Annotated in this window: 104 protein-coding genes and 4 pseudogenes (1 of these 108 running past the window's edge); 59 read left to right on the top strand and 49 right to left on the bottom strand. The window is 69.5% G+C overall.

Features of this window, described 5'->3' with window-relative positions; all coding sequences use genetic code 11:
* Positions 1-123, top strand: the end of a protein-coding gene (gene glyA, locus ACFWDI_RS14715) for a serine hydroxymethyltransferase (protein ID WP_362678568.1). The gene continues 1,146 nt to the left of window position 1, outside the view; 123 of the gene's 1,269 nt are visible here — the last part of the coding sequence; its start codon lies off the left edge, out of view; the stop codon is at positions 121-123.
* 134 nt (positions 124-257) lie between these two features.
* Here glyA and ACFWDI_RS14710 read toward each other — a convergent pair whose 3' ends face one another.
* The 3 genes from ACFWDI_RS14710 to ACFWDI_RS14700 form a co-directional block, all read right to left on the bottom strand.
* Positions 258-989, bottom strand: coding sequence for a hypothetical protein (locus tag ACFWDI_RS14710; RefSeq protein ID WP_385303945.1), 732 nt, complete (start codon positions 987-989; stop codon positions 258-260).
* Between the two features lie 104 nt (positions 990-1,093).
* Positions 1,094-1,891, bottom strand: a complete 798-nt coding sequence (locus ACFWDI_RS14705) for a hypothetical protein (protein WP_385303943.1) — start codon at positions 1,889-1,891, stop codon at positions 1,094-1,096.
* Positions 1,884-2,531: an RNA polymerase sigma factor gene (locus tag ACFWDI_RS14700; RefSeq protein ID WP_385304098.1), complete on the bottom strand. Its 648-nt coding sequence runs from the start codon at positions 2,529-2,531 to the stop codon at positions 1,884-1,886. Before ACFWDI_RS14700 ends, ACFWDI_RS14705 begins: the two co-directional genes overlap by 8 nt.
* Before the next feature lie 37 nt (positions 2,532-2,568).
* Between ACFWDI_RS14700 and trpS the strand changes: the two genes are divergently transcribed.
* Both trpS and ACFWDI_RS14690 read left to right on the top strand, forming a co-directional pair.
* Positions 2,569-3,591 (top strand): tryptophan--tRNA ligase, encoded by a 1,023-nt coding sequence (trpS, locus tag ACFWDI_RS14695; protein ID WP_385303941.1) that lies wholly within the window; start codon positions 2,569-2,571, stop codon positions 3,589-3,591.
* A gap of 130 nt (positions 3,592-3,721) precedes the next feature.
* Complete coding sequence (locus tag ACFWDI_RS14690) at positions 3,722-4,303, top strand: 2'-5' RNA ligase family protein (RefSeq protein WP_385303938.1); 582 nt, start codon at positions 3,722-3,724, stop codon at positions 4,301-4,303.
* Between the two features lie 75 nt (positions 4,304-4,378).
* Here ACFWDI_RS14690 and ACFWDI_RS14685 read toward each other — a convergent pair whose 3' ends face one another.
* Positions 4,379-5,134, bottom strand: coding sequence for a decaprenylphospho-beta-D-erythro-pentofuranosid-2-ulose 2-reductase (locus ACFWDI_RS14685; protein WP_385303936.1), 756 nt, complete (start codon positions 5,132-5,134; stop codon positions 4,379-4,381).
* Positions 5,135-5,241: 107 nt separating this feature from the next.
* Entirely contained in the window at positions 5,242-6,594 is a 1,353-nt protein-coding gene (locus ACFWDI_RS14680) for an FAD-binding protein (protein WP_385303934.1), read from the bottom strand.
* A 157-nt stretch (positions 6,595-6,751) separates the two neighbouring features.
* On the opposite strand from ACFWDI_RS14680, the gene ACFWDI_RS14675 reads away from it, so the two are divergent.
* The 4 genes and pseudogenes from ACFWDI_RS14675 to ACFWDI_RS14660 all read left to right on the top strand — a co-directional run bounded on the left by ACFWDI_RS14675 (position 6,752) and on the right by ACFWDI_RS14660 (position 9,434).
* Positions 6,752-7,366 carry a phosphatase PAP2 family protein gene (locus ACFWDI_RS14675; protein WP_385303932.1) on the top strand — a complete coding sequence of 205 codons (615 nt, stop codon included), beginning with the start codon at positions 6,752-6,754 and terminating at the stop codon, positions 7,364-7,366.
* Positions 7,359-8,300, top strand: a complete 942-nt coding sequence (locus ACFWDI_RS14670; RefSeq protein WP_385303929.1) for a decaprenyl-phosphate phosphoribosyltransferase — start codon at positions 7,359-7,361, stop codon at positions 8,298-8,300. Before ACFWDI_RS14675 ends, ACFWDI_RS14670 begins: the two co-directional genes overlap by 8 nt.
* Positions 8,301-8,388: 88 nt before the next feature.
* A pseudogene (locus ACFWDI_RS14665) lies at positions 8,389-8,481 on the top strand (GtrA family protein); the annotation flags it as partial.
* Positions 8,469-9,434 carry a YihY/virulence factor BrkB family protein gene (locus tag ACFWDI_RS14660; RefSeq protein WP_385303927.1) on the top strand — a complete coding sequence of 322 codons (966 nt, stop codon included), beginning with the start codon at positions 8,469-8,471 and terminating at the stop codon, positions 9,432-9,434. The pseudogene ACFWDI_RS14665 and the gene ACFWDI_RS14660, both read left to right, overlap by 13 nt.
* On the opposite strand, the gene ACFWDI_RS14655 is transcribed toward ACFWDI_RS14660, so the two are convergent.
* Positions 9,403-10,611 (bottom strand): D-alanyl-D-alanine carboxypeptidase family protein, encoded by a 1,209-nt coding sequence (locus ACFWDI_RS14655; RefSeq protein WP_385303925.1) that lies wholly within the window; start codon positions 10,609-10,611, stop codon positions 9,403-9,405. The genes ACFWDI_RS14660 and ACFWDI_RS14655 overlap by 32 nt on opposite strands.
* Before the next feature lie 121 nt (positions 10,612-10,732).
* Between ACFWDI_RS14655 and ACFWDI_RS14650 the strand changes: the two genes are divergently transcribed.
* The 3 genes and pseudogenes from ACFWDI_RS14650 to ACFWDI_RS14640 all read left to right on the top strand — a co-directional run bounded on the left by ACFWDI_RS14650 (position 10,733) and on the right by ACFWDI_RS14640 (position 12,933).
* Positions 10,733-10,993 (top strand): SCO4848 family membrane protein, encoded by a 261-nt coding sequence (locus ACFWDI_RS14650; RefSeq protein ID WP_385303922.1) that lies wholly within the window; start codon positions 10,733-10,735, stop codon positions 10,991-10,993.
* 12 nt (positions 10,994-11,005) lie between these two features.
* A pseudogene (locus tag ACFWDI_RS14645) lies at positions 11,006-12,001 on the top strand (metallophosphoesterase); the annotation flags it as partial.
* 479 nt (positions 12,002-12,480) lie between these two features.
* Positions 12,481-12,933, top strand: a complete 453-nt coding sequence (locus tag ACFWDI_RS14640) for a hypothetical protein (RefSeq protein ID WP_385303920.1) — start codon at positions 12,481-12,483, stop codon at positions 12,931-12,933.
* A gap of 1,310 nt (positions 12,934-14,243) precedes the next feature.
* On the opposite strand, the gene ACFWDI_RS14635 is transcribed toward ACFWDI_RS14640, so the two are convergent.
* Entirely contained in the window at positions 14,244-14,798 is a 555-nt protein-coding gene (locus tag ACFWDI_RS14635; protein WP_385303919.1) for a hypothetical protein, read from the bottom strand.
* 337 nt (positions 14,799-15,135) lie between these two features.
* Here ACFWDI_RS14635 and ACFWDI_RS14630 point away from each other — a divergent pair.
* Positions 15,136-15,588, top strand: a pseudogene (locus ACFWDI_RS14630) (metallophosphoesterase); the annotation flags it as partial.
* 138 nt (positions 15,589-15,726) lie between these two features.
* Here the strand turns inward: ACFWDI_RS14630 and ACFWDI_RS14625 are convergent.
* Positions 15,727-17,298 carry a sensor histidine kinase gene (locus ACFWDI_RS14625; protein ID WP_385303917.1) on the bottom strand — a complete coding sequence of 524 codons (1,572 nt, stop codon included), beginning with the start codon at positions 17,296-17,298 and terminating at the stop codon, positions 15,727-15,729.
* Positions 17,295-17,981, bottom strand: coding sequence for a response regulator transcription factor (locus tag ACFWDI_RS14620; RefSeq protein ID WP_385303915.1), 687 nt, complete (start codon positions 17,979-17,981; stop codon positions 17,295-17,297). The genes ACFWDI_RS14625 and ACFWDI_RS14620 overlap by 4 nt, the downstream gene beginning before the upstream one ends.
* A gap of 159 nt (positions 17,982-18,140) precedes the next feature.
* Between ACFWDI_RS14620 and ACFWDI_RS14615 the strand changes: the two genes are divergently transcribed.
* A complete protein-coding gene (locus ACFWDI_RS14615) occupies positions 18,141-20,585 on the top strand; it encodes an MMPL family transporter (protein WP_385304095.1) in 2,445 nt (814 codons plus the stop codon).
* Between the two features lie 60 nt (positions 20,586-20,645).
* Here ACFWDI_RS14615 and ACFWDI_RS14610 read toward each other — a convergent pair whose 3' ends face one another.
* From ACFWDI_RS14610 to ACFWDI_RS14590, 5 genes are all read right to left on the bottom strand, one after another.
* Positions 20,646-21,347: a TetR family transcriptional regulator gene (locus tag ACFWDI_RS14610; RefSeq protein ID WP_385303913.1), complete on the bottom strand. Its 702-nt coding sequence runs from the start codon at positions 21,345-21,347 to the stop codon at positions 20,646-20,648.
* An 11-nt stretch (positions 21,348-21,358) separates the two neighbouring features.
* Positions 21,359-21,826 (bottom strand): thiol-disulfide oxidoreductase DCC family protein, encoded by a 468-nt coding sequence (locus tag ACFWDI_RS14605; protein ID WP_385304093.1) that lies wholly within the window; start codon positions 21,824-21,826, stop codon positions 21,359-21,361.
* A 5-nt stretch (positions 21,827-21,831) separates the two neighbouring features.
* Positions 21,832-22,275 (bottom strand): hypothetical protein, encoded by a 444-nt coding sequence (locus ACFWDI_RS14600; RefSeq protein WP_362678606.1) that lies wholly within the window; start codon positions 22,273-22,275, stop codon positions 21,832-21,834.
* A gap of 235 nt (positions 22,276-22,510) precedes the next feature.
* Positions 22,511-24,991, bottom strand: a complete 2,481-nt coding sequence (locus tag ACFWDI_RS14595) for a DUF4132 domain-containing protein (protein WP_385303911.1) — start codon at positions 24,989-24,991, stop codon at positions 22,511-22,513.
* 5 nt (positions 24,992-24,996) lie between these two features.
* Positions 24,997-26,256, bottom strand: coding sequence for an MFS transporter (locus ACFWDI_RS14590; protein ID WP_385303909.1), 1,260 nt, complete (start codon positions 26,254-26,256; stop codon positions 24,997-24,999).
* Between the two features lie 80 nt (positions 26,257-26,336).
* On the opposite strand from ACFWDI_RS14590, the gene ACFWDI_RS14585 reads away from it, so the two are divergent.
* Complete coding sequence (locus ACFWDI_RS14585; RefSeq protein ID WP_385303907.1) at positions 26,337-26,867, top strand: MarR family winged helix-turn-helix transcriptional regulator; 531 nt, start codon at positions 26,337-26,339, stop codon at positions 26,865-26,867.
* Here the strand turns inward: ACFWDI_RS14585 and ACFWDI_RS14580 are convergent.
* On the bottom strand, positions 26,803-27,726 hold the full coding sequence (locus ACFWDI_RS14580; RefSeq protein WP_385303904.1) for an SMP-30/gluconolactonase/LRE family protein: 924 nt from the start codon (positions 27,724-27,726) through the stop codon (positions 26,803-26,805). The two genes, ACFWDI_RS14585 and ACFWDI_RS14580, sit on opposite strands and share 65 nt — an antisense overlap.
* A gap of 77 nt (positions 27,727-27,803) precedes the next feature.
* Between ACFWDI_RS14580 and ACFWDI_RS14575 the strand changes: the two genes are divergently transcribed.
* From ACFWDI_RS14575 to ACFWDI_RS14565, 3 genes are read left to right on the top strand one after another with little or no spacing between them, the layout of a single operon-like run.
* A complete protein-coding gene (locus tag ACFWDI_RS14575) occupies positions 27,804-28,247 on the top strand; it encodes an Lrp/AsnC family transcriptional regulator (RefSeq protein WP_362678620.1) in 444 nt (147 codons plus the stop codon).
* 30 nt (positions 28,248-28,277) lie between these two features.
* Positions 28,278-28,577 (top strand): hypothetical protein, encoded by a 300-nt coding sequence (locus ACFWDI_RS14570; protein WP_385303902.1) that lies wholly within the window; start codon positions 28,278-28,280, stop codon positions 28,575-28,577.
* On the top strand, positions 28,577-31,060 hold the full coding sequence (locus ACFWDI_RS14565; protein WP_385303900.1) for a DUF4132 domain-containing protein: 2,484 nt from the start codon (positions 28,577-28,579) through the stop codon (positions 31,058-31,060). Before ACFWDI_RS14570 ends, ACFWDI_RS14565 begins: the two co-directional genes overlap by 1 nt.
* A 9-nt stretch (positions 31,061-31,069) precedes the next feature.
* Here the strand turns inward: ACFWDI_RS14565 and ACFWDI_RS14560 are convergent, their stop codons facing one another.
* The 6 genes from ACFWDI_RS14560 to ACFWDI_RS14535 form a co-directional block, all read right to left on the bottom strand.
* The gene (locus ACFWDI_RS14560; RefSeq protein ID WP_385303898.1) at positions 31,070-31,612 is read right to left on the bottom strand and encodes a hypothetical protein; all 543 of its coding nucleotides are present in this window, start codon (positions 31,610-31,612) and stop codon (positions 31,070-31,072) included.
* Between the two features lie 194 nt (positions 31,613-31,806).
* Positions 31,807-32,565 (bottom strand): succinate dehydrogenase iron-sulfur subunit, encoded by a 759-nt coding sequence (locus tag ACFWDI_RS14555; protein WP_385303895.1) that lies wholly within the window; start codon positions 32,563-32,565, stop codon positions 31,807-31,809.
* Positions 32,565-34,319 carry a succinate dehydrogenase flavoprotein subunit gene (sdhA, locus tag ACFWDI_RS14550; RefSeq protein WP_385303892.1) on the bottom strand — a complete coding sequence of 585 codons (1,755 nt, stop codon included), beginning with the start codon at positions 34,317-34,319 and terminating at the stop codon, positions 32,565-32,567. Before sdhA ends, ACFWDI_RS14555 begins: the two co-directional genes overlap by 1 nt.
* Positions 34,320-34,339: 20 nt before the next feature.
* Positions 34,340-34,816 carry a succinate dehydrogenase hydrophobic membrane anchor subunit gene (locus ACFWDI_RS14545; protein ID WP_327325632.1) on the bottom strand — a complete coding sequence of 159 codons (477 nt, stop codon included), beginning with the start codon at positions 34,814-34,816 and terminating at the stop codon, positions 34,340-34,342.
* An 8-nt stretch (positions 34,817-34,824) separates the two neighbouring features.
* Entirely contained in the window at positions 34,825-35,205 is a 381-nt protein-coding gene (gene sdhC / locus ACFWDI_RS14540) for a succinate dehydrogenase, cytochrome b556 subunit (RefSeq protein WP_327325633.1), read from the bottom strand.
* 167 nt (positions 35,206-35,372) lie between these two features.
* On the bottom strand, positions 35,373-36,017 hold the full coding sequence (locus ACFWDI_RS14535) for a 2-oxo-4-hydroxy-4-carboxy-5-ureidoimidazoline decarboxylase (protein ID WP_385304091.1): 645 nt from the start codon (positions 36,015-36,017) through the stop codon (positions 35,373-35,375).
* 126 nt (positions 36,018-36,143) lie between these two features.
* On the opposite strand from ACFWDI_RS14535, the gene ACFWDI_RS14530 reads away from it, so the two are divergent.
* The 4 genes from ACFWDI_RS14530 (at position 36,144) to ACFWDI_RS14515 (ending at position 40,028) form a co-directional block, all read left to right on the top strand.
* A complete protein-coding gene (locus ACFWDI_RS14530) occupies positions 36,144-37,766 on the top strand; it encodes a glycoside hydrolase family 20 protein (RefSeq protein WP_385303889.1) in 1,623 nt (540 codons plus the stop codon).
* Positions 37,767-38,005: 239 nt separating this feature from the next.
* Positions 38,006-38,692, top strand: a complete 687-nt coding sequence (locus tag ACFWDI_RS14525) for a DUF4328 domain-containing protein (protein WP_385303887.1) — start codon at positions 38,006-38,008, stop codon at positions 38,690-38,692.
* A gap of 185 nt (positions 38,693-38,877) precedes the next feature.
* A complete protein-coding gene (locus ACFWDI_RS14520; RefSeq protein WP_385303885.1) occupies positions 38,878-39,384 on the top strand; it encodes a hypothetical protein in 507 nt (168 codons plus the stop codon).
* A gap of 59 nt (positions 39,385-39,443) precedes the next feature.
* The gene (locus tag ACFWDI_RS14515) at positions 39,444-40,028 is read left to right on the top strand and encodes a hypothetical protein (protein ID WP_327325636.1); all 585 of its coding nucleotides are present in this window, start codon (positions 39,444-39,446) and stop codon (positions 40,026-40,028) included.
* Positions 40,029-40,368: 340 nt separating this feature from the next.
* Here ACFWDI_RS14515 and ACFWDI_RS14510 read toward each other — a convergent pair whose 3' ends face one another.
* On the bottom strand, positions 40,369-40,926 hold the full coding sequence (locus tag ACFWDI_RS14510) for a hypothetical protein (RefSeq protein ID WP_385303882.1): 558 nt from the start codon (positions 40,924-40,926) through the stop codon (positions 40,369-40,371).
* Between the two features lie 1,309 nt (positions 40,927-42,235).
* Between ACFWDI_RS14510 and ACFWDI_RS14505 the strand changes: the two genes are divergently transcribed.
* The 3 genes from ACFWDI_RS14505 to ACFWDI_RS14495 all read left to right on the top strand — a co-directional run bounded on the left by ACFWDI_RS14505 (position 42,236) and on the right by ACFWDI_RS14495 (position 51,936).
* Positions 42,236-49,870, top strand: coding sequence for a DNRLRE domain-containing protein (locus ACFWDI_RS14505; protein WP_385304090.1), 7,635 nt, complete (start codon positions 42,236-42,238; stop codon positions 49,868-49,870).
* A gap of 287 nt (positions 49,871-50,157) precedes the next feature.
* A complete protein-coding gene (locus ACFWDI_RS14500; protein WP_385303881.1) occupies positions 50,158-50,646 on the top strand; it encodes a DUF1877 family protein in 489 nt (162 codons plus the stop codon).
* A 255-nt stretch (positions 50,647-50,901) separates the two neighbouring features.
* Positions 50,902-51,936: a hypothetical protein gene (locus tag ACFWDI_RS14495; protein WP_385303880.1), complete on the top strand. Its 1,035-nt coding sequence runs from the start codon at positions 50,902-50,904 to the stop codon at positions 51,934-51,936.
* A 162-nt stretch (positions 51,937-52,098) separates the two neighbouring features.
* On the opposite strand, the gene ACFWDI_RS14490 is transcribed toward ACFWDI_RS14495, so the two are convergent.
* Together ACFWDI_RS14490 and ACFWDI_RS14485 are read right to left on the bottom strand one after the other, a co-directional pair.
* A complete protein-coding gene (locus tag ACFWDI_RS14490; RefSeq protein WP_385303878.1) occupies positions 52,099-52,374 on the bottom strand; it encodes a DUF397 domain-containing protein in 276 nt (91 codons plus the stop codon).
* Positions 52,355-53,209, bottom strand: a complete 855-nt coding sequence (locus ACFWDI_RS14485) for a helix-turn-helix domain-containing protein (RefSeq protein WP_385303877.1) — start codon at positions 53,207-53,209, stop codon at positions 52,355-52,357. Before ACFWDI_RS14485 ends, ACFWDI_RS14490 begins: the two co-directional genes overlap by 20 nt.
* A gap of 196 nt (positions 53,210-53,405) precedes the next feature.
* Here ACFWDI_RS14485 and ACFWDI_RS14480 point away from each other — a divergent pair, with 196 nt between their 5' ends.
* From ACFWDI_RS14480 to ACFWDI_RS14465, 4 genes are read left to right on the top strand one after another with little or no spacing between them, the layout of a single operon-like run.
* Positions 53,406-53,609, top strand: coding sequence for a hypothetical protein (locus ACFWDI_RS14480; protein ID WP_360871641.1), 204 nt, complete (start codon positions 53,406-53,408; stop codon positions 53,607-53,609).
* Positions 53,609-54,019, top strand: a complete 411-nt coding sequence (locus ACFWDI_RS14475; protein WP_385303875.1) for an ATP-binding protein — start codon at positions 53,609-53,611, stop codon at positions 54,017-54,019. Before ACFWDI_RS14480 ends, ACFWDI_RS14475 begins: the two co-directional genes overlap by 1 nt.
* A gap of 49 nt (positions 54,020-54,068) precedes the next feature.
* Positions 54,069-54,953 carry a hypothetical protein gene (locus tag ACFWDI_RS14470; RefSeq protein ID WP_385303872.1) on the top strand — a complete coding sequence of 295 codons (885 nt, stop codon included), beginning with the start codon at positions 54,069-54,071 and terminating at the stop codon, positions 54,951-54,953.
* A gap of 47 nt (positions 54,954-55,000) precedes the next feature.
* Positions 55,001-55,213, top strand: coding sequence for a hypothetical protein (locus ACFWDI_RS14465; protein ID WP_385303871.1), 213 nt, complete (start codon positions 55,001-55,003; stop codon positions 55,211-55,213).
* A 64-nt stretch (positions 55,214-55,277) separates the two neighbouring features.
* On the opposite strand, the gene ACFWDI_RS14460 is transcribed toward ACFWDI_RS14465, so the two are convergent.
* The gene (locus ACFWDI_RS14460) at positions 55,278-55,559 is read right to left on the bottom strand and encodes a hypothetical protein (protein ID WP_385303869.1); all 282 of its coding nucleotides are present in this window, start codon (positions 55,557-55,559) and stop codon (positions 55,278-55,280) included.
* A 64-nt stretch (positions 55,560-55,623) separates the two neighbouring features.
* On the opposite strand from ACFWDI_RS14460, the gene ACFWDI_RS14455 reads away from it, so the two are divergent.
* From ACFWDI_RS14455 to ACFWDI_RS14430, 6 genes are all read left to right on the top strand, one after another.
* Positions 55,624-56,202, top strand: coding sequence for a L,D-transpeptidase (locus ACFWDI_RS14455; protein WP_385303867.1), 579 nt, complete (start codon positions 55,624-55,626; stop codon positions 56,200-56,202).
* A gap of 157 nt (positions 56,203-56,359) precedes the next feature.
* The gene (locus tag ACFWDI_RS14450; protein WP_385303865.1) at positions 56,360-56,812 is read left to right on the top strand and encodes a hypothetical protein; all 453 of its coding nucleotides are present in this window, start codon (positions 56,360-56,362) and stop codon (positions 56,810-56,812) included.
* Between the two features lie 69 nt (positions 56,813-56,881).
* Positions 56,882-57,442, top strand: a complete 561-nt coding sequence (locus ACFWDI_RS14445) for an RNA polymerase sigma factor (protein ID WP_385303863.1) — start codon at positions 56,882-56,884, stop codon at positions 57,440-57,442.
* A gap of 3 nt (positions 57,443-57,445) precedes the next feature.
* Positions 57,446-58,180 (top strand): hypothetical protein, encoded by a 735-nt coding sequence (locus tag ACFWDI_RS14440; protein WP_385303861.1) that lies wholly within the window; start codon positions 57,446-57,448, stop codon positions 58,178-58,180.
* A gap of 304 nt (positions 58,181-58,484) precedes the next feature.
* Positions 58,485-59,195: an RNA polymerase sigma factor gene (locus ACFWDI_RS14435; protein ID WP_385304089.1), complete on the top strand. Its 711-nt coding sequence runs from the start codon at positions 58,485-58,487 to the stop codon at positions 59,193-59,195.
* On the top strand, positions 59,195-60,157 hold the full coding sequence (locus tag ACFWDI_RS14430; protein WP_385303860.1) for a hypothetical protein: 963 nt from the start codon (positions 59,195-59,197) through the stop codon (positions 60,155-60,157). The genes ACFWDI_RS14435 and ACFWDI_RS14430 overlap by 1 nt, the downstream gene beginning before the upstream one ends.
* 232 nt (positions 60,158-60,389) lie before the next feature.
* Here ACFWDI_RS14430 and ACFWDI_RS14425 read toward each other — a convergent pair whose 3' ends face one another.
* On the bottom strand, positions 60,390-61,241 hold the full coding sequence (locus ACFWDI_RS14425; RefSeq protein WP_385303859.1) for a L,D-transpeptidase family protein: 852 nt from the start codon (positions 61,239-61,241) through the stop codon (positions 60,390-60,392).
* 206 nt (positions 61,242-61,447) lie between these two features.
* Here ACFWDI_RS14425 and ACFWDI_RS14420 point away from each other — a divergent pair, with 206 nt between their 5' ends.
* Positions 61,448-63,028 carry a methylmalonyl-CoA mutase gene (locus tag ACFWDI_RS14420; protein ID WP_385303858.1) on the top strand — a complete coding sequence of 527 codons (1,581 nt, stop codon included), beginning with the start codon at positions 61,448-61,450 and terminating at the stop codon, positions 63,026-63,028.
* A 75-nt stretch (positions 63,029-63,103) separates the two neighbouring features.
* On the top strand, positions 63,104-63,757 hold the full coding sequence (gene leuE, locus ACFWDI_RS14415; RefSeq protein WP_385303857.1) for a leucine efflux protein LeuE: 654 nt from the start codon (positions 63,104-63,106) through the stop codon (positions 63,755-63,757).
* On the opposite strand, the gene ACFWDI_RS14410 is transcribed toward leuE, so the two are convergent.
* Positions 63,744-65,204 carry an FAD-dependent monooxygenase gene (locus ACFWDI_RS14410; RefSeq protein WP_385303854.1) on the bottom strand — a complete coding sequence of 487 codons (1,461 nt, stop codon included), beginning with the start codon at positions 65,202-65,204 and terminating at the stop codon, positions 63,744-63,746. The two genes, leuE and ACFWDI_RS14410, sit on opposite strands and share 14 nt — an antisense overlap.
* A gap of 58 nt (positions 65,205-65,262) precedes the next feature.
* On the opposite strand from ACFWDI_RS14410, the gene ACFWDI_RS14405 reads away from it, so the two are divergent.
* Entirely contained in the window at positions 65,263-65,976 is a 714-nt protein-coding gene (locus ACFWDI_RS14405; RefSeq protein ID WP_385303852.1) for a TetR/AcrR family transcriptional regulator C-terminal domain-containing protein, read from the top strand.
* A gap of 82 nt (positions 65,977-66,058) precedes the next feature.
* On the opposite strand, the gene ACFWDI_RS14400 is transcribed toward ACFWDI_RS14405, so the two are convergent.
* Together ACFWDI_RS14400 and ACFWDI_RS14395 are read right to left on the bottom strand one after the other, a co-directional pair.
* Entirely contained in the window at positions 66,059-67,390 is a 1,332-nt protein-coding gene (locus tag ACFWDI_RS14400; protein WP_385303850.1) for a polysialyltransferase family glycosyltransferase, read from the bottom strand.
* Entirely contained in the window at positions 67,390-68,373 is a 984-nt protein-coding gene (locus ACFWDI_RS14395) for a glycosyltransferase family 2 protein (protein WP_385303848.1), read from the bottom strand. The genes ACFWDI_RS14400 and ACFWDI_RS14395 overlap by 1 nt, the downstream gene beginning before the upstream one ends.
* 188 nt (positions 68,374-68,561) lie before the next feature.
* Between ACFWDI_RS14395 and ACFWDI_RS14390 the strand changes: the two genes are divergently transcribed.
* From ACFWDI_RS14390 to ACFWDI_RS14335, 12 genes are all read left to right on the top strand, one after another.
* Positions 68,562-69,944, top strand: a complete 1,383-nt coding sequence (locus tag ACFWDI_RS14390; RefSeq protein WP_385303847.1) for a DUF6716 putative glycosyltransferase — start codon at positions 68,562-68,564, stop codon at positions 69,942-69,944.
* 50 nt (positions 69,945-69,994) lie between these two features.
* On the top strand, positions 69,995-71,326 hold the full coding sequence (locus tag ACFWDI_RS14385; protein WP_385303845.1) for a cytidylyltransferase domain-containing protein: 1,332 nt from the start codon (positions 69,995-69,997) through the stop codon (positions 71,324-71,326).
* A gap of 13 nt (positions 71,327-71,339) precedes the next feature.
* The gene (locus tag ACFWDI_RS14380) at positions 71,340-72,263 is read left to right on the top strand and encodes an N-acetylneuraminate synthase family protein (protein WP_385303844.1); all 924 of its coding nucleotides are present in this window, start codon (positions 71,340-71,342) and stop codon (positions 72,261-72,263) included.
* A gap of 123 nt (positions 72,264-72,386) precedes the next feature.
* Positions 72,387-73,517 carry a hypothetical protein gene (locus ACFWDI_RS14375; protein ID WP_385303842.1) on the top strand — a complete coding sequence of 377 codons (1,131 nt, stop codon included), beginning with the start codon at positions 72,387-72,389 and terminating at the stop codon, positions 73,515-73,517.
* A 231-nt stretch (positions 73,518-73,748) separates the two neighbouring features.
* Positions 73,749-74,969 carry an amidohydrolase gene (locus ACFWDI_RS14370; RefSeq protein ID WP_385304087.1) on the top strand — a complete coding sequence of 407 codons (1,221 nt, stop codon included), beginning with the start codon at positions 73,749-73,751 and terminating at the stop codon, positions 74,967-74,969.
* 219 nt (positions 74,970-75,188) lie between these two features.
* Positions 75,189-76,232: a BMP family protein gene (locus ACFWDI_RS14365; protein ID WP_385303841.1), complete on the top strand. Its 1,044-nt coding sequence runs from the start codon at positions 75,189-75,191 to the stop codon at positions 76,230-76,232.
* A gap of 242 nt (positions 76,233-76,474) precedes the next feature.
* Complete coding sequence (locus ACFWDI_RS14360) at positions 76,475-78,025, top strand: ABC transporter ATP-binding protein (RefSeq protein ID WP_385304085.1); 1,551 nt, start codon at positions 76,475-76,477, stop codon at positions 78,023-78,025.
* Positions 78,022-79,134: an ABC transporter permease gene (locus ACFWDI_RS14355; protein ID WP_385303840.1), complete on the top strand. Its 1,113-nt coding sequence runs from the start codon at positions 78,022-78,024 to the stop codon at positions 79,132-79,134. Before ACFWDI_RS14360 ends, ACFWDI_RS14355 begins: the two co-directional genes overlap by 4 nt.
* The gene (locus ACFWDI_RS14350; RefSeq protein ID WP_385303839.1) at positions 79,134-80,396 is read left to right on the top strand and encodes an ABC transporter permease; all 1,263 of its coding nucleotides are present in this window, start codon (positions 79,134-79,136) and stop codon (positions 80,394-80,396) included. Before ACFWDI_RS14355 ends, ACFWDI_RS14350 begins: the two co-directional genes overlap by 1 nt.
* The gene (locus tag ACFWDI_RS14345) at positions 80,393-80,785 is read left to right on the top strand and encodes a cytidine deaminase (protein ID WP_385303838.1); all 393 of its coding nucleotides are present in this window, start codon (positions 80,393-80,395) and stop codon (positions 80,783-80,785) included. Before ACFWDI_RS14350 ends, ACFWDI_RS14345 begins: the two co-directional genes overlap by 4 nt.
* Before the next feature lie 112 nt (positions 80,786-80,897).
* Positions 80,898-82,175: a thymidine phosphorylase gene (locus ACFWDI_RS14340; protein ID WP_385303837.1), complete on the top strand. Its 1,278-nt coding sequence runs from the start codon at positions 80,898-80,900 to the stop codon at positions 82,173-82,175.
* Between the two features lie 151 nt (positions 82,176-82,326).
* On the top strand, positions 82,327-82,620 hold the full coding sequence (locus tag ACFWDI_RS14335; RefSeq protein WP_385303835.1) for an STAS domain-containing protein: 294 nt from the start codon (positions 82,327-82,329) through the stop codon (positions 82,618-82,620).
* 33 nt (positions 82,621-82,653) lie between these two features.
* On the opposite strand, the gene ACFWDI_RS14330 is transcribed toward ACFWDI_RS14335, so the two are convergent.
* From ACFWDI_RS14330 to ACFWDI_RS14320, 3 genes are all read right to left on the bottom strand, one after another.
* Positions 82,654-83,634 carry a sigma-70 family RNA polymerase sigma factor gene (locus ACFWDI_RS14330; protein WP_385303833.1) on the bottom strand — a complete coding sequence of 327 codons (981 nt, stop codon included), beginning with the start codon at positions 83,632-83,634 and terminating at the stop codon, positions 82,654-82,656.
* A gap of 68 nt (positions 83,635-83,702) precedes the next feature.
* Positions 83,703-84,404 carry a L,D-transpeptidase family protein gene (locus tag ACFWDI_RS14325; protein WP_385303831.1) on the bottom strand — a complete coding sequence of 234 codons (702 nt, stop codon included), beginning with the start codon at positions 84,402-84,404 and terminating at the stop codon, positions 83,703-83,705.
* 106 nt (positions 84,405-84,510) lie between these two features.
* A complete protein-coding gene (locus ACFWDI_RS14320) occupies positions 84,511-85,794 on the bottom strand; it encodes an MFS transporter (protein ID WP_385303829.1) in 1,284 nt (427 codons plus the stop codon).
* Between the two features lie 62 nt (positions 85,795-85,856).
* On the opposite strand from ACFWDI_RS14320, the gene ACFWDI_RS14315 reads away from it, so the two are divergent.
* Positions 85,857-86,819, top strand: coding sequence for a LysR family transcriptional regulator (locus tag ACFWDI_RS14315; protein WP_385303828.1), 963 nt, complete (start codon positions 85,857-85,859; stop codon positions 86,817-86,819).
* Between the two features lie 3 nt (positions 86,820-86,822).
* On the opposite strand, the gene ACFWDI_RS14310 is transcribed toward ACFWDI_RS14315, so the two are convergent.
* Positions 86,823-86,939, bottom strand: coding sequence for a DUF397 domain-containing protein (locus ACFWDI_RS14310; protein ID WP_385303827.1), 117 nt, complete (start codon positions 86,937-86,939; stop codon positions 86,823-86,825).
* Positions 86,940-87,333: 394 nt separating this feature from the next.
* Between ACFWDI_RS14310 and ACFWDI_RS14305 the strand changes: the two genes are divergently transcribed.
* Entirely contained in the window at positions 87,334-88,149 is an 816-nt protein-coding gene (locus ACFWDI_RS14305; protein ID WP_385303825.1) for a hypothetical protein, read from the top strand.
* 31 nt (positions 88,150-88,180) lie between these two features.
* Here ACFWDI_RS14305 and ACFWDI_RS14300 read toward each other — a convergent pair whose 3' ends face one another.
* A complete protein-coding gene (locus ACFWDI_RS14300; RefSeq protein WP_385304083.1) occupies positions 88,181-88,861 on the bottom strand; it encodes an alpha/beta hydrolase in 681 nt (226 codons plus the stop codon).
* Between the two features lie 295 nt (positions 88,862-89,156).
* On the opposite strand from ACFWDI_RS14300, the gene ACFWDI_RS14295 reads away from it, so the two are divergent.
* The 3 genes from ACFWDI_RS14295 to ACFWDI_RS14285 all read left to right on the top strand — a co-directional run bounded on the left by ACFWDI_RS14295 (position 89,157) and on the right by ACFWDI_RS14285 (position 91,680).
* Positions 89,157-90,311: an adenosine deaminase gene (locus ACFWDI_RS14295; RefSeq protein ID WP_385303824.1), complete on the top strand. Its 1,155-nt coding sequence runs from the start codon at positions 89,157-89,159 to the stop codon at positions 90,309-90,311.
* Positions 90,312-90,438: 127 nt separating this feature from the next.
* The gene (locus ACFWDI_RS14290; RefSeq protein WP_385303823.1) at positions 90,439-90,840 is read left to right on the top strand and encodes an ATP-binding protein; all 402 of its coding nucleotides are present in this window, start codon (positions 90,439-90,441) and stop codon (positions 90,838-90,840) included.
* Positions 90,841-90,921: 81 nt separating this feature from the next.
* The gene (locus ACFWDI_RS14285) at positions 90,922-91,680 is read left to right on the top strand and encodes a hypothetical protein (RefSeq protein WP_385303822.1); all 759 of its coding nucleotides are present in this window, start codon (positions 90,922-90,924) and stop codon (positions 91,678-91,680) included.
* Between the two features lie 49 nt (positions 91,681-91,729).
* Here the strand turns inward: ACFWDI_RS14285 and ACFWDI_RS14280 are convergent, their stop codons facing one another.
* From ACFWDI_RS14280 to afsQ1, 5 genes are all read right to left on the bottom strand, one after another.
* Positions 91,730-91,930, bottom strand: a complete 201-nt coding sequence (locus ACFWDI_RS14280; RefSeq protein WP_385303820.1) for a PspC domain-containing protein — start codon at positions 91,928-91,930, stop codon at positions 91,730-91,732.
* 92 nt (positions 91,931-92,022) lie between these two features.
* A complete protein-coding gene (locus tag ACFWDI_RS14275; RefSeq protein ID WP_385303818.1) occupies positions 92,023-92,592 on the bottom strand; it encodes a VanZ family protein in 570 nt (189 codons plus the stop codon).
* A 115-nt stretch (positions 92,593-92,707) separates the two neighbouring features.
* Positions 92,708-93,343 carry a hypothetical protein gene (locus ACFWDI_RS14270; protein WP_385303817.1) on the bottom strand — a complete coding sequence of 212 codons (636 nt, stop codon included), beginning with the start codon at positions 93,341-93,343 and terminating at the stop codon, positions 92,708-92,710.
* Positions 93,340-94,932, bottom strand: coding sequence for an ATP-binding protein (locus tag ACFWDI_RS14265; protein WP_385303816.1), 1,593 nt, complete (start codon positions 94,930-94,932; stop codon positions 93,340-93,342). Before ACFWDI_RS14265 ends, ACFWDI_RS14270 begins: the two co-directional genes overlap by 4 nt.
* A 40-nt stretch (positions 94,933-94,972) precedes the next feature.
* Positions 94,973-95,650: a two-component system response regulator AfsQ1 gene (afsQ1, locus tag ACFWDI_RS14260; protein WP_266486879.1), complete on the bottom strand. Its 678-nt coding sequence runs from the start codon at positions 95,648-95,650 to the stop codon at positions 94,973-94,975.
* Positions 95,651-95,900: 250 nt separating this feature from the next.
* On the opposite strand from afsQ1, the gene ACFWDI_RS14255 reads away from it, so the two are divergent.
* A complete protein-coding gene (locus tag ACFWDI_RS14255) occupies positions 95,901-96,632 on the top strand; it encodes a SigE family RNA polymerase sigma factor (protein WP_385303815.1) in 732 nt (243 codons plus the stop codon).
* Between the two features lie 904 nt (positions 96,633-97,536).
* Here the strand turns inward: ACFWDI_RS14255 and ACFWDI_RS14250 are convergent.
* On the bottom strand, positions 97,537-98,241 hold the full coding sequence (locus tag ACFWDI_RS14250) for a uridine kinase (RefSeq protein WP_385303813.1): 705 nt from the start codon (positions 98,239-98,241) through the stop codon (positions 97,537-97,539).
* Between the two features lie 56 nt (positions 98,242-98,297).
* Here ACFWDI_RS14250 and ACFWDI_RS14245 point away from each other — a divergent pair, with 56 nt between their 5' ends.
* Entirely contained in the window at positions 98,298-98,687 is a 390-nt protein-coding gene (locus ACFWDI_RS14245; RefSeq protein WP_385303811.1) for a hypothetical protein, read from the top strand.
* 186 nt (positions 98,688-98,873) lie between these two features.
* Here the strand turns inward: ACFWDI_RS14245 and ACFWDI_RS14240 are convergent, their stop codons facing one another.
* Genes ACFWDI_RS14240 through deoC form a run of 3 tightly spaced genes read right to left on the bottom strand, consistent with a single transcriptional unit; the run spans position 98,874 to position 102,153 of the window.
* Positions 98,874-99,761, bottom strand: coding sequence for an aldehyde dehydrogenase family protein (locus tag ACFWDI_RS14240; RefSeq protein WP_385303810.1), 888 nt, complete (start codon positions 99,759-99,761; stop codon positions 98,874-98,876).
* A complete protein-coding gene (locus ACFWDI_RS14235; protein ID WP_327325684.1) occupies positions 99,754-101,199 on the bottom strand; it encodes an aldehyde dehydrogenase family protein in 1,446 nt (481 codons plus the stop codon). Before ACFWDI_RS14235 ends, ACFWDI_RS14240 begins: the two co-directional genes overlap by 8 nt.
* 6 nt (positions 101,200-101,205) lie before the next feature.
* The gene (gene deoC / locus ACFWDI_RS14230; protein ID WP_327328468.1) at positions 101,206-102,153 is read right to left on the bottom strand and encodes a deoxyribose-phosphate aldolase; all 948 of its coding nucleotides are present in this window, start codon (positions 102,151-102,153) and stop codon (positions 101,206-101,208) included.
* A gap of 158 nt (positions 102,154-102,311) precedes the next feature.
* Here deoC and ACFWDI_RS14225 point away from each other — a divergent pair, with 158 nt between their 5' ends.
* Complete coding sequence (locus tag ACFWDI_RS14225; RefSeq protein ID WP_327325685.1) at positions 102,312-102,947, top strand: PH domain-containing protein; 636 nt, start codon at positions 102,312-102,314, stop codon at positions 102,945-102,947.
* A gap of 171 nt (positions 102,948-103,118) precedes the next feature.
* Here ACFWDI_RS14225 and ACFWDI_RS14220 read toward each other — a convergent pair whose 3' ends face one another.
* From ACFWDI_RS14220 to ACFWDI_RS14205, 4 genes are all read right to left on the bottom strand, one after another.
* Entirely contained in the window at positions 103,119-104,315 is a 1,197-nt protein-coding gene (locus tag ACFWDI_RS14220; protein WP_385303809.1) for a hypothetical protein, read from the bottom strand.
* A gap of 156 nt (positions 104,316-104,471) precedes the next feature.
* Entirely contained in the window at positions 104,472-106,136 is a 1,665-nt protein-coding gene (locus tag ACFWDI_RS14215) for a phospho-sugar mutase (protein ID WP_385303807.1), read from the bottom strand.
* Between the two features lie 396 nt (positions 106,137-106,532).
* Complete coding sequence (locus ACFWDI_RS14210) at positions 106,533-107,363, bottom strand: purine-nucleoside phosphorylase (protein WP_385303806.1); 831 nt, start codon at positions 107,361-107,363, stop codon at positions 106,533-106,535.
* 112 nt (positions 107,364-107,475) lie between these two features.
* Positions 107,476-107,913 carry a gamma-glutamylcyclotransferase gene (locus tag ACFWDI_RS14205; protein ID WP_327325688.1) on the bottom strand — a complete coding sequence of 146 codons (438 nt, stop codon included), beginning with the start codon at positions 107,911-107,913 and terminating at the stop codon, positions 107,476-107,478.
* A gap of 203 nt (positions 107,914-108,116) precedes the next feature.
* Between ACFWDI_RS14205 and ACFWDI_RS14200 the strand changes: the two genes are divergently transcribed.
* Positions 108,117-109,556, top strand: a complete 1,440-nt coding sequence (locus tag ACFWDI_RS14200) for an NAD(P)H-quinone dehydrogenase (RefSeq protein WP_385303805.1) — start codon at positions 108,117-108,119, stop codon at positions 109,554-109,556.
* Between the two features lie 175 nt (positions 109,557-109,731).
* The gene (locus ACFWDI_RS14195; protein ID WP_385303803.1) at positions 109,732-110,688 is read left to right on the top strand and encodes a DeoR/GlpR family DNA-binding transcription regulator; all 957 of its coding nucleotides are present in this window, start codon (positions 109,732-109,734) and stop codon (positions 110,686-110,688) included.
* A 226-nt stretch (positions 110,689-110,914) separates the two neighbouring features.
* On the opposite strand, the gene ACFWDI_RS14190 is transcribed toward ACFWDI_RS14195, so the two are convergent.
* Together ACFWDI_RS14190 and ACFWDI_RS14185 are read right to left on the bottom strand one after the other, a co-directional pair.
* Positions 110,915-111,520: a TetR/AcrR family transcriptional regulator gene (locus tag ACFWDI_RS14190; RefSeq protein WP_385304080.1), complete on the bottom strand. Its 606-nt coding sequence runs from the start codon at positions 111,518-111,520 to the stop codon at positions 110,915-110,917.
* 147 nt (positions 111,521-111,667) lie between these two features.
* Positions 111,668-111,814: pseudogene (locus ACFWDI_RS14185) on the bottom strand (GntR family transcriptional regulator); the annotation flags it as partial.
* A 578-nt stretch (positions 111,815-112,392) separates the two neighbouring features.
* Here ACFWDI_RS14185 and ACFWDI_RS14180 point away from each other — a divergent pair.
* On the top strand, positions 112,393-113,596 hold a 1,204-nt coding region (locus ACFWDI_RS14180; protein ID WP_385303801.1), incomplete at its 3' end, for an ice-binding family protein.

The raw sequence follows: 113,596 nt of genomic DNA, 5'->3' as shown, positions 1-113,596 counted from the left end.
GCCGACTGGATCGACCGTGGTGTCACCGCGGCCGGCACGGGCGACGAGGACGCGCTGGGCGACATCCGGTCCGAGGTCGCCGAGCTGATGGCCGCGTTCCCGGCGCCCGGACTGTCCGCCTAGCGCGGTCACCCGGTGAGCACCGGTGACCGGTGACCGCGATGGTCGGCCAGGTCCGGCCGGCAGCAGTCGGTTCGTCCTCAATCGCCGGACAGGCTCGAAAGCAATCCTGTCCGGCGTGCTCGCCCGGACACGCTCTAGCTGTCGAGCAGCTCCTGACGGGGGCCGGTCTCCGGCGTGCCGCCGCCCCGCCCGAACGGCGGGCGCGGCAGGCGTGAGGCCACCGGCCTCAGTACCAGTGCCAGCACCGCCCCGGCCGCGAGCCCCGATATCGCCCACCACCAATCCGTGGTGCCGTCACCGGCGGCCGCCGCCGCGGGCTGCCGCCGCTCCTCCTGCGGGGGAGCGGCGGCTTCGGAGCTTCCGCCCCGGTCCTGGCCCTGTTCCTCTCCCCACGCGGGCGGGAACATCGCGACTCCGCTCCCGCCGGACTTCTTGCCCATCAGGCCCAGCTTCTTGAAGAGGCGAGTGAGCTCCGCCGGATTCCGCGCCTGGTGCCAGTAGCCCTGCTGCGGCGTCGGCTCCGTCGCGGTGTGTATCCAGACGAGGCCCGGTCGCTCGCCCGGATACACCCGGTCCACGCGCCACGGCGCCACATCGTGGACCATCCAGGTCACATTGACCTGCCGCGTCCCCACCGCCATGTCCAGCGACGGCGGCCGCTCCTTCCGACCCTTCACCTTCTCCGCCCCCAGCAGGTCCAACAGCGCCGTGTACTCCTTGTCGGAGTAGTAGAGCGAGGCCGTCTCACCGCTCTCCGGAGAGGTGATCAGTACGCTCGTCGGCCCTCCCGCCACCGCACTCGGGGCGAAGATCCAGGTCAGTGCGAGCACCGTCGCCAGTGCGGCAAGTCGTCGAAGCAGTCGCATACTTCCCCCAGCCGACGCCTGGTTCGGACCGTCCGCACCGCGTCCGCGTCACCTCTTGTACACCGCCCGCCCCCGCCAGGTTCCCGTTCCGGGACGATCAGCCTTCAGGGCGTGGAATCCGCGATCTCCTTGGCGCGCGGCAGCGATGCCATGCCTTCGAGCCGCAGCGTCGTCCGCTCGTCCGCCGCCATCCACAGCAGCGTGGGACCCGCCGTGCGCTCGGCCTCGATCCACCCGTCGCCCTGGGCGCCGGTCAGCCGGAACCGCAGCAGATGCGGCTCGGCGAACCACAGGCCGCTCCCGCCGCTCAGCGTCACCCACTCAGGCATGAGCCGTGCCTCCTTGATGAAGCCGAGGTCCAGCTTCGCCGGGAACTCGTCCAGCCGTATCGTCCGACCCCCCTCGCTCCAGCACAGACTCACGACCGACCGGCCCCCGGGCCCCATGGCCACCGAGACCGCGTCCGGCTCGCCGAGCCCGCCCGGCACCCGCATCCGGAAGCCGGCGCGGCGCTCCACCTCCGCCGGGGGCACCGGGGCGTGGCACCACGGCACCTGCCCCTCGGCCCGTGGCGGTGTCGACGGGTCGTATCGCACTTCCACCCCGCCGAAGCCGAACCAGTCCGCCACCGTCGCCCGCACCGGAGGCGTGAGCACCAGCACCACCGCGACCCCGGAGAGGGTGACTGTCAGCGCCCGCCACCGCCTGCGCGTCCAGCGCCTGAACCGCTCGGCCCGCCCGGGCACGGCGGGCACGGGCACCGCCTCGGCGAGGAGCTGCGCCAGCACCCGCTCCGCCATCGTCTCGCCGTCGACGTCCGGGATCCTGCTCCCGCGCCCCAGCCCTCGCAGCTCCTCACGCAAGGCCTCGCGCTCCTCGCCAGGACGATCCTCGTCACTCATGCTCCTCACCTCCCTTCGTCGGCAGAAGCCCCGGAAGGAGCCGCTCCAGCTTGCGCAGCGCGCGGTTCAGCCTCGACTTCACCGTGCCCCGCGGCCAGCCCAGCGCCTCGGCAGTCTCCGCCTCGTCCATCTCCAGCAGATAGCGGTAGGTGACGACCTGCCGCTGCTGCTCACTCAGCCTGTCCAGCGCCGCCCGCAGCAGCGCGCTCCGCTCCTGCGCCACGGCTGCCACCGCCGGGTCCGCGGATTCCGGTATCAGCGGCTCTGAGCCGAGCAGCAGCGCCTCCCGCCCGGCGAGCGCCCGCAGCCGCACGGCGGAGCGCACTGTGTTCCTCGTCTCATTGACCACGATCCGCAGCAGCCACGGACGGAAGGCCGCGCCGTCCCGGAACCGCCCCAGCGACTGGTACGCCTTGAGGAAGGCGCTCTGCACCACATCCTCCGCGTCCGCACCCGCCCCGAAGGCCACAGCCGCCCTCAGCGCGACATGCGTATGGGCACGCACCAGCTCCGCGTACGCCTCCGGCTCTCCGGCGCGCACCCGTGAGATCACCGCGGCCTCGTCAACGACGATGCCGCCCCCCTCTTCGACGGCGCGGCCCCCCTCCAGCGTCCCCTCGCGCTTGCTCACGCCTTTCATACACCGGCGGCCGGGGATCGGTTCCACACCTGAGAGAATGATGAGCATGGCCTCTGATCGACCCCGCGCGCTCTCCGGTATCCAGCCCACCGCAGGCTCGTTCCACCTCGGGAACTACCTCGGTGCGATCCGCCAGTACGTGGCGCTGCAAGAGACCCACGACGCGTTCTACATGGTCGTGGACCTGCACGCGATCACCATGCCGCAGGACCCCGCCGAGCTGCGTGCCAACACCCGGCTCGCCGCCGCCCAGCTGCTCGCCGCCGGTCTCGACCCCGAGCGCTGCACCCTCTTCATCCAGAGCCATGTCCCCGAGCACGCCCAGCTCGGCTGGATCATGAACTGCCTCACCGGCTTCGGCGAGGCCTCCCGGATGACGCAGTTCAAGGACAAGTCCGCCAAGCAGGGCGCCGACCGCGCCACCGTCGGCCTCTTCACGTATCCGATCCTGCAGGTCGCGGACATCCTGCTCTATCAGGCCAACGCCGTGCCGGTCGGCGAGGACCAGCGCCAGCACATCGAGCTCACCCGTGACCTCGCCGAGCGTTTCAACACCCGCTTCGGCGACACCTTCACCGTCCCGGCGCCGCACATCGTCAAGGAGGTCGCGAAGATCTACGACCTCCAGGACCCGTCGATCAAGATGAGCAAGTCGGCCTCCACGCCCAAGGGCCTGATCAACCTGCTCGACGAGCCCAAGGTGACCGCCAAGAAGGTCAAGAGCGCGGTCACCGACACCGACACCGTCATCCGGTTCGACCCCGTGAACAAGCCGGGCGTCTCCAACCTCCTCACCATCCACTCCACCCTCACCGGCAAGACCGTCGCCGAGCTCGAGGCGGAGTACGAGGGCAAGATGTACGGTGCGCTCAAGACCGATCTTGCCGAGATCATGGTGGACTTCGTCACACCGTTCCGGAGCCGTACGCAGGAATATCTGGACGACCCCGAGACGCTTGACTCCATCCTGGCCAAGGGTGCGGAGAAGGCCCGCGCGGTCGCCGCCGAGACCCTGGCCGCCGCATACGACAAGGTGGGCTTCCTTCCCGCCAAACATTGAGTGGACACTGATTCCGTACTGAGTCATCACTGAATCAGCACTGTGTCCAAGGACCCTGGCCACACCTACGGTGCAGCCGCCACACTGGCGGCTGCACAACACCTAGCTACCGACGACTGAGGAGAACGACGTGGGGACCGTAACGCTCGGCGTTTCGATCGCGGTCCCGGAGCCTTACGGCAGCCTGCTCCAGGAGCGGCGCGCGGGCTTCGGGGATCCCGCCGCGCACGGCATTCCCACGCACGTCACGCTCCTCCCGCCCACCGAGGTCGAGGCCGACGCCCTGCCCGCGATCGAGGCGCATCTCGCCGAGGTCGCACGCTCCGGCCGGCCGTTCCCGATGCGGCTCTCCGGCACCGGGACGTTCCGTCCGCTCTCGCCCGTCGTCTTCGTCCAGGTCGCCGAGGGCGCGGCGGCCTGCACCTGGCTGCAGAAGCGGGTGCGGGACGCGTCCGGGCCGCTCGTGCGCGAGCTGCAGTTCTCGTACCACCCGCATGTGACCGTGGCGCACGGCATCGCCGATGAGGCGATGGACCGGGCCTACGAAGAGCTCTCGGACTACGAGGCGGCGTGGACCTGCGCCTCCTTCGCCCTGTACGAGCAGGGCGCGGACGGCGTGTGGCGCAAGCTCAACTCGTACGCCTTCGGTGGCGGGGTCGCGGCCGTTCCGGCTCAGGGTGCCCCGATCGACGAGCCCGCCACCACCATCTGACCCGACGTCCGGCCCGGCGGTCCGGCCCACCGTGGCCCGTGCCCCTTGCCCTGTGGTCCGTGCCCCGCGAGGCCGTCAGACGGGCAGCCGGCGGAAGACCGGCCTCGGTACATGCCGCAGCGCCGACATCACCAGACGCAGCGCCCCCGGCACCCACACCATCTCCGACCTGCGCCGGAGCCCCTGTTCGATGGCCGCGGCGACTGCGTCCGGCGTGGTGGCGAGCGGTGCCTCGGCCAGCCCCGCCGTCATCTTCGTGCGTACGAATCCGGGGCGTACGACCATCACATGCACCCCCGTCCCGTGCAGCGCGTCACCCAGACCCTGTGCGAACGCGTCCAGGCCGGCCTTGCTGGAGCCGTAGATGAAGTTGGCACGGCGGGCCCGCTCGCCCGCGACCGACGACAGCACCACGATCGAGCCGTGCCCCTGGGCCTGCAGCGCGCCCGCGCACACCAGGGAGGCCGAGACCGCCCCCGTGAAATTGGTCTGCGCGACCCGGACCGCCGCCAGGGGCTCGGCCTCGTCGTTCGCCTGGTCGCCGAGGACGCCGAAGGCGAGCAGCACCATGTCGATGTCGCCCTCCGCGAAGACCTTGCCCAGTGCCGGCTCGTGCGCGGCGGGGGCGAGGGCGTCGAAGGCGACGGTGTGCACGGCCGCGCCGAGCGTGCGCAGCTCGGCCGCGGCGGTCTCCAGGGCGGGCGAGGGGCGGCCTGCCAGCCAGACCGTACGGGTGCGGCGGGCGATGAGCCTGCGGGCGGTGGCCAGGCCGATCTCCGACGTGCCGCCGAGGACGAGCAGGGACTGCGGGGTGCCGAAGGCGTCCTTCATGACAGGGGCTCCTCAAGGTCGGAGGGAGAGGGCAGGGGGCGGGGGACGGGCAGGCGGGCGCGGGGCCTTGGACGCCGGACGGGCCGGAAGGCTGCCGCAGCCGGGGGTCACAGGGCCAGGCGCCTCGACAGATCCGAGACGAAGACGCCGCTCGGGTCCGCCTCGGCCCGCAGCGCGCGGAATTCGGGCAGTCGCGGGTACATCTCGGCGAGCAGTTCCGGGCGCAGCCGGGAGTCCTTCGCGAGATAGACCCGGCCGCCCGCCGACGCGACCTCCTCGTCCAGCTCGTCCAGGAACGCGCCGAGGCCCGGCAGCCCGGCCGGGATGTCCAGAGCGAGCGTCCAGCCGGGCATCGGGAAGGACAGCCAGCCCGGGTCGCCCTCGCCGAACCGCTTCAGCACCGCCAGGAACGAGGGGCAGCCACGCCGCGAGATGCGCCGCACGATCCGGCGCAGCGCCTCCTCCTGCCCGTGGCCGACCACGAACTGGTACTGGACGAAGCCGCCGCGCCCGTAGATCCGGTTCCAGTGCGGGACGCCGTCCAGGGGATGGAAGAAGGTCGAGATCTTCTGCAGCTCGCCGGTCCGCTGCCGCGGCGCCTTGCGGTACCAGAGCGCGTTGAAGAGCCCGACGGTGCCTCGTCCCAGCAGGCCGCCCGGTACGAAGCCGGGGGCGGCCGGCAGCTGTCCCGGGCGAAATGCGAGGGGCGTGCGCCGGGCGCGCGGAGGAAGCGCGTCCAGCGGTGCGTGCTCCCCGTAGGTAAGGACCGAGCGTCCCAGCGCACGGCCGCGCGCGAGGAGGTCGATCCAGGCGACCGAGTACCGGTGGCGATGATCGGTGGCGGTGAGCCTGGCCATCAGATCGTCGAGGTCCGTGGTCCGTTCGGTGTCGACGGACATCAGCGAGGTCTCGACCGGATGGAGCTGGACGGTCGCCGAGAGGATCACCCCGGTCAGTCCCATCCCGCCCGCTGTCGCGTTGAAGAGGTCGGTGCCGGGGACGACGTCTTGGATCTCGCCGTCGGCGGTGAGCAGCTCCAGCGACCGTACATGGCGGGAGAAGGATCCTGAGACATGGTGGTTCTTGCCATGGATGTCGGCGCCGATCGCGCCGCCCACCGTGACATAGCGGGTCCCCGGCGTTACCGGCACGAACCAGCCGAGCGGCAGGAGCACCTCCATCAGCCGGTGCAGGCTCACGCCCGCGTCGCACACGACGAGGCCCGCCTCCGTGTCGACGGTACGGATCCGGTCCAGCGCGGTCATGTCGAGTACGGATCCGCCCGCGTTCTGCGCCGCGTCGCCGTACGCCCGGCCGAGCCCGCGGGCGATGCCGCCGCGCGCCCCGCACATCCGTACCGCTGCCGCGGCCTCCGCGGGCGTACGGGGCCGCAGCAGACGGGAGGTCGTCGGGGCGGTCCGGCCCCAACCGGTGACGGACACGAACTCGGCACTGAGCATGCCCTCGACCGTATAGCCGCTTATTACCTATTTGCTCTGTATATCCCTGGACTCGCCGAAATGGGTGATTAAACGAGTGTCATACAAGATGGGCGTGAAAGTGGGCCGTTCGCCGAGAAGAGTCGCCCCTGGCTCATGAGAAGGGGTGGCGAGGCATATGGGATACGTCGACTGTGCGGCCGTCGACCGGCGGCTGCTGGCGGCGATGCGCGACTGCGGCAGCGAGCCGCGCGTGGCCGCGGTCGCCCGCGCGCTCTCCTTCACCGGCGAGCACGGCGCGCTCTGGCTCGTCGCCGGGCTCGCGGGCGCGGCGGCCGACCGGGAGCGGCGCGGGGTATGGCTGCGCGCCACGACCCTGGTGGGCGCGGCCCATCTGGCGAGCATGAGCCTCAAGCGCCTGGTACGCCGCCCCCGACCCGAACTCCCGGCTCGCGAGCCCCTCGTGCGCACCACGGGACGTCTCTCCTTTCCCAGCTCGCACGCCACATCGGCCGCCGCGGCCGCCGTCGCCTTCGGTGCGGTGCGACCCGCCGGCCGTCGGCTGGCGCCGCCACTGGCTGCCGTGATGTGCGTGTCCCGACTGGTCGCCGGCGTCCACTATCCGACGGACATCGCCGCGGGCGCCGTGCTCGGCGGACTCACCGCGAGACTGGGCGCGGCCTGGATGATGCGCCCCCTCGCGAGAGCGGCGGAACTCACCGCAGTGGCCGCAGGAGCGGCGGAACTCACCGCAGTGGCCACAGGAGCGGCGGGAGGAGGGCGCGATGACTGAGCGCGGCACTGCGCTGCTGGACCGGCAGGAGCGGCCCACGCCACCTCGGGCCGCGAGCCTGCCCGTCGGCCTGATCAGGACCGCCCGGCCGCGCCAGTGGGTCAAGAACGTGCTCGTCATGGCCGCGCCCGCCGCCGCCGGAGAGCTGGTCTCGCGGCACACCGCCGTCCACATGGCCATCGTCTTCGCCGTCTTCACGGCGGCCGCGGCAGCCGTCTACCTGATCAACGACGCCCGGGACGCCGAGGCCGACCGCGCGCACCCCGTCAAATGCCGGCGGCCCGTCGCCGCCGGGGACGTCCCGGCGGCCCTTGCCTACACCGTCGGCGCACTCCTCGCCTGCGCCGCGATCGGCGGCGCCGTCACGCTGTGCAATCCCATGACCGGCGCGCTGATCACCGCGTATCTGTCGATGCAACTCGCGTACTGCGTCTGGCTCAAGCATGTCCTCGTCGTCGACCTGGTCGTCGTCACCACCGGGTTCCTGATGCGCGCGATGATCGGCGGGGTCGCGCTCGGCATCCCCCTGTCCCGGTGGTTCCTGATCACTACCGGCTTCGGCGCGCTCTTCATCGTGGCGGCCAAGCGGTACTCGGAAGCGGTGCAGATGGAGGGCGGCAAGGGCGTGACCCGGGCGCTGCTGAACGAGTACACGACCGGATATCTGCGCTTCGTCTGGCAGCTCGCGGCCGGTGTCGCCGTGCTCGCCTACTGCTTGTGGGCGATGGAGAGCGGCGGCGTGGCCGGCCGGGCGCTGCTGCCCTGGCGGCAGCTGTCGATGATCGCGTTCATCCTGGCGGTGCTGCGGTACGCGGTCTTCGCGGACCGGGGTACGGCCGGCGCGCCTGAGGACGTCGTGCTGCGCGATCCGGCGCTCGCCGTCATCGGGCTGGTGTGGGCGGCGATGTACGGACTGGCGGTCGCCGACCTGTGAGCGGCCATTCGTCCGGCTGCGCGGGCCCCTTCGGCCGGGCCCCGCTCACCGCGAAGGCCCGCTCGTTCCTCGCGGGACGCACCGTCGCGTCGGCATGGCCCTCGCCACCTGCCTGCGATTCTGGGGAACCCGGACGCTGGTATTCGGTGTGGAGGGTACGCGTACGACATGGACTGGCTGACCAAGCTCCCCGTCATCGGCCCGCTCGTGGCCGGGCTGATGCGTACGCACGCCTGGCGTTCGTACGAGACGCTCGACCGGGTGCACTGGACGCGACTCGCCGCCGCGATCACCTTCATCAGCTTTCTCGCGCTCTTCCCGCTGATCACCGTCGCCGCGGCGATCGGCGCCGCGCTGCTCGGCCAGGAGCAGCTGGCCGAGATGGAGAACAAGCTCAGCGAGCAGGTGCCCGGCATCTCGGACCAGCTCGACCTCAACTCCCTGGTCACCAACGCGGGCACGGTCGGGCTTGTCGCGGGCGCGCTGCTGCTCTTCACCGGGATCGGCTGGATCGGCTCACTGCGGGAATGTCTGCGCGCCGTCTGGGAGCTGGACGACGAGGAGGAGGGCAACCCCGTCCTGCGCAGGCTGAAGGACGCGGGTGTGCTGCTCGGGCTCGGCGCGACCGCGCTCGCCTCGTTCGCCGCCTCCGCGCTCGGCTCCACCGCCGTCGGCTGGAGCGCCGACCGGCTCGGCATTGACGAGGGCGGAGCCAGCGGCGTACTGCTGCAGATCGCGGCACTCGTGGTCGGCGTCGTCGCCGACTTCCTGATTCTGCTGTACATGCTGACGCTGCTGCCGGGAGTGGAGCCGCCGCGCCGCCGTCTGCTCGTGGCGGCACTGATCGGCGCAGTCGGCTTCGAACTCCTCAAGCTGCTGCTCGGCAGCTATATGAAGGGCGTCGCGTCGAAGAGCATGTACGGGGCCTTCGGCGTTCCGGTCGCCCTGCTGCTGTGGATCAACTTCACAGCGAAGCTGATGCTGTTCTGCGCCGCCTGGACAGCGACGCGGAGTGAGCAGGACGGGCCGAGTGAGCAGGACGGGTCGGGTGCGCACAGCGGGCCGGGTGAGCGGAGCGGTACGACCGATGCCGCCGGCGGGACTAGCGGCGGCGCAGCGGCCAGCGGCGGTTGACCAGGAACACGCCGGCCGCCACCACCACCAGCACGCCGCCCGTGATGGCGATCGCGGTGCCGATGCCGCCGGCGCCCTTCCTGGCGGCGTGCGACTTCGCGGGAGCGCCGTTGTTGGCCGTATTCGCGTCGTTGGCGGACGGGGTGTCCGCGGACTTCGGCGGGACCAGCTCGCCGACCGGCTTGACCTTCCCGGCCGCGGCGAAGCCCCAGTCGAGCAGCCGGCCCGCTTCCTTGTAAACGGCCTGGCTCTCCTCCGAGTCCGGGTTCATGACGGTGACGAGCAGCACTCTGCCGTTGCGCTCGGCGACACCGGTGAAGGTCGCGCCCGCATGCGAGGTGTTGCCGTTCTTGACGCCCGCGATGCCCTTGTACGGAGAGATGCCGTAGTCGCCGGTCAGCAGGCGGTTGGTGTTCTGGATCTCGAACGTCTCGCGCTTCTTGCCCTCGGCCTGCGCGCCCGGGAATTCGGCGTGCGCGGTGGAGCAGTACTCGCGGAAGTCCTTCTTCTGCATGCCGCTACGGGCGATGAGTGTGAGGTCGTACGCGGAGGAGACCTGGCCGTCGGCGTCGTAGCCGTCGGGCGATACGACATGGGTGTCGAGCGCCTGCAGTTCCTCGGCGTGCTCCTGCATGTCCATGACGGTCTTGGGCACGCCGCCGTTCATCGACGAGAGCACATGCACAGCGTCGTTGCCGGAGCGGAGGAAGACACCGAGCCACAGATCGTGGACGGAGTAGGTGAGGTTCTCCTTGACCCCGACCAGGCTGCTGCCCTCGCCGACGTCCGCGAGCTCGGCGTTGGTCACCGTGTGGATCTCGGTCCTCGGCAGCCGGGGCAGCACGGTGTCCGCGAACAGCATCTTGAGAGTGGACGCCGGGGGCAGCCGCCAGTGGGCGTTGTGCGAGGCCAGCACATCGCCGCTCTCCGCGTCCGCGACGATCCAGGACCGGCCGCTCACATCCTTGGGCAGGACGGGCGCGCCGGGGCCGAGGCTGACCTGGGTGCCGGGCTTGCCGAGTTGGGTGCCTCCGACGGAGGACATGGAGGCCGGGGGGATCGGCTGTTTCTTGTCTGCCGTGCGGTGCTCGGTGTCCGCGGACGCGGGCGTGATGGTGAGAACGGGGAGCAACGCGGCGGCGGTGACCGTCAGCGCGGTCTTTTTCAGAGCAGACACGGTCGAGAACGTACATGGCGTTGAGGAAAATATGTTCATCATCCCGATGACCCGCCGGGAGTGACGCCGGGACAGCCCACCCCGAGGAACCCGGTCGGAGGACGGCCGCGATACTGAGTCCATGAAGCTCAGCCGCCCGGTCTCCTGGTTCCTGCTCGCATTCGGGGTGTGGAGCTGGTTCATCTGGATCACTTTCGTCAAGAACCTGTGGAAGGACGGCAGCGGACTCGCCTTCGACGACGCGGGTGACCCGACCACCTACTTCTGGGTGCATCTGCTGCTCGCCATTACGTCCTTTCTCCTGGGGACGGCCGTCGGCGTGATCGGGTTGCGTGGCGTACGCGCATTGCGTCGTGAGGGCGCGCAGAAGGAAAAGGAATAGAGGAGCGCTTCCGTGCTGGTGGTCGTCCTGCTTGTGGTGGTCGTGATCCTGGCCGTGCTCGCCGGGGTGCACTGGTACGTATGGCGACGGCTGGTCCGTGACACGACGGCGCGGGGCGGCGCGGCGCGCCGGGCGGGCACGGTGGCGGCGTGGGTGCTGCCGCTGCTTTCTGTGGGAGCGCTGGTGTCGGGGCGGGCGGGGGCGCCGTTCTGGCTGCAGCGGGTGGTGGCGTGGCCGGGGTATTTGTGGCTGGCAGTGCTGCTGTATCTGACGCTGGCGCTGGTGGTGGGGGAGGGGGTACGGGTTCTGCTGCGGCGGGCGCTGGAGCGGCGGGCGGCGGCTGCGACGACCGGGGGGAAGTCCCTCACCCCGCCCCTTCCCGAAACTGCGGAGCGGGCCCCCCGGACCCCCGGACCGACTCCGGCCGCGGCCGGCGCGACGGCGCAGGTGGAGTCCGGGCATGCTGCCGTCGTGACAACGCAGGTGGCGGACGTGGGCACGAACGGCGCCCTCGCGGCCCCCGCGCCCGAGGCGGTCTCCGCGCCCGAGGTCGTCCCCGTGCACGAGGTGGGCCCCGTGCACGAGGTGGGCCCCGTGCCCGCGGTGGTCCCCGCGGACCCGCCCGCCGGGCAAAGTGCCTCCTCGCGGCGGATGTTCGTTTCGCGGGTTGTCGGCGGGGGCGCCGCCGCCGTTGCTCTTGGGACCGTCGGGTACGGGACCTACGGCGTGCTGCGCGGGCCCCGGGTCAAGCGTGTCACCGTGCCGCTCGTCAGACTTCCGCGCGCCGCCCACGGGTTCCGGATCGCCGTCGTCAGCGATATCCACCTCGGCCCGATCCTCGGCCGCGCCCACACCCGGCGGATCGTCTACACCATCAACGCCACCTCGCCCGACCTCGTCGCCGTCGTCGGCGATCTCGTCGACGGCACCGTCGCTGATCTCGGGCCCGCCGCCGAGCCGCTCGCACAGTTGCGGTCACGGCACGGGTCCTTCTTCGTCACCGCGAACCCACCTAGAACATACTCGCTCTGCGCCTGATAGCAAGGCCCGTTCACGCACCAACTGGCGGTGAACGGGCCTCTGTTCAGCCAATCGGGGCTTGGCCAGGGGTGCGTGTCTCCTCGTTGGCAATGGGGGATGGGCGGTAGCGGGGCGCACCGTGTGCGGTTCTCCGGGCCCTCCCCGCCCGGAAGGCCATTAAGAAATCAACAAAAATAAAAGATATACCTCAAATCGAGCTCAAATGTACATGCATTTCGTTGACCAGCTAGAAGTCGTCGCGATACGTTCGGAATCGACCACGGCACAGCTAAGTATCACTTGGGGGGAATTCTGTGAATCGCATCTTTCGCACACTCGCTACTGCAGTCGTATTCAGCGGAATGACTATTGGGACAGCTGCAGCGACTCCGGCGAACGACACTGGCAATGCAGAGCCCGTTTTGGCTGCGAGTACTCCGGCGGGATTTGTTAATCCTGGTCCCGGCATGGTTGTGAAGCGAAGCGTACCCATCGACGAGAGCCCGTCCGTCAATGAGTCCGCCGCTAAGGGTGCACCGCGTATAGATCCCAGCAAGATCATAAAGATAACGGACACGCGATATCAGGGCCAGAAGTGCGGCACAAGTCTTTTGCAACAGACCAGCGGGCGTGGCAAGACTACTCTCGTCCTGACCGTTAGTAAGTCGGTCTCAACGGAGTGGAAGTCCGAGGCTAAGATAGACGCTAAGGTCGTGTCTGCGGGGGTCGGCTTTAGCGTAACGAAGTCTTATACTGTCGAGAATCAAACTCGATACGAAGTTCCCAAGGGTAAGTTTGGAACCGTTCAGGCTTACCCCTTGTACGACTTGTACACGTTCAATGTGAAGATCTTGAACGCAAAGAAGCCGGGCTGGGCGATGAAGCCGGTCGGCGTGTGCTTCAATCAGTGGACCGAATAACCAGAGTTCGGCCGAGCGGCCGAGTGGAGGGCTTGCCAATGAATCGAAGTGTCCGATCACTGGCCATTGGCCTGACCCTCTCACTAGCTGGTGTTGCCTGTACGGCGGGCGGGGGCGGAGGCGGGAGTAGCGCAACCCCCCCGCCATCGTCGCCGGCTACGCCGCTGCAAAAGCTCGATGGGTTGTCCCTGAGTGGAGACCCTATGGCAGAACTGGATGCCGAGGCTCCGACTAAAGAGCGGCGCCCCATCGGAGAGATTCGCATAGGACCGAATCGCATTGTCGCCTATGTCGAGGCACGTAAATGTGGAGTCTTGGTTCTTGATTTGAAAGGGAGAGTGTCCATTAGTTTGGAGACTCAGTGGCCGCAAAATTCCTCTCAGGGAAGTTCGCATCTCCCTGCTGGGCCACACAACAGTACTTCTGCGGCTGGAACTAACCGTTCTGATCCTTGGGTCTCGTTGTCCTGTGGGAGGAATTCAATGATCATTGAATACACTTCCAGAGCTCCCGGGCGTGTCTCGGCTCCACGCGGCGCAATGGCAGTAGAGGGTAACTCGCAGAAGAACTACACCAGCTACCTGGTTGTCGGTTCTGAAGCCGTCCGAACCGAGATTCTGGACAAGCTTTCACCGTAATGCGCCAAAGGCTCCCGGCTGGCCGGGAGCTGGCGTTGCGTGCGAAGGCCCCGTTCGTCTACGACGGGTCGCAGACGAACGGGGCCGATTGCGGGGCCACTATGGGACCCGAAGGCCGCCTTGCCCCCTGCCGGTTTTCATTCGGCGCGGGGGGTGCCGGAATTACTCGTCCGGCAGGGGACGGAGTCTCTAGGCGCTGGCTAGCGCCGCGCCGATTACGAACCCGCAGGAGCTGCTGATGGCGATGATCGGCAGTACGCCTGTGTAGGCAGCGATGGTGTTCCATGCGCGCTTCACGGTTGGATCTCCGTGTGAGTGAGCGGGTTATCGTTACCGGGTTTCACTCGCCAGTAGGTCTCGGTGTGCAATTTGAACCCCCGGTGATTGGGACTGCGTCCCGTGTGTTCGAGCGCCCATTGCTGCTGGGGCGATCCGTCGTCGGATGCTGCGGCGGGTTGCTGATGGCAGGTCATGCACTCAATGTGGAAAATCACCACGGGTGCGCCCTGCTGCTCGTCGGGGCCGAAGCTCCATTGCGCGTATGCGTGTACTTCTCGGCTGGCCACTTCAGAACCCCTGAGCGCGGCTAGCGTCGTTGGCTTGGGCGACAGCCTCACTGAACGGGGCTGGCTTGCACTCGGCAGATGACGGAATGCCCCGCACTCGCGCCGTTCAGCCATACCCTTTAAGCCCGTTGACGATTAGCCGCTCTCCGCAGGTGCCGCAGAATAGTATTCCGGCGAGCAGTGTGAGCCCGTGAGTCTTGCGCCCACTCTCTTTGCCGTTGTATTGAGTCGGCTTGGTCTTTTCGATGAGGGCCCTTCGTGTGGCTGCACTCCACAACTCCGGGGCAATCTTCATTCGTCGTCCGTCATCGCCGACCACGGGCTTTTTTCCGTGCATAAGGTAGCCTAATGCGGCCTCGGCGAGAAGATCATGCGGAGTTAGGACGCCTTCACGGGTAAGGCGAGCGCACTCCCTTGAGACTGTTATCTCACCCGTCTGATCGGCGAGGATTCGGCTGGCCACCTTGCGGATTTCCTTGGACGCGACAGGGTGCAGCGCGACGTGATCGACTTTCCCTTTGGGGGTTAGCCGGACGAAGGCGTATCCATATGATGGCTTATTCTTCGGCTGTCCAGATCGGCGAGCCCGCTCGGTCTCGTCCTGCACTCGCCTCTTAATCGCCCGGTGTTCGAGCTGCGCGCCCAGTGCCTTGATGAGCAAATCAGTCTCTTGCGCGGGGTCGTTGAGATCCCAGATGCTGGGGTGATCGGCCGTAACCAGGATTTGCCCATGGGCCGAGTTGCGGCCGGGTGAGAGGGTCGGTGGCCCCGGACACCTCCCCGTCGTCCGCCCAGCCGATGATGTGTGCGCCTACGTCCGTCGCTGCCGTGAGGACCTGGCCGAGTTGCTTGCCGGGGCTGTTGCTGGACCCGTTCCTACGTGACAGGCGGCGTACCGCTACCAGGCATTTGCCACATCCGTCGTACTCCGTCGTAGTCGGCTGCATGGTCTCCATGGTCCGGGAACCTCCATAAGGCGTGTGTATGTTCTGGGTGAGTTCCTGACCGGCAACCACGAGTACTTCTCGGGCGCCGAGGAGTGGGTCGACCATGTCCGCGAGCTGGGGCTCAGGCCGCTGCGGAACGAGCGCGTGGAGATCGGCGGCTTCGACCTCGCCGGCGAGAGCGAAGGCGACGGCCCCGGTTTCGCCAAGGCCCTCGGCGACCGGGACCCGGCGCGCGCCTCCGTGCTGCTCGCGCATCAGCCCGTCGTCATCCATGACGCCGTCGAACACGGCGTGGACCTGCAGCTGTCCGGACATACGCACGGCGGTCAGCTCTGGCCGGGAAACTATCTTGCGGCCCTGGCCAATCCGACGGTCGCAGGGCTCGAACGCTACGGCGACACCCAGCTGTACGTGACCCGCGGCGCGGGTGCCTGGGGACCGCCCGTGCGGGTCGGAGCCGCCTCCGACATCACCGTCGTACAGCTCGCCTCCCGCCAGGCATAGCCCAGTTCAGCGGACGGCACCGGCGTCCGGCGGCTGCGGGAGCTGAGCTTGATCTGACGGCCGGCGTACGGCGGCGGGCGGCCGGGCCTTCCGGCGTTCCGGCTCGGATTCTGCGGCTCGGTTTCTGCGGCTCGGTTTCTACGGCGCGACCGTCCGCGCGGCGGCCGGCAGCGCCACCGTCACCGCCAGACCCTCACCCGGCGCGGTCTGCACCGTCACCGCGCCGCCGTGCGAGGCGACCACCGCCTGCACGATCGCCATGCCGAGACCGCTGCCCGCGGGCTGACCACCGTCCGCGTCCGAACTCCCGCCGCCCGCGCGGAAGAAGCGGTCGAAGATGCGGTCGGCGTCCTCGCGGTCCATGCCGGGCCCCTCGTCCGCGACCCGCAGCCGCACCCGGCCGCAGCCGCGCACGTCGCCGTCCTCGCGCTCGAGCTCCACCCGCACCGGGGCATCGGCCGGGGTATGGGCGCGGATATTGGCCAGGAGGTTGCCGATGACCTGCCGCAGGCCCGACTCGTCGCCCTGGACGACCATCCCTCCATCGGCCTGTACGGCGACCGGGCGCCGCGGCTGCTGCGCCCGCAGATCGTCCGCAGCGTCCCGTACCAGACGGCTCAAGTCGACCGCACACAACTGTAGTTGGGGCTGCTGGTCGAGGCGGGCCAGAGTGAGCAGCTCCTCGACGAGCCGTCCCATCCGGTCGGCCTCGGCGTTCATCCGGGCCAGCGCCCGGGTCCGGTCCGCCGTCTCGCGCAGCATCCCCTTGTCGTACAGCTGGAGATAGCCGCGGATCGCGGACAGCGGCGTACGCAGCTCGTGTGAGGCGTCCGCGACGAACCGCCGCAGCTGGGCCGCGCTGTGCTCGCGCGTCTCGAAGGCCGACTCGACCTGGTGAAGCATGGAGTTGAGAGCGACCCGCAGCTGCTCGATCTCGGTGACGGGGTCGCGTCCGGCCGGTACCCGCCGGGTCAGGTCGCCCTCGGCGATGGCGGACGCCGTCTCCACCATGTCCTCCAGCGGCCGCAGCCGGTGCTTGGCGCCGAGCATGGTGAGCAGCGCGAGCAGCCCCAGCAGGAGGGTGCCGAAGGCGACATCGAGCCTGAGGGCCTTCTTCATCGAGGAGTGCACCGCCCCGGTGTGGGTCGCCATCAGGACGACCGTGCCGTCGCCGAGGCGTGTGCCGACCGCTCGATACGGCTCCGAGTCGAGGCTCACGTCGACCGGCACCGGGGAGTCGGCGAGCGCGGCGGGATCTTCGACGGCGTCGGCGAGTCTGTGCTGCCGTTCGATGGGTGCGATGCCCGCGAAGCCGATCGGCTCGCCCTCGTGGTCGAGGGCGACGAGGATCGTCTCCGGCCGCGGCAGGCTGTCGGCGTCCGACGTGCCCGGCGCGAACTGGTCGCGCAGCGCTCCGATGGCGCTCAGCGATTCGATCTGCTTCTGGGTGAACCCCGTCCGCTTCAGCGCGTTGCGGCTCCCGACCAGCTCTGTGTCCACCCGGTCCAGCAGATAGTGCCGCATGCCCATGAGGCTGACCGCGGTGGCTGCGACGATGCCGAGGGCCAGCAGCGCCACATTCACCAGCGTGAGCTTGGCGCGCAGGGAGTGAATTCCGCGGTGCTGGTGCCGACGCCGTATGCGGCCCGTGACAAGCCTCCATCGAGTCCTCGAGCGAGCCCTCGTGCGAGTCGTCGTGCGAGCCCTCATGCGAGTCCGTATCCGATGCCCCGCCTGGTGGTGATCAACGGTGGCCCCAGCGGATCCAGCTTGCGTCGCAGATAGCTGATGTACGTCTCGACCACGGTCGACTCGGCCTGGTGCTCGTACTGCCAGACATGGCGCAGCAACTGCTCCTTGGGCACGATCCGCCCGCCGTTGCGTACGAGAAAGCGCAGCAGCGCGTACTCGGTGGGCGTGAGCTGCACCGAGTTGCCCGCGCGCCGTGCCGCGTAGGTCGTATCGTCCAGCTCCAGATCCCGGTACCGCAGCGGTGGTCGCACCGGCAGCACATCGGCGGGCCTGGTCCGGCGCAGTACCGCCCTGATGCGGGCCACGACCTCGTCGACGTTGAACGGCTTGGTGATGTAGTCGTCACCGAAGCCCAGCGCGCCCACGATTTCGGCAGGAGCGTCACGCGCGGTCACGAAGACGACGGCCATCTCCGGGTGAGCGGCACGCAGTTCACGCCCCAGCACCCGTCCGTCGCCGTCCGGGAGCATCACATCGAGGAGCGCCACATCAGGGCGCGTCTGCCCGGCCAGCTGCTGGGCCTGCCGTACGCTTCCCGCCGTAATCACCTCAAAACGGTGATAGCGCAGTGCGATGGCGAGGACGTCGGCGATGCTCGGCTCGTCCTCGACCACCAGCACGGTCGCTCCCTCGTGGTTCATGTCCCCAGTATCGGTGTGTACGCCGTTCGGGGAGCCGGTCACTGTCTTGGAGTTCCTTGAGAGTCATGGCCGCGCCACGCCACGGGCCGTATCCGCGGCCGATTCTTGAGACCGGCCCGGGGGAGACGGATCGACGAAGGGGCAGGAATCGTGGCGGCATTGGCACGGTGGTGCTATCGGCACCGGCTGGTGGTCCTGGTGCTGTGGGTGGGGGCACTGCTCGGCCTGGGGGTGGCGGGAAGTGCGGCAGGCACCAACTACTCGAACAGCTTCAGCCTCCCGAACACCGACTCCACACACGCGTACGACCTGATGGTGAAGGCCTTCCCGGAGCGCTCCGGCGACACCGACACGGTGGTGTGGCGGGTCTCCGAGGGTTCCGTGCGCGACGGGTCGGTACGGGAGCGGATCGAGCCCGCGCTCAAGGAGATCGCGGGCATGAAGGGCGTCGGCGAGGTCGCGAGTCCGTACGCCGGAGCGGCGGGCGCGGCACAGATCAGCAAGGACGGGCGGATCGCCTACGCCCAGGTCACCTTTGCCGAGCAGGCCAACGGCGTGCCGAGGGAGCTCGTCCAGGATGTCGTCGACACCGCGCAGGACGCCGAGCGTGACGGTCTGCGGGTCGAGCTCGGCGGTCAGGCGATCACCCGCATCCAGGAGCCGCCGACCGGTACGGCCGAGATGGTCGGTATGGCGGCCGCGGCGATCGTGCTCTTCCTGGCCTTCGGCTCGCTCTTCGCGATGGTGCTTCCGCTGGTCGTGGCCGTCTTCGGGGTGGGTTCCGGGATGCTGTCGACGACGCTGCTCAGCCATGCCACGGATGTGCCCGAAGTGGCGCCGCTGCTCGGTTCGTTGATCGGCCTCGGCGTCGGTATCGACTACGCGCTGTTCATCGTGACCCGGCACCGCAAGGGCATCATGGGGGGCGCGACGCCGGAGGAGGCGGCCATCACCGCGCTGAACACCTCCGGGCGTGCGGTGCTGTTCGCCGGCGGCACGGTGTGCATCGCCCTCGCCGGCATGCTCGTGATGAACATGCGTTTCCTCAACGGTGTGGTCGTCGCGACCTCGCTCACCGTCGTACTGAGCGTGCTCGCCGCGATCACGCTGCTGCCCGCGCTCCTCGGCAACCTGGGCATGCGGGTGCTGAGCCGGCGGCAGCGGCGCAGGCTTGCCGCCGAAGGGCCCGAGCCGACGGAGTCGAACGGCGCCGCCGCCCGCTGGTCCGCGCAGGTGCAGAAGCGGCCCAAGTCGGTCGCGCTGGTCGCCGTCGTGGTGATGGCGGCGCTCGCCGTTCCCGTACTGTCTCTGCGTCTCGGCGCGTCCGACCAGGGCAACCACAGGAAGGACACCACCACCCGGCAGGCGTACGACCTGCTCGCCGAGGGCTTCGGGCCCGGTTTCAACGGGCCGCTGCAACTGGTCGCGCGGGACGCCGAACCCGCCGCCGTCCAGGCGCTGGTGGGCGCGGTGCGCGGAACGGAGGGCGTCGCCCAGGTCGTCGCGCTGCCCTCGCCGCCGGACTCCGGTATCGCGGTGATCCAGGTCGTACCGACGACCTCCCCGCAGTCCGAGGAGACCGACCGGCTGATCGACCGGCTTCGTGACGAGGTGATCCCGCAGTCGGGCGAGGAGGTCCACGTCGGCGGAGTCACCGCGGTCTTCAAGGACTTCGCGGCGGTGACCGGTGACCGGCTGCCGTACTTCATCGGGACGATCATCGCGCTGGGCTTCGTGCTGCTGCTGATCGCGTTCCGGTCACTGGTCGTCCCGCTGACGGCTGCCCTGATGAACCTGATCGCGGCCGCGGCCTCGTTCGGCGTACTGGTCGCGATCTTCCAGTGGGGCTGGGGAGCCGAGGCGCTCGGCCTCGGCAAGGAGGGTCCGATCACCGCGTTCCTGCCGGTGATCATGCTGTCGCTGCTCTTCGGGCTCTCCATGGACTACCAGGTCTTCCTGGTCAGCCGGATGCATGAGGAGTGGGTGCATACGAAGGACAACGCGCGGGCGGTACGGGTCGGCCTCGCCGAGACCAGCCGGGTCATCAACTGCGCCGCCCTGATCATGATCTGCGTGTTCAGCGCGTTCGTGCTGAGCGGCGACATGGAAGGCGCGATGGCGGGCATCGGGCTTGCGGCGGCGGTGGCGCTGGACGCGTTCATCCTGCGTACGGCGCTGGTGCCGGCGGCGATGCATCTGCTGGGGAAGTCCAACTGGTGGCTGCCTGCGGGTCTGGAGAAGCGGCTGCCGCATCTGGCGGTGGAGCCGCGGGAGGCCGCGTACTCGGGCCCGGCTGCCCCGGCGGTCCCCGGACAGCGCCTTCAGCCGTCGGCAGGCGCGTCCGTCGTGCACGGCTTTGTCCGTACGGAGCTGGGCGAGCCGGTCGGGGACGCGATCCTCACCCTTGTCTCGCCCGGCGGCAGCCAGGTCGACCGGGTGGAGTCGCTGGCCGACGGCTCGTACATCCTGTCCGCGCCGGCCGGCGGCGCGTATCTGCTGGCGGCGACGGCGGGGATCCGAGACCCCTGGGTCAGGCACATCATGATCGGCGGCGATCCGCTGGTCCACGATGTGGTGCTGACCGACGTGGGAGTGAGCCGCTGACGGCGTCGGTCCCAGCGCGACGAACGCCCCTGCCGCGGCGGGGGCGTTCGTCGTTCCGCGCTACTTCTTGCGGGCGGCGACGGTCTCCGCCATCCCGGGAAGGAAGTCCGTGAACAGCTCGTGCACCTCGCGTACAAGCGGCCGCAGCACCCGGAACCGGGAGAGCGCGACACCGCGCGTGGTGAGCCTGGCGCCGCGTTCGGCGAGGCGTCGACTGCGCTCACGGCCATCGGAGCGGTCGAAGACCCAGTACAGGACGAGTCCCATCTGGGAGAGCCACATCAACTCGGGGAGGAGGTCGGCGAGTTCTTCCGCCACCTTGGCCTTCGACCCGGCCAGCACTTCGCGGTGGACGGCGATGGCCGCCTCGCGCGCGTGTTCCGACTCGGGGGAGAAGGGACTGAGCGGGCTCTCCGGGTCGGCCGCGTTCTTGAAGAACTGGGCCGCGAACTCGTGGTACGGCGCGGCGATGTCCAGCCACGCCTGCAGCACCCCGGCGAGCCGGGTCTCCAGATCCGTCTCCCGGTCCAGCACGGGCCGGACCGCCGCCTGGTGCTCGGCGGCGATCCGGTCGTAGAAGCCCTGGACGAGGTGTTCCTTGGAGGAGAAGTAGTAGTACGCGTTCCCTACGGAGACCCCGGCCTCCTTGGCGATGGCCCGCATCGTCGTCTTGTCGTAACCGCGCTCCTGGAAGAGCCGGAGTGCGGTCTCGAGAATAAGCGTGCGGGTCTGCTCGCTCTTGGGGGCCTTTACTTCTGTCACGGTGTCCGAGCCTAACCGGGGACGGAGCACCGGTCGTCGCAGGGCGTACCGATGGCCCCTCCTGCCGCGGTCGCCTCGCGGTACTTGGCCGCCGCGAGCATCGTGACGCGTACGAAGGGCTCGCCCGCCGGGGTGGCGAGCCAGTGGGCCTTCGGCCGGTGTTCGGCCAGGGCCCAGAGGCAGACGATCCAGGCGGCGGGCCCGGTGTAGATCTGGCCCCTGTCCCCGATGACGGTGATCTCTTTGAGGGTCCGGGCGTGGTCGAGGCGCGGGTATCTGCGCCGCGCCTCGTCCGACCCGGCGGGCACCAGGTCCAGCGGTACGAGTGTGCGCTGCCGCAGGAGCCAGCTCCGCAGGTGCACGCAGAGCGAGCACTGGGCGTCGTACAGGACGGTCAGTCTGCGGACCGGGGTGCGGACCGAGGGGCCGGTCGGGGTGCGGACCGAGGGGCCGGTCGGGGGGCGGGCCGGGGTGCCCATCGTGCTCACGCCCCGGCGGGACCGGCGGCGGGTGCGGCCCACGGGCCCTGGCCTGCCTGGCCCGTCCAGCCTTGCGGCGGCACCGGCGGTATCTGCTCGCGCTCCATCATTCCGCGTCGGCGGATCTTGTTGAGTACGTAGACATTGCCGAGGTGCATCACACCGAGGACGAGGAGTACGACGCCGATCTTCACCGAGAGCGCCTCGAAGAGTCCGCGGGCGTCGGCGACGGCGTCGGCGGCCTTGAGGTAGAGGGCGACGAAGCCCAGATTCACCAGGTAGAAGCCGACCACCAGAAGGTGGTTAACGGCATCGGCGAGCTTCTCGTTCCCCTGGAGTACGTCGGCGAGGAAGACCCGGCCGTTCTTGCTGAGCGTGCGGGCGACCCAGATGGTGAGGGCGACGCTGATCAGCAGATAGATGACGTACGCGATAACAGTGAGGTCCATGCCCCACCCTCCCTTGAACGCGTTCAAAAGCTGGTGTCATGGACTGTAGACCTCCTTTTGAACATGTTCAAGCCAGCTGGGAGCCAGAGGAGGGGTGGGCGTCGGGGCTCCAACCTCGGCCGGGTGACGCACTCTTGCGAGAGAGCAGGTCAGCGCCCGGCGGCAGTGGTGCTGCTGCTTTGGGCCGGTCGACTCCCCGGGCTGGAGTGGCCGCTCCTGGCCGGCGGTCGGCCGCCTACCTGTCGCGCCTCAGCTGAGCCGTGATCGTGCGGTCGGTGATCCTCTCGTCGTCGGCAAGCAGGAACGCCTTCGACATGATCACCGACAGCAGTCCGCCGTCCTCCTCGAAGGGCAGGAAGAGTCGCTCCCCGCTCCCGCCGACCGCCGAACGGTCCACCACGACGCAGAGATGGGCGTCGTTGGGCTCCATCAGGATGCTGCCCGAGCCGAGATGGATCTTGTACGTACGGAGCTCACCGCGCACCCGCAGGAACCGGTCCGTGAGCTCCACACGGTCCGCGATCCGGGTCCGCGGCAGCAGGCGGGCCAGCGACTCCCGCCGTATCCGCGCCGATTGGGTGAGCTCGCCGAACGCCCAGCCCTCCCAGTACCCGTCGTACGCGCGCTCCTCACCGCGGTCCCGCCACTGCGGGTCCGCCCCGATCGACGCGACCCCCACGAACAGGTCCGCGTCCCGCATCGCCTCCGTCAGCACCAGCGGCGGTACGTCGACGAGGTCGGCCCGCTCCCACGGTCCGCGCGCCCCGTGCCGCCGCTCGAAGCGCAGCTGGTCCGTGGAGCACAGGGACGCCATGTCGCCGTCCGACCGCTGCTCGACCAGCTCGACATGGAACCGGGCCCGCCAGAACTCGCCGTCGGAAGCGGTCAGTTCACCGGCGCGCGGCAGCTCCCGCACCATCTCTGCCGCCCACCCCTCGCCGTACCCCAGGTGGTTGCCCAGCCAGCCGCGCTCCACCATCAGCGCCTTCGCCCGGTTGTAGCGCAGGATGTGTCCGGCGAAGCGGTTGGAGTAGCCGCGGGTCTCCTCCTCGGCCGGGGTGAGCGGGTAGACCTCACGGAAGGCCTGCTTGAACGGCTGACGCAGCTCGCGTTCGGCGAGCTCCTCGCGCCAGATCCGTATCTCGTCGGCGTCGGCGCGCACCGGATGCCAGAGCCGCAACACGGAGCCGTCCGTCACCGGGGCCGCCGTGCCGTCCGCCCCGGCCAGCGCCCAGCCGCCGGCCGTACGCTCCGGCAGTCCGGCAACCCACTGCTCGCCGCCGTCCGCGCTCGCCTCCCAGAGCAGGCTGCGGGACAGCGTGCCGGTCACCGGATGGTCGATGTAGTACCGCTCCCAGTCGCCGGACGCCCACTGGGTGCCCGCCATCAGATGCTCCTCGAGCCGCACCCGTTCGACCGGCAGCAGAGTCCGCAGCTGCTTCAACGCGGCCCGGATGTCCCCCAGGCGGTCACCGAACTCCTCCCGGACCGCCTTCGGCGCGGACTTCAGCACCCGGCCCTGCGGCCCCCGGAAGGAGAGCGTGGCCGCCACGGAAGCGGTGATCGACAGCACCGCGGTGTAGTCGCCGAGCGGCTCCTCGCGGATGCCGCGCGCGTCGAGGCCCACGGACGGCACGGCCCGTTCCCTGAGCATCGACGGAGTGATCCCGCCGCGCTCGGCGACAGCCTGCAGGGAGGCGCTGATGCCCTTGACCACCGTGCGGTTGCGGATCTTGCGCCGGAGCCGGCCGAGCCAGTCGGCGGCCTGCTCGCCCTGCGTACCGCCGAAGTCGCCGAGGACGGCGACCGCGGTCGTGGCCATCCTGCCGCTGCGGCAGTCACCGCCGGAACCGCGCGTCCCCGTGCCGGCGTTGAGCGCGACCGCGCCGACGGCCGGCACCACCCAGTCCGCCTCGACATCGGCGGCGGCCCACAACAGCCCGCGCAGCAGCCGGGTGCTGCCCTCCGCCGCGATCCCCGGCAGGGTGTACCCGCCGACCCGGGCGGGCGCCGCCACCGGATGCTCCCGCTGCCCCGCCATCCCCTCCAGCAGCGCCCGCACCACCTCGGGACCCCCTTCCGCTTCGTCCAGCAGCGCCGCCGCCTCCTTGCGCCACCGCTTGGTAGCGCGCAACTTGTCCTGGCCCATGCAGTGCCACAGGAGGTCGTTGACGCCAGGAGCGGAGAGCAGCGCGCTGTGGGCGGCCCGCATCGCAGGTCCGTAATCGTCGAACCCGTCGAGCAGTTCGTCCGCAAGACCGGTGGCGGCCGGCTCCGTCCCCGCCAGCTCGTCGAGCTGCTCCCGCATCCTCTCGGACCGGCGTGCCGCGAACGGCATCCATCGGCGCAGCGACCGCACCAGCTCCCGGTCGTACGCCCCGGCCGTGCGGGCCGCCGCCAGTGCGGTCCCCACCAGCGGCTCGAACTCCCGCAGCAGGGTGAGCAGATCGACCTGCGCACGCTTGCCCGCCAGCCGCCCGAGCAGCTCGTCGGCCTGCTGCGCGGTCCAGTCGAGCTGCCGCGACGCCACCCAGCCGAGCGCCCCCAGACCGACATCGTCCGCGCCGCCGGCGATGACGTTCTGGTGGAACCAGAGCGCGGCCTGCCGCTGCTCCGGCTCGTCCAGCGACTCCAGCAGTTCTTGCACCGGCGGCCCCTCGCCCGTGCGCTCCTGCCACCCCGCCTCGTACAGCCTGGTCTCCAGGCCGTCCGCCATCGCCGTCATCGTGCCGGTCCCCTCCCCGAGCTCAACTCCTTCCGACGGTACGGCGCACCACTGACAACGGCCCCGGCGGCCCCGAACCGGCGCACTCCCGGAACCGCCGCCGTGCCCAGGCAGGCCGCGCCCACCACGACCGCCGCGACCGCGAGCGGCACCGAAGGGCCCCATGCCGAGGCGGCCAGCGGCGCCAGCGCGTACCCGAGCGGCATCGCGCCGAGAGAGAGCAGCCAGTCGTACGAGGTGACCCGGGCCAGCGCATGCGCCGGGATCGCCTGCTGGACCGAGGTCTGCCAGACCGGTGAGAGGAAGCCGAGCCCGGCCTGGGCGACGCCGTACGCCGCGATGGTCAGCGGAGCGGGCGCGGAAAGGGCCAGCAGCCCGAGCGGCAGCGCGTAGGCCGCAAGACCCAGATTGGCCACCAGGACCGGCCGCTGGGGCCGGGCCCGCGCGGCGATCAGCGAGCCCAGCAGCAGCCCGACCGCGCCGGTCTGGAGCAGCGCGACCCAGGTGCCCTGCCCGCCCAACTCGCGTACGGCGATGGCGGGGCCGAGCGTCATCAGTACGGCGGCCGCGCCGTTCCACGCGGCGTGCGCGAGGAGGCTGGTCCAGTACCAGTCGCGGGCGAGGACCTCGGTCCAGCCCTCCTTGAGGTCGGCGAGCAGCGACCGCCGCGGAATGGGCACGTGCCGTACGCGGACAGCCGCGAGCAGCACGGCGCTCACCGCGAAGCTCGCCGCGTCGAGTACGAAGGCCCAGCCGGGCCCGACGGTGTAGATCAGCAGTCCGGCGAGTGCGGGTCCGCCGAGCCGGGTGGCGCTCTGCGCGACGCCCATCACCGCGTTGGCCTTTCGTAGCCCGTCCTCCTCGACCGTCCCGGTGATCAGCGGCGAGACGGTCGGCATCGCGAACGCGCCCGCCGCCCCACCGACCGCCTCCGCGACGGCGATATGCCACAACCGGGGCTCGCCGCCGAGGAGTTCCACTGCCACGAGGAGCTGGGTGAGGCACCGTACGGCGTCGGTGACGAGCGCGACCGTACGGGCGTTGAACCGGTCCCCGACGACGCCGCCGAGCGGCAGCAGCAGGAGCTTCGGGACCATCGCGCAGCCCAGTACGAGCGCGAGCGCGCCGGTCGATCCGGTGGCTTCGTACACGGCGAGGGCCAGCGCGGCGGGAATCGCGGCGTCGCCGAGCAAGGACAGTGTGCGGCCGAGGAACAGCAGCCGGAAGGAGCGCGTGCGCAGAGGATGCGGTGGCATGAAGGCCAAACTATTTCGGTAGCGAACTATTCGTCAATGAAATATCTCCTTCCGAAGTACACCCCAGTACCATCGCGGCCATGGAGCACCGCGACTGGACCGACGGACATGTGGAGCGATGGAAGCCCGTCCTGCCCGACCTCGACCCCGACATCGAGGGCGCGGTCACGCGGATGAAGAAACTCTCCGTGCATCTGCGTCGGGTGCGGGAACAGTCCCTGCTCGACTTCGACCTGGAACGCCATGAGTTCGACACCCTGCACAAGCTCGCGGGCCGCGGCGGCAAGGCGGCCCCCTCCGAACTCGCCGCGGACCTCGACCTGGCCCCGGCCTCGGTCACCGGCCGCCTGGACGCGCTCGAGAAACGCGGGTTCATCCGCCGTACGCCCTCCACAACCGACCGCCGCCGGGTCGATGTGGAACTGACGAAGTCGGGCCGGGCGACCTGGCTGGGCGCGATGGACGTCCTCGGCGACGAGGAGTACCGGCTGCTCGGGGTCCTCTCCAAGGATGAACGGAAGCAGCTCAACGACCTGCTGCGACGCGTCATGCTGGCCGCCGAGCACCCGTCACCGACATCACCAGGGAGTACAGACTCGTCGTCGCCGTGATGAACAGCCGGTTGTTCTTGGGGCCGCCGAAGGCGATGTTGGAGACCGCCTCGGGGACGACGATCCGGCCGATCAGGGTCCCGTCCGGGTCGTAGCAGTGCACTCCGCCGTCCATGGCCGCCGCCCACAGCCGGCCTTCGTCGTCGAAGCGGATGTTGTCGAAACGGCTGATGCCGTCCGCCGCCTCGGCGAAGACCTTGCCGTCCGAGAGGGTGCCGTTCTCGCGTACGTCGAAGACGCGGATCTGGCCGGCGCGTGTGTCGGAGACGTACAGCTGCCGCTCGTCGAGCGAGAAGACCAGGCCGTTGGGGCCGCCGAAGCCGTCGGCGACCAGGCGGACCTCGCCCGTGGCCGGGTCCACGCGATAGACGTTGCAGGCGCCGATCTCGCTCTCGGCGCGGAAGCCCTCGTAGTCGCTGGTGATGCCGAAGTCGGGGTCGGAGAACCAGACTGAGCCGTCGGACCGTACGGCTGCGTCGTTCGGGCTGTTGAGGCGCTTGCCCTCGAAGCGGTCGGCGAGGACGGTGAGCGTGCCGTCCGGTTCGGTGCGGGTCACGCGTCGGTTGCCCTGCTCGCAGCTGATCAACCGGCCCTCGCGGTCGAGCGTGTTGCCGTTGCTGTGGCCGGCCGGAGAGCGGAAGAGGCTGATCGCGCCGGTTGCCTCGTCCCAGCGCAGCATACGGTCGTTGGGGATGTCGCTCCAGATCAGCTGCCGCCAGGCGGGCAGATAGAGCGGGCCCTCGGCCCAGCGGCAGTCGTCGTGGAGCGTCTCCAGCCGCTCGTCGCCGTTGGCGCAGCGTCCGGTGCGGAAGCGATCGTCCAGGATCTCGTATATCGAGGGGCGGGTAGTGCTGGACATGGTTGAGTCCCCCAGTTCAATGACGGAATAGTATTCCGTGGAGTATCCGTATCGCAGTATGAGGTATGGTCGCAAGCGTGGATGACATCGATCGTGAGCTTGTGGCCCTGCTCCAGCAGGACGCCACCCAGGCCTACGCGGCGCTGGGCAAGGCCGTCGGCCTCTCGGCCGGTGCCGCGCACGAGCGGGTGAGGAAACTGCGCGAGCGCGGTGTCATCCGCCGTACGACGGTGGAGGTGGACCCGGCGGCGCTGGGACGGGGTGTGCTCGCCTTCGTCATGGTCGAATCGTCCGTCTGGATGGGGGAGTCGGGCGCCGCTTTCGCCGCGATCTCCGAGATCCAGGAAGCGCACATCATCGCGGGCAGCGCGTCCGTGCTGGTGAAGGTGCGCACCGCCACCACCGAGCAGCTCCAGGACGTGCTGCGGCGGTTGTACGCCATCGAGGGCGTCAGCGGCACGCAGGCCACCGTCTCGCTGGAGACCTTCTTCGAGCGGCCGGTCTCCCCTCGTCAGGACTGATTGTCAGTGGTGGCTTCTACTGTTCTCGGCATGGGAATGGTGACCTTCGTCGACGGGACGACATCGGGGGAACGTCGCGACGCTTGGGGACTGGAGGTCGCGGAAGAACGCCTCGCGCTGCGCGAGTTGATCCGGCGCAGGGTGCTTGAGGAGGTCGTGGACGGCCAGGACGCCAGGGGCGCGTACGAGCGCGCCATCGAGGCGTTCGGGCGCAACGGCTTCCTGGTGCTGGTCGGGGACCGGCAGATCGAGGAGCTGGACCAGCAGCTCGAACTCGGCAGCGCCACGGAGGTCACCTTCCTGAAGCTCGTTCCGCTGGTGGGTGGCTGATGGGGACGCGCTACCCGGAGCGGGTCGAGACGGTCCGGCAGCTGGCAGCCGAAGGCAATATGGACCTCCTCGCCGATGAGTTGCTGCATATCGCGACCGGCAACGACAACCACTGGGGCGGCGACGGGGCGCCGGTGCTGGACGCTGTCCGGAAGCTGCCCGAGGACGAGCGGATGCGGCTCGTCGACGGGCTGGTGAAGCGCTCCCGGGCATACCCCTGGGGAGACCCCGTCCGTACACACGCACTGACCCTTGTCGGGATCGTCGGGCGCGGGCTCCCGCAGGACTTCGTCTCCGCCGATCGGCTCACGCGCATGGAAGAGCTCAGCACCGCCCACACCTTCCACGCCTACCACGAACTGATCACGCTGGCGGAGGGCGAACTGGACGCAGGACGCGAACTGCCCGGCGCGTTCGTCGCCCTGCTGCGCCGTTCCCTGCTGGACAGTTACGGCGTCGTGCCCGAACTCTCCCTCGTACTGGACCGGGTCGAGGACCCCGTCCTCAACCCCGGTGAGGCGTGGGCGGACCAGGCCCTGGCGGACGCGGCCCGGTTCGGCGACGCCGGGCGGCGGCTGCTGAAGCATCTGCGGACCGCCACCTCCGCCAAGCCCACCGGCACATGGGAGCAGACCGGCCGCGAGCTGATCGACGAGATCGGTACCGGGGCCGTACGGGACGCGGTGCTGAGCTGGCTCCAGCTCGTGGGACGGCCACGGACGATCCAGCTGTACGCGAGGCCGCACGGGGCCGATCCCAACAGCCTGTACGACCCGTTCAACGCCGACGCCCTGCGCGGAGTCGCCTGGCTGGCCGCCCTGCTGCCGGCCGGCCAGGACACCGCACGCGTCCTCGGAGCCCTCGTCGAGACGTCTCTGCGCAAAGTCCCCCAAGTCGGCCCGCGCAACCCGAAGGTCGCCAACGCCGGCGTGGCCGGGCTCTCCCGTACGGACGGCGACGCGGCCCTCGCCGAACTGGCGCGGCTGTCCACGCGCGTCACCTACAAGGGCACGCTCAAACAGCTGAGCGCCGCTCTCGAGGCCCGCGCACAGGCCCTCGGTCTGAGCCGGGAGGAGATGGAGGAGCTCGCCGTACCGGCGTACGGGCTGACCGGTGTCGGGCACGGCCAGTACGAACTGGGCGAATCCACTGCCCTGTTGGAGGTGCACGGCAACAAGGCGGTGTTGTCCTGGCGCAATGCCGCGGGCAAGGCCGTCAAGAGCGTGCCCGCGGTCGTGAAGCGCGACTTCCCGGACGGGCTCAAGGAGCTCAAGGCCGCCGTCAGGGACATCGACAAGATGCTCACCGCGCAGGCCGAGCGGCTGGACCGGCAGTTCCTGGCCCGCCGCACCTGGACGTACCCGGACTGGCGCAGGCGCTGTCTCGACCACCCCCTGGTCGGCACGCTCGCCCGCCGGCTGATCTGGATGGTCGACGACACCCCTGCGTACTTCCACGGCACCGATGTGCACACACTGGACGGCGACCCGGTGTGCGCCACCGACACTGCCGTCGTCGAGCTCTGGCACCCGGTCTCCCGCCCGGCGTCCGAGGTCGCCGCCTGGCAGCAGCGACTGGAGGCCGGGCGCATCACCCAGCCGTTCAAACAGGCCCACCGCGAGGTGTATCCGCTCACCGACGCGGAGCGGACCACGGGGACCTACTCCAACCGCTTCGCCGGGCACGTCCTGCGCCAGCACCAGTTCAACTCCCTGGCCGCGGTCCGCGGCTGGACGGCCCGGCTCCGGCTCAGCGTCGACGACTCGTACCCGCCCGCGGTAAGGGAGTTGCCGCAGTGGGGGCTGCGCGCCGAGTACTGGATCGAGGGCGTCGGCGGCAGGGAGGACGACGACCTCACCGACTCCGGCGCGTACACCCGCGTCGTCACCGATCAGGTCCGCTTCTATCCGATCGACGCCCCCGGCAACCGGGCGCACGCGGGCGGCGGCGCCTACCGCCAGGGCAGCAGATGGCAGGACGGGACATCCGTCGACCCGCTGCCGCTCACCGGCATACCCGAGCTCGTGCTCTCCGAAGTCCTGCGCGACGTCGACCTGTTCGTGGGCGTGGCCTCCGTCGGCAACGACCCCACCTGGCAGGACGGCGGACCCGGCGGCCGCTTCCGGGAGTACTGGACCTCGTACGGCTTCGGCGAGCTGTCCCAAACGGCAGCGACCCGCCGCGAGTTGCTCACCCGGCTCGTCCCGCGGCTTGCGATCGCCGACCGTTGCACCGTCGCCGGCCGCTTCCTGCGGGTCCGCGGCGATCGGCACACGTACCGGATCCATCTCGGCTCGGGCAACATCCTGATCGATCCGCACGAGCGCTATCTGTGCATCGTCCCGTCGGCGGGCAGCGGCGCGGTGAACGCCGGATACCTGCCCTTCGAGGGTGACCGGATGCTCGCCGTGATCCTCAGCAAGGCGATGATGCTCGCCAAGGACACGGAGATCACCGACCCCACGATCACCAGCCAGCTCTAGAGGGTGTCGTCACATACTGCTCAGCGAGCGCGCGTAGTTGATCTGGCCCATCACCATTTGGAAGCTCTCGGGACCCCGGGCCGGGATCATCGTCGAGTGGTGCCGGCCGCCGCTCGTCACCGTGACCTGGATGAAGCCCGTGGTCGTCTTCTCCTTCATCAACAGGAAGAGCAGACCCAGCAGACAGAAGATGAAGAACACGACCGCCAGCACGATGGCGTGCGCCGGGATCTTCTCCTCGGTGCGCGACATGTCCGTCGCGTTCCAGACCGAGCCCCTCAGCGGGAGGGTGCCGGCGGGCGTCACGATCGAGTCGCCCATGACGGTGATGTCACCGATCGACACCAGCGGCGCGCCACCCATCGGAGCGGGCGGACCGCCCGCAGGGACGGGCAGAGCAGGCTGCGTCTGGCTGTAGTCGGGGGTGCCCTGGCCCGGATATCCGTACCCCGGCGCCGGATTCGGGTAGCCGTACGCCGGCGTTCCCGGCGGCTGCGTCGGCCCCCACTTGTACTCGGGCTCTCCGTCCGCGTACGGATTCGGCTCGCTCATACTCTCGTCCCCGCTTTCCTGCTGCGCATGTCAGACAGAACCGATCCTGCCAGGTATCGCCCTCGTCGGTGAAGTGAAGCCGTACGGCGAAGGGTCCCGCCTCCCAGGAACGGGAGGCGGGACCCTTCGTACCGCATCGGCAACTACCGTTGCCCGGAAGTCCAGATGCCGACCAAGCGCAGAGGCTCAGAGGCTCAGAAGCGACGCGTGATCAGCGCCCGCTTCACTTCCTGGATCGCCTTGGTGACCTCGATACCGCGCGGGCAGGCGTCCGTGCAGTTGAACGTCGTGCGGCAACGCCACACACCGTCCTTGTCGTTGAGGATCTCCAGCCGCTGCTCGCCGGCCTCGTCGCGCGAGTCGAAGATGAAGCGGTGCGCGTTCACGATCGCCGCCGGGCCGAAGTACTGGCCGTCGTTCCAGAACACCGGGCACGAGGAGGTGCACGCGGCGCACAGGATGCACTTGGTGGTGTCGTCGAAGCGCTCGCGGTCCTCGGCGGTCTGCAGACGCTCACGCGTCGGCTCGTTGCCCTTGGTGATGAGGAAGGGCATCACGTCGCGGTACGCCTGGAAGAACGGCTCCATGTCCACGACCAGGTCCTTGAGGACCGTGAGGCCCTTTATGGCCTCGACCGTGATCGGCTTCTCCGGGTTGATGTCCTTGATCAGCGTCTTGCAGGCGAGCCTGTTCTTGCCGTTGATCCGCATCGCGTCGGAACCGCAGATGCCGTGCGCGCAGGAGCGCCGGAAGGTGAGCGAACCGTCGACGTCCCACTTGATCTTGTGGAGGGCGTCGAGCACACGCTCCTTGGGGTCGATCTCGATCTGGAAGTCCTGCCACTGGGCCTCGTCGGAGACCTCGGGGTTGAAGCGGCGGATCCGGAAGGTGACCGTGATGTAGGGCGAGGCGGCGCTCTCCGCCTCCACCTTGTCCAGTACGGGAGTAGCCATCAGTACTTACGCTCCATCGGCTGGTAGCGGGTCTGGACGACCGGCTTGTAGTCGAGCCGGATCGACTCGATGCCGTCGTCGCCCACCTCGCGGTACGCCATGGTGTGGCGCATGAAGTTGACGTCGTCGCGGTTGGGGTAGTCCTCGCGGTAGTGACCGCCGCGGGACTCCTTGCGGGCGAGTGCGGAGACGGCCATGACCTCGGCCAGGTCGAGCAGGTTCCCCAGCTCGATGGCCTCCAGCAGGTCGGTATTGAACCGCTTGCCCTTGTCCTGGACCGAGACGTTCAGGTAGCGCTCGCGCAGCTCGCCGATCTTCTCGACGGCGGTCTTGATCGTCTGCTCGGTACGGAACACCATCACATTGGCGTCCATGCACTCCTGGAGCTCGCGGCGGATCTCCGCGACCCGCTCGTTGCCCGTGGCGCTGCGCAGCCGCTCGACCTGGTCCTGGACGAACGCCGCCGGGTCCTCGGGAAGCTCGACATAGTCGTTCTTCGCGGAGTACTCGGCCGCGGCGATGCCGGCCCGCTTGCCGAAGACGTTGATGTCCAGCAGCGAGTTGGTGCCCAGGCGGTTGGCGCCGTGCACCGAGACGCAGGCGACCTCACCGGCGGCGTACAGACCGGGAACGACGGTGGTGTTGTCCCGCAGGACCTCACCCTCGACATTGGTCGGGATGCCGCCCATGGCGTAGTGCGCGGTCGGCTGGATCGGGATCGGGTCCGTGTAGGGCTCGATGCCGAGGTACGTACGCGCGAACTCGGTGATGTCCGGGAGCTTGGCGTCCAGCTGCTCCGGCGGCAGGTGGGTCAGGTCCAGGTAGACGTGGTCGCCCTCGGGACCGCACCCGCGGCCCTCGCGGATCTCCGTGTAGATGGAGCGCGAGACGACGTCACGCGAGGCGAGGTCCTTCATGACGGGCGCGTACTTCTCCATGAAGCGCTCGCCGTCCTTGTTGCGGAGGATGCCGCCCTCACCACGGGCGCCCTCCGTCAGCAGGATGCCCATGCGCCAGATGCCCGTCGGGTGGAACTGGAAGAACTCCATGTCCTCCAGCGGCAGTCCGCGCCGGTAGCAGGCGGCCTGGCCGTCACCGGTCAGGGTGTGCGCGTTGGAGGTCACCTTGAAGAACTTGCCGGTGCCGCCCGAGGCGTAGATGACGGCCTTCGCCTGGAAGATGTGGATCTCGCCGGTGGCCAGCTCGTACGCGACCACACCCGCCGACCTCTTGACGCCGTCGACCTCGGTGATCAGCTGGTCCAGGACGTAGAACTCGTTGAAGAACTCCACGCCCTCCTTGACGCAGTTCTGGTACAGCGTCTGGAGGATCATGTGACCGGTGCGGTCCGCGGCGTAGCAGGACCGGCGGACCGGCGCCTCGCCGTGGTTGCGCGAGTGCCCGCCGAAGCGGCGCTGGTCGATGGTGCCGTCCGGCGTCCGGTTGAACGGCAGGCCCATCTTCTCCAGGTCGAGGACGGCGTCGATGGCCTCCTTCGCCAGGATCTCGGCGGCGTCCTGGTCGACCAGGTAGTCACCGCCCTTGACCGTGTCGAAGGTGTGCCACTCCCAGTTGTCCTCCTCCACGTTGGCGAGCGCGGCGGCCATGCCACCCTGCGCGGCGCCCGTGTGGGAGCGGGTCGGGTACAGCTTCGTCAGTACGGCGGTACGGCTGCGCTTGGTCGACTCGATGGCCGCGCGCATGCCGGCGCCGCCCGCGCCGACGATGACGGTGTCGTACTTATGGATCTTCATTGGTCTCGTCAGCCCCGGCTTTAGCGGATGTTCGGGTCGAAGGTGAAGATCACCAGCGTGCCCAGAAGGATGGTGAACACCGTGGCGGTGTACAGCAGGCCCTTGAGCCACAGGCGCGTGTTGGCGCGCTCCGCGTAGTCGTTGATGACGGTACGGAGGCCATTGGCGCCGTGCAGCATGGCGAGCCACAGCATCAGCAGGTCCCAGGTCTGCCAGAACGGGGACGCCCAACGGCCGGCCACGAAGGCGAAGCCGATCTTGGAGACGCCGCCGTCGAGCACCAGCTGGATCAGCAGGTGGCCGATGACCAGGACGACCAGGACGACACCGGACAGGCGCATGAAGAGCCATGCGGCCATCTCGAAGTTGCCGCGGGTCGACTTCGGGGTCTTCTTGGTACGCCGGCGAGGCGCCTCGATGTACGGAGCCGGATTGTCCACGTCGTAAAGGCTCTCGCCCTCGACGGGACCGATCACGGAAGAAGTGTCAGCAGACATGTCTGGCGTCAGCTCCCGAGCAGTTCACGTACGGCGTGGCCGAGCACCGGGTACAGGGCACCCACCATCAGCACGAACCAGATGGCCATGACGGTCCAGAACATCTGCTTCTGGTAGCGCGGGCCCTTGGACCAGAAGTCCACAGCGATGACACGCAGGCCGTTGAGCGCATGGAAGAGAATGGCGGCCACCAGGCCGTATTCGAGCAGCGCGACGATCGGCGTCTTGTACGTGGCAACGACACTGTCATACGCCTCGGGAGAGACGCGGACGAGAGCGGTATCCAGCACGTGTACGAACAGGAAGAAGAAGATGAGGACGCCGGTGACTCGATGAGCCACCCAGGACCACATTCCTTCCCGGCCGCGGTACAGCGTTCCAGCCGGCACGGCAGAACCCTCCGGGAGCGGGGATTGGGGCCTGCCGGCTTGGGGGGTCGGTCTGGCCCGGCCGGGTACGGTCCACCGGCCCCGGCCATCGTAGCGACGAGTTGTCGGTTCGTTCGCCCGGGGTCCGCAGGTGTGATCAAACAGGCAATCAAACAGCCTCGGACGGGCTATCGGGAAGCCCCTGCGACGTCTGATTCCGGATGGTTGGCCACTACATGTGCCAGTCGGGAGCGGGCGAGGCCGCGCAGCTCCTCGGCGGAGACGGCCCGCTCCTCGTCCGGCTCGTGCGCGAGGCGGGTGCGGATGCCGGCCAGTACCTGATCGAGGTATTCGTCGGGGTGGTAGCCGTGCAGGCTGATCACGAAGGCGTGGCCGAAGCGGCTCTCGTACGCGGCGTGGGCGGCGGAGAGCGCGGTCTGCGCGGCCTGCGGCGCGCCGGGGTGCAGACCGGCGGAGGACTCTTCGGAGAGGGCCTCGGAGAGGTCTACGGGTGAGAGGTCGTAGCCGGCCTCGTCGGAGGCGGCGAGCAGCGCGTCGAGGTCGGGATAGGGGCGGTGGGCGACCACGCGCTGGGCCCAGCGGCGGCTGCCGCAGCAGGCGAGCAGCACGGCTTCGGCCAGGTCGGCGGGGGCGGCGTTGAAATGCGCGAGGCCCGGCGCGCCGTGACGCGGGGAGGGTATGGCGGATGGATCGAGGGCTCGGTGACTGTGGTGGAGTGGCGGCGGTCGCTTCGGGAGGCCGGCGTGGGATTCGCTGGACAGCGTGGGCTCCTCGAACGGGACAGCGGGACGGCTGGGAGACAAGTGATGGATGGTTCATAACGCTATCCAGGCCGGGCAGGAGCTGTCCGACGGATGCGCGATATTCACCCGGACGAGAGAGTTCCGCATCGCGTGATAGACCTTGATGGGGGGTGCTTCGCCATAGTTACACCAGATATGGGAGGAATCCGAGTGAGACGGCACTCTGGGCGCGCAGGGTTCACCGGCGCGATCGTTGCCGCAGCCGCGGCCTTCTCGATGACGCTGACCGGCTGCTCGAGCGGTGCACCCGGCGGGACGGGCAGCGATGTGCGCGGCGCAGGGAAGACACCCGTGGCCGCGGCGCCCACGCCGTCGCCCTCCAGGACGTACCCCCTCTCGAAGGCGCCCGACACCATCCCGTCCGTACGCGCCTTTGAGCCGGCCCGCGGTCCTGGCTGGCGGCCCCAGGCCGGCGGCGGGGTCGTCATCGCCAAGGGCAGCGGGGCACTCGCCGACGAGGGTCAGCTGATCGCGAAGGAGCTGAAGCTCGGCTACCGGGGCGCGGTTCCCGCCCGCGCCGGCGACGTCGAGCTGGCGCTCGCGACCCCACCGAAGGGCAAGCCCGAGTCGTACACCGTCCTCACCCGTGGCGGGCGGGTCACCATCTCCGGCCCAGACCAGGCCGGGGTCTTCTACGGGACGCGGACGCTGAAGCAGGCGGTGCGGTCCGGGGGTGCGATGCCGGAAGGTGTCGTACGGGATCAACCGGACCGGCCGCAGCGCGGGCTGATGGTCGACATCGCGCGCAAGCACTACACGGCGGGCTGGATCGAGGACCGGCTGCACGAGATGGCCGACCTCAAGCTCAACCAGCTGGGCCTGCACTTCTCCGACGACCAGGGCTTCCGTATCGCGTCGGACTCGCATCCCGAGATCGTCTCGAGCGAGCATCTGACCAAGGCCGAGGTGCGGCGGATCGTGGAGCTCGCCGCCCGGCTGCACATCACGGTCATCCCGGAGATCGACTCCCCCGGCCACCTCGGCGCGGTGCTGGACGCGCATCCGCAGCTCCAGCTGCGGGACGCGGCGGGCAGGTCCGTGCCCGGTGCGATCGACATCGGACAGCCCGCGTCGGCGAAGATCGTGGACGAACTGCTGAAGGAGTACGCGGAGCTGTTCCCCGGCGCGTACTGGCATCTCGGCGGGGACGAGTACCAGGCGCTGACCAGGAGGAACCCGGAGGTGTCCTTCCCGCAGCTCGCGGCCGTCGCCCGCCAGAAATACGGGCCGAACGCGCGGGTCCAGGACCTGGCGACCGCGTGGGTGAACGACCGTGCGGCGGTGCTGCGCCCGCTGGGTCGCAAGCTCAAGGCCTGGAACGACGGCTTCTTCCGGGGTGGTGTGGTCACCGCCGACAAGGATCTCGAGGTCGAGTACTGGACGGGCAAGGAGATCGGGGCGCGGCCGCCGGAGGAGTATCTGCGCGAGGGCCGACGGGTGGTCAATGTCAATGACGAGTACATGTACTACGTGCTCGGCCAGCCGCAGACCTTCCGCTATCCGACGGGCCGCCGGATCTATGAGCAGTGGACGCCCTTCGTGATCCGCGGTACCCAGTCGGTGCCCCGGACGTACTCGGACCAGATCCTGGGCGGCCGCTTCGCGGTCTGGTCCGATCTCTCCCAGGCGCAGACCCAGGACCAGGTCGCACGCGGCATCGCCATGCCGTTGCGGGCGACGGCCCAGAAGCTGTGGGACCCACGTCCCCCGGTGCGCAGTTGGCCGGCCTTCGACGAATTGGCCCGGAAGCTGGGCTGAGCCGCGGATTCACGCTGGACGGTGGCCGCCGGGGAGACATATCTTCCGCTGGCGGCCGCACCTTGTGCGGCCGCGATTCTGTGACGCCTCTGGGGAGGGGTGTCATCTCACCCGTGGGGGTCCGCTCAGCCATGCTCTGCTCGAACTGCCAAACGAATACGGCCACGACCGGGGAGGGCCTCTGCGATGGCTGCTCGGTAGCCGCGGCCAACAGCACTCCGCCGCCTGCCCGCCCCTCGATGGGCTACGCCAGGCCCACATCCGCACTGCGCTCGCCGGTCGGACTGTCGTACGCCGTCGTGACGCTGCTCTCGTTCGTCATCGTGGCCGACCTCTTCTCCGTTCTCGCCTCGGTCAATCTCCGGGGAGTGGTGGGTCCGCTGCCGGGAGACAGGTTCGAAGTCTTCGCGGACGAGGACCTGGAACGGGCGGACGTGCTGATCGCCATGGCGGGTGGGCTTCAGTCCATCGGGCTCTTGGCGGCGGCCGTGCTCTTCATCATCTGGTTCCACCGGGTACGGATCAACGCCGGCGTGTTCGCGCCGGATCTGCAGAGCCGCGGCCCCGGCTGGGCGATCGGCGGCTGGTTCATCCCGATCGGCAATCTGTGGATCCCGCGCGGGGTCGCCGGTGACATCTGGGTGGCGAGCCGCCAGGACCCGTACGGAAGGTCGAAGGGGGAGTCCCACGCCGTCCTCAACGCCTGGTGGACGGCGTGGGTCATCTCGCTGCTGATCGACCGTGTCGCGAGCCGTCAGTACGACCATGCCGAGACGGCGGAGGCGCTCAGGACGGCCGCGAACGCGTTCATCGTCACCGACCTCGTCGACATCGTGGCCGCGCTGCTGGCGATCCTCGTCGTCCGCAGGCTGACGCGCATGCAGAGCGTCAAGGCCGTGCGGGGCCCTCAGGAGGTCGCGGTGTGAGCCCGCCCGGGGGCGCGCGGGCTCACACCGCGGGATTTCACGGCCGCGGCGGTCCCAACTGGGCGCTGTGCAGGCCGAGTTCCAAGTGGGCAGAATGTAACAGAGTTGTGGCGCATGTGTGTGCGAGTGACGTATGACGGTTCCTCCGGGTCAGGCTGGTGCCTCCGGCATGGGGGGAGCGGGGTATGGGGTTCTCGGGCTACTACGTCGTGGGCAGGAGCGGGCAGCCGCTCACGGAGCAGGGTGCGCTCGCCGGCGTACGGGGAAACCTGACGCTGTACCAGCAGCGAGCGGACGGCTGGCAGATCTGGCAGCACCCGAGCGAGCCCGATATCGGCGATATGGGCGCGCTCGCCCGGTCGATGGGTGCGCCGGTGCTTTTCGGCTTCGTCATGGACAGTGACTGCGTGGTCGTGGAGGCGGCGGCACCGGACAGCGGATCCTGGTACGCGTGCCTGGCCCGTGAAGCGATGGCCGGGTATCTGGGCACGAGCGGCATGGTGCTCGACGACCTCTTCCTGACCGCCGAGGACGCGGTGCGGCGGGCGGCGGAGTGGGCGGAGGAAGCCGGCACGACCATGGCGGCGGAGGCCCTGAAGGGGGTACTTTGCGCCAAGCGGCCCGAGCCTTTCGCCGAGGAACTCTTCTTCCGATTCCTCGATGGACTGGGAATTCCCGGTCTGTCGGAGTGACGCATTTGAGCCACGGGGCGCAGTAAGAGGAAGTACTGCGTCCGCGACGGGAGGCGTCCATGGCGTCGAAGAGCCTGAGGGAACTGATGGCACAGGCGGATGAGCGAGGCCTGGCCGCGAGCGGGCTCGCCTGCCTGGACCGCTGTCTGCCACTGCTCGCGTCCGAGGCCGATGCGCTGCGTCCGCTCTGGGCCGGGCTGGTGGAAGGCGAGGAGGACTGGTCCCTGCGCCTCGCGGAGGCCAGGGAGACCATGGAGAGCGCGGCAGTCGACGACGAAGCCGCCGCTCTCGTGCGGCAGATGCTCGGCGCCGCGCCCTCCGAGTGGGAGGTGGATCCGCTGCGGGAGTGGGCGGACGACTGCTCCGTCGCGGCCCTCGAACTCCACCACCGCTTCGATGCGGGTCCCGGTACCGAGGTGCCGGAGGCGGCCGAGGTGGTCGACGTGTTGAAGCGCTGCCGTGAGGGCGAGCCGGACGGCGCGGGTCCGCTGGTCGCCGGTGAACTGCGCCGTCAGGTCCAGATCCTGGAGATCCTGGCGGACGCGGAGGGGGGCGTCGGGCTGCGCCAGGCGCTGGATGTGTCGACCGAGGGACAGCGGGTGCTGCGCGCGGTCGTCTCGCGCCGTGCGCGCGTCAGGCGCTGACGCGCGCGGCTCGAGGCCGCCGCGGACCGCTGGGGTCCCCGGGAGCTGACCCGGGCCCGGCGCTCGCCGAGGCCGGTGGCCGGTCGGTGCCCGCCCGGAACGCCCCGCAGCCGGTGAGCGTCCGCCGGAGTGATCGTGTTCCGCCGGGCTGTGAGTCCGTGGGCGTCCGGCTCGGGGTGCGAACGTGCCCGGCGGGGTCCCGCGGCGCGTGACGGGCGTACGGGCTCGGTGCGCATGGGCTCCACCGGCTGCGCGGACTACATGCACTGTTCGGGTGCGACCAGGCTGAGCGGGTTCACCCTCGGCGGCCGGGGCGCCGCCTGGATGAGACGAGCGGGCATCACTTCTTCCCACGCCCGTCGGCCGGCAGCTCGCCGGTGCAGGTCGCTCGCCCGAAGTTGCCGGACGCGGTGGCACGTTGCACGTGCTTGCCGCGGATGGCGAGCGTGCAGCCGGCCTGGCCGCCCTTCCCGTCGAGGACCAGGGCGATGGTCGGTGCCTTGCCGAGCGGTACCTGGACGGTCTTCTTCCAGGGCAGCGTGACGCCCTTCTCCACGGTTGCCTCGCCGGACTCGCTGCGTGCGAGGTACGAAAGCTCGGCTGTGCCGCTTCCGGTCACCTCATAGGTCACCTCGGCGGTCGGGACGACACGGGCCTTCGGCTTCTCGGGAGTGTTGAGGACGCCGTAGCCGATGAGTCCGCCGCAGGCGAGCAGCACGACTGCCGCGATGACCAGACCACGCCGGTCCGGGCGCCCCCTCTCTGCGGTCTCCGGCTCCGCGACGTCGATCAGGTCCGAGGCTTCGGTGGCTTCGGTGGCTTCGGTGGCTTCGGTGGCTTCGGTGGATCTCGCGGATTCAACGGATTCAACGGACTCAACGGATTCCGTGGACGGCATAAGGGACCGGCTTTCAGCGAATTGACTCTGTGCGGAACCGGGCGTTTATACACGACGCGATCCTCCTGGCGCGAGCGAGCGGAAGAAACGGGCGAATCGACGCCCTTAGCGGGGGTCAACTGTCCCCAATGTCCCAGGGGTTGACGGGGCATCACTCAGATGATTAGAAATCACGCCGCCACAGCCGTGAACTGCCAGTTCGCGGTCGTGGAGCAATGAGTCACGCCGGCCGGATACCTCCGGGTCGGCTCATTCGGCGTGCCCATTTCGCATGCGGCGAATTGGCCGCCGATGCGGAAAGGCATTCGAGGTGAAAGTTCCGTACGGGAGATACATCTCCTGTCTGGTTGTTTCGGCGGTGGCGGGAACGCTGCTGCCGCAGGTCGCGTATGCGGCGCCACCGTCGGCGGCGCACAACGACGACGACAAGGGGATTGTCGACACCGTCAAGGGCTGGTTCTCGGACGACGACGACAAGGAGTCGGCCAAGCCGCCCGTCGGCGGAAAACTGGAGATACCCAGCCGCGAGAAGCTGCCGAAGGGCAAGAAGCTTCCGAAGCCCAAGCGGGTCAAGGAGCTGACGAACCGCCGTACACCGCAGGCGCGGTTCTGGCAGCTGTCGGACGGCCGGGTCGAGGCGGAGCTGGCGGCCGTGCCGGTCTCCTACAAGTCCGGGAAGTCCTGGAAGCCGATCGACACGGCGCTGAGGCCGACGACGGCGAAGGGGTTCGACTTCGCCAACACGGCGAACACGGGCCAGAGCTGGTTCGGCTCCGACGCCGAGAAGCTGCTGCATTTCAGGGCGCCGGACGGCCGCTCGGTCACGATGGGCCTGAAGGGTGCCGGTAAGTCGCTGAAGCCGCAGGCCAAGGGCGAGACCGTCACGTACAAGGACGCTGTTTCCGGCGCGGATCTGCAGTACAAGGTGGGCCGGGGACAGGTCAAGGAGAACGTTGTCCTGGACGCGGCTCCGGCCGGCCCGGTGTCGTACACCTTCACGCTGAACACCGACGGCCTGACGCCGAAGGCCCGCAAGGACGGTTCGGTCGCGCTGTTCGGTGAGCTCCCGAACACTCCGGTGATGGTGATTCCGGCGCCGTACATGACGGACGCCAAGAAGGACGCGCTGTCGCCGACCGGTGGTACGTACTCCACCAAGGTCAGCCAGAAGCTCAGCCGCGACGGCAAGAACTGGAAGCTGACGGTCACGCCGGACACCAAGTGGCTGGCGGCGAAGGAGCGTCAGTACCCGGTGGTGATCGACCCGACGATCACCATCGCGCCGTCGCCGACGGACTCGCAGGACACGATGGTCCTGTCCGACCAGCCGTCGGTGAACTTCAACACCTCGTGGAAGCTCGCGGCCGGCAAGACGGACACGGGCATCGCCCGCTCGCTGATTCAGTTCCCGCTGAGCGAGATCCCGGCGGGCGTGAAGGTCGACGCCGCGCGGTTGGGGATGTACTACGACCAGTCGCACACCACCAACGGCAAAGCCGTGACCATCGAGGCGCACCGGGCGACGGGTTCGTGGACCGAGTCGGGCGCGAACTGGTCCAACACCAGTGCGCTGGTGGGCGAGCTGTCCGGCACCACCGTCCAGCAGGACGACGGGGACACCGGTACGGCGGCGGTCGGCGAGTGGCCGGGAGGCACCACCACCGGTGGGGCCGCGACCAACGACGACTTCGCCTACAACAAGAACGCGCTCACGGGCGAGACGTACACCTGGCAGCCGCAGGTCCCGGAGACCGACTCCTACCGGGTGGATGTGCACTACCCGGCGGCGTCGGACGCGGCCACGGCCGCCCCGTATACCGTGAACTACAGCGGCGGCGCGAAGAACTACACGGTCAACCAGACCGGGACCGGCGGGGTCTGGAAGACCCTGGACACCGCTGAGTACACCTTCGCCAAGGGCAACGCGGGCAAGATCGTGCTGGGTGACACCGGCAGTTCGACCACGCGCACCCTGGCGGACTCGGTCCGGCTGGTGAACCCGGCCCAGATCGTGAAGCCCATCGGCGAGTACAACCGGTGGCACGACTTCCCGGTCACCGACACCGTCCAGAAGTGGGTGTCCGGTACCGCCACGAACTACGGGTTCGTGCTGAAGGCCACCGATGAGTCGGGCGACGCGACGACTGGCGGTCCGCTCGGCGGTCCGCGCTACGAGGCGGGCGACGCCAACACCTACGGCGGCGAGACCTCCACCATTCCGCGACTGACCGTCACCTACGGCAAGGTCGGCACCGCGCTGAACTCGCCCACTGTGGTGCACGGTACGGGCCCGGAGCTGTCCTGGCCGGCGTACGTCAACACCGGCGGCGCGGCGAACGACGCGATCGCCGAGTACCAACTGCACCGCTCCACGCAGCAGGTCTTCACACCGTCCGCGGCGACGCTGATCGCGCCGATCTCGTCGACGACGACCGCCTGGACGGACACCACCGCGGTGCCGACCCCGGACTCCAGCTCGTCGGAGATCGGCAAGTCGTACTACTACCAGCTGGCGGTGAAGACCAAGGGCGGCGAGCTCCTCGGCTCGCCGACCCGGGTGGTGGGCATCCCGAAGGCCGGCCGGACGATGAAGATCATCCAGTCCGGTCAGACGGACACGACGCTGTCCTCGCAGCAGCCGACCACCAACCAGAACGCGATCCAGTCCTTCGGCGTGGGCCAGAGCTGGCTGAGCGTGGGCAACAACTCCACCACGTACGGCAAGACGCGTGCCGTGCTGAAGTTCCCCACCACAGGCATCCCCACCACCGCCACGGTGCTGGAGAACAAGCTGTACATGTGGGGAGCGGAGACCACCAGCACCACCAACGGTGCGATCTACGAACTCCACCCGCTGACCCGTGACTTCACCGACACGACGGCGACATGGAACAACGCGACGGCGACGACCGCGTGGACCACGCCGGGCGGCGACATGTCCGCCACCGTTTCGGACACGGTCCCGCAGATCACGGACGAGGTCGGACGGCACTGGTGGGACGCCACCGGCCTGATGCAGTCCTGGGTCAAGACGCCCACGGGCAACAAGGGCGTGGCCGTCAAGCTGAAGGACGAGACCACCACCGGTCCGCAGGAGCGCACGCTGTTCCTGTCGTCGGAGGCCTCCGACCCGCAGCTGCGGCCGTACATGCAGGTCATCTACGTGGACTCGACGACTGAGGACACGTACTACGCGCCGCAGACGCCGGCGCGGATGACGCCGAACTCCACGTACACGGTGGACTTCACGGTCACGAACACGACCGCTTCGGCGTGGGCGGCCGGTGAGCGGCAGCTGTCGTACACCTGGAAGCTGCCCGACGGCACGGACATGACCAACGGCGGCAACCAGCTGTCGACGGCGATCCCGGCCCTGCTGCCGGGCAAGTCGGCCACGATCCAGGCGCAGGTCAAGACGCCCATCAACTCGGACAACGGCTCCAAGCGCACCGAGTACGTGCTGGGCTGGGACGTCCGCAAGATCTCGGACGGCAGCTGGCTGTCGGCCGGGACGGGCGCCATCCCGTCGCTGAAGCAGAACGTGGCGGTGGAAGACCCGACCTCCAACTCGCTGGGGCTGGAGAAGTTCTACTCGTACACCGGCAAGAACACCGGCGCCGGATCCACAGTCATGAACAACCTCGCGTCCGGTAACAGCGTGTGGTCCTACAACGCGTTCACCAACCCGGGCAGAGGTCTGAACACGTTCGCGCGGTTCGCGTACAACTCGCTGGACACATCGGACACGGTGGCCGGCCACGGCTGGTCGTTCCAGGCCGCCGGGCCGATCCGGCTCGGTGCGCCGCTGGACTTCCACCCCAACCCGAACCCGACGGAGATCCGTCTCCCGGACGGCGACGGCACCACGCACATCTTCAGCAAGCAGCCCGACGGCTCGTGGAAGGCCCCGGCGGGTGTCCACTACAAGGTCACGATGAAGTCGGGCCTGGACTGCAAGCCCTCCAAGGATCCGGTCCCGGACGCCTGGACGCTGACCCGGCCGGACGGGACTCGCTTCCTGTTCGGCTGCGACGGCTACATGACATCTGCGGTCGACAAGAACGGCAACACGCAGACGTTCACGTACGAGGAGCGCAAGTCCAACAACAAGCCGACCAAGTTCCTGACCTACATCACGGACCCGGCCGGCCGTCAGTCGCTCACCGTCGACTACTACAAGAAGGGTGACGCGTCCTACGAGTACATCAACGACTCGGGCGCGAAGGTCAGCGGCACCAACCTGACCAACTCCAAGATCTACGACCACGTGAAGTCCATGACGGACATCTCCGGTCGCAAGGTCTCGTTCTACTACACCGACAAGGGCCTGCTCGGCCAGTTCACCGACGGTGCCGGCTCAAGCCAGCCCAAGGACTTCAAGTTCACCTACGACGCAACGCAGGGGAACAAGAACGTCAAGCTGGTCAAGGCCACCGACCCGCGCGGCAACGCGACGAATATGGCGTACTACGCGCCGCAGGCCGGTGACGACCCGAAGTACCACTGGTGGACCAAGACGATCACCGACCGCCTCAACGGGAACACGGGTTTCGCCTACGCGGTGAACGCCACCAACACGAAGTTCACCGACACCAAGGTCACTGACGGCGAGAGCCATGCGACGGACCATGTGACGGACGACTTCGGCCGGCCGGTGCAGACCACCAACGCCAAGGCACAGACGACCAAACTGGCCTGGGACGCGGACAACAACGTCACATACCTCGAAGAGGCGAACGGCGCCAAGACCGCATACTGCTACGACCAGAAGACCGGCTACCCGCTCTGGCAGCGCGACGCCGAGAACAACAAGGCGGGTGTGCCGCCGTCGAGTGACTGCGCGCCCGGAACGTACCCGGCCAACGCCCAGAAGTTCGAGTACCAGACGCGTCTGGACGGCTACTCCGCCGACCTGTTCACCAAGACGTCCCCGGAGGGTCGCAAGTGGCAGTTCGGCTATGACTCCTTCGGCAACCTCAAGAAGGTCACCGACCCCAAGGGCGTCTCCACCGCAACGGTCGACGACTACACGACCACGTACGAATACGACGCCTTCGGTCAGATGACCAAGTCCACTGACGCCAACGGCAACCCGACCACCAACAGTGGTTTCGGGCCGACCGGTTACCCGGCGACCATCAAGGACGCACTGAACAAGTCCTCGACGTTCGTCTATGACTCGCGCGGTCAGGTCACCGAGGCCACCGACGCGCTGAGCAAGAAGACCACGCAGACCTACGACGTCTTCGGGCGTCCGCTGGTCAAGACGGTGCCGAAGGACCAGGCCGCGGGTGTGCTCATCAGCACGCCCGCGCCGCAGTACGACGCCAACGACAACGTGATCACGTCGACCGCGCCGAACGGTGCGTTCTCCACGGCCGTGTACGACAAGGCCGACCAGGTCACCTCGGCCACGGCACCCAAGGACACGACCACGTCAGACGAGCGGAGAACGACGTACACGTACGACAACGTCGGCAACCTCGTCTCGACCACGGAGCCCAAGGGCACCCTGACGTCGACAGACACGACCGACTTCGTCACGACCAACGTGTATGACGAGATCTATCAGCTGACGTCTGTCGTCAACGCCACCGGTGACAAGATCTCCTACTCGTACGACAACGTCGGCAACGTCATCAAGGTGGTGGACCCGAAGAAGTATGTGACGGCGGATCCGGATGATTACTCGGCCAAGACCGAGTACGACCTGAACCACCGGCCGACGGCGGACACAGATGCGGCGGGCAAGACGAAGCGGCGTGCCTACGACAAGGACTCGCTCGTTGTCTCCACGACTGACGCCGAGCAGAACACCACGCTCATCACCTATGACGAGCGGGGCAAGAAGACTGAGGTCAAGGTCCCGCACGACGGCACCTCCACGGTCACGTACAGGACCACCAAGTACGAGTACGACCAGGTCGGCAACAGCACCAAGGTGATCACGCCGCGCGGCACGGCGACGGCGATGGCGGACGACTTCGCCCAGCGCACCGAGTACGACGCGCTGAACCGCCCGGTCAAGCAGTATCAGCCGTACGACCCGACGGATGGCCGCTACAACAAGGCGGACGTCTATACCCGCACGGACTACGACGCGGTGGGCCGGGTCGCCAAGAGCTCGCTGCCGCCGTCGGAGGGCGAGACGGTCCGCAACGACACGACCTTCGAGTACTTCGACAACGGCTGGACCAAGAAGTCGTCGGACCCGTGGGACATCGCCACCAGCTACGACTACAACGAGCTCGGCAAGCAGACCAATCGCACGCTGACCTCCGCAGGGGGCTCCTCGGAGCGCGCCATGTCGTGGTCGTACTACCCGGACGGCAAGCTCAAGAGTAAGTCGGACGACGGAGTCCCGGCCGGGAAGTCGGTGGTCCTGGTCGACAACTCCGACAGCCAGAACACCTCCTCCACGGGTACGTGGGCGACAGGAGACGTCACCGGGCAGCAGGGCTACAACCACCGTACCCACGCGGCTGGCGCGGGCACTGATGCCTTCACCTGGACGCTCAACGTCCCGAAGGACGGCACGTACACCGCGTACGTGAAATACCCGAACGTGACGGGTGCGGCCACCGCGGCCAAGTACACGCTTGCGCACGGTTCGACCACCGAACCGGCCGTCACAAAGGACCAGAACGCGGGGACCGGCACCTGGGTGCAGCTGGGCTCCTACAACCTCAAGCAGGGCGACGACACCACGCTGAAGCTGGAGCAGAACAGTGGCGGTGTGGTGGTCGCGGACGGCGTGAAGCTGGTCCGGGACACGACCGGCGATCCGGTCGACACCGAGAAGCATTCGTTTACCTACGCCTACGACGTCAATGCCAACCTGACGTCGATCGACGACACCTCGTCGGGTGCGAAGATCGACGCGTACGCGATTGCCTACACCGGCCTGAACCAGGTCGCGAAGGTGACGGAGGCGCTGGCCGGTCAGGAGAAGAAGTCCACGTCGTACACGTACGACATCAATGGCCAGCCGAAGACGGTCAGCCACCCCGATCAGTTCGCCGCGTACACATACGACCTGAGGGAACTGGTCAAGACCGTTTCGGTAGGCACCTCCGCCACGGATGCATCCCCGAAGGTCACGTCGTACACGTACACGGACCGCGGCCAGAAGCTGAACGAGACCAAGGCAAACGGCAACACCGTCGACTACAGCTACTTCCTCGACAGTGCGCTGAAGTCCTCCTCGGAGAAGAAGCCGAACGGGACCTTGGTCGCCTCGCACACCTACGCCTACGACCCCAACGGCAACAAGGCGCAGGACGTCGGGAAGAAGATGAACGCCGACAACCACGCGGCGTATCTCGACTCCACGACGGACTACACCTACGACCCGCTCAACCGACTGGCGAAGTCGGTCAAGACCGGAACAGGCGCCGGAACGGAGACGTATGTCCACGACGACAACGCCAACGTCGTCAGCCAGACGGTCAAGGGAACCACGACCGCGTTCAACTACGATCGCAACAGGCTGCTGACCGCAACTGTGTCGGGCGCCACCGCCAACTACAACTACGACCCCTACGGCCGCCAGGAGTCGGTCACCAGCGCAGGCCGGACCATTGAGCGGAGCGTGTACGACGGCTTCGACCACGTGGTGGAGTCCCAGAAGGCGGACGACACCGGTGCGCTGAAGTCGACGACCTACACCTTCGACCCATTGGACCGCACCGCGTCCAAGACGACGGGCGGCACGACCACCGACTTCGAGTATCTGGGTCTCACGGACGAGGTCCTGGACGAGAAGGTGGCCGACAAGCTGACCAAGTCGTACCAGTACAGCCCATGGGGCGAGCGTCTCTCGCAGGTCAAGCACAACAGCGACGGGACCAAGGAAGACGGCTACTACAGCTACAACAGCCACACCGACGTCGAGACCGTCACCGACAACAGCGGTGACACCAAGGCGACTTATGGCTACACCGCTTACGGCGCCGACGACAAGGCGGAATTCACCGGCATCGACAAGCCCGACGCCGCAGCCCCCGACAAGGAGGCCTACAACCCCTACCGCTTCAACGCCAAGCGCTGGGACGCCCAGTCCGGCACGTACGACATGGGCTTCCGCGACTACAACCCGGGCCTGAACCGCTTCACCACCCGGGACATGTACAACGGCGCTCTGGCGGACATGCGGCTCGGCGCCGACCCGTACACCAGCAACCGCTATGCATTCACCGGCGGTAACCCGACCAGCATGGTCGAACTCGACGGCCATCGTCCGGACAACGACGACACGCCGTTCAATCTGGGCAACTACCTGCGCGAGGAGTTCACCCTGGCGCATGACTCGGCCATCGAGATGGCGGCCGCGTGGCTGTGGTTCAACCACTCGGTGTTCGGCGGCAGAGCCACCAAGCACATTCAGATTCAGAAGGGTGGCCTCAACCCGCTGAACAAGATCGAGAAGGCCACCGGCGGCGAGGGCAGGGCCGACCTCATGCTCTGGACGCAGGACAGCGTCTACGTCTGGGACATCAAGAACGCTGGAGGCGACGCCGAGAGAGACGGTGTCAAGGAGGTCGCCGACTACGTCAAGGACCTTCAGGCGCAGCTCAAGAAGAAGGGCGACAACCGAGTGGTGAGGGTGGGATTCGATCTCCCTTACACGCTCACGGCGCCCGCCATTCACAAGCCGGGGACTCTGCTTGACGTGAAGTCCTCCAGCCGGTTCCCCGGCAAGGGTGTCATCACATACACCCAGCGCAAGATGCCGACACCGGACCCGGAGCCGGTCGCGGAACCGGCTCCGGAGCCGGCATCGAAACCGAACTGGGTCACCGGCACGTTGCTGATCGGCACTGGAGTCGTACTCGGCGCCGTCGCCGGACTGGACGATGTGACCGGCATCGGGGTCGCGGATGACCCAATTCTGTTCCCGATAGCCGGGGGACTGATCACAGGCGGAGCGGCAGCCTTTTCGTAGCGGGCGATGAGTCCCTCAAGCCGTAAGTGATTCCCCAAGATTGCCCGGGTGCCTGCACCCGGGCAATCTTTTAGGCTGGTTGACTGCGCGTCAGCTGCCTCTGCTGGAAGCGAGTTATCGGGACATGGCGAATTGCCCACGAATGCCGCAAAGATGCCCTCTGTGTCTACGTCGCGCATTCGCCGTGCCCTTGAGCGATATGCTTAAGGGCAACGAAACAAGTGCGGGAGTGCAAGGGTGGCCGCAACCCGGCTGTACAAGATCGAGAAATAGGCAGGAGAGATGTTGTGAGCCTGATCATCAGACTTCGACGAGTCCGTCCTGAGGAATTGGACGGCGTTAGCGTTGAAAGTCTCTTGGCAGCCGTGCCGCTGAGATCCGACGAGACAGAATTCGCGGCAGCCCTGGCAGCGGCCACCCTCTTCGACCTGTCGGACGAATGGGAAGTGGTGCATGCAGCGCTTACGGGAGGTTCGAACGACACGCGCGACGTGGGATATCAGCCGGTTCTCGGGGGTGGCATGCTCGGGCGCACGGCTACGGAAGTCCTCGTCGCTCTGGCACCGGATGAAGTGCATGACGTCGCGCGTCATCTGGGTGGAGTCGACCCCCATCGTCAGGTAAGTGACAACCTGGCAGCGATGGAGGCAGCGCATGGTGGCGAGATCGGTGACAAATTCGCGCGCCATCTGGCGGGTGTACTCCGAGGTCTTTCCTCTTTTTATGCGAAGGCCGCATCGGATGGCGACGCCGTGGTGAAGGTTGTCTATTCCTGATGGCGAAAGCGTAGTAGGTCGGTACGTCGCGTGGAGGGGTGCACAGTGCCGGACGAGCGTTCTGCCGTGGGGCTGCAAGTGCCCTGAATAACCGCGTCACCTGCCGTCCAGTGGACCTCGCGGTAACCCGCGAGTCCTGACCCGCCGCCGGACGCCGTCCGGCGGCGGGTCGCTCTTCTTGTTCTACTCCCGGCGGGGACCGGTCCTCGCCGAGGGGGGAGGCCCGGATTCGGGCCGAGGTTCAGGGAGGAAAACATGAATCATCTCGATGTCGTTCGGCTACTCGGTCTTGATGCCCCGGTTCCGGCACAGGAGAGCGGCAGTGAGGAGTGGTCAAAGGACAGCGGGTACGGGGGCGGGCAGGTGATCCCTGAAGATTTCGAACTGCTGGTCCAAGCGATGCAGAAGGGGATGATCGCGGGCTCCGTGGTCCTCACGCGGCCCCGCTTTGCCGTGCGTTCCCTGGAGGACTTCACCGAGGACGCCGCGCCGCGCATCGCGAGCATGGAGGCGTCCCTGCGCAACCGCGATCACGATCTTCCACTGCCTTTCTTCCCGAACCCCGGCGGAATGGTGCCGTGGGGCCGCACCGCCCGTGATGGTGTGCTGCTGTGGGACACCACCGACCCGGACACCGCGAACTGGACGACCGTCCTCACCGAATCCGATTTCCAGGTGTGGCTGGACCTTCCTTTCTCTGCATCGGAATTCACCGCAAGGGTCCTCATGGCGCGCCCGGAGGGAATTCCTGCGTTCGAGACCATGGAAGAGTACGAGTCGGGCACATTCTGGAATGTCTACGAAGACATTCGTGAGACGGCCACAGCACTGGCGATCCGGGACATCGGGGCGGTGGAGGAAATCGTCACGAGGGTGCGGAGCATTGGTGTCCCGGGCATCCGGCAGTACGCAGAAGAGCTTCTGGACCGGGCCGTGAGCGAGTCGTTCGACGCGCTCCCGGAGGACTACCTGGCGGTCATGAAGGAATTCCCCGGCGGGGTCATCGCCGGGGTGCGGGTGTTTCCCGTCGCGCAGGACGGCTCGTCCGGTGCGGACGGCGTGGCGAGCCCGGCAGCCCCAGTCCTGCGGTGGCTGGATCAGGACCGGCTTTTCCTGCAGTGGGGAGAGGTAGAGGGCCGAGCGGCCGGTTGGCTCGCCGGCAAGGGCACTCCACAGGACTGGCGCGTCGCCTACATCGAGCCGGACGGCTCCGCGCTCACCTGCCTGGAGGACCAGACCTTTGCCACGTTCCTGCAACGCCGACTGCGGGGCAACAACTCACTGTTCTGATCCGGGTCCAGTCCGTATGCGGGCGGGGTCGCGCGATTCCGTGTCGACTGAACTGGACTCTGACGTGACGGCCCGCCAGGTCCAACTGGCGGGCCGCTTGCTTTTTCGGATCGGGCGTCAGGTGCACCGTTCCCTCTGGGGCCTGGGCAGCCGAGCCGCCGTCTACTTGAGGGAAGTGATGAAGGACGTCCAGGCGGGGGCCGTGAGCGTGAGGACCGGGCCGTGGGGGAGCTTGGAGTCGCGGACGGGGACGATGCCGGTGTGGGCGTCGCAGACCTCGACGCAGTCCCCGCCGGTGCCATTGCTGTAGCTGCTCTTGCGCCAGGCGGCCGCGCCGGGGAAGGCCTCGGCGACCTCGACGCAGTCGCCGCCGTCGCCGTTGCTGTAGGTGCTCTTGCGCCAGACGGCGGTGCTCAAGTCAATCCCGTTGCTTGCCATTTCGGTCATCCTCAGCCGCTTGCTCGATCAGGGCGAGGGACGCCTCCGGCGGCAGTGCGGCGGCCCTGAGCCGATCGTATGCCTTGCGGTACTGCTTCACGAGGGCCGGATCGTCGATGGTGTCACCGCTGTACTGAGCCTCCGTGTAGACCAGGGGCGGGGCGTCGGGGAAGGTCATGATCTTGGCCGTGCCGAGCATGAGGGGATGCGGTCCGCGGTTCCACGGAAGGATCTGTGGAAGGATCCGGCGGCGCCACGCCAATGCCGCGATCCGCTCCAGCTGTTCGGCCGCCTGCACCGGCGGGAGGATCGGCTGACGCAACAGCGACTCGGGAAGGATCGCCCAGTACTCCGGGGTCTTGTGGTCGTCCTCGAAGAGCCGGGCGCGGGCCATCCGCGCGCTGACCTTCTCCTCCACCTCGTCGTCGGGCGCCAGCGGGTGCGCCGACCGCACCACCGCCCGCGCGTACGCGTCCGTCTGCAGCAGACCCGGAATCAGGGTCGGACACCACTCCTCGATGGTCTCCGCGTGCTTCTCCGCCTCCAGTACGCGCTCGAAGTAGCTCGCGTGGCCTCGTCTCTTCGCCTTCCGCACGTCCTCGCAGCGCCGCTTGAAGAAGCCGTCCGTCCCCAGCGCCTTGTCCACGTGCTCGGCCAGTTCCGCCGGCATGCGGCGCTCGCCGCGTTCGATCTCGCTGAGGTGGCTGGGGCCGTAGAAGCTTCCCTCGACCAGCTGCTGGAGGGTGAGCCCGGCCTCCTCCCGCTTCCAGCGCAACTCCTTGCCGTAGAAGGTGGGGACGCTTGCCGACCCGTCGATGTCCTTGCGCTGGCCCATCGTTCACCGCCCTTGGTGCCGTTACCGCCTGTTTCCCAGCGTGTTCGCCCGAGTTCCGGCGATTTCCGTGTCCGTACCAACTCCATGTCGCATACGTGCAGTTCAGGGCCGGGAGCCCGAACCTCTTTCACGGTACGCGGCACCGCGTCAGGGTGTGAGCAGTTCGTCACAGAGCGCACTGGAAGGTGTGACCCCCATGCACGACCACCCGGACGTCCAGGACTGCGCCGAGGAGCTGCGGGCCGCCCTCGCCGCCCACGGCATCACGCTGCCGTCCCTCGGCGTCGACCTGCCGACCTTCGCCGCCCGCTATCGCACCACGCCGCTCATCACGCTGGGCAACTGCAACCTGGCCACCGCGCGGGCCCTGCTCGACGCCCTGCGTAAGGGAGTTGCGTGATGCGGCCACCGCTCACCCTGGAGCTGCTCGCCACCCCGAAGGACGTGCCCGAGGTCCGCCGGGCCCTGCGTGCGTACATGGGCGGTCCCTGCGCCGATCTCCAGCTGTGCGCCAGCGAGCTGATCACCAACGTCGTCCGCCATCTCGGCGAGGGCGTCCCCGTGACCGTCCGTGTGGTCTGTGGGCAGGGCCGTACGCGACTGGAGGTCACCGACCCCGACCCCCGGGCCGTGCCTGTTCTGTGCAAGGCCGCAGACGATGGCGAGACCGGCCGCGGCCTCGCCCTGCTCGACGCCCTGACCCTGCGGTGGGGTGTGGAACAGGGCCCCCGCAGCAAGACCGTGTGGTGCGAACTGCCGGGCATTCATGCCGGTTCGCGAGGAATGGTCGTCGGCGTGATCGGAGGCTGATCGCTGCTGTACAGTCCGCGCGCCCCGCCGTGACGTAAGGAAGAGATCCATGCGAAGTCGTTTCAGGTGCGCTGCACTGGTTCTGCCGCTCGCCCTCTCGCTGGCCGCCTGCGGCGCGGCAGAGGAGGACGGGCCGGTGGAGTCGGCCGGGGCCGAGAGCCCTGAGGCGACGCAGTCCTCCGAGCAGGCCGAGGCGACGCCCGCGGCACCCGAGTCCCCGGAGGACTTCCTCGACCTCGCCGAGAAGGCGATGGCGGAGGAAGGCGCCTGGACCTTCTCCGTGCAGGGACAGGAAGGGCTGACGCTCCAGGGCCACAAGAGCGCCGCGACCTACCGTGCCACGGTCCGGCGCGGCATGGAGCCGGAGGCGCTGCACTCGCAGGGCGTCAGTACCAGCAGCAAGGGAACCAGGAAGAACGAGGAGATCTACGTCGTCGACGGCACGGCATACCTCAAGAAGGGCAGCGCGCCGTGGAAGAACGCGCCCACCTCCGACCCCGAGATGCAGAACAAGGTCGAGGACGCTGTCGCGGCCATCGAGGAGTTCCGGGAGTACGCGCAGGCCGCCGGTGACGAGATGACGCTGACCAAGAGGGACGGCACGATCGAGCTCCGTGTCGGCAGCGACAAGCAGAAGCTGACCGCCGTCCGGGACCGGGCCTGGGTGAAGAAGGCGCAGCGGGAGTTCGACCCCACCGCCGAGCAGCTCCGGGACGCCGGAATCCCGGTGAACGACGCTCAGTTGACGCTGTCCGGGCTGAAGGAGGTGCTGGTTCTGGACGGCAAGACGTACCGGATCAAGAGCCACCGGTTCGAGTTCGGCTTCCTCGTCCCGTACGCCGGTGGCCGGGACATCGCGTACGAGCAGGACGTACGGCAGGAGAACCAGGGCACGTTCGACGGGAAGATCGAGCTCCCCGCGGGCGTGGGCTGACCTCCGCCGTCACGGACAGCGCCGATGTACCCCTGGGGCACACAGCCATGGAGATCGTTGCCCTCACCGGCATGGCCGGTGTCTCCTTCGGACAGTGGTGCGCCCCGGTGCGGGTCGCGCGCGGTGTGCCCGACTCGGCGTTCCGGCGGGGCGCCGACTCCGCGCCCGTCACCCTGCACGGGGTCCGGCTGCTCGGACGACCCCGGCGCCTAAGGATTCGTCCGAAAGGTCCGTCGGCTCGCGTCTCGGCGTCGGCCTGATATAGAACCGGCCCACTTCGCCGTGCCGACCTCGGCCGTCGCGATTCCCCCATCAACCGAAGGGTTACTTCGTGCTGCCCTCGTCCCGTAGCTTCTCCGCCGTACTGGCTGCCACCGGCGCGATATTCCTGGTGTCGGCATGCGGGCACCAGGGCCAGGATGCCCCGGCCGCGGATGCCGCTGCAGCCACTGCCAAGAGCGTGACGTCGGACGTGCCCGGCTCGTCCGCATCCCCCAGCAGTTCCGCCTCGGCCTCGGTATCTGCTTCCCCCTCCGCCTCCGCCTCCGCGTCCGCTTCCGCGGCGCCGTCCGACAGCGCGAAGCCGGGGCCCGGCGGGTCCCGCACCGCGGCGGCCGGCGGTGCGGGGAAAGCTCAGGCAGCCCCGTCAGCCCATGCCCCGAACTTCCCCGTGCCGGTCGACGTGGGCAACGCCACCCAGCTCATCACCGTGAAGGCCGGCGGCTCGTACGCCACGGTGACGGCCTGGTCCAAGGGGTCGTCCGGCTGGAAGTCCGTCATCTCCGACAGCGGCCGGGTCGGCTCGAACGGCATTGTCGACGGCTCCACCCGCAGGCAGAGCACCTACACCACGCCATCGGGCACCTACACCATCACCGAGGGCTTCGGCGTCGAGTCCAGCGGCACGAGCATGCCGTACACGCGGGTCAACTCCAGCCACTGGTGGGTGGAGGACCCCGAGTCGAAGTTCTACAACCAGATGCACACCGAGGCCGGGGCCGACTTCCCGCTCACCGAGAGCGGCGAGCGGGGCAGTGAGCACCTCATCAACTACCCGACGCAGTACGCCAAGGCCCTGGTCATCAACTTCAACCGCTGGCCGGCCACACCGGGTCGGGGAGCCGGGATCTTCCTGCACGTCAACGGCAAGGGCGCGACCGCGGGTTGCGTATCCGTGCCGCGCTCCACCATGGACCGGATCATGGGCTGGATCCAGCCCGGCGCGCACCCGCGCATCGCCATCGGCTGACCCGTCGGCCGAAGGAGCCCGAACGTTGCCTGAACGGCGTGGTGGTCGACGACGCCTGAGCCGTGCCGATGGTTGTACGAGTGGCTCGAACTCGTCCGTGAGAACGAACACTTCCGCACTCCGTGATGATCTCCGCGCACCTGTCGCTTGGTCATACATGGATACCGACTTTGGAGTTCTGCCCAGTGCGGCCGACATGCGCGCGTACGTCGCCGGGGTCGTCGACCGGCTGACGGAGCGCAACCGGTTGCCGTTCGACTACTCCGTCGCCAGCCTGCGCCTCGTCGACTTCATGGTGGACGGGGTACGGCGCGGCCGTCCGCAGGTCGGGCAGGTTGCCGGGCTGCTCCAGGGGCTCGGGGCGTACACGGGAGAGGTGATCGTCCGGCGGGCCGGGGCGCATTGGGCGGACTTCGGGCCGGAGCAGCGGGAGCTGTTCGGGCAGCCGGTGGGTGTCCGGATGCCCGATGGCCGCGTGTGGAATCCGCTCGGCAAGGTCGTCAACCGCTTCGAGCTGGGCGGCCCGGAAGAGTCGGTGCAGCGCCTCTACCTCCTGCTGCACGGGCGGGCACGCAGGCCCATCGACCCGAGGGCCGCCTGCGGGCGGTGACGTTTCTCCGTCTCCGTACGCAGAGATGAAGGGGCATGTGCCGAAGGGCGCTGGTACGGAGAGGCAACTGTGGGGGCGTACGACGCGGAACTCGGGGCGGCCGTCGAGCGGGCGCAGCAGGGGGACGAGGACGCCTTCGCGACCGCGTACCGCCTGGTGCAGCCTGGGCTGATCGGCTACGTCCGAGGGCTCGTTGGCGACGATGCCGAGGACGTGGCCGCCGAGGCGTGGCTGGAGATCGCCCGTGACCTGAGCCGTTTCCGTGGCGACGGGGCGGGGTTCCGGGGCTGGACGGCGACGATTGCCCGGCACCGCGCCCTGGATCATCTGCGCAGGCAGAAGCGGCGCCCGCGCATCTCCTTACTGGAGCGGGATGTGCTGGAACTTCCGGACGGGCAGGACACGGCCGCCGCGGCGCTCGAAACGCTCTCCACCGAGCGCGCCCTCGAGTTGATCGGCAGCCTGCCGCGCGAGCAGTCGGAAGCGGTACTGCTGCGGGTGGTCGTCGGGCTCGACGGGCCTGCGGCCGCGCGGGTGCTGGGCAAGCGCCCCGGAGCCGTACGCACCGCGGCGTACCGGGGACTGAAAGGACTGGCGGAGCGACTGGCCAGGGCGTACGCCGAAGGATGAGAGATGAAACCCGAACGGGATGACCTCCGCACACCCGAACTCGACGCGTTGCTCGGGGCGGCGCGCCGCCCCGGCGTACTCGATCCGGCTGACGAGGAGCGGGCCCTCCGGGCGTTCCGCCTGGCGCGTGACGAGGGCGGCGTGCGTGCGGCACCGGTGCGGTGGCGGCGCAGCCGGGACGACTGGCGGCCCGGCGGTGAGCGGCACTGGGCGCGGGCGCTCAAGGCGCTGGTGGCGGGTGTTGCCGCGGCGGTGGCGCTGGGCGGGGTGGCGGTCGCGGCCGGGGAGGGGGCGATCCCGTCGCTGTTCGGGGGCGGCGCGGAGCCGAAGCCGGTACGGAGCGCGCCCACGGAACCCGGCGTTGAAGAGGACGGGGTCGGTGACCGGCGCGGTGAAGGAGCACCACAGAGCCCGGTGCGGCCCACTCGGTCGTCCGCGGGCGACGCTCCCCCCGGGCGTCCGGGCACGGCGCGGGACACAGCCGCGCACTGCCGTCAGTATCTGGCGGCTGTTTCGCGACGGGGTACGGCGTCCAGGGGCAAGGCCATCGCCGAACTGGAAGCGGCCGTCGGCGGCTCGGAGGGCGCACGGGCCTACTGTGAGCGGCTGTTGGCGGGTGAGATGAACGACACCTCGCCGAACCCTGCGGACGGGAAGCCCGCGAAGAGTGCGGAGAAGCCGGGGAAGCCATCGGACAAGCCGCAGAAGCCGGGGAAGCCGGGGAAGCCGGGGAGGTAGGACGCCGGGGCAGCCGTTCCGACGGCTCGGCCCCGCCGGACAGTCGCTCGCGGACGTGGAAGGACGACCGGGGCCGCCACCCCCCACAGGAGAGGCCCCGGTCGTCGCTCGCCAGGGCCGCGGAGCGGCCCCGTACTTCTCTCAGCGCCGAGCGTGCGTTTTCTGTCACACCTCGCTGTGTCAGCATGTTGTTGCGGGTTGTACAAAATGTGGACGCGGCTCGGTTGGAGGACGTAGCGTGCTGATTCGCGTACAGGGCGGCGCGGCAGTGGTGACCAGCTGCGATTCAGGACGGGTTGAGGGAGTGCTGGGGGACGACGCGGAGTTGACCGCCGCGGTGCTCGCGGCTCAGGACGGGGACGAGGACGCGTTCCGTGCTGTGTACCGCGCTGTGCACCCGCGGTTGCATGGATATGTCCGGACTCTGGTCGGCGATTCGGAGGCCGAGGACGTGGCCTCGGAGGCCTGGCTGCAGATCGCCCGCGACCTCGACCGGTTCAGCGGCGACGCGGACCGCTTCCGGGGCTGGGCCGCACGAATAGCCCGCAATCGCGCTCTCGACCACATACGTATGCGGGGCCGGCGCCCCGCCGTCGGCGGCGACGAGAGCGAACTCACCGGGATGCCCGCCGAGTCGGACACCGCGGACCAGGCCATGGAGGCCCTCGCCACCGGCCACACCATGGAACTCATCGCCCAGCTGCCGCAGGACCAGGCCGAGGCCGTCGTACTGCGCGTCGTGGTCGGCCTCGACGCGAAGAGCGCGGCCAAGACGCTCGGCAAGCGGCCGGGTGCCGTACGGACAGCGGCGCACCGCGGCCTGAAGCGGCTGGCCGAGCTGCTGGGGGCGGATGGTTCGGACGGTGCGGGCTTCGCGGACGTCGCGGACCTGGACAATCTCCGTACGGGCGCGGCGGATCTCGGCGGCGTACCGCCGCAGCGAGGCCCCCGACCGGGCTCGACGGCACCCGCCGGTGTGACGCATTCACGCCTGCGGACGCAGAAGGACATGTGATGGCCGACGAGCGGTACGAGTGGCTTGACAAGGATGCTGCGGAGCGACTGCTGCGGGGCGAACCGGTCGAAGCCGCCGATGAACACGCCCGTATCCAGGCCGCGCGACTCTCCCGTGCGCTGGAGGGCGTGGGCCGGGCCGACTACTCCACCGACGGCGAGATGCCGGGCGAGGCCGCCGCACTGGCCGCCTTCCGCAAGGCCAGGGCCGACGCCGCCGCGCCCGCCGGCGACGCCATCGGCACCGTACGACTCGCTCGCTCCACCCGCTCGGCGCCCGGACTGCGCTTCGGGCGTCCGGTGCGCTTCGGCATCGCCGCCGCGGTGGCCGGCTGCGCGCTCGGCGGAGTGGCGGTCGCGGCCGGCACCGGCATGCTGCCCGGCCCCTTCAGCAACGACGATCCGCTGCCCGCGTCCTCCATCTCGGCCGCCGCGACTCCCGGGCCACTGGTCTCGGAGTTGCCGACCGGCGGCGGACCGGACTCCCCGTCGCAGACCCCGGGCGGGATCAGTACGCCGCCGGTGTCGCCGTCGCCGAGCGGCGGGCCCGGTCCGCATCCGGACCAGGCGAACGGCGGGAAGCCGGACGACGACGGCAAGCAGCAGGGCGACGCCGGCAAGAAGAGGAGCGACCGGAACGCCGAGTGGTACCGCAGGACGGCCGAGGCATGCCGCGACTACCGCAGCGGCCGTATCGCCCCGGAGCGCAAGCGGCGACTGGAGGCGACGGCCAAGGGGCCGGAGCGTGTGGAGCGGTTCTGCGACCGGGTGCTCAGCGGCGACATCAAAACCACCCCGGACGGCAGCGGCGACGGCGACGGAGGTGACGACGGCGGTGACGGACAGAGCAACGGCGGCTCCGACTCGGACGACGGCCGGCCGGGCGGCGGATCGCTGCCGCCCGTGTCCTGGTCGCCTCTGCCCGCCGCTTCCCCGACCGTCCCCTCCGTGAGCACTCGCTGAGCCTCGCCCCAGATTGACCTGCGGCCGGTCTGACCTGCGTTTTCTCCACCGTTGCCGGTATCGGATCAACCAGGTGTGACGTTTTTTGAGCCGACGGCGCAGTAGAGAGTGAGCCGACTGGTCATCGGCCGCGCTCGAGCCGGGGTTCCCCCCGTACCTACGGCTTGGCGCACATGGCGCGGGCGGGACACGTTCCCCCGGTCCCGCCCGCGCCACTCTTCCTTCTCGACTCTCACCAGTAGATGACGACCTTGTCGCCGCTGTGGACCTGCGCGAAGAGCGAGGCGATCTTCCCCTTGTCCCGGACATTGACGCAGCCGTGTGACGCGCCGTTGTAGCCGCGGGCCGCGAAGTCCGAGGAGTAGTGCACCGCCTGGCCGCCGCTGAAGAACATCGCGTACGGCATGGACGTGTGGTAGATCGTCGAGACGTGGTCCTTGGACTTCTGGAACACGCGGAAGGTGCCCTCACGGGTCGGCGTGTACTGCGAGCCGAAGCGCACATCCATCGTCGACTGCACCTTGCCGTCGATCACCCAGGAGAGCGTGCGGGTGGACTTGCTGACGCACATCACCCGGCCCGTCGTGCAGCGCGGGTCCAGTTTTGCCGCCGGCTTGTTGACGGTCTTGCCGTTCAGCTCGTCGCGCGTCGGCTCCGTCGTCATACCGAGCAGCTTCTGCCACGTCACGGTGTCCGTGTCGCCGGTCGTGGGCAGACCGCGCTTGCCCTGGAAGCCCTTGACGGAAGCGACCGTCACGGGACCGTAGGTGCCGGACGGCCTGTCGTCGAACCAGCCGATCTGCGCGAGCCTGGCCTGCAGCTCGCGCACCTGCTTGCCCTTCGAGCCGTTGGCCATCAGCACCTCGGCGGGCTTGCTGGGCCTGGCGGTCGTCTCCTTCGGCTTCGGCGTGGCCGAGTCCGCCCCGGACGGCGTCGCCGTGCCGGCCTGTGCGGGCGCCGAGCTGCCCGGTTTGGCGTCGGCCCGGGCCGGCCGCTCGGTCGCGGCCTGCGCCGTGCAGCCCGCGGTCACGGCAAGCACCGCGGCCGCGGCAAGTGATCTGCGTATGACGGAATTCCGAACCATGTTCGCCCCCCTGTATTCCCTGTGTCTCCAGAGACAGATTCCCGCCCTGCCTGGTTGCGCAATCCCGCGCATCATGGGGAACAAGCGGTGGAAGAGGCTGTGAGCAAGGTCCCAGGGTGCGGCTCTCCACCCGTCGAGGACCCGCCGCTACAGTCCGACGCGAGGATCGGTTACCAGCGAGTAGCTCTAGTGGGAGGCACACAACCATGGCGCGCGAGTCCGAGTCGGGACTGCCCATCGAGCCGGTCTACGGACCGGGTGCACTGGACGGCTGGGATCCGGCCGAGAAGCTGGGCGAGCCCGGTTCGTACCCCTTCACCCGCGGCGTCTACCCGACGATGTACACCGGCCGTCCCTGGACGATGCGCCAGTACGCGGGCTTCGGCACCGCCGTCGAGTCCAACGCCCGCTACAAGCAGCTCATCGCCAACGGCACGATGGGCCTGTCCGTCGCCTTCGATCTGCCCACCCAGATGGGTCACGACTCGGACGCGGCGATCGCGAGCGGCGAGGTCGGCAAGGTCGGCGTCGCCATCGACTCGCTCGACGACATGCGGGTGCTGTTCGACGGCATCCCGCTGGACAAGGTCTCCACGTCGATGACGATCAACGCCCCGGCCGCGCTGCTTCTGCTGCTCTACCAGCTCGTCGGCGAGGAGCAGGGCGTCCCCGCGGACAAGCTCACCGGCACCATCCAGAACGATGTGCTCAAGGAGTACATCGCCCGCGGCACGTACATCTTCCCGCCCAAGCCCTCGCTCCGGCTGATCGCCGACATCTTCAAGTACTGCAAGACCGAGATCCCGAAGTGGAACACCATCTCGATCTCCGGCTACCACATGGCGGAGGCCGGCGCCTCGCCCGCGCAGGAGATCGCCTTCACGCTCGCGGACGGCATCGAGTACGTCCGTACGGCCGTGGCCGCCGGCATGGACGTCGACGACTTCGCGCCGCGCCTTTCCTTCTTCTTCGTCTCGCGTACGACGATCCTGGAAGAGGTGGCCAAGTTCCGTGCCGCGCGCCGCATCTGGGCCCGGATCATGCGGGACGAGTTCGGCGCGAGGAACCCCAAGTCGCTGATGCTGCGGTTCCACACGCAGACGGCCGGTGTGCAGCTGACCGCGCAGCAGCCCGAGGTGAACCTGGTGCGCGTGGCCGTTCAGGGGCTCGCGGCGGTGCTCGGCGGTACGCAGTCGCTGCACACCAACTCCTTTGACGAGGCGATCGCGCTCCCGACGGACAAGTCGGCGCGGCTCGCCCTGCGTACCCAGCAGGTCCTGGCGTACGAGACCGATGTCACCGCCACCGTGGACCCGTTCGCGGGCAGTTATGTCGTCGAGAAGATGACGGACGACGTGGAGGCGGCGGCGCTGGCGCTGATGGAACGGGTCGAGGACCTGGGCGGCGCGGTCAACGCCATCGAGCACGGCTTCCAGAAGAACGAGATCGAGCGCAGCGCGTACCGCATCGCGCAGGAGACCGACAGCGGCGAGCGGGTCGTCGTCGGCGTCAACCGCTACACGCTGGACGCGGAGGAGCCGTACGAGCCGCTGCGGGTCGACCCTGCCATCGAGGCGCAGCAGGCGGACCGGCTGGCGAAGCTGCGGGCCGAGCGCGACCAGGGGGCGGTCGACGCGGCACTCGCGGCGCTGCGGAAGGCCGCGGAGGGCACGGACAACGTCCTCTACCCGATGAAGGACGCGCTGAAGGCGCGGGCGACGGTGGGCGAGGTGTGCGACGCGCTGCGCGCGGTGTGGGGCACATACGTCCCGACCGACGCCTTCTGAGCGGCTCGTTCCGTTCTGTTCCGTGATGCGGAACGCAAAGGCGGAGTGTCGTGCCCATGTGCGACACTCCGCCTCATGCTGGGTGTTACCGATCTGCCGACCTATCTCGCGGGCCTTGTCCTGATCGTTCTGCTGCCGGGGCCGAACTCGCTGTACGTGCTCTCGGTCGCCGCCCGTCGTGGTGTGCGTACGGGATACAAGGCCGCCGCCGGTGTGTGGTGCGGCGATACCGTGCTGATGGTGCTCTCCGCGGCGGGCGTCGCCTCGCTGCTCCAGGGCAACGCCGTGCTCTTCGGGATCGTGAAGTTCGCCGGCGCCGGCTATCTGACCTGGCTGGCGATCGGGATGCTGCGTGCGGCCTGGTCGCTGTGGCGCACCCGCCGTGAGCTGACCGCCGAGCAGGCGGCCCCGGCCGAGGGATCCGCCGCCGAGCGGCCGTTCCGCAAGGCTTTTGTGATCAGCCTGTTCAACCCGAAGGCGATCCTCTTCTTCATCGCCTTCTTCGTGCAGTTCGTCGATCCCGAGTACGCCTATCCGGCGCTCTCCTTCGTGGTGCTCGGCGTGCTCGCCCAGCTGGCGAGCTTCCTCTATCTCACCCTGCTGATCTTCACCGGGACGCATCTGGCGGCGGCATTCCGCCGTCGCAAGCTGCTGTCGGCGGGTGCGACGTCGGCGGCCGGCGCGCTGTTCCTGGGCTTCGCGGTGAAGCTCTCGCTCAGCAGCACCTGACCAGGTACTCGGCGAGGCCGGACATGTCCTCGCCCGCCCAGCCGACGTAGCCGTCGGGCCGAACAAGGAAAAGACCCTTCCCGTACGGCTCGTACGCCTCGATCCGGTGTGTGTGCACCAGCTCGTCGTCGAGTACGGGCAGTTCGGCGTCCGTGCCGACCGCGAGCAGCGTGAAGTGCGGGCCGCGGAAGAGGTCGAAGATCCGCCGTCCGCCGGGCAGCGGACCGTCCGGGGCGCGGTCGCCCGCCTCCAGTGCGCCCGCGCCGCCGGAGGCGAGCGGGCCGCCGCGGTAGCCCAGCCCCAGCTGCATGGTGGCCGCGCCGCGCTGCTCCTCACCGCGGTGGATACGGGTGGAGAGGCCGAGCATCTGTGCGGCGACGGGCAGCCGCTCCTGCTCGTAGGTGTCCAGGAGCGCCTCGAGTGCGCCGTGGCGCAGCACCTGGCCGAGCTTCCAGCCGAGGTTGTACACGTCCTGGACGCTGGTGTTGAGGCCCTGTCCGCCGGCGGGGGAGTGGACATGGGCGGCGTCGCCCGCGAGGAACACGCGCCCTTCGCGGAACCGGTCGGCCATGGCCGCGCGCGGCCGGAAGTCCGAGGCCCACAGCACCTCGGTGACCTCTTCCTCGGCCAGATGGGTGCGGGCGGCGATCAGCTTCCGTACGCCCGAGGGCGAGGTGTCGGGCTCGCCCTCCACGAACTGGCCGACGGCCTGGAAGTCGTCGGTCCCCGGCAGCGGGCAGACGGCGAAATAGCCGGCGCTGCCGCCCGGGAAGACATGCCAGTTGAGGCGGTCGAGCGTGGGGATGCGGACATCGGCGACCAGCACCGGGGCCGGGTCGACGCTCTCGCCGTTCATCGCGATGGAGAGGATCCTGCGGACCGTGCTGCGGCCGCCGTCCGCCGCGACCGCGTAGGCCGCGCGGATCGTCGATGTTCCAGTCGTCGATGTGTCTGCCGTCGCTGCCGTCCCTGTCGAGAGCTGGGCCGTCACTCCGTACGCGTCCTGGCTGAGCCCCGTCAGGGCCGTACCGAAAGAGACTTCGCCGCCGAGCTCTCTCAGGCGCACGTACAGGATCTGCTGGGTGCGCCACTGCGGGAGCAGCCAGGGCTCGCCGTACGGCTCCGTGTCCGTGGGCCCGGGGCGCTCGAACATGTCGTGCTCGCCCTGGCGGCTGCCGTCCTGCCAGACCATGCCGACCGGAGCCCTGCCGCCCGAGGCGAGCACCGCGTCCACGACGCCGAGGTCGTCGAAGACCTCCATGGTGCGGGGCTGGATGCCCTTGCCGCGCGAGCCGGGGAAGAGCGTGTCCGACTGCTCGACGACGAGGGCGCGTACACCGCGGCGGGCCAGATCGCAGGCGAGGGCGAGCCCGGTGGGCCCGGCCCCGACGATCAGGACGTCGGTCTCCGTGCCGGGGCCAGTTTCCTTAACGCTGTTAAGTGCCATTCCGGGAGGGTGTCCTTAACGTTGTTAAGTTGTCAAGGGCGACGGGTAGGTTGGCACCGTGGCTACGGAACGACTCGACCGGATCCGGGTGGCGCGCACCGCCCTGCGCCTGCTCAACGAAGTAGGACTCGAAGGGCTGACGCTGCGCGCCATCGCCAAGGAGCTCGACGTCAAGGCGCCGGCCCTGTACTGGCACTTCAAGGACAAGCAGGCGCTGCTCGACGAGATGGCGACCGAGATGGTCCGGCGCATGGCGGCCGACCTGCTGGCGGCGGAACCGGCTGCCGACTGGCGCGAGAGCCTCGCCGGGGCCATGCGCGGGCTGCGCGAGCATCTGCTGCGCTATCGCGACGGCGCCAAGGTCTACAGCGGCACGCGCTTCACCGACAACAGTTACGCCGCCCCGATGGAGGCGCATCTGCGCATCCTCACCGGTGCGGGCTTCACGCCGGGCGCGGCGGCCCGCGCCTGGTTCACCGCGTACAGCTACACGATCGGCTATGTGATCGAGGAGCAGTCGATGGGGCCCGACCCGGCGACCGGGGCGGAGGGGTACGACCTGGTGGCCCGGGCCGAGCGGCTGGCGGAGTACCCCCTCGCCGTGGCGGTGGGCGAGGAGGTCTTCGCAGACCATGAGGCGGCGTTCGAGGCGGGGCTCGCGGCGGTGGTGGCGGGCATCGAGCAGGTGCTGCTGAGCTGCAATGCAGCCCCTCCGGCGATGGAGGAGCGGGGTTTGGGGCGGAGCCCCAACGGGAGCCTCGCCGGCGATTGAGGCGCGGGGCCCGGGGCAGAGCCCCAGGGGTCACCCGAGCCGCGGAGCCCCAGGGGTCACCCGAGCCGCGGAGCCCCAGGGGTCACCCGAGCGCCACCCGCTTGAGGCGGCGCGCCCTCCGCACCACCCGGCGTACCGTCGCATTGCGCGGCACCGGGATGCCGCCCGGCAGCCCGAGCACCGTCAGCCTGCGGCGCTTGAAGTAGCGCCAGGTGCGGTTGTTGAGGTTGCGGCCGAGATAGCTCTCCGCCGCCGCCCGCAGATCCGGCCGCAGCTGCGGCTGCATCGCGAAGCCGACCGCGCTGACCAGGCCGGTCAGTATGTCGTCGGCCTCCTTGGGCGCACCGGCCGCGCCGTCGGCGAGATCCGGCAGCAGCGCGTCGACGATCGTCAGCGGCACCCGGTTGCTGTTCTGGTACGGCGTGAGCCGGTCCAGGAGCGGTTCCGTGCCGATACGGGCCACGGGAATGCCGTAGAACGTGCTCGCCGTGAACAGCGCGGTCGAGAAGCAGCCGGCCACCAGCGCGGGGCGCAGCCGGCGGTAGAGCACCTCGGCGATCAACGGCCGGTCCAGGACGGTCAGTTCCGCCTCCAGCGCCGCCGCCTCGCGCTCCAGCGTGCGCGTCCAGGAGGCCGGCGCGGTGGGATGCGGCTTGAAGACGATCCGGCGGTGGCCCAGCGCGACCGCGCCCCGCACCATCCGGACATGGAGGGCCTCCTCCTCCGCGGGCGTGATGATGCCCAGCGTCGCGAGATACTGGCCCAGCAGCAGCACCGGGCCCTCGCCCGCGTCGGACACCGCGTCGGACGCCGGGTCCGTCACCCCGTCGGAGAGCTCGGCGACGACCTTGACGAAGGCCTCCGTCGGAACGATCTGCGGCTCGGCCCCGAACTCCGCGAGCAGCAACGGCTTCAGGCCCGGCACCAGATCCAGATGGAACAGCCTGCGCACGCGCTCGCCGACCAGCGGGTCGATCTTGTTGCGGGTGGGGCCGTAGCTCATCAGCCCGTCCGCGTAGACATCGAGCGCCGCGTCCGGGAAGAGCTGTGCGACGGCGAGCGCCGGATTGACCTGGATGGACTCGACGGCCAGCTCGATCCGGTCGTCACCGAGGTCCCAGAGCAGCCGCAGATGGCGCTCCCACAGCGGCGCGTCGTCCGGCCGCGGGGCCCAGCCGCCCGGGTGGAAAGGGGAGATGGCCTCGTTCCAGGAGAGCACGCCGTCGAAGCGGCCGCGCAGTTGCTCGAAGCCCGGCATCTCGTCCAGCGCCGGCGAGGTCTCCGGCGTCGAAGCGTTGTTGGCGACCAGCAGCAGCCGCCGGTCCGCGGGCGCGATGCAGCCACTGTCCAACGCAGCGGCGAGCGTGGCGGCCCCGTACAGCGAGGACGCGAGGAAGATCTGGGTCGTACGCATCAGGCCGCGGCCTCCGCGGAGAGAGGGGCGGGGCGGCGACGCAGCCTGCGCAGCCGCGACGCACGCTCGATGTCCATCGAGTCGAGCGCGTCCTTCAGAACATCCTGCGGCATCCGCCTCAGCGCCGCCGCACTCATCGCACGCAATTTCCGCGCCACAGGCGGTTCGAACCTCTCCACTGATCCCAAGTGGTGCGAAATAACCGCGCAGTAGGTGCGTACGGCTTTTGGCAGCAGTCGTTCGGAATCCGGATCCTTCGCCGTTTCTTCGATCACCTGGTCGAATGCGCGAATGAAATCGAGTTGCCGGATGTCTCCGATCTGAGTGAGCGAAGAAGCCACTCCGCGCCGGTAGAAGATTCCGAGCTCGCTGATCGCCGCGAAGGATTCCGCCTCGCGGTGCAGCCGCCAGATCCACGGGCGGTCCTCGGCGGTGCGCAGCCCGTGCGTGAAGTGCAGCAGTCCGCGCTCCGCGAGCCGCCGGTGGTACATCCCGGCCCAGGCCATCGGGTAGTCGACGCCGGTGGAGCGGTCGGCGGGCAGGATCGCGTCGCGCGGCCGCAGCACCTCGCCGCGCCGGCCGACCGGGACGCGATGGACCGTGCGGGCCCTGGCCGTGCACTGCACATGGTCCGTACGGACGAAGTCGCAGCCCAGGTCCTCGATGGCGGCGAGCAGCCGCTCGTAGTGGCCGGGGGCCAGCCAGTCGTCGCCGTCGAGGAAGGTGAGGTACTCCCCGGTCGCGGCGTCGAGGCCGGTGTTGCGTGCGGTGGCGAGCCCGCCGTTCTGTTCATGTCTGATCAGGCGAACCCCCGGAACCTCTCGCTCCGCGCGCTCGAGGATCTCCGGTGTCCCGTCCGTCGAACAGTCGTCGACAAGCAGGAACTCGAAGTCCTCGCGGGCGTTCGCCTGGAGGCTTCTGAGGGTGTCGGGTGCGTATGTCTGCACGTTGTAGAACGGCACGATGACGGAGAGCTTAACCACCCGGGTGACGCTATGGCCGGCACCCGGCATTCGTACTGAAGCCGGGAGAGATGACAGGTGAACGCAGAGCGGCGACTTTGTTAACCAGGTTGATTCATCGGCCTTATCGCCAACCGTAGATGCTCTGTTAACCAGCTGTTGCGGTCGAGTTGGGCCGTCAAACGGAATGCCTTTCTAACGTCCTCGGCGTGCCATCAAGTACCAGCGAGGCCGTACGGGTCGCCGTACTCGCCGACTCCGACACCCGGTGGAAATGGGGTGCGCTCACCGCGCGCCGTATCGCCGCGCACGACGTCCCGCGCCACTCGTCGGGTTCCGCCGGCTCATCGGATGCGGCCGACGCCGTTGATTCCGCGGACTCCGTCGAGCTGAGCGGCTTTCTGCTGCGCGGCCGGGCCACCCCCACGGCCCGCCAGCTCGCCGAGGTCGGTGTGCGCGCCGACGAGCTGCGCGAGGTGACCGGGAACGAGTTCCTGCGGGCGATGAAGGACGAGCAGTACGACGTGGTCGTACTCGCCCTCGTCGGTGGCGCGGTCCAGGCCATGCTGCACGGGTTCGCCGCACTCCGGCTGCCCCGCCGGCCCGTCGTCGTCACCGGCTATGTCGGCGTCGTCTACGAGAAGCTCGCCGACGGGCTCCTGCTGCGGCACGGCGCGGACGTCGTCCTCGCCAACTCCCGCCACGACGCGGACCGTTTCCGCGCGGTGTACGAGGGAGTGGGCGCCGACGCCTCGTCCGTCACCGAGGCGGCGCTGCCCTTCCTCGGCGGCGCGCCCTACGAGGCACAGAACGGCCGCGACACCGTCGTCTTCGCCGCTCAGCCCTCGGTGCCCGAATCCCGCGCCGACCGCAGCTATCTGCTGCGCCGCCTGGTCGAGCACGCCCGCCTCCACCCGAGCCGCGAGGTGCTGCTGAAGCTGCGCTCCAAGCCGGGCGAGCACACCACGCACCTCGAAGAGCTCCCGTACCAGAAGCTCGCCGACAAGCTGCCGGGCGGACTGCCGCCCAACTTCAAGCTGGTCTACGGGCATATGGGCGACGTCCTCGACCGCACCGACCTGCTGGTCACCGTCTCCTCCACCGCCGCGCTCGAATCGCTGCACCGGAGCATCCCCACCGCGGTCCTCACCGACCTCGGTGTGCGCGAGGCGCTCGGCAACCACCACTTCCTCGGCTCCGGGCTGCTGACCTCCTGGGACCGGCTCGACGGCGGCCACCGCCCCGCGCCGGACCCCGACTGGCTGGTCAGGCAGGGCGTGGCCGCAGACGGCGCGTACGACACGGCCTTCGACGCGGCCCGCAAGCGCGTCGCCGAACTGCTGCAGAGCCCCGCACTCCCGCCGCTCGCGCCGTACTACACGCCCGCCACCGCACCGGGCTATCTCCCCGGCATCCTCGCCCGCCACCACCTCGGCCCCGACGGCACTCCGCTGCCGGGCGCGGCCCCGGCCGCCGAGATCACCGGCGTACGGCGTGTGGTGCGCGACGCGATACGGAACGCGGCGCGCGGCGCGTACCGCCACGGCGTGCAGCGCGTCGCCCCGATCATCCGCCGGATGGGCGAGCTGTGACCCGCACGCGTCCCGGTGCCTCACCTCAACTCCCGTACTCAGGAGCGCAGATGACCGTACTCGCCGTGATCCCCGCCCGTGGCGGCTCCAAAGGCGTTCCGGCGAAGAACCTGGCCCCCGTGGGCGGAGTGCCGCTCGTCGCGCGCGCCGTGCGCGAGAGCCTTGCCGCACCGCACGTCACCGATGTCGTGGTCTCCACGGACGACCCGGACATCGCGGAGGCGGCCCGGCACGCGGGCGCCGAAGTGGTGCTGCGGCCGGCCGCGATCGCGGGGGACACCGCGACCAGCGAGGCGGCCGTGCTGCACGCGATGGACGCGTACGAGGCGATGCACAGCACGTCGGTGGACGTGGTCCTGCTCATCCAGTGCACCAGTCCCTTCCTGGCGCGCGAAGACGTCGAGGGTGTGGCGGCCGCGGTTCTCGAAGGCGGCGCGGACAGCGCGGTGACCGTCGCCCCCTTCCACGGTTTCGTCTGGCGCGAGGAGGACACGTCGCCCGCATCGGAGTCGGCCGCCATCGGCGCCCAGCGCGTCGGCGGCGCCACCGCGCTGCTCGTCGACACCGACCGCACCTCCGGCTACGGCGTCAACCACGACGCGTCCTTCCGGCCGCGTCGCCAGGACCGGCCGCAGGACTTCCTGGAGACCGGGGCCGCGTACGCCATGTCCGCCACCGGATTCCGCGAGGCCGGCCACCGGTTCTTCGGCCGTACCGCGCTCGTACGGACCGACCCCGCGCGCGTCCTGGAGGTCGACGACCCGCACGACCTGGCCAGGGCCCGCGCGCTGGCGCCCCTGCTCGACACCCCCGCGCTGCCCACCCGCGAGGACATCGACGCCGTAGTGCTCGACTTCGACGGCACCCAGACCGACGACCGGGTGCTCATCGACGCCGACGGGCGCGAGATCGTCGCCGTGCACCGCGGCGACGGCCTCGGCATCGCCCATCTGCGCAGGTCGGGCCTGGAACTGCTGATCCTGTCCACCGAGCAGAACCCCGTCGTCGCCGCCCGCGCCCGCAAGCTCCGGGTCCCCGTCCTGCACGGCATCGACCGCAAGGACCTCGCGCTGAAGCAGTGGTGCGAGGAGCAGGGGATCGCGCCGGAGCGGGTGCTCTACGTCGGCAACGACGTCAACGACCTCCCGTGCTTCCACCTCGTCGGCTGGCCCGTGGCCGTCGCGAGTGCGCACGGCTCCGTACGTGCCGCCGCGCGTGCCGTCACCACCACGCCCGGCGGCGAGGGGGCGATCCGAGAGATCGCCGCCTGGCTCCTCGGCCCGACGCTCAACACCCCCGAAAACACCCCTGAAAACACCCCTCAAGACACCACAGGCACCTCTGTCACCCCTGCCACCTCCCACAACTCCCCCGAGAAGTAAGGAACCACCCCTCATGAGCACGTCCCGTCTGCGCACCCTCGGCACCAAGACCGCGGGCCCCGGTCACCCCGTCTACGTCACGGGTGAGATCGGCATCAACCACAACGGCGACCTGCACAACGCCTTCGCGCTCATCGATGCCGCCGCCGACGCCGGCTGTGACGCGGTCAAGTTCCAGAAGCGCACCCCGGAGATCTGCACCCCGCGCGACCAGTGGGACATAGAGCGCGACACCCCCTGGGGCCGGATGACGTACATCGACTACCGCCACCGCGTGGAGTTCGGTGAGGACGAGTACCGCCAGATCGACGAGCACTGCAAGAAGCGCGGCATCGACTGGTTCGCGTCGCCGTGGGACACCGAGGCCGTCGCCTTCCTGGAGAAGTTCGACGTCCCCGCCCACAAGGTGGCCTCCGCTTCGCTGACCGACGACGAGCTGCTGCGCTCCCTGCGCGCCACGGGCAAGACGGTCATCCTCTCCACCGGCATGTCCACGCCGAAGCAGATCCGGCACGCGGTGGAGGTGCTCGGCAGCGACAACATCCTGCTCTGCCACGCCACCTCGACGTACCCGGCGAAGGCCGAGGAGCTCAACCTCCGCGTCATCAACAGCCTCCAGGCCGAGTACCCGAACGTCCCGATCGGCTACAGCGGCCACGAGACCGGCCTACAGACCACCCTCGCCGCGGTCGCACTCGGCGCCGCCTTCGTCGAGCGCCACATCACTCTCGACCGCGCCATGTGGGGCTCCGACCAGGCGGCCTCCGTCGAGCCGGGCGGCCTGCAGCGCCTGGTCCGCGACATCCGCACCATCGAGACCGCGCTCGGCGACGGCGTCAAGAAGGTCTACGAGTCCGAGCTCGCCCCGATGAAGAAGCTGCGCCGGGTCGCGGGTGTCGTCGCCGAGGCCGGCGACCGTGAGCCGGCCGCGGTCTGACATGCCTGCTGCCGTGCTGTGCCTTCCCGGGGGCCGTGGCCCCCGAAAGCCGCTCCGCGGCGGGCTCCCGGACCACCAGCAGGCCGGCCGGCAGGCCTGCCCGGCATCACGAGGTGAACTTCAGTGAATCTCGCCTTCGTCGAGAGTCCGGTCCAGCTCCTGAACGTCCTGGAGTGGGCCCACGCACGGCCGGGCGCGCCGCCGACGCTGCCGGGTGTCCCGGCACAGCCGGCGGGCCGGACAGGGACAGGCCTGGCAGGGACAGACCGGACCGCGTCGCCGGGGGCCGGGACGTCCTGGGCCCCCACCGAGCTCACCGTCGTCGTCCTGTCGCCGACCGACCCCATGTCGCGGGGCCAGCTGCGCCGGATGGCGGAGCTGGCCCGCGACGAGGGGTACACGGTGCGCTGGCAGGAGGCACGCGGTGGGGCGGGTGCGCCGCTGAAGACGCTGCGCCGGCTGGGCCCGATGCTGCACCGCGCCGAGCGCATCGTCATAGGGGACCCGTTCTCCCGGTACGTACAGCTGCTGCTGACCCTCGTCCGCAGCAAGGATCTGACCGTGGTCGACGACGGCACGGCCACCATGGAGTTTGTCGCCCAGCTGGCGCGCGGCGAGAAGCTGGTGCGCTGGCACCGGCGCGGCAGGCGGGGCCCCCGCGAACTGGTCCTCGCGCCGGTCACCTTTCTGGCGCGGCGCCGGCTCACCCCGTCCAGGACCCGCAAGGTCGAGGTCTTCACCTCGATGCCGGTCGAGCCGCCGCCCGGCGTCACGGTCACGGCCAACCGGTTCGCCTGGACCCGCTCCCGCTTCGGCCCGCCCAGGATCACTCGGGGCGCCGACCTCGTCGGCACATCTCTCGTGGAGACGGGCGTCGTCGACCCGGACCAGTATGTGGAGGCCGTCGGCGCCCTGGCCCGTACGCACGGCGCCACCCGCTACTTCGCACACCGCCGCGAGAGCTCGGAGAAACTCCACCGCCTCGCCGTCGAGACCGGCCTGGAGATCGTCCGCCCGGATCTGCCGCTGGAACTGATCGCCCGCCGCGGCCCCATCGGCGGCACGGTCCTCAGCTTCCCGTCCACCGTGGTCCACACGCTCCCACTCGCCCTCGCGGGCACGGGCGTCAAAGTCGCGGTCTGTGACATCGCCCCGGAGTGGCTCAGGGACAGCGCATCCCCGCGGGCCCAGGGCTTCCTGGCCGGGGTGACGGGGACGGCCCGGGATGTGCATCGGCTGCCCGCTCCGGCGTGAGCGGCGCGCACTGCGGCGGCCGGCACCGTGCTGCGGCTCGGTTCCCCCGGAATCCCTTTCTTCGGGGATCGCCGGTTGACTCCCGGTCGAGAAGAGGAGTGAGCTTACCCACAGGGGTGGACAACCATGCACCTCGCGGCCACCTTTCCTCACCCTATCGGGCTGATCTTTTGTTGATCAGTGGTCAGTCGGGGCATGCCTGGGCCTACTCTTCAACAGGTGAACCAACTGATGTCCCGCGATTCCGAAGCCGAGCAGCCCGGCGAGGTGCTGCCCGGCACGCTGTCCGAGTCCTTGCGCGCTGAACTGATCGAGTTCCGCCGCGACTTGCACATGCACCCGGAGCTCGGCAACCAGGAGTTCCGTACCACCGCCGTGCTCAAGGCCCGCCTCGAGCAGGCCGGCCTCGAGCCCCGGGTGCTCGCCACCGGTACCGGGCTCATCTGTGACATCGGCTCCTGGGACGGCGTACGTCCCTTGTTCGCGATCCGCGCCGACATCGACGCGCTGCCCATCCCGGACACCAAGACCGGCGTGCCCTACCGCTCCACCGTTCCGGACCGGGCGCACGCCTGCGGGCACGATGTGCACACCACCACCGTCCTGGGCGCCGGGCTCGTCCTCGCCGAGCTCGACCGGCAGGGGCTGCTTCCGCAGCCGGTCCGGCTGATCTTCCAGCCCGCCGAGGAGGTGCTGCCCGGTGGCGCGTCCGACGCCATCGAGTCCGGCGTACTGGACGGCGTCGGCAAGATCATCGCGGTGCACTGCGACCCCAAGGTCGACGCCGGAGTCATCGGGCTGCGGCCGGGCCCCATCACCTCCGCCTGCGACCGGCTCGAGATCACCCTCGACGGCCCCGGCGGCCACACCGCCCGCCCGCATCTGACCACTGACCTGGTCACCGCCGTCGCGAAGGTCGCCACCGAGGTTCCGGCCCTGCTCGCCCGCCGGGTCGACGCCCGCTCCGGGCTCGCCGTCACCTGGGGCCGCATCGAGGCCGGTCACGCCTGCAACGTCATCCCGCAGCACGCCGAACTGTCCGGCACCGTGCGCTGCCTGGATCTGCCCGGCTGGCGCGCCGCCCCCGATCTGGTGCATGCCGCGATCGACGAGATCGCGACGCTGCACCGGGCCAAGTCGCAGATCAACTACATCCGCGGAGTCCCGCCGGTGGTCAACGATCCGGTCGTGACCGAGCTGCTGCGCGACGCGCAGACCGCGCGCCGGGGACCGTACGCCGTAGAGGACACCGAACAGAGTCTGGGCGGCGAGGACTTCTCCTGGTACCTGGAGCACGTCCCGGGCGCGATGGCGCGGCTCGGCGTCCGGGCGCCCGGTGACACCGCCCGGCGTGATCTGCACCGCGGTGACTTCGACGCCGACGAGCGCGCGATCGCGGTCGGCGTGGAGCTGTTCACGGCGGCCGCGTTGCTGGACGGGCAGCGCAGCTGAGGAGACGTCGCCCGGCCCTGTATTGGGGCCGGGCGACTCACCGACATGGGTGTACGTTGAAATGTCGGGTCGCTACGGCGCGCGCGGCTCGTGGCTTGTTCGCGACGATCCGATAACGACTGATGAACAGGTCTTTAACTGACATCTACGCGCGTTACGATCGCCGCAAAACCAGCGCCGGAAGAGGCGCTCTCGGTCAGTCTTGAAGGGACCCTCCTCTTGCGCCGGATCACCAGAATCGCCACCGTGGGCATTGCGTCCGCGGCTCTCGCACTCACCGCCACCGCGTGTGGCGGAAAGACGTCTTCGGACGCCGGTTCCGCCAAGGACAGCGCCGCTATCGCGTACGACATCGGTGGTCGCGGCGACCAGTCCTTCAATGACGCCGCCTACGCCGGTCTGGCGAAGGCGGAGAAGGAACTCAAGGTCAAGGGCAGCGAGGACGAGCCCACCGAGGGTGAGTCGGACGCCGACAAGGTTCAGCGGCTCACCGAGCTCGCCCGCGCCGGCAACAACCCGGTCATCGGTGTCGGCTTCTCCTACGCCCCGGCCATCAAGAAGGTCGCGCCGAAGTTCCCGAAGACCACCTTCGGCATCATCGATGACACCTCGGTCACCGGTAAGAACATCGCCAACATGGTCTTCAACGAGGAGCAGGGCTCGTACCTCGCCGGCGTCGCCGCCGCCAAGGCCACCAAGACCAACAAGGTCGGCTTCATCGGTGGCGTCGAGGTTCCGCTGATCAAGAAGTTCGAGGCGGGCTTCGCTCAGGGCGTCAAGGACACCAACCCCAAGGTCACGGTGCTCAAGCAGTACCTGACGCAGCCGCCGAACTTCGACGGCTTCTCCAAGCCCGACCTCGGCAAGGCCGCTGCCCAGGGCCAGCTCGACAAGGGCGCCGACGTGATCTACCACGCCGCGGGTCTCGCGGGCTCCGGCTCGATCGAGGCTGCCGCCACGGCCGGCAAGTGGGCCATCGGCGTGGACTCGGACCAGTACAACCAGGCCGGTCTGGCCAAGTACAAGGCGAAGATCCTCACCTCGGTGACCAAGGACGTCTCCGACGCGGTCTTCAACCTGATCAAGTCCGTGAAGGACGGCAAGCCGCAGTCCGGCGAGGTCCGTTACGGTCTCGACAAGGACGGTGTCGGCCTGGCCGACTCCAACCCCGAGTACAAGAAGATGACGGACCTCACCGCCGCTGTGGAGAAGGCGAAGAAGGGCATCATCGACGGCACGATCACGGTCAAGACCACGCCGTAAGGCCGTTGGCCACGACGTGAGTCCCGGGGGCCCGGGAAGGCAGGCGCTGCCGCCTTTCCTGGCCCTCGGGCCGTATTTCGCACCACATCTTTTACGATTCGGCAGCGCTACGCGCGTAGACGCCTCACTGGCGCGATAGCTTCGCCCCCGCCCTGCCTCCTGCTCCTGCCCTTCTGCTTCCCGCTCCTTTCCGCCAAGGAGAGTGCGTCATCAACGCGTCAAGCCCGCCCGCCGCCGTAGAACTGCACGGCATCACCAAGCGCTTTCCCGGCGTCGTCGCCAACCACGACATCGACATCACCATCCGCAAGGGCACCGTGCATGCCCTCGTCGGCGAGAACGGTGCCGGTAAGTCGACCTTGATGAAGATCCTCTACGGCATGCAGAAGCCGGACGAGGGCACCATCACCATCGACGGCGACCAGGTCAGCTTCAGCACCCCGGCCGACGCCATCGCCCGCGGCATCGGCATGGTGCACCAGCACTTCATGCTCGCCGACAACTTCACCGTCCTGGAGAACGTCGTTCTCGGCGGCGAGAATCTGTACGGCATCGGCAACAAGGCCCGTAACAAGATCCGGGAGATCTCGGAGGCGTACGGGCTGAACGTGCGCCCCGACGCCCTGGTCGAGACCCTCGGTGTCGCCGACCGCCAGCGTGTGGAGATCCTCAAGGTCCTCTACCGCGGCGCCCGCATCCTGATCCTCGACGAGCCGACCGCCGTGCTCGTCCCGCAGGAGGTCGACGCGCTCTTCGACAACCTGCGCGAGCTCAAGGCCGAGGGCCTGACCGTCATCTTCATCTCGCACAAGCTGGGCGAGGTGCTGTCGGTCGCCGACGACATCACCGTCATCCGCCGCGGTACGACCGTGGGCACCGCCGACCCGGCGAACACCACCACCAAGCAGCTCGCCGAGCTGATGGTCGGCAGCGAACTGCCCTCGCCCGAGACCCGTGAGTCGACGGTCACCGATGTGCCGATGCTCCAGGTCTCGGACCTGCAGCTGGCCGCCACCGACCCCGACGGCGTCGTCCGCGAGGTCCTCGCCGGCATCAACTTCACCATTCACAAGGGTGAGGTCCTGGGCATCGCCGGTGTCGAGGGCAACGGCCAGACCGAGCTCATCGAGGCGCTGATCGGCATGCGCGACCCCGACGGCGGCGTGATCACGCTCGACGCCGAGGACATCTCGCACGCCCCGACGCGCAAGCGCCGTGAGGACGGCATCGGCTACATCCCCGAGGACCGGCACCGCCACGCCCTGCTGCTGGAGTCGTCCCTCTGGGAGAACCGCATCCTCGGCCATGTCACCGAGAGGCCCAACAGCAGGAAGGGCCTCCTCGACATCAAGGCGGCCCGCCGCGACACCGAGCGGATCGTGCGCGAGTACGACGTCCGCACCCCCGGCATCGAGGTCACCGCGTCCTCGCTCTCCGGCGGCAACCAGCAGAAGCTGATCGTCGGCCGCGAGATGAGCCACAAGCCCAAGCTGCTGATCGCCGCCCACCCCACCCGTGGTGTGGACGTCGGCGCGCAGGCGCAGATCTGGGACCAGATCCGGGAGGCCCGTCACGAGGGCCTGGCGGTGCTGCTGATCTCCGCGGACCTGGACGAGCTGATCGGGCTCTCCGACACCCTGCGGGTCATGTACCGCGGCCGGCTGGTCGCGGACGCCGACCCTGCCACCATCACTCCGGAGGAGCTGGGTTCCGCCATGACCGGCGCGGCCACCGGCCATCTCGAAGCAACTGACAGCGGCTCCGCCGCGGGCGAAGAGGACGAGGCCCGATGAAGAAATTCGACAAGGACCGGGTGATCCTGGCCCTCGCCGGCCCGGTGCTCGCGCTGGCCGTCGCCGTCGCACTCACCTCCGTGGTGCTGCTCGCCTCGGGCCGCAACCCGTTCGAGCCGTACAGCCTGATGATCGAGAACGCCAGTTACGTCGACGTACAGGTCCTGATCATCAACCAGGCCGGTACGTACTATCTGGCGGCCCTCGCCGTCGCCATCGGCTTCCGGATGAACCTCTTCAACATCGGTGTCGACGGCCAGTACCGGCTCGCCGCGATGGCGGCCGCACTGGTCGGCGCGCGCGTCGACCTGGTGGGCCCGCTGCAGATCGCGCTGATCGTGCTCGTCGCGATGCTGACCGGCGCCTTCTGGGCCGGTATCGCGGGCATCCTCAAGACCACCCGCGGAGTGAGCGAGGTCGTCTCCACGATCATGCTCAACGCCATTGCCACCAGCCTGATCGCCTGGCTGATCCTGCCGGCCAACCTCGGTGTCCAGCCGGAAGGCTCCAACGACCTGACGACCGGCGACATCCCGGAGTCCGGCTGGTTCCCGGGCCTGACCATGGGTGACGGCGGAGAGATCTACGGCTTCACGTTCGTCGCCTTCGCGCTCGGCATCGTCTACTGGTTCGTCCTCAACCGCACCCGCTTCGGCTTCGATCTGCGCGCCACCGGCGCCAGTGAGAGCGCCGCCGCGGCCTCCGGGGTCGACGCCAAGAAGATGATCCTGACCGCGATGCTGATCTCGGGTGCCGTCGCGGGTCTGGCCGGTATGGCGACACTGCTGGGCGACACCCACACGTACAGCCTCAGCTTCCCGACCGGAATCGGCTTCACGGGCATCACCATCGCCCTGCTCGGCCGCAACAACCCGATCGGCATCTTCTTCAGCGCGCTGCTCATCGCCTTCCTGGACAAGGCGTCCGCGACGCTCGACCAGCACGGCTATGAGAGCGAGATCGCCACGATCATGCAGGGCCTGATCGTGATCGCGGTCGTCGTCAGCTACGAACTCGTCCGCCGCTACGGGATCCGCCGCCAGCAGCAGAAGGTGGGCGACGAGCTCGCCGCGGCAGCCCGCAAGAACCGTGAGGAGGTGGCGGCGTAATGAGCACCAGCACGGTCTCCGCAGTGAGCGCGGCACCCAAGAAGAGCGCCCGCCGCAAACTGTCCACCCCGGTCGTCCTGCTGATCATCGCGGGTGCGCTCGCCCTGGTCTCGCTGGTACGCATCCTCAGCGGCGCCGAGGACCTCACCTCCGTCGGCCAGGTCTCCGGCGCGCTTCAGCTCGCCATCCCGATCGGTCTCGCCGGCCTCGGCGGCCTGTGGGCCGAGCGTTCGGGCGTGGTCAACATCGGTCTCGAGGGCATGATGATCCTCGGCACCTGGTTCGGCGCCTGGGCCGGCTACCAGTGGGGTCCGTGGACGGGTGTCGCGGTCGGCATCCTCGGCGGCGCGCTCGGCGGTCTGCTGCACGCGATCATCACCGTCACCTTCGGTGTGAACCACATCGTCTCCGGTGTGGCCATCAACATCCTGGCCGTCGGCGTCACCCGCTATCTGTCCAACTTCACTTTCGCCGAGGCCCCGGGCGGCTCCTCCAAGCAGTCCCCGCGGATCGATCCGATCACCTCGATCACGATTCCAGGGCTGTCGGACTGGATGAAGGATCTGCAGGGCAAACACTGGTTCTTCATCTCGGACCTCGCCGGTGTCATCGGCGGCCTGGTGACCAACCTGTCGCTGCTGACCGTCGTCGCGCTGCTGCTGATCCCGGCCACCACCTGGATCCTGTGGCGCACCGCCTTCGGTCTGCGGCTGCGCTCCTGCGGTGAGAACCCGGTCGCCGCCGAGTCGCTCGGCGTCAACGTCTACAAGTACAAGTACATCGCCGTCGCCGTCTCCGGCGGTCTGGCCGGCCTCGCGGGCGCCTTCCTGGCGATCGTGTCCACCGGCATCTACCAGGAGGGCCAGACCGGCGGCCGCGGCTATATCGGTCTCGCCGCGATGATCTTCGGTAACTGGATGCCGGGCGGCATGGCGCTGGGCGCCGGTCTCTTCGGCTTCACCGACAGCCTCAAGCTGCGCGGCGGTGCCGAGAACGTCCACGCGATGCTGCTGCTGCTGGCGATCCTGCTGGTGCTGGTCGTCATCTGGCAGCTGTACAAGAAGAAGTATGTGCCCGCGGTGATCTCGGCGGCCGCCTCGGCCCTGTTGTTCGCCTGGTACCTGCTGACCAACGAGGTGCCGAGCCAGTTCGTGGACGCCGCTCCGTACATCACCACGCTGCTGGTCCTGGCACTGTCCGCACAGCGGCTCCGGATGCCCAAGGCTGATGGCATGCCGTACCGGAAGGGCGAAGGCACGTGACGGCGGCTGTCGACTGGGACGCTCTGCGCGAGCGGGCGCGTGAGGCCATGTCGCACGCGTACGCCCCCTACTCGAGCTACCCGGTCGGCGTGGCCGCGCTCGTCGACGACGGCCGCACGGTGGTCGGCTGCAACGTCGAGAACGCCTCGTACGGGCTCAGCCTGTGCGCCGAGTGCGGTCTGGTCTCCCAGCTCCAGGCGACGGGCGGCGGCCGGCTGACCCACTTCACCTGCGTGGACGGCCGGGGCGAGAGCCTGGTGCCGTGCGGCCGGTGCCGTCAGCTGCTGTACGAATTCGGCGGCCCCGAGCTGCTTCTGGAGACCCCGGAAGGGGTTCTCCCGCTGTCCGAGATGCTGCCGCAGGCCTTCGGGCCGGGGCATCTGCGCTGACACCGCGGCCCTCCCGCCCGCCGGGAGGGCCGCTCCTCTTTCGCATCCCTCTCTCCACCCCTCTATGCGCGTAGAGTCGCGCGTACGCACTTCATTTGCCGGAAGGAATCCCATGGACGCCATCTCCGTCATCCGCACCAAGCGGGACCGAGGCGAGCTGAGCCCCGAGCAGATCGACTGGGTCATCGACGCCTACACGCGCGGTGAGGTCGCCGACGAGCAGATGTCGGCGCTGGCGATGGCCATCCTGCTGAACGGCATGAACCGTGCGGAGATCACCCGCTGGACGGCCGCGATGATCGCCTCCGGCGAGCGGATGAACTTCGACGCGCTGTCCCGGCCGACCGCCGACAAGCACTCCACGGGCGGCGTCGGCGACAAGATCACGCTGCCGCTCGCGCCGCTGGTCGCCGCGTGCGGCGCGGCCGTCCCGCAGCTGAGCGGCCGCGGTCTCGGCCACACCGGCGGCACGCTCGACAAGCTCGAGTCCATCCCCGGCTGGCGGGCGCTGCTCTCCAACGAGGAGATGCTGCACGTCCTCGACACGACCGGCGCGGTGATCTGTGCCGCGGGCGACGGCCTGGCCCCCGCGGACAAGAAGCTGTACGCCCTGCGGGATGTCACCGGCACAGTCGAGGCCATTCCGCTCATCGCCTCCTCGATCATGTCCAAGAAGATCGCCGAGGGCACCGGCTCGCTGGTCCTCGACGTCAAGGTGGGCACCGGCGCCTTTATGAAGACCATCGAGGACGCCCGCGAACTGGCTTCCACCATGGTCGCGCTGGGCAGCGACAGCGGCGTCAGGACCGTTGCGCTCCTCACCGACATGTCGACCCCGCTCGGCCTCACGGCGGGCAATGCCCTCGAGGTCCGCGAGTCCGTCGAGGTCCTCGCGGGCGGCGGCCCGCAGGACGTCATCGACCTCACCGTGGCCCTCGCCCAGGAGATGCTCGTCGCTGCCGGTATCAAGGACGCCGACCCCGCTAAGGCACTCTCCGACGGCTCCGCGATGGACGTCTGGCGCCGCATGATCGCCGCGCAGGGCGGTGACCCGGACGCCGAGCTCCCGGTGGCCCGCGAGCAGCACGTGATCACCGCCCCGTCGTCGGGTGTCCTCACCCGCCTCGACGCGTACGACGTCGGCGTCGCCGCCTGGCGCCTCGGCGCGGGCCGGGCCCGCAAGGAGGACCCGGTCCAGGCGGGCGCGGGCATTGAGATCCACGCCAAGCCCGGCGAGCCGGTGACCGCGGGCCAGCGACTGCTGACCCTGCACACGGACACCCCGGAGAAGTTCGAGTACGCCCTGAAGCCCCTTGAGGGCGCGTTCGACATCGCCCCGTCCAACACGGAGTTCACCCAGAACCCGATCGTGCTCGACCGCATCGCCTGACCCCACTCGCTCGGCGGGCCGATGAGAATCGGCCCGCCGAGCGGTCCACAGAGCAGGGCATATCCGCCACTGCGACGGGACGGGGACATGGGCCATGGGCCGACGACCGGGTACCACGATGAGTTCTGGACGCCGGGGCAGTCTCCTCCGTGTGGACGCCACACAGCCGATCATCCTGCGCATCGCGGGGAGAGTGTCTCCGGCCGATGTGCCGCTCCTGTGCGCGGAGTTGAGCGCGCGGCTCAGGGGCGCCGACGTCGCCGCAGAGGTCACAGAGGTGATCTGTGACGTCGGCGGGCTCACCCATGCCGATCTGGCCGCCGTCGATGCTGTGGCCCGGCTGCAGCTCACCGCCCGTCGGCTCGGCGGTCGGATACAGCTGCGCGATACCGGGCCGGAGCTGCGGGCCCTGCTCGAACTGGTGGGGCTCGGTGAGGTCGCCTAGATCTCGCGCTCGGACCCCGCGCTCCCGTGACGGTTACGCCTCCAGCCGGTCCGGCAGCTCGAAGAGCGGAAACCAGCGCTTGGTGTCCAGGAAGAAGTCCATCCCGCCGACCATGCCGTCCCTGACCTCCAGGACGATCAGGGCCCACGGCTCGTACCCGTCGCCCGTCTGGCTCGGGTGGTAGTGCGCGAACGCCGGAGAGCCGTTGGCCACGGTCGGGACCAGCTTCGAGCCCCGGCAGACCTCGCCGACGCCGAGCATCCAGCCCACGATGTCGTCGTGGCCGCGCAGCCACAGGTCGTAGGGCGGCATGGACATGGTCGCGTCCTCGTGGAGCAGCGCCGTGAGCGCCTTCATGTCGTACCCCTCGAACGCCGCGACATAGCGGTCGAGGAGCTTCTTCTGCTCTTCGTCGAGTGGGTCTGCCGCGTCCGCCGCGGCCGGCTCCGATTCGGCGAGCGTCGCCCGCGCCCGCTGCAGCGCGCTGTTGACCGAGGCCACCGTCGTACTCAACAGCTCGGCCACCTCGCTCGCCTTCCACGCCAGCACCTCGCGCAGGATCAGCACCGCTCGCTGCTTGGGCGGCAGATGCTGCAGCGCGGCGACGAACGCGAGCCGGATGCTTTCCCGCTCCACCGCGGTCTCGGCGGGGTCCGCGACGGACGGCAGCACCCGCCCGTCCGGCACCGGCTCCAGCCAGGTGATCTCCGGACGGGCGTTGAGCTGCGCCTGGGCCACGGGCGTAGCAGACGTGAGGTCCATCGGCCGGGCCCGGCGGTTGCCCGCATTCAGCATGTCGAGGCAGACGTTCGTCGCGATGCGGTAGAGCCATGAGCGCAGCGAGGACCGCCCTTCGAACTTCTCGAAGCTCCGCCAGGCGCGGACCATCGTGTCCTGTACCGCGTCCTCCGCCTCGAAAGCGGAGCCCAGCATGCGGTAGCAGTAGCCGGTCAGCTCCCTGCGGTGCTGCTCCAGCCTGGATTCCAGGTCCTGTGTCGTTGCCGGATCACTCATCGGGTCCACCCCTGTCGCCCATTGGCCCCAGCTCTTCGGAACCTACAGGAGGGCACTGACAATGGAGGTCAGGTTCCGGGCTTGCGCCCGTAGACGTACACGTCGTCGCCGTTCTTCAGAAGATTCCAGTATGCCTTCGCATCCGCGGGGCGCATGTTGACGCAGCCCCCGGAGCCGGGCGGGTTGTACATCGACTTCGTCGTGGAGTGGAAGGCCTGTCCGCCGTCGAAGAACTGCGAGTACGGCATCCATACGCGGTAGAGCGTCGACCAGTGATTGATGCTTCGCTGGTAGATCTTCTTCGAGCCGGTACGGGTCTCGGTGCCGTTCTTGCCCGTGCGCACCGGCACCGGGCCGTACTTCAGCTTCTTGCCGTCCTGGATCCAGGTCAGCTGGCGAGTGAGGTCCACACAGGCGATACGGCCCTTGTTGGTCGGGCACTTGCCCGCCTTGTTCGGGGTCTTTCCGGCCGCCCGCTGCTGGAGGATCGTGTTCATGGTGCGCCAGGTGATCTCGCCCGCGTACCCGATGGTCGGCTTGATGCCGTGCCAGCCCTGGAAGGTCCGGATCGCCTTGCAGTCGGCCGCCGACTGCTTCCCGTCCACCGGGCGGCCCAGGAACTTCTCCACCTGCTTCTGGTACGGGCCCGTGGACGTCGTGCACGACGCCGCCTGCGCGGGCGCGCTGCCCAGTGCCATGGTCAGCGGAACCACCAGTCCGGTCAGACCGAGCGCGACGCCTGCTCGTCTGCGGTGTGTACCCCTCGTCATGCCCCTCACAGCCACCAACTCCCCTCCGTGCACCGCGCAGTTGCGATATGCCTGCCCGTTGGACGCACGCCGGGGAGTTGGAGTTGTGCGGATTTCTGTGTTTATTTCAGCGCCGGGCCGCAGTGAGCACCAGCCGGTGCTCGGCCCGCGCCACCCGGGTCCCGTACAGCGTGATCGATACTACGCCGAGGACCGCGAGCAGCCCCAGCAGCACCGTGCCCGCCCAGCCGCCGGAGTGGAAGGCGACCGCCCCGAGCGTGCCGCCCGCGCTGCTGCCCAGGTAGTACGCGGACTGGTAGAGCGCCGATGCCTGAGCGCGGCCCGTCTTCGCCGTACGGCTCACCGAGGACGAGGCGACCGCGTGGCCCGCGAAGAAACCCGCGGTGATCAGGACCAGGCCGAGCAGCACGGCGGGCAGCGAGTCCGCCAGCGAGAGCAGCAGGCCCGCGGTGGTGGTGGTGACCGCCAGGTAGAGCGCGCCACGGCGGCCGAGCCGGGCGACGAGCTTTCCGGCGGCGGCGGAGGAGACCGTACCGACCAGATAGACCAGGAAGATCGAACCGATGATGCCCTGGGGGAGGTTGAAGGGCGACTCGACCAGGCGGTAGCCGATCACCGTGTAGACCGCGCCGAAGACGGTCATGAACAGCGCGCCGATCGCGTACAGCCGCAGCAGCAGCGGGTCGGCCAGATGGCCGCGGACCGTCTTCGCCAGGGCGCGCGGGTTGAGCGAACCGGGCGTGAAATTACGGGCCTTGGGGAGCATGGCGCGGAAGACCAGCGCGCACACCAACGCCAGCACGCCGACCGCGGCGAGCGCCGCACGCCAGCCCCACAGCTGTGCCACCCAGCCGGTGACGATCCGGCCGCTCATACCGCCGATGCTGTTGCCCGCCACGAACAGGCCGATCGCGGCGACCAGCGCCTTGGGCCGTACCTCCTCGGCGAGATACGCCATCGCCGACGCCGGCAGACCGGCGAGCGCCGCACCCTGCACGGCGCGCAGCGCCACCAGCCACTCCAGGCTCGGCGCGAACGGCACGAGCAGCCCGACCACGACGGCGACCGCGAGGGAAGCGGTCATCACGGTGCGCCGCCCGAAGCGCTCCGAGAGTGCGCTCATCGGCAGTACGCACAGAGCCAGCGCGCCCGTCGCTGCGGAGACCGTCCAGCTGGCGGCGCTCGCGCTCACGCCGAAGCCGGCGGAGACGGCGGGCAGCAGTGCCTGCGTGGAGTAGAGGAGCGCGAAGGTGGCCACACCGGCGGCGAAGAGCGCGAAGCTCATGCGGCGGTAGCCGGGACCGCCGGGGGCGAGGAGCGCGGGGGAGGGCGAAGGGGACGGCGAGGCGGCGCCCACGGTGGTGGGCGCCTTGGTACTGGCAGGAGGCATGCGTCAAAAGTAGGCCGCCACTTTTCATGCGTCCAATGCATGGAATGGCAATAATCGTTCCCATGGTGCATCAACACAGCTCACAGCCTCGGCTGTCACCAGGCAGTTACGAAGAATACGCAAAGGACACAGCGCTGCTGCTCGCTCCGCGGCTCGCGTACTTCGCCGGGGTCGCCCGCCACGAGCATGTGACGCGAGCCGCGCAGGAGATGGGTGTCCCGCAGTCCACGCTGTCGCGGGCGATCGTGCGTCTTGAACAGGACCTGGGGGTCACCTTGTTCACCCGCAAGGGCCGTACGGTGTCGCTGACCCCGGCCGGCCGTACCTTCCTCACCTCCGTGGAGCGGGCCCTGGCGGAGGTGGAACGGGCGGCGGAGTCGGTGCAGGCGGACGCGGATCCGAGCGGTGGCAGGGTCGCGTTCGGCTTTCTGCACACGATGGGCTCCGAGACGGTGCCGGGGCTGATCAGGGCCTTCCGCGCCGATCATCCGCGTATCCGCTTCACGCTCGTCCAGAACTACGGCGAGGCGATGATCGAGGGCCTGCGCGCGGGGGCCCTCGACCTGTGCCTGACCTCGCCGGTCCCGGACGCTCCTGACTTGGTCGCCCGCCGCCTGGACGAGCAGCGCCTGCGGCTCGTGGTCCCCGACGACCACCGCCTCGCGTCCCGCAAACGCATCAGGCTGGCCGAGGCGGCGGACGAGACGTTCGTGACCCTTGAACCCGGCTACGGCCTGCGGCGCATCACGGACGACCTGTGCGCGGAGGCGGGCTTCACACCGCGGGTCGCCTTCGAGGGCGAGGAGGCGGAAACCCTGCGCGGCCTGGTCGCGGCGGGACTGGGCGTGGCTCTGCTGCCACCCCCGGCGGTGGCGCGCCCGGGCGTGGTCGAACTGACGGTGACGGCACCGCGCGCGGTACGGGAGATCGGCGTCGCCTGGCTGGACGGCCACCCGGACACGGCGCCGGTGGCGGAGTTCAAGAAGTTCCTGCTGTCCAGGCGGGGGCGCCTGCTGCCGGAATGAGGGTCAGGTTCCGAGCCGGCCCACCTTGAGGGCGGTGACGAAGGGGACCCAGGCGGGGGCGGGGATGAGGAGGGCGGGGCCGTGGGGGTGCTTGGAGTCGCGTACGGGGATGAGACTCATTCTTCTAGGTACTGGTACTCATCTCCGGGCTCTTCCGTCCCGCGGAGACTCTCCTGTTGCTAAGTTCCCCAGGAGTAACAAAACGACCACGGGGGGCACTTCATGGCGCTCAGCGCCAGATGGCAGGAGCTTTTCGACGCGGACAGCTCCGGGGCAAGGATGAGTCGGACGTCCGCGATCGCGCCGGGAGACGGCGGCAAGGGCGGCCCGGATCATAAGGCCAGCCAGGGGCCCTGGACCCGCGCGTCGGGTGTCGCCGATGCGCTTTCGGCGGGCGGACGTTCAAGGTCGCCGATGGCGGGGACTGGGGCGTGAACGGAGCTCCCGCCCACTCGCAGTACTGGGAGGGAGCTTCCCTGCGAGGGATGGCCAAGATCGTGACCGGAGGACAGCCGTGACAGCGACCAGAGGGGTGTCCATTGCGACGCTGCTGGCCATGACGGTCGCGGTGACGGCGTGTGGGACTCAGGGGGACAGCGCTACAGGCACGGACGTGAAGCAGGTCAGCATGGACGAGCAGCAGGCAACCCAGCGGGCCGGGGAGATCGTTCGCCAAGCGGTGGACGGCATGTCGCCCAAGCCGATTCTGAAGCAGATCGGGCCCTCCGCCGTCGGCGCATGCGTCGCAGACGACCACGACTCCCGCGAACGGGCGCAGCTCAGCCTTTCCTACCAACTAACAGGTGTGCCGGGTGCCGAGGCCAAGGGTCTGGTGAGGCAGGCACGGGACGCCTGGGTGAAGCAGGGGTACGAGTTCCAGTCCTCGGACGGGGACGGAGACTGGTCCGACCCGTTCCCCTCGGTCGACATGCGCTCCAAGACCGACGACTTCTGGATGGGTGCCGTCACCGGTGTCGTGGACCGCGCCAAGGGCGAGGGCCTTGCCGCGATCACGGTGACCTCGCCCTGCTTCGACCCCGCGGGGGGATCCGAGACAGCCGGCGCGAGCCCAGCCTCCACCCGGACCGACCCCGAGGCTCAGCGCCTGGTCCTCCGCCACTCCAGCCGGATCTACGACGCGCTCCAGGCCCCCTACGCCCCGACGCAGCTGGACATGGAGCTGCGTGTGGTCGAGGAGAGCGACGGGGACGTCTCGCTCTACCACGCCTGGTCGACGGCGCCGCTCGCCCCGGACCAGATATGCGACGGGCCCACCAACTGCGTACGGCCGCCTTCGCCGTGCAGGCCCTGCTGGAAGCCTTCGCGGTGATCGTGGCGCTCAGCTTCCCCTGACCCCAGGCTCACGGTCGCAGCGAGCGGCCGAAGCCCGCCGCCAGTGGCATGCGCAGGCCCAGTGGCGGTGGCGCCGCCAGCGCGTCCGCCACCGGACGGGCGTACCTCCTGGTGAAGAGCGCGCCCAGCACGAAGTCCGCCGCCAGCGCCCGGACTTCCTCGTAGTGCTGGCGCAGCGCGTGGCCGTCCGAGTGGACCTCGAAGCGGCAGATGTCGCGGTTGGACTTCTTCGCGCGCTCGGCAAGGCGGTACGAGAGCTCCGGGTCCGTGCGCGCGTCATTCGTGCCGTGCACGATCAGCACCTGCTTGCCCGCCAGCTGCTTCACCGGTTCCGGTGCCGCCGCCACATCGTCCTCCGGCAGCCAAGGAGCCAGCGCCAGCACGGAGTTGACGGCCGGGTGGCCCGCCGCGTGCAGGGCCGCGCGGCCGCCCATGCCGTGGCCGGTGAGGCACACCGGGACGTCGCCGTAGCGGCGTACCACCTCGTCCACCGCCCATGTCGCGTCCGCCGCGAGATGCGCGTCCGGGCCGTTCCAGCCGCGGCAGCGGTAGCGGACCCCGTGCACGACCAGCCCGTCCGCGCGGCCCGCCCGGGCCAGCGTGCGGCCCAGCGGCAGAGCCGCCGCGTACGAGAGCCGGGAGGGTCTGCGTTCCGATTCCGGGTCGCCGTCCGGCAGCAGCAGCACCACCCCGCCGACCGCGGAGTCCTGCCCCAGGACGCGTCCGCCGCTCGCGCGGCCGAGGCGGGCGCGCGGCGGGGTACGGCTCCCTCGCGCTGCCCTTGCCACGGTCGCCTCACGGCGGGTGTCCGCTCCTCCGGCCTCATCGGCCGGACGCCCCCACCACGGGGGCAGTGCGTGGTGTGCCATGGCAGAACAGTCTCAGAAGGGCAGGTGTACTCCACCCGTCCGCATGGTCACTGTTATGTATCGACGGGCGAAGTTGAGGGGCGCTCTCTACGCGCGTAGGGCGTAGAGTGCGCAGATGACGAGCCAGACCCTCAATACGCCCTCCGCGGACCAGATCCGCCGCGCTCCGAAGGTGCTCCTCCACGACCACCTCGACGGCGGGCTGCGACCGGGCACGATCATCGAACTCGCCCGCGAGACGGGCTATGACGCGCTCCCCGAGACCGAGCCCGACAAGCTCGGCATCTGGTTCCACGAGGCGGCCGACTCCGGCTCGCTGGAGCGCTATCTGGAGACCTTCGCGCACACCTGCGCCGTCATGCAGACCCGCGAGGCGCTCTTCCGCGTCGCCGCCGAGTGCGCCGAGGACCTCGCCGAGGACGGAGTCGTCTACGCCGAGGTCAGGTATGCCCCCGAGCAGCACCTCGAAGCCGGCCTGAGCCTCGAAGAAGTCGTCGAGGCGGTCAACGCGGGCTTCCGGGAGGGGGAACGGCTGGCCCGCGAGAGCGGCCACCGTATCCGTGTCGGCGCCATGCTCACCGCGATGCGGCACGCCGCCCGCGCCCTGGAGATCGCCGAACTGGCCAATCGCTACCGCGACATGGGCGTCGTCGGCTTCGACATCGCCGGCGCCGAGGCGGGCTTCCCGCCCACCCGCCACCTCGACGCCTTCGAGTATCTGAAGAGGGAGAACAACCACTTCACGATTCACGCGGGCGAAGCCTTCGGGCTGCCGTCGATCTGGCAGGCGCTCCAGTGGTGCGGCGCCGACCGGCTCGGGCACGGTGTGCGGATCATCGACGACATCACGGTCGCCGATGACGGCAGTGTGAAGCTCGGGCGGCTCGCCGCGTACGTACGGGACAAGCGCATCCCGCTGGAGCTGTGCCCGACGTCCAACCTGCAGACCGGCGCGGCCGCTTCGTACGCCGAACACCCCATCGGCCTGCTGCGCAGGCTGCACTTCAGGGCCACGGTCAACACCGACAACCGCCTGATGAGCGGTACGAGCATGAGCCGCGAATTCGAGCTGCTGACCGAGACCTTCGGATACACCCTCGACGACATGCAGTGGTTCACCGTCAATGCGATGAAGTCGGCGTTCATTCCTTTCGATGAACGACTGGCGATGATCAGCGATGTGATCAAGCCCGGATATGCCGAGTTGAAATCCGAATGGCTGTTCCGGCAGACCGCCACGACCAGCCCTTCTTCCGTCGGTGAGAGCTGATCGCGACACCTATGTCGAAGCGGCCGGGAATGTCAATTTCCGGCCGCTTCATGGCATTTGCGGCCTTGGGTGAGCGTGGCTAGCTTGCAGAGTCGCTCAGAATCCCCGTCCCAAGGACTCATCCCTGATGAAGCAGTCTGCTGCCAAGACTCTTGGTGTCGCCGTCGTCGGCGCTGCCTTCGCCGCTGTCGCCGCCGGCACGGCCGTCGCCGCCCCCGCCCCCGCTTCCGTCCCCGACTCCGTCACCGGCGTCCTGCCGGTCCAGGACGCGCTCACCAAGCTTCCGGCGGGCGCCCCCGAGTCGCTGGCCGCCAGTCGGACCGCGCTCGCGAACGGCACGACCACGCTGCCCACCACCGCCCAGAAGTCCACGAAGTCAGCGAAGAAGCTGCTGACCGCCGACAAGGCCGACGACCCGGTCGCCAAGCTGCTGGGCGGTCTCCCGCTCGTCGGAGGTCTGCCGACCGGCGGCGGTCTGCCGACCAGTGGTGGCCTGCCGACCAGTGGCGGTCTGCCCGGCATCGGCTGACGTACACCGGCTCCGTACACAAGAGTGGGCGTACACCCGAATCGGGTGTACGCCCACTTCGCCTGTGCCAGGATCGCGGCCATGCGCGTCAAGACCGCAGGGCTGACCGCCCTTGTCACCGTCCCCGTGCTCCTGCTCGCCACGGCCTGTACGAGTGGCGACGACGGGGGGCCCGCCAAGGACAGGGACACGCCTGCGTCCACGGGTGCCGATACGGGCAAAGGCGGTGGTGGAAGCGGTGGCAGCGATGCGTCCGCGCCGCTCAACCGGCAGCAGTTGGAGCGGGCCGCACTGGCCACCGGCGATCTGGACGGGTTCCAGGTGTCCTCCGGAAAGAGTGCGCTCGCGCCCTCGGGCCAGCCCGCCGCCGACAAGTCGCAGTGCCAGCCGCTCGCCGACGCCATGGGCGACAGACCGAGCCCGCAGGCCACCCACACCGTCAACCGCGGCCTTGGCTCCCTCAAGAATCTCGGGCTCGCGGTGTCCGCGTCGCTCAGTTCGTACAGCGAGGCCGACGCCGGAAAGCTGATGGCCGGACTCAAGTCGGCGGTGGCGGCGTGCGCCGGGGGCTTCGGCGCGACCCTCGAGGGCCGCAGTGGCGCCTACCGCGAGGTGAAGGCCGCGGCCTTCACCACTCGCGGCGCCGACGAGACGATCAGCTGGACCACCGTCGGAACGAATGAGGGCGCCGTGGCCCCGATCCATCTGGTCGTGGTCCGTAAGGGAGCGACCGTGGCGCGTTTCATGGCGCTGGACCTCGCGCGGCGCACACCGCCGCGCGTCCCCCAGGAGGTCGCCGACAAACAGCTGGCGAAGGTCGTCCAGGTGCTTGCCGGCTGACTGCGTACGACCGGGCGGTGTCGGCGTACGACCGGGCGGTGCCGCCGTACTACCAGGCCGTGCTGGCGGTCTTCTCGGACGGCAGCAGCACCCACAGCGCCAGGTAGAGCAGGAACTGCGGGCCGGGCAGCAGACATGAGAGCAGGAAGATCACACGCATCGCGGTCGCGGAAGTGCCGAAGCGCCGTGCCAGCGCCGTGCACACTCCACCGATCATGCGTCCGTCTCGGGGGCGGACAAGTGCGGCCATGGTGGGCTCCTTCACGAGAACCTTCGGGGAGCATCTCCGTTGTGCTCCCGATGCATCCATGGTGGCTTCGCGAAGGGGGTCGAAGCGTCGCTCTACGGTGCGATCCCGACCCTTGGAATCGTCGGGGTCGGCCCCTGAGACGCCTCGTCCCGCAGCAGGGCACCGTGCCGCTGCCGGATGGAGCCGGTGGCCGGCCGCCCCTGCCTGCGGCGGAGCCGGGCGCGGCCCGCGGGCACGAAGACCAGGTGGGCCAGCGCGACCCCGGCCGTGTTCAGCAGCAGGGAGTCCACATCGACGACCTGTCCGGGCACCCCGGTCTGGAGCAGTTCGATGCCGAGCGACAGCAGCGCGCCGGCCGCGACCGTACGGACAAGCGATGCCAGCGGAGAGACGGTGAGCCGGCCGCCCGCCATCGGCAGCAGTATGCCGAGCGGGGCCAGCAGCAGCAGGCCTTCGCCGATCCGGCGCGCGGCTTCCACAGCGCCCATGGCCAGATCCGCCTTGATCCCGGCGAGCGGCTCGAGATTCGCGGCCGTCACCCACACCACATCCAGTGGGCGCAGCGTCAGCCAGGAAACGAGCAGCAGATGCGCGAGGAGGAGGATGACCCCCGCCGCGCGGAAGCGGATGGCGGCACTGCCGCCCGAACCTTGACGCTGCACGCCCCCCAAGACGCACGCTTCCCCGGGATCGGTTCCGCGAGCTTCCAAAGAGGAAGCGGAAGTGGCTCCGGACCCCGCTCCGGAACCCCGCTCCGGAACCGGATCGGAACGAGGCTCAGGGAGCGGCGGGTGACGACGGGAGCGCGCTGAGCGTCGGTACGGCCTCGTCCGGCCGCTCCTTGATCCCGGCGGAGCACTGGTACGCCCGGGGCGCGTACTCCCCGGGCCCGCCCAGCAGCACCGAACCGCCCGTGGCGGCGGCCCTGCTCTCCGCGAAGGTGCAGACGATCTGGGCCAGCGCCGGCATCGGCAGATCCTCCGGCTGGCGGCTCAGGCGCAGGGTGCCCGCGGGATCGCCCTCGCGCGCACCTGTCAGGGCCAGCGGTCCGCGTACGTACGTGGCGAAGCCGGCCTCGTGCTCCGGGGACGAGGGCTCCTTCTCGAGTTCGTCGAGGAGCGCCTGCGCGACCTGTACGCGGCTGTCGACGGCCTTCTTCTCGGGGACCTGCGCCGTACGGTCCACGGACTCCAGCTGCGAGGCGCAGACCAGGTAGACGCGGACCGGGATGCCCTGCTGCTGCGCCTGGGGGGTGATGTTCTCCCCGCTCACCTCGCAGGGCACCCGCGAGGGCGCGGGCCCCGCGTCGACCGGTACCTGGGTGGTCCTGATCCCGCAGCCGCCGAGCACGACGACGCCCGCGAGTACGGCGAGTGAGGCTGCCGCCCGCCTGGTGTACCTCTTGGGCGTCACTGCGTGCCTTCCTCTCCGCGGCCGTCGGTGCGGCCCCGGTCCACGTCCTCGACGGCGTCCGGGTCCGTGACGGCGTCCGGGTCCGTGCCGCCGTGACCGTCGCCGTCCCTCAGCGACGAGGCGTCGCGCGGCAGCCGCAGTACGAACACCGCACCGTCCCCGTCCGCGGAGTTGGCCGCGGTGATGTCGCCGCCGTGGATATGGGCGTTCTCCATCGCGATCGACAAGCCCAGCCCGCTGCCCTCGGAGCGCGGCCGGGAGGCGCTCGCCTTGTAGAAGCGGTCGAAGACATGCGGCAGTACGTCCTCGGGGATACCGGGGCCGTGGTCCCGTACCTCGATCAACAGCTCGTGGTCGACCGGCCGCACCGACACCCGTACCGGCGAGCCGCCGTGCTTGAGCGCGTTGCCGATCAGATTGGCCAGGATCACATCGAGCCGGCGCGGATCGAGCAGCGCGATGATCCCGCGCTCGGCGTCCAGATCCACCGCGTCCAGCCAGGCGCGCGCGTCGATGCATGCGGTGACCTGGTCGGCGACGTCCACCGTGTCCAGTACGAGTCTGGCCGTGCCCGCGTCGAAGCGGGTCACCTCCATCAGGTTCTCCACCAGATCGCCCAGCCGCCGGGTCTCGCTCACCACCAGGTTCACGGCGGGCGCGATCATCGGGTCGAGGCTGTCGGCCTCGTCCTCGAGCACCTCGGTGACGGCGGTGAGCGCGGTCAGCGGGGTGCGCAGCTCGTGCGACATGTCGGCGACGAAGCGACGGCTGGACTCCTCCCGTGCGCTCATGTCCGCGACCTTCTTCTCCAGCGACTCCGCGGTCTTGTTGAACGTCCTTGCCAGCTCGGCCAGTTCGTCCGTGCCCGAGACCCGCAGCCGGGTGTCGAGCTTGCCCTCGCCGAGCCGCCGCGCGGCCTCACCCAGCCGGTGCACGGGCTTGAGCACGGTCGTGGCGGCGGCCTGCGCGAGCAGCGCCGAGCCGACGAGGGCGAGCCCGGTGGCGATCGCCAGCGACCAGGCGAGCGAGTTGAGGTCCTGACGCTCCTGGTCCAGCGACTTGAAGACATAGCCGGTCGGCCCGCCGCCGATGATCCTGGTGCCGCCGACGAGATACGGCATGCCGCGGCGCTCGGTGCGCTGCCAGTACAGGTGGTACGGGACGGAGTTGCCGGCCCCGACGTCCTGCCGCTGGGCCACCGCTTCCTGCAGCCTCGCCGGTACGTCGTCGAGCGTGAAGGTGTCCGGGTCGGACGTACCGACGATCGGCTTGCCCTTGGCGCGCTCGCCGATGAGCAGCACGCTGTAGCCGTCACCGCCGCCCGCCATCTGCTCGGCTGTCTTCTGCAGTTCGTTCTGCGTCGGACGCAGCGGCAGCGCCGCCGCCCGGTTCTGCATCTCCTGCCGGAAGTCGCCGAGCGCCGCGTCCTGGGTACGGGTCAGCACGGCTTCGCGGTTGAGCCAGTACGCGATGCCCGAGGCGGACACGGCGGCGGTCAGCGCGACCAGCGCGAAGACGACGACAAGGCGGAGCCTCAGGCTCGTCCAGCGGAGTCCGGCGAGCATCGCGCGCTTGGCGGCACTGGTCACCTAGGTGTTCCGTCCGTGGGGGTCGCGGCGCGCAGACAGCTCACTGCGGGACGTCCAGCCGGTAGCCCACGCCACGCACCGTACGGATCAGGGTCGGCGAGGACGGCACGTCCTCGACCTTCGCCCGGAGCCGCTGCACACACGCGTCCACCAGCCGTGAGTCACCGAGGTAGTCGTGCTCCCAGACCAGCCGCAGCAGTTGCTGCCGCGACAGGGCCTGTCCGGGCCGTCGGCTGAGCTCGAGCAGCAGCCGCAGCTCGGTCGGCGTGAGCTGAAGATCCTCGCCGTTCTTGGTGACCGTCATCGCGGAGCGGTCGATCACCAGTGAGCCGAAGCTCGCCGAGTCGGTTGACTCGCGCTCACCGCGCCGCAGCACCGCGCGGATACGGGCGTCCAGCACACGGCCCTGGACGGGCTTCACGACATAGTCGTCCGCGCCCGACTCAAGGCCCACGACCACATCGATGTCGTCGCTGCGTGCGGTCAGCAGGATGATCGGCAGCTGGTCGGTGCGCCTGATCCGCCGGCACACCTCGAAACCGTCGATCCCGGGCAGCATCACATCCAGCACGATCAGGTCCGGCCGCTGCTCGCGGAGCAGCTTCAGGCCGTCCTCTCCCGTCGCCGCGGTGGCCACTCGGTGGCCCTGGCGTGACAGGGAAAGTTCGAGGGCCGTGCGGATGGCGTCGTCGTCCTCGATCAGCAACAGGAAGGGCACGGAGGTCATTCTGACCCATGGGGGAGCCGGAGTTCGACAGTTGGTGAGCTCTCACACGACTCCTCCCCTTGTGGCAGGCCGTGCAAGCCCTTTCGTAAACGATTTCCGACCGCCTTCCGGCTGCCTCAGGGACCGCCCCGGCGGGGCTTGTGACGCGCCTGTGACAGTCGGCGGACACCGCCATGAAACTGCCTGGGCAAGCTTCTTGGCACACGGACGGAAACAGACTCCACTCGACGGGGGGCGCGAGATGAACGCACTGCACAGCACCACCTCAAGCGCAGTTGTCACGCGTCTCCACGACGTCGTGCGGAGCACGGAGAAGTCCGGCGCGGTGAACGGGCGGGGGTGCGTTCGCAGCGTCGGGCGTCAGCACAAGCCGTCGTACATGACGGTGGTTGACGCACCTGTGGGGGGTGGCGGGGAGGCGTACCGGGAGGCGGGGGAGCGGACGAACCTGTCGGAGGCGGAGTTCACCGCCTACGTACAGGAACGCCGCGCCTCCCTGTACGCGACCGCTTACCACCTGACCGGTGACCGGTTCGAGGCGGAGGATCTGCTGCAGAGCGCCCTCTTCTCGACATACCGGGCCTGGGACAGGATCAGCGACAAGGCGGCGGTCGGGGGCTATCTGCGCCGCACCATGACCAACCTGCACATCAGCGCCTGGCGCCGGCGCAAGCTCAACGAGTACCCGACGGAGGAGCTGCCGGAGACGGCGAGCGACACCGACGCGATGCGGGGTACGGAACTGCGCGCGGTGCTCTGGCAGGCGCTGGCCAGGCTTCCCGAGCTCCAGCGGACGATGCTGGTCCTCCGTTACTACGAGGGCCGCACGGACCCGGAGATCGCGGAGATCCTGGGCATAAGTGTCGGCACGGTGAAGTCGAGCATCTGGCGGTCGCTCCGCCGGCTGCGTGAGGACGAGGTCCTCAGCTTCGGCCGTGACGAGGAAGAGTCCTTCGGCGAGCTGGTGGCCTGAGGGTAACGGGGGGAACGGGGCCGCCGTTTCGGGGGAGACGGCGGGATCGGGGGATCCACGGGGGTCACGGGGGACCGACCTGGGTCAACGGGGGAAACACAGCGGGACCGGACAGGCCGGGGGGTCTTGTCCGGCCCCGCTTTTCTCTGTTTGCGGTGACCCGGCAGTCGGCGGCTTTCGAGCGGCCGCGTGCAGAGGCCTCGACGGTGCGGTGCCGCCGGGCCCCTGCCGCGCTGGTCTCCTCCGGTGGCAGGCGGGCCGCGGCGGGAAGGGGCCGCGTGCCGCGGGAGCGTGGGGGCGTCAGGCTTGCTCGTCTCGGTCGCCCGCGGGTGTGCCGCCGCGCGGAGCGGCCGTGGTGCGCTGGGGTGTGGCGTCCCCCGGCCCGTCGCCGCCGACGTTGACCAGTCTGCTGCACGTGCGTCCGGGTCCCGTGCCGCGCTGGTCTCTTCCGGCCGCAGGCGGGCCGCGGCGGGAAGGGGCCGCGTGCCGCGGGAGCGTGGGGGCGTCAGGCTTGCTCGTCTCGGTCACCCGCGGGTGTGCCGCCGCGCGGAGCGGCCGTGGTGCGCTGGGGTGTGGCGTCCCCCGGCCCGTCGCCGCCGACGTTCACCAGTCTGCTGCACACCGCCGTGTACGTCGTGTCCCGTGCCGCGCTGGTCTTTTCGGCTGCAGGCGGGCCGCGGCGGGACCGGGCCGGGGGCGCCAGAGCCGGCGTCGCCGTCACTCGGGGGTGTGCCGCGGCGCGGAGTTGTCGCCTTCCGCCGATGGTGTGGTGCCACCAGGCCCCCTGGTCGCGGTCACCCACAGGCAGGCCGCGGCGCGAAGCTGCCGCCTGCCGCCGGGGGCGTGGGGGTACTCCGTACCTCCACTTTTCATGGGCGGGTGGGTGGGGAAGAGCCCCCGGCCGCTACGCCAACGTCCGCGCCGCAGGCGTCCGGCGGCCCGCCGCGGCCGCCGCGAGGCGGCCCAGCGCCTCCGCCTTGCCGCACGGGTGCGCGCCCAACTCCGTCTGGCGCGCCACGATGCCGCGTTCCGCGCGCATCAGGCGCCAGCCCCGCCGCAGCAGGAAACCCACCGACTTGCGGCCCTCGCGCAGATCCCGCGCCAGCCGGCGGCGGAACGTCGTCGACGGGCGGCCGCGCAGGCACAGCGCGTCCGCCAGTACGCCCAAGTCCTGGCACCGCCCGACGATGTCCGCCGCGAAAATGCCCTCCGCCACGAACAGCGGCGTGCGGTCGATGTCGAGCGACTCCCGGTCGATGCGGGAGCTCGTCGCGATGTCGTACACGGGGACCGTTGTACGTCCCGTACCGCACAGCTCCACGATCGCCGCCACCGCCGCGTCCGCGTCCCACGACAGCGGTGAGTCCCAGTCGATGTCCGTACTGCCCTCGACCAGCGGCAACGTCGGGTCGTCGCCCTCTTTGTAGAAGTCGTCCAGGCGCAGCACCGGCAGGCCGGTGCGGGCGGCGAGGGAGGACTTTCCGGAACCTGAGGGGCCCGTAAGAAGCACAACACGGGTGGGGATGGGGGAAGAGCTCACGGGACACCAGTGTGAGGCATTGCCCCTTGAAGGGGACCCCTCGGGGCGGAGGTTGGTATTGAGCGCCACATCTCAACTACGCTACGTGCTCGTCCGATTACTCATTCAGCAAGGAATCGAAACCCATGGCACGTCACACAGCTCCCCAGTCCCGGCGGATCGCCCTGCTTCGCGCAGGTATGACGGTCGCGGCGGTGGCCGCGGTCCTCGGTGCGGGCGGTGCCGCTCAAGCGGCGCCGATGGCGCCCGCGGGGCACGACACGGTCGACAAGGGGCAGGGCCGGTCGCTGGCCGGCATGGTCACGAATTCGGTGACCGGAGTCGGGCAGGTCAAGAGCCTTCAGCTCAACCCGCTGGCCAAGACCGGCGTCAACCCGCTGGACAACAACGTGTCCACCCAGGTCGCCGACTTCAACCCGGTCGCCACGGAAGCGGTCACCGGGCCCCTGGCGGACGGCGCCGCGCTCAAGGACCTGCCGGTGGCGAAGCGCGCCGCGGGGGCGCTGCCGTCCTGAGTCGAGGCCGGCCGCCGGCGCATGCAGCGAGCGCGTGCAGCCAACGCATGCAGCCGAGGCTTGAAGGCCAGGCATGAAGGCCAGGCATGAAGGCCAGGCATGAAGGCCAGGCATGAAGGCCAGGCATGAAGGAGCCCCCTGCCGCCGGACGGGACGGCAGGGGGCCCGGCCATGGGAGGGGTCGGGTCAGTACGCCGAACCGGACGCGCCGAGCGAGCCCGTCGGGTGCCAGACCGTCTTCGTCTCCAGGAAGGCCGTCAGCCGGTGCGTGCCCGGATCGGCAGAGAAATCCACAGGCTGTGGACGGAGAACGCGCTTGAGGTTGTCCGCCGCCGCGATCTCCAGCTCCTTCGCGAGGACTTCACCGGCCCCGGTCAGGTCGATCGCGTTGACGTCCTGGTGCGCGGCGAGCGGGGTCGCGATCTCCTCGGTCCGGCCGGAGAGGACGTTGACCACGCCGCCCGGGAGGTCCGAAGTGGCCAGCACCTCGCCGAGCGAGAGCGCGGGGAGCGGGGCCTTCTCGCTCGCCACCACGATCGCGGTGTTGCCCGTCGCGATCACCGGGGCGATCACCGAGACCAGGCCCAGGAAGGACGACTCCTGCGGCGCGACGATGGTCACGACGCCCGTCGGCTCCGGCGTCGAGAGGTTGAAGAACGGGCCGGCGACCGGGTTCGCCCCGCCCACGATCTGGCCGATCTTGTCCGTCCAGCCCGCGTACCAGACCCAGCGGTCGATCGCCGCGTCGACGACGGCCGCGGCCTTGGACTTGGACAGGCCCTCGGCGGCCGCGACCTCGGCGGTGAACTGCTCGCGCCGGCCCTCCAGCATCTCCGCGATGCGGTAGAGGATCTGGCCCCGGTTGTACGCGGTCGCGCCCGACCAGCCGCCGAACGCCTTGCGGGCCGCGACGACCGCGTCACGCGCGTCCTTGCGGGACGAGAGAGGCGCGTTGGCCAGCCACTTGCCCTTGGAGTCCGTCACCTCGTACACCCGGCCGCTCTCGCTCCGGGGGAACTTGCCCCCGACGTACAGCTTGTAGGTCTTGAAGACGCTCAGTCGCCCGTCAGACATCGAGGTAGGCCTCCAGACCGTGACGGCCGCCCTCGCGGCCGAAGCCCGACTCCTTGTAACCGCCGAACGGCGAGGTCGGGTCGAACTTGTTGAAGGTGTTGGCCCACACCACACCCGCGCGGAGCTTGCTCGCCACCGCCAGGATGCGGGAGCCCTTCTCCGTCCAGATGCCGGCCGACAGGCCGTACTGGCTGTTGTTGGCCTTGGCGACCGCCTCGTCCGGCGTACGGAACGACAGCACGGACAGCACCGGGCCGAAGATCTCGTCGCGCGCGATCGTGTGCGCCTGCGTGACGCCGGTGAAGAGCGTCGGAGCGAACCAGTAGCCGGAGCTCGGCAGCTCGCAGGGCGCGGACCAGCGCTCGGCGCCCTCCGCCTCGCCCTTCTCGGTCAGCGCCGTGATCCGGGCCAGCTGCTCCGCGGAGTTGATCGCGCCGATGTCGGTGTTCTTGTCCAGCGGGTCGCCGAGGCGCAGCGTGGACAGCCGGCGCTTGAGGGAGTCGAGCAGCTCGTCCTGGATCGACTCCTGGACCAGCAGGCGCGAGCCCGCGCAGCAGACCTGGCCCTGGTTGAAGAAGATGCCGCCGACGATGCCCTCGACGGCCTGGTCGATCGGGGCGTCGTCGAAGACGATGTTCGCGCCCTTGCCGCCCAGTTCCAGCGTGACCTTCTTGTCGGTGCCGGCGATCTGGCGGGCGATCGCCTTGCCGACGGCGGTCGAGCCGGTGAAGGCGACCTTGTTGACGTCGGGGTGCGCGACGAGCGCGGCGCCCGTCTCTCCGTAACCAGGAAGGATGTTGACGACACCCTTCGGCAGGCCCGCCTGGCGGCAGATGTCCGCGAAGAAGAGGGCGGAGAGAGGGGTCGTCTCGGCGGGCTTCAGGACGACCGTGTTGCCCGCCGCGAGCGCCGGGGCGATCTTCCACGCGAGCATGAGGAGCGGGAAGTTCCAGGGGATGACCTGGCCCGCGACGCCGAGCGGCTGCGGGTTCGCGCCGTAGCCGGCGTGGCCGAGCTTGTCGGCCCAGCCCGCGTAGTAGAAGAAGTGCGCGGCGACCAGCGGCAGGTCCGCGTCGCGGGTCTCCTTGATCGGCTTGCCGTTGTCGAGCGTCTCCAGGACGGCCAGCTCGCGCGAGCGCTCCTGGATGATCCGCGCGATACGGAACAGGTACTTGGACCGCTCCGAGCCGGGCAGCGCCGACCACTTCTCGAACGCCTTGCGGGCCGCCTTCACGGCGCGGTCCACGTCCTCGGCGCCGGCCCGGGCGACCTCGGCGAGCACCTCCTCGGTGCTCGGCGAGACGGTCTTGAAGACCTTGCCGTCCGCGGCGTCGGTGAACTCGCCGTCGATGAAGAGGCCGTACGACGGTGCGATGTCGACGATCGACCGCGACTCGGGCGCGGGCGCGTACTCAAAAATCTGCTTGTCCATGGTCATGGGGTCTCAGTCCACCGTCACGTAGTCGGGGCCGGAGTAGCGGCCGGTGGCCAGCTTCTGACGCTGCATCAGCAGGTCGTTGAGCAGGCTCGAGGCGCCGAAGCGGAACCAGTGGTTGTCCAGCCAGTCCGCGCCGGCGGTCTCGTTGACCAGCACCAGGAACTTGATCGCGTCCTTGCTGGTACGGATGCCGCCCGCAGGCTTCACGCCGACCTGCACTCCAGTCTGCTCCCGGAAGTCGCGCACGGCCTCCAGCATCAGCAGGGTGTTCGCCGGGGTGGCGTTCACCGCCACCTTGCCGGTCGAGGTCTTGATGAAGTCCGCGCCGGCGATCATGCCGAGCCAGGAGGCGCGGCGGATGTTGTCGTACGTGGAGAGCTCGCCGGTCTCGAAGATGACCTTCAGCCGGGCGGCGCCCGCGGCCTCCTTCACGGCGAGGATCTCCTCGTAGACCTTCAGATAGCGGCCGGAGAGGAAGGCTCCCCGGTCGATCACCATGTCGATCTCGTCGGCTCCGGCGGCGACGGCGTCACGGGTGTCCGCGAGCTTCACGTCGAGCGCGGCGCGGCCGGCCGGGAAGGCGGTGGCGACGGAGGCGACCTTGACGCCGGAGCCCCGCAGGGCCTCCTTGGCGATGGCTGCCATATCGGGATAGACGCAGACCGCGGCGGTCGTCGGGGTCGTACGGTCGGTGGGGTCGGGATGGACGGCCTTGGCGGCGAGCGACCGGACCTTGCCCGGGGTGTCCGCACCCTCGAGCGTCGTCAGGTCGATCATCGAGATGGCCAGGTCAATGGCGAACGCCTTGGCCGTGGCCTTGATCGAACGCGTGCCGAGCCCTGCGGCGCGGGCCTCCAGGCCGACGGCGTCGACGCCGGGCAGGCCATGGAGGAAGCGGCGCAGTGTGCTGTCGGACGCGGTCACGTCAGCGAATGCGGGTGGGGTGGTGGGCATGGTCACCAGATGAGCATATCTACGCGCGTAGCGACCTGTACAGGGGGCCAGGTCAGCGGCCGCTCGATGGTGGCTTCACGGCGGGCACGACCTGTACGGGAAGTGTGGCACGACCCGTACCGGAAGTGCCGCCGCAGGCGTACGGCAGAATCGGAGACATGAGTAGCCCGCAGCAGCCCGCCGAGCCCACGTACGCCGACCGGGTCTTCCGGTCGCCCGCCGGTATGGGGGGCGGGGTGTTGCTGCTCGCGCTCATCGCCTGGATCACCGTGGACGCGCTCATCCGCGGCGAGGGCCGGACGCCGTGGCTCGCGCTCGCCGGTGCGCTGCTGGCGGTGCCGCTCATCGTCGCGTTCACGCTGCGGCCCGCGGTCTTCGTCAACGAGGACCGGGTGCGCATCAGGAATCCGTTCCGGACGATCACCCTGCCGTGGGCGGCCGTTGCCGATGTGCGCGCCGGGTACTCCAGCGAGATCTTCACGCAGGAGGGTACGAAGTACCAGCTCTGGGCCATCCCTGTCTCGCTGCGCCAGCGCAAGCGGGTCTCGCGCCGGCAGATGCAGAACGCCCACGACGATCCGCACGGCCGGACCTCCGTGTCGGCCGACGTCAACGACTCCCAGGCGCGGCTGGCTCCCGCCGACCGGACGGTCGCGGATCTGCGCGAGCTGGCCGAGCGCAATGCGTCGCGGCCGGGTGCGCAGGGCGAGCCGCAGGTCCGCTGGGCGTACGAGGCGGTGGCGCCGGCCGTGGCCGGGGCCGTGCTGCTCGCGGTGCTGCTGGCCATCGGCTGACGCCCCTGAGGCCCCGAGCCCCCGAGCCCCCGAGCCTCCGAGCCTCCGAGCCTCCGAGCCTCCGAGCCTCCGAGGCCCTGAGGCTCCGAGCCCTCGAGCCCTGGGCCGCACGGTGTCACCCGAGGCCGCGCAGCGCCTCCGAGACATCTGACGCACGGGCGACCGCGACGATCAGGGCGGGCCCTTCCACACCAGCAGCATGTACGCCCCCAGCCACGCCGACGACAGCGTCGACGTGCCCAGCACCACCGCGACCACCGCTGTCCGCCGTGCCCTGGCCAGTGCCAGCGCGATCGGCAGCAGCAGCGGGAAGCCCGGCAGCAGAAAGCGTGTGCGCGGGAAGTAGACCCCGCCGCTGCCCAGGACGACCAGCAGCAGCACGCCCGTGAAGACGAGCAGCGCCGGCGGCTGCCGGTCGGCCAGACAGAGCAGATACAGCCCGACCGACACGATCAGCATCAACGACACGATCACCAGAAAGAGCTGAGGACGCGTCATGTACACCAGGTACTGCCGCAGCCGCAGCAGCGTCGTCGCGCCGCCGTCCCACTCGTTGCGCCACAGCTTCTGTACGGCGAAGTAGCCGTCGGGCCGCCCCACGCGGAACCCCACCCACGCGACATACGCCAGCCACCCCAGCGGCGCGACCAGCGCCCCCACGAGCGCCCGCCGGTTCCCGCGGCAGGACGGCAGCAGCGCGGCCACCGACACGGCGGCCGCGACGGCGATGCCCGTCGGCCGCGTCAGCCCGGCGAGCGAGGCGAGCGAAGCCGCCCACAGCCAGCGCCCGGTGAGCACCGCGTACAGCGCCCACGCCGCGAGCGCCGTGAACATCGACTCCGTGTAGCCCATCCACTGGACGATCGCTACGGGCAGCACACCCCACAGCACGGTGAGCACGGTGCCCGCCCGGCGCCCGTGCAGCCGGTCGCCCACCGCGAAGATGCCCCACGCCGCGACGAACGAGAACACGACCGCGAGGACGAGTGCGACCGTGGCGCGCGAGCCGGGTGTGACACCGGCGACGGCCTTGATCAGGACCGGATAGAGCGGGAAGAAGGCCAGGTTGTTGGCGTTGAACTGGGTGCCGAGGGCGTCGGCGTACCCATGGTCGGCGATGCCCAGGTACCAGCCGGAGTCCCAGGACGTGGCGAGCGTCGGCCAGACACCGTGGTGCTTGAGATGCACCCACCTGGCGAGGACCAGAAGACCGCACAGCCGCACGGCGAGATAGCCGAGCAGCGCGGGCGCGGCCCGCCGCAGTGCGCGCCGCAGCCGGTCCCGTACGCCGGTCGCGTCACCGCCTCCCGGGGCCGGTGGCCGGCGGGAGGCGGGGACGGTGGGCCGAACGGTCGCGGCGGGGGACACAGCGGCAGCTCCTGGAACTCGGTACGCGCTACCGGGTCACCATTTCCCGGAGGGTCCCGGGGAGCGGGTGCCACTGCCTCAACTCCGTACGAGATTCACCCGTGCGGACGGTCGAGGGCGGGCGTGCCGACGGTCGTACGGGCAGCCGGCCGACGGTCAGATCCCCGCGGCCGCTGCGAGATCCCGCTTGATCCCGGCGAGGACCTCCGCGGCCCGCTCCCGCGCGGTGACGAGCTCCGACGCGTCCGCGACCGGCACCACGACCTCCAGGTAGCACTTGAGCTTGGGCTCGGTGCCGCTCGGGCGGACGATGACGCGGGCCGTGAACTCGCCGTCGAGGTAGTAGCGCAGCCCGTCCGTGGGCGGCAGCTTGTCCGTACCGCGGTTCAGGTCCTCGGCGGTGACGACCTGCAGCCCGGCGAGCACGGCCGGCGGCTGCTCGCGCAGCGCCCGCATCGCGTTCGCGATGATGCTCAGATCCTCGACCCGCACCGACAGCTGGTCGGTGGCGTGCAGACCGTGCTCGACGGCGAGGTCGTCGAGCAGATCGGTGAGCGTACGGCCCTGCTCCTTCAGCTCCGAGGCCAGCTCGGCGACGAGCAGCGCGGCGGTGATGCCGTCCTTGTCGCGTACGCCTTCGGGGTCGACGCAGTAGCCGAGCGCCTCCTCGTAGCCGTACCGCAGACCGTCCACGCGGGCGATCCACTTGAAGCCGGTCAGCGTCTCCTCGTACGGCAGCCCCGCGGCCTCCGCGATCCGTCCCAGCAGGGACGAGGACACGATCGACTCGGCGAAGGCGCTGTTCTCGTCCCGCGGGGACACTCCCTTGTGGACGAGGTGCGCGCCGAGCAGCGCGCCGACCTCGTCGCCGCGGAGCATGCGCCAGCCGCCGGGCGCGGCGTCGTCGGGAACGGCGACGGCGCACCGGTCCGCGTCGGGGTCGTTGGCGATGACGATGTCCGGCCGGTCCCGGCGCGCGGTCTCGAAGGCGAGATCCATCGCCCCCGGCTCCTCCGGATTGGGGAACGCGACGGTCGGGAAGGCCGGGTCGGGCTCGGCCTGCTCCTGTACCAGGGTGGGCGCGGGGAAGCCCGCGCGGTCGAAGGCCGCGGTCAGTACGTCCTTGCCGACGCCGTGCATGGCCGTGTAGACGACGCGGGCGGTGCGGGGGGAGCCGGCGGTGAAGATGGCGTCCGTACGCGCCAGATAGGCGTCCAGGACCTCGTCGCCGAGGGTGTCCCAGCCGCTCTCGGCGCGCGGCACGTCGTCGAGACTCGCCACGGCCGCGATCTCCGAGGCGATCTCCGCGTCGGCGGGCGGCACGATCTGGGAGCCGTCGCCGAGGTAGACCTTGTAGCCGTTGTCGCGCGGCGGGTTGTGGCTGGCGGTGACCTCGACGCCGGCGACGGCGCCCAGCTGCCTTATGGCGAAGGCGAGTACGGGCGTCGGCAGCGGGCGCGGCAGCACGGCGGCGCGGAGTCCGGCGCCGACCATGACGGCGGCGGTGTCGCGCGCGAAGTCGGCGGACTTGTAGCGGGCGTCGTATCCGATGACGACGAGCCCGTCACCCTGCCCCTTCGCTCTGAGATACGCGGCGAGCCCGGCGGCGGCCCGGATGACGACGGCCCGGTTCATCCGCATGGGCCCGGCCCCGAGTTCCCCGCGCAGCCCGGCCGTCCCGAACTGCAGCGTCCCGCTGAACCGCACGGCGAGCTCGTCGAGGTCCTGGGCCTCGATGAGCTTCCTGAGCTCGTCCCGGGTCTCACTGTCCGGGTCCTCCGCCAGCCACGCGCTGGCCCGCGCGATGAGGTCCTGCTGCACGGTTGGTCCGCCTCTCGTGTGTAATCCGTCGCCCCATTGTTTCGGGGGCCGCCCCCGTCCCCTGCGGCGCCGCGGCGCCGTGGGGCTGTCCTGTACCCGCGAACCACGGCACCGAAGCGGCACGGTTCCCCCGTGCGGGAGCACGGGAGCATCCGGCGCGCTCCTGGGTGCGCCGGCCGGTTCGGGGGACGTGGGTTCCGGAGAACCCTGCCCTGCGGCCCGTAGCCGCCGCCCTGCCGATGCCGATGCCGTGGTCGTTGTCCGGTCCCCTGAGCCACGAGCAGCCCCCGCCGACACGCCGCGCGAAGCCGCCGGGGCGTCCGCGGCGTCCGGGGGCGTGCGAGAGTCCCGCCCACCCGCACATCAGGCGGGTGGGCGGGACAAGCCGCTCTCCGCTCAGATGCGGTCGAGCACCCGGGTCAGCAGCTCGCCCATCCGCGCCGCCGAGTCCCGGCCCGCCTGGAGTACTTCCTCGTGGTTCAGCGGCTCGCCCGTCAGGCCCGCCGCCAGGTTCGTGACCAGCGAGATGCCGAGCACCTCCGCGCCCGCCTCGCGCGCCGCGATCGCCTCGAGGACCGTCGACATGCCGACCAGGTCTCCGCCGAGCACGCGGACCATGTTGATCTCCGCCGGCGTCTCGTAGTGCGGGCCGGGGAACTGGACGTAGACGCCCTCCTCCAGGGAGGCGTCGACCTCCTTGCACAGCGCCCGCAGCCGCGGCGAGTACAGGTCCGTCAGGTCCACGAAGTTCGCGCCGATGATCGGCGACGTCGCCGTCAGGTTGATGTGGTCGCTGATCAGCACCGGCTGGCCGGGGCGCATGCCCTCGCGCAGGCCGCCGCAGCCGTTCGTCAGGACGACCGTCTTGCAGCCCGCTGCCACCGCCGTACGCACTCCGTGCGCCACCGCCGCGACTCCGCGGCCCTCGTAGTAGTGGGTCCGGCCGAGGAAGACCAGCGCCCGCTTCTCGCCGATCCGGTACGAACGGATCTTGCCGCCGTGGCCCTCGACCGCCGGTGGCGGGAAGCCGGGCAGTTCGGTGACCGGGAATTCGGCCTCGGGCGCGCCGAGGGCGTCAACGGCCGGCGCCCAGCCGGAGCCCATCACCAGGGCTACGTCGTGCGTCTCGGCGCCGGTCAGCTCGCGCAGCCGCGCGGCGGCTGCGTCGGCTGCGGCATGGGGGTCGGCGGTAGCGCCGTTGAGGTCCGGATTCACAGATGCGTTCACGCCGACGAGGGTAGCCGGTCATTCCCTACGCGCGTAGATGATGCAGCTCACGGTCTTCGGATCGTTGTCTTGTCGTTTCCGACAAAGGAACGTGCGAACCATTGCCCACGCACTAGCAGGGGCGCTTGCGCAGCTCCATCACATAGTCGTGCGGCGCCCCCGCCGAATCCGCCGCGTCCGCCAGCTCCCCCAGATACCGCGCCGACGGCAGCCCGCCCTCGTACCCGTTCAGCACGTACACCCAGGCCGGCTCCTCGCCGTCCAGCGTGTCGACGCGGACCCGCATCCGCCGGTAGATGTCGAGCCCGACACCCTCCCAGCGGTCCATGGAGTCCTCGTCCATGGGTGCGATGTCGTACAGCGCGACGAAGACCTGCGAGCGCGGCGCCTCCACGATCGTGGCCAGCGCGCCTTCCCAGCCCATCTGCTCGCCGCCGAAGGTCAGCCGGTGGCCGTTGAGCCAGCCGGTTCCGCGCAGCGGGGAGTGCGGTGCGCGGCGGGACATCAGCCGCGCGTCGAGGTTGCCGGCGTACGCGGCGTAGAGCGACATGGGATCGAGGGTACGGGAGGGGGCGGAGAGGCTGCTCATGCGGCGGAACCGCACACGGTTGCGGCCGTACGGAGACCCGGGGGCGAAGCCACTTGAACCGTGCGGGACAATGGGGTACGTACTGCATTCCCCCGGGGCACCCCCGGGACCTCCGGTCGGGCGGGCAGGCGGGCCGGGATTGACAATGCGAGGCGGACTTTTTCGTGACCCGGATCGTGATCATCGGTGGCGGACCCGGCGGTTATGAGGCTGCCCTGGTGGGCGCCCAGCTCGGCGCGGAGGTGACCGTCGTCGACTGCGACGGCTTGGGCGGAGCGTCGGTGCTGACCGACTGCGTACCGTCGAAGACTCTGATCGCGACGGCCGAGGTGATGACGACCTTCGACTCCTCCTACGAGGAGCTGGGCATCATCGTGGCCGACGACACACCGCACATCGAGCAGGCCGCCCGGGTCGTCGGCGTCGACCTCGGCAAGGTCAACCGACGGGTGAAGCGGCTCGCCCTCGCCCAGTCCCACGACATCACCGCCTCCGTCACCCGGGCCGGCGCGCGCGTGCTGCGCGGCCGCGGCCGGCTCTCCGGGCGCCAGGCCGTGGACGGCTCCCGCCAGGTGATCGTGCGCGCCGCGGACGGCAGCGAGGAGACGCTGACCGCCGACGCCGTACTGATCGCGACCGGCGGCCACCCGCGCGAGATCCCGGACGCCCTCCCCGACGGGGAGCGCATTCTCAACTGGACGCAGGTGTACGACCTCGACGAGCTCCCCGAGGAGCTCATCGTGGTCGGCTCCGGCGTCACCGGCGCCGAGTTCGCCGGCGCGTACCAGGCGCTCGGCTCCCGGGTCACCCTCGTCTCCTCCCGCGACCGCGTGCTGCCGGGCGAGGACCCGGACGCCGCCGCCGTCCTCGAGGACGTCTTCCGCCGCCGCGGTATGAACGTGATGGCCCGCTCCCGCGCCGAGGCCGCCAAGCGCGTCGGCGACCGCGTCGAGGTCACCCTCTCCGACGGCCGCGTCATCTCCGGTACGCACTGTCTGATGGCGGTCGGCGCGATCCCCAACTCCGCCGGCATGGGCCTGGAGGAGGCGGGCGTACGGCTCAGGGACTCGGGCCACATCTGGACCGACAAGGTCTCCCGTACCAGCGCTCCCGGCGTGTACGCGGCCGGTGACGTCACCGGCGTCTTCGCGCTCGCCTCGGTCGCGGCCATGCAGGGCCGGATCGCGATGTACCACTTCCTGGGCGACGCGGTGACGCCGCTGAACCTGAAGACCGTCTCGTCGAACGTCTTCACCGACCCGGAGATCGCGACGGTCGGCTACAGCCAGGCCGACGTGGACGCCGGCAAGATCGACGCCCGGGTCGTCAAGCTGCCGCTGCTGCGCAACCCGCGCGCGAAGATGCAGGGCATCCGGGACGGCTTCGTCAAGATCTTCTGCCGTCCGGGTACCGGAATCGTGGTCGGCGGTGTGGTCGTCTCACCGCGCGCGAGCGAGCTGATCCATCCCATCTCGATCGCGGTCGACAACAACCTGACGGTGGAACAGATCGCAAACGCTTTCACTGTGTACCCCTCTCTGTCGGGGTCGATCGCCGAGGTGGCACGGCAGTTGCACACCCGCAAGGTGACCGGCGAGGCGTGATGCGGTCGTAAAGAGGCGCGATCCGGGCGTAAATCCCAAGACCCCCGGCCCTCCACGTACCGACCGATCAACTTGGTGGCCGCCAATACCACTTGGCGGCCACATGTGTGCGCAACTTCTGTTATTCGGCGCATAGTGCTGAAAACTATCGGCCGGTCAGGTTACTGTCAGTTTCGTGTTCGCTGCAGAACGTCGCCAATTGATCCTCGAAATGGTGCGCGCCAACGGGGCCGTGTCGCTCCGTGAGCTCGCCCGCGTTGTCCAGACCTCCGAAGTGACCGTACGGCGGGACGTGCGGGCACTGGAGGCAGAAGGACTCCTCGACCGCCGGCACGGCGGTGCGGTACTGCCGGGTGGCCTCACGCGGGAGTCCGGCTTTCCGCAGAAATCCCTGTCCGCGACCGCGGAGAAGACGGCCATCGCCGATCTTGCCGCGGGCCTCGTCGAAGAGGGCGAGGCGGTTGTGGTCGGCGCGGGGACGACGACGCAGGAGCTGGCCCGCCGGCTCGCGCGCGTCCCCGGACTGACCGTCGTCACGAATTCCCTGCTGGTCGCCCAGGCGCTGGCGCATGCCAACCGGGTCGAAGTCGTCATGACCGGCGGGACGCTGCGCGGCTCGAACTATGCGCTGGTGGGCAGCGGGGCCGAGCAGTCCCTGCAGGGGCTGCGGGTCTCCCGGGCCTTCCTCTCCGGCAGCGGTCTCACCGCCGAGCGGGGGCTCTCCACGTCCAACATGCTGTCGGCGAGCGTCGACCGGGCGCTGGTGCAGGCCGCGGCGGAGGTGGTGGTCCTCGCGGACCACACCAAACTCGGCACCGACACGATGTTCCAGACGGTGCCGACGGATGTGATCACGCGGCTGGTCACCGACGAGCCGCCGACGCATGACGACCGTGCGGCGACCGAGCTGCAGGCGCTGGCGGACCAGGGGGTCCAGATCGTGGTGGCCGGCGCGGGAGCCGGCTCCGGCGGTGACGGCGTCCCGACGGGGCGGCAGCCTCGCCGGGACGTCCCGCTTCCGGGCCAGCGGCGTACGCGTGGCGGGCCGGGGCCGCAGTTGCGCAGCGCGGCGCTGGCGGCGGAGCCGCCGGGTGAACGGGCAGCAAGGGTGGCGGACCTGCGCCGCCGCTGAGGGAGCTTTGCGGGGTGCGGGCGGGGGTCCGGTGCGGGTTGCCCCCGCGCCCCGTGGTTCTTGTCCCGCCCGCCCGATCGCTCGACTCCGCAGGATGCGGGGCTCATCGCGCCGCGCAGCCGGCGCCCTGGGGCCAGGGCTTGCCCGGGGTTCGGGAAGGGCGGGTATTCGGGAAGGGCGGGTGGGGGAGAGGCCCCCCGCGGCGGCTCCCACTCCGGCCCGCCGCTCAGGTCGTGTCCGGCTTCAGGCCCCGCAGCGTCAGCATCAGCAGCCGGTCCGCCAACTCCGGGTCGTCCGGATCCTGTTCCGCCGCCAGGGCGATCGCGTTCGTCAGCTGCATCAGGTCGCCGATCGACACGTCCGCCCGCACCGCACCGCTCTGCTGCGCCCGCACCAGCAGCCGTTCCCCCGCGTCGCGCATCGGCACGCTGCACTCCGACAGCGCCGAACTCTCGTCGTGAGAGGCCGACAGCAGCGCCCGCGCCAGACCGCGGTACTCACCCGCATGAGTGATGATGGCGCGCAGCCACTCCACCAGTGCTCCGCACGGCTGTTCGGCCGAAGCCAGTTCGCGTGAGCGCTGCAGCAGCGACGCCAGCGCCTCCTGGAAGACCGCGCTCATCATCGCGTGGCGGTTGGGGAAGTGCCGGTACAGCGTGCCGATACCCACGCCCGAGCGGCGTGCGATCTCCTCGAGGGAGGCGTCGGTGCCGTGCTCCGCGAAGGCGGTACGGGCTTCGGTCAGCAGTCGTTCGTAGTTGCGGCGCGCGTCGGCTCGCATCGGTCGCGGTGACCCCGCCGCCGTACCAGTCGTACCAGTCGTACCAGGCATGCCAGTCGCGCCGGCTGTGCCCGCCGTACTTGTCGCCATCGCGCCGTCCTCCCTGCCGCCCCGATGTCCAGGATGCCATTGGGAAATCGGAGGGTCCCTTCCCTGTCCGTGCTCGTCGTCGGGGGCGGGCTCCGCGACGAAACTTCCCCGGCCCCATTCGGTCCGGGCGGGCCCCCGCGCCCGAAGCATGCGCACCGCTCGGCGGGCAGTCTCTCGCGCCACTCCGAACCGTTCGCACAGTTCGGTTTCCGAGGGAATCGGGCCCTGGATGGCGGGCGCGACCCGGTGGCCCATCCGCCAACCCGTCGACCCGTCGTGGTCCCCGGCGCCGAGGCGGCCGCGGTTGCGCCGGTCGATGAGCGCGGTCAGATTCGCTGCGAGCTTGGGGCGCACACCCGACTCCTCGCTGCCCTGACACGAACAAGATCCGTTCAACAGGGCCAATGAGCAGACCACCACAAAGGTCCCCAACTGCGATCGTCATCACGCACAGCTACTCGCGGCTGGGGCCAGAGGGAGGAGTTCGGGGCACGGAGAGGCAATAAGCCCTCAAGCGTTCAGGTTCATATTGCATCTTATGTTTCCATAAGCTGCGCACTCGATAAGCATAAAGTGATGATTTGTCACCTCGCGTAATCGATGCATGCATGCTCTGCGGTCCCCCGCTCCCGCAGCCCCCACGGCGCAGATGGATCTTCGTAGCCTCGACGTACTGACTACGGGTCAGCAGCCGCAACCCTCACGAACGAGAAAGGCCACCCTCCATGGCTGTGGCTGGCATCCCGACCACTCCTCGCGCAAAAGGCCGAGTGCCCGTCAGGCGCAGACACATCTGGCGCAGGGCAACCTTCGCCGTGTTGTCCGGTGTGAACGTGCTGAGCACCAACACGTTGTTCGCTGCCGCCGCGTACGCAGCGGCAGCCCCGGTGCCGCTGGGGACCGACACCAGCTACGCGGTGCTGGGCGGTTCGACCGTCACCAACACCGGCCCCAGCGTCATCAACGGAGACCTGGGACTCAGCCCGGGATCTTCGGTGACGGGATTTCCGCCTGGCATCGTCAACGGCGCTCTGAACGTGGCCAACGCCGCGGCTCTCCAGGCCAAGGCCGACCTGGTCATCGCCTACAACGATGCAGCGGGCCGGGCTCCAGATGCCACTGTGGCGGGAGACCTCTCCGGGCTGACGCTGCTGCCTGGCGTCTACAACTCCACCAGCTCGCTGGGGCTCACCGGGACCGTCACCCTCGATGCGCAGGGGGACCCCACCGCCGTCTTCATCTTCCAGATGGCCTCCACCTTGATCACCGGGTCGGCAAGCAACGTCAGCCTCATCAATGGGGCTCAGGCGTGCAATGTGTTCTGGCAGGTGGGCAGTTCTGCCACCCTCGGGACCAGCTCCTTCTTCAAGGGCAACATCCTGGCCCTGACGTCCATCACAGTCACGACCGGCACTGCGATCGAGGGCCGGACCCTGGCGCGCAACGGCGCGGTCACCCTGGACACCAACAACATCACCAGGGCAGCCTGCACTGTCGGGCCTGCCGGCCCCGCGGGCCCCACCGGAGCGGTCGGCCCGACGGGCGCGACGGGTGCGACGGGTCCCACCGGTGCGACAGGCGCCACGGGTCCGGACGGTGCGACAGGTGCGACAGGTCCCACCGGCGCGACGGGTCCGGACGGTGCGACGGGCGCCACTGGTCCCACCGGCGCGACAGGTCTCGACGGTGCGACAGGAGCGACGGGTCCCACCGGCGCGACGGGTTCGGACGGTGCGACGGGTGCGACAGGTCTCGACGGTGCGACAGGAGCGACGGGTCCCACCGGCACGACGGGTCCGGACGGTGCGACGGGCGCGACAGGAGTCACCGGCACGACGGGTGCGACGGGCGCGACAGGAGTCACTGGCACGACGGGCGCGACGGGCGCGACAGGTTCGGACGGTGCGACGGGAGCGACGGGTCCGGACGGTGCGACGGGTGCGACGGGTTCGGACGGTGCGACGGGTGCGACAGGTCTCGACGGTGCGACAGGAGCGACGGGTCCCACCGGCACGACGGGTCCGGACGGTGCGACGG

The organism is Streptomyces sp. NPDC060064 (assembly GCF_042736455.1).
Taxonomy (GTDB): Bacteria; Actinomycetota; Actinomycetes; order Streptomycetales; family Streptomycetaceae; genus Streptomyces.
The sequence above is the reverse complement of the archived record's forward strand: the minus strand, read 5'-3'. Positions and strand labels throughout refer to the sequence as shown.

Coding starts and splice junctions, on each gene's coding strand:
- ACFWDI_RS14710 (WP_385303945.1), bottom strand. CDS start 989: ATGCGACTGCTTCGACGACTTGCCGCACTGGCGACGGTGCTCGCACTG.
- ACFWDI_RS14705 (WP_385303943.1), bottom strand. CDS start 1,891: ATGAGTGACGAGGATCGTCCTGGCGAGGAGCGCGAGGCCTTGCGTGAG.
- ACFWDI_RS14700 (WP_385304098.1), bottom strand. CDS start 2,531: ATGAAAGGCGTGAGCAAGCGCGAGGGGACGCTGGAGGGGGGCCGCGCC.
- trpS (WP_385303941.1), top strand. CDS start 2,569: ATGATGAGCATGGCCTCTGATCGACCCCGCGCGCTCTCCGGTATCCAG.
- ACFWDI_RS14685 (WP_385303936.1), bottom strand. CDS start 5,134: ATGAAGGACGCCTTCGGCACCCCGCAGTCCCTGCTCGTCCTCGGCGGC.
- ACFWDI_RS14680 (WP_385303934.1), bottom strand. CDS start 6,594: ATGCTCAGTGCCGAGTTCGTGTCCGTCACCGGTTGGGGCCGGACCGCC.
- ACFWDI_RS14675 (WP_385303932.1), top strand. CDS start 6,752: ATGGGATACGTCGACTGTGCGGCCGTCGACCGGCGGCTGCTGGCGGCG.
- ACFWDI_RS14670 (WP_385303929.1), top strand. CDS start 7,359: ATGACTGAGCGCGGCACTGCGCTGCTGGACCGGCAGGAGCGGCCCACG.
- ACFWDI_RS14660 (WP_385303927.1), top strand. CDS start 8,469: ATGGACTGGCTGACCAAGCTCCCCGTCATCGGCCCGCTCGTGGCCGGG.
- ACFWDI_RS14650 (WP_385303922.1), top strand. CDS start 10,733: ATGAAGCTCAGCCGCCCGGTCTCCTGGTTCCTGCTCGCATTCGGGGTG.
- ACFWDI_RS14640 (WP_385303920.1), top strand. CDS start 12,481: ATGGTTGTGAAGCGAAGCGTACCCATCGACGAGAGCCCGTCCGTCAAT.
- ACFWDI_RS14625 (WP_385303917.1), bottom strand. CDS start 17,298: ATGAGGGCTCGCACGACGACTCGCACGAGGGCTCGCTCGAGGACTCGA.
- ACFWDI_RS14620 (WP_385303915.1), bottom strand. CDS start 17,981: ATGAACCACGAGGGAGCGACCGTGCTGGTGGTCGAGGACGAGCCGAGC.
- ACFWDI_RS14605 (WP_385304093.1), bottom strand. CDS start 21,826: ATGGGCACCCCGGCCCGCCCCCCGACCGGCCCCTCGGTCCGCACCCCG.
- ACFWDI_RS14600 (WP_362678606.1), bottom strand. CDS start 22,275: ATGGACCTCACTGTTATCGCGTACGTCATCTATCTGCTGATCAGCGTC.
- ACFWDI_RS14595 (WP_385303911.1), bottom strand. CDS start 24,991: ATGGCGGACGGCCTGGAGACCAGGCTGTACGAGGCGGGGTGGCAGGAG.
- ACFWDI_RS14590 (WP_385303909.1), bottom strand. CDS start 26,256: ATGCCACCGCATCCTCTGCGCACGCGCTCCTTCCGGCTGCTGTTCCTC.
- ACFWDI_RS14585 (WP_385303907.1), top strand. CDS start 26,337: ATGGAGCACCGCGACTGGACCGACGGACATGTGGAGCGATGGAAGCCC.
- ACFWDI_RS14580 (WP_385303904.1), bottom strand. CDS start 27,726: ATGTCCAGCACTACCCGCCCCTCGATATACGAGATCCTGGACGATCGC.
- ACFWDI_RS14570 (WP_385303902.1), top strand. CDS start 28,278: ATGGGAATGGTGACCTTCGTCGACGGGACGACATCGGGGGAACGTCGC.
- ACFWDI_RS14565 (WP_385303900.1), top strand. CDS start 28,577: ATGGGGACGCGCTACCCGGAGCGGGTCGAGACGGTCCGGCAGCTGGCA.
- ACFWDI_RS14560 (WP_385303898.1), bottom strand. CDS start 31,612: ATGAGCGAGCCGAATCCGTACGCGGACGGAGAGCCCGAGTACAAGTGG.
- ACFWDI_RS14555 (WP_385303895.1), bottom strand. CDS start 32,565: ATGGCTACTCCCGTACTGGACAAGGTGGAGGCGGAGAGCGCCGCCTCG.
- sdhA (WP_385303892.1), bottom strand. CDS start 34,319: ATGAAGATCCATAAGTACGACACCGTCATCGTCGGCGCGGGCGGCGCC.
- ACFWDI_RS14545 (WP_327325632.1), bottom strand. CDS start 34,816: ATGTCTGCTGACACTTCTTCCGTGATCGGTCCCGTCGAGGGCGAGAGC.
- ACFWDI_RS14530 (WP_385303889.1), top strand. CDS start 36,144: ATGGGAGGAATCCGAGTGAGACGGCACTCTGGGCGCGCAGGGTTCACC.
- ACFWDI_RS14525 (WP_385303887.1), top strand. CDS start 38,006: ATGGGCTACGCCAGGCCCACATCCGCACTGCGCTCGCCGGTCGGACTG.
- ACFWDI_RS14520 (WP_385303885.1), top strand. CDS start 38,878: ATGGGGTTCTCGGGCTACTACGTCGTGGGCAGGAGCGGGCAGCCGCTC.
- ACFWDI_RS14515 (WP_327325636.1), top strand. CDS start 39,444: ATGGCGTCGAAGAGCCTGAGGGAACTGATGGCACAGGCGGATGAGCGA.
- ACFWDI_RS14510 (WP_385303882.1), bottom strand. CDS start 40,926: ATGCCGTCCACGGAATCCGTTGAGTCCGTTGAATCCGTTGAATCCGCG.
- ACFWDI_RS14505 (WP_385304090.1), top strand. CDS start 42,236: ATGGTCCTGTCCGACCAGCCGTCGGTGAACTTCAACACCTCGTGGAAG.
- ACFWDI_RS14495 (WP_385303880.1), top strand. CDS start 50,902: ATGAATCATCTCGATGTCGTTCGGCTACTCGGTCTTGATGCCCCGGTT.
- ACFWDI_RS14490 (WP_385303878.1), bottom strand. CDS start 52,374: ATGGCAAGCAACGGGATTGACTTGAGCACCGCCGTCTGGCGCAAGAGC.
- ACFWDI_RS14485 (WP_385303877.1), bottom strand. CDS start 53,209: ATGGGCCAGCGCAAGGACATCGACGGGTCGGCAAGCGTCCCCACCTTC.
- ACFWDI_RS14480 (WP_360871641.1), top strand. CDS start 53,406: ATGCACGACCACCCGGACGTCCAGGACTGCGCCGAGGAGCTGCGGGCC.
- ACFWDI_RS14475 (WP_385303875.1), top strand. CDS start 53,609: ATGCGGCCACCGCTCACCCTGGAGCTGCTCGCCACCCCGAAGGACGTG.
- ACFWDI_RS14470 (WP_385303872.1), top strand. CDS start 54,069: ATGCGAAGTCGTTTCAGGTGCGCTGCACTGGTTCTGCCGCTCGCCCTC.
- ACFWDI_RS14465 (WP_385303871.1), top strand. CDS start 55,001: ATGGAGATCGTTGCCCTCACCGGCATGGCCGGTGTCTCCTTCGGACAG.
- ACFWDI_RS14450 (WP_385303865.1), top strand. CDS start 56,360: ATGGATACCGACTTTGGAGTTCTGCCCAGTGCGGCCGACATGCGCGCG.
- ACFWDI_RS14440 (WP_385303861.1), top strand. CDS start 57,446: ATGAAACCCGAACGGGATGACCTCCGCACACCCGAACTCGACGCGTTG.
- ACFWDI_RS14430 (WP_385303860.1), top strand. CDS start 59,195: ATGGCCGACGAGCGGTACGAGTGGCTTGACAAGGATGCTGCGGAGCGA.
- ACFWDI_RS14425 (WP_385303859.1), bottom strand. CDS start 61,241: ATGGTTCGGAATTCCGTCATACGCAGATCACTTGCCGCGGCCGCGGTG.
- ACFWDI_RS14420 (WP_385303858.1), top strand. CDS start 61,448: ATGGCGCGCGAGTCCGAGTCGGGACTGCCCATCGAGCCGGTCTACGGA.
- leuE (WP_385303857.1), top strand. CDS start 63,104: ATGCTGGGTGTTACCGATCTGCCGACCTATCTCGCGGGCCTTGTCCTG.
- ACFWDI_RS14410 (WP_385303854.1), bottom strand. CDS start 65,204: ATGGCACTTAACAGCGTTAAGGAAACTGGCCCCGGCACGGAGACCGAC.
- ACFWDI_RS14400 (WP_385303850.1), bottom strand. CDS start 67,390: ATGCGTACGACCCAGATCTTCCTCGCGTCCTCGCTGTACGGGGCCGCC.
- ACFWDI_RS14385 (WP_385303845.1), top strand. CDS start 69,995: ATGACCGTACTCGCCGTGATCCCCGCCCGTGGCGGCTCCAAAGGCGTT.
- ACFWDI_RS14380 (WP_385303844.1), top strand. CDS start 71,340: ATGAGCACGTCCCGTCTGCGCACCCTCGGCACCAAGACCGCGGGCCCC.
- ACFWDI_RS14370 (WP_385304087.1), top strand. CDS start 73,749: ATGTCCCGCGATTCCGAAGCCGAGCAGCCCGGCGAGGTGCTGCCCGGC.
- ACFWDI_RS14355 (WP_385303840.1), top strand. CDS start 78,022: ATGAAGAAATTCGACAAGGACCGGGTGATCCTGGCCCTCGCCGGCCCG.
- ACFWDI_RS14350 (WP_385303839.1), top strand. CDS start 79,134: ATGAGCACCAGCACGGTCTCCGCAGTGAGCGCGGCACCCAAGAAGAGC.
- ACFWDI_RS14340 (WP_385303837.1), top strand. CDS start 80,898: ATGGACGCCATCTCCGTCATCCGCACCAAGCGGGACCGAGGCGAGCTG.
- ACFWDI_RS14330 (WP_385303833.1), bottom strand. CDS start 83,634: ATGAGTGATCCGGCAACGACACAGGACCTGGAATCCAGGCTGGAGCAG.
- ACFWDI_RS14325 (WP_385303831.1), bottom strand. CDS start 84,404: ATGACGAGGGGTACACACCGCAGACGAGCAGGCGTCGCGCTCGGTCTG.
- ACFWDI_RS14320 (WP_385303829.1), bottom strand. CDS start 85,794: ATGCCTCCTGCCAGTACCAAGGCGCCCACCACCGTGGGCGCCGCCTCG.
- ACFWDI_RS14315 (WP_385303828.1), top strand. CDS start 85,857: ATGGTGCATCAACACAGCTCACAGCCTCGGCTGTCACCAGGCAGTTAC.
- ACFWDI_RS14310 (WP_385303827.1), bottom strand. CDS start 86,939: ATGAGTCTCATCCCCGTACGCGACTCCAAGCACCCCCACGGCCCCGCC.
- ACFWDI_RS14295 (WP_385303824.1), top strand. CDS start 89,157: ATGACGAGCCAGACCCTCAATACGCCCTCCGCGGACCAGATCCGCCGC.
- ACFWDI_RS14290 (WP_385303823.1), top strand. CDS start 90,439: ATGAAGCAGTCTGCTGCCAAGACTCTTGGTGTCGCCGTCGTCGGCGCT.
- ACFWDI_RS14285 (WP_385303822.1), top strand. CDS start 90,922: ATGCGCGTCAAGACCGCAGGGCTGACCGCCCTTGTCACCGTCCCCGTG.
- ACFWDI_RS14280 (WP_385303820.1), bottom strand. CDS start 91,930: ATGGCCGCACTTGTCCGCCCCCGAGACGGACGCATGATCGGTGGAGTG.
- ACFWDI_RS14255 (WP_385303815.1), top strand. CDS start 95,901: ATGAACGCACTGCACAGCACCACCTCAAGCGCAGTTGTCACGCGTCTC.
- ACFWDI_RS14245 (WP_385303811.1), top strand. CDS start 98,298: ATGGCACGTCACACAGCTCCCCAGTCCCGGCGGATCGCCCTGCTTCGC.
- ACFWDI_RS14240 (WP_385303810.1), bottom strand. CDS start 99,761: ATGTCTGACGGGCGACTGAGCGTCTTCAAGACCTACAAGCTGTACGTC.
- ACFWDI_RS14235 (WP_327325684.1), bottom strand. CDS start 101,199: ATGACCATGGACAAGCAGATTTTTGAGTACGCGCCCGCGCCCGAGTCG.
- deoC (WP_327328468.1), bottom strand. CDS start 102,153: ATGCCCACCACCCCACCCGCATTCGCTGACGTGACCGCGTCCGACAGC.
- ACFWDI_RS14225 (WP_327325685.1), top strand. CDS start 102,312: ATGAGTAGCCCGCAGCAGCCCGCCGAGCCCACGTACGCCGACCGGGTC.
- ACFWDI_RS14205 (WP_327325688.1), bottom strand. CDS start 107,913: ATGTCGCTCTACGCCGCGTACGCCGGCAACCTCGACGCGCGGCTGATG.
- ACFWDI_RS14190 (WP_385304080.1), bottom strand. CDS start 111,520: ATGCCTGGTACGACTGGTACGACTGGTACGGCGGCGGGGTCACCGCGA.